108 protein-coding genes and 1 pseudogene (2 of these 109 cut by a window edge) are annotated in these 114261 nt (G+C 55.3%); 51 read left to right on the top strand and 58 right to left on the bottom strand.

Annotated elements, in window-relative coordinates; translation table 11 throughout:
* The 5 genes from rplT to FHW74_RS01095 form a co-directional block, all read right to left on the bottom strand.
* Window positions 1-75 carry the start of a 50S ribosomal protein L20 gene (gene rplT / locus FHW74_RS01075; protein WP_000124849.1) on the bottom strand. 282 nt of this gene lie to the left of the window's left edge, so 75 of the gene's 357 nt are visible here — the first part of the coding sequence; the start codon lies at window positions 73-75; its stop codon lies off the left edge, out of view.
* A 47-nt stretch (window positions 76-122) separates the two neighbouring features.
* Window positions 123-320, bottom strand: a complete 198-nt coding sequence (gene rpmI, locus FHW74_RS01080) for a 50S ribosomal protein L35 (protein WP_001124225.1) — start codon at window positions 318-320, stop codon at window positions 123-125.
* A gap of 98 nt (window positions 321-418) precedes the next feature.
* Window positions 419-961: a translation initiation factor IF-3 gene (gene infC / locus FHW74_RS01085; RefSeq protein WP_040459472.1), complete on the bottom strand. Its 543-nt coding sequence runs from the start codon at window positions 959-961 to the stop codon at window positions 419-421.
* A gap of 3 nt (window positions 962-964) precedes the next feature.
* Window positions 965-2893, bottom strand: a complete 1929-nt coding sequence (thrS, locus tag FHW74_RS01090) for a threonine--tRNA ligase (RefSeq protein ID WP_183168744.1) — start codon at window positions 2891-2893, stop codon at window positions 965-967.
* 347 nt (window positions 2894-3240) lie between these two features.
* Window positions 3241-3999, bottom strand: coding sequence for a YdiY family protein (locus FHW74_RS01095; RefSeq protein WP_183168745.1), 759 nt, complete (start codon window positions 3997-3999; stop codon window positions 3241-3243).
* Between the two features lie 293 nt (window positions 4000-4292).
* On the opposite strand from FHW74_RS01095, the gene pfkB reads away from it, so the two are divergent.
* From pfkB to FHW74_RS01110, 3 genes are all read left to right on the top strand, one after another.
* Entirely contained in the window at window positions 4293-5222 is a 930-nt protein-coding gene (gene pfkB, locus FHW74_RS01100; protein ID WP_183168746.1) for a 6-phosphofructokinase II, read from the top strand.
* Window positions 5223-5302: 80 nt separating this feature from the next.
* Window positions 5303-5593 carry a type V toxin-antitoxin system endoribonuclease antitoxin GhoS gene (gene ghoS / locus FHW74_RS01105; RefSeq protein ID WP_183168747.1) on the top strand — a complete coding sequence of 97 codons (291 nt, stop codon included), beginning with the start codon at window positions 5303-5305 and terminating at the stop codon, window positions 5591-5593.
* 103 nt (window positions 5594-5696) lie between these two features.
* Complete coding sequence (locus tag FHW74_RS01110; RefSeq protein WP_183168748.1) at window positions 5697-6557, top strand: fructosamine kinase family protein; 861 nt, start codon at window positions 5697-5699, stop codon at window positions 6555-6557.
* A 29-nt stretch (window positions 6558-6586) separates the two neighbouring features.
* Here FHW74_RS01110 and FHW74_RS01115 read toward each other — a convergent pair whose 3' ends face one another.
* Complete coding sequence (locus FHW74_RS01115) at window positions 6587-7123, bottom strand: YniB family protein (protein ID WP_183168749.1); 537 nt, start codon at window positions 7121-7123, stop codon at window positions 6587-6589.
* A gap of 155 nt (window positions 7124-7278) precedes the next feature.
* Between FHW74_RS01115 and hxpB the strand changes: the two genes are divergently transcribed.
* From hxpB to FHW74_RS01135, 4 genes are all read left to right on the top strand, one after another.
* Window positions 7279-7947 (top strand): hexitol phosphatase HxpB, encoded by a 669-nt coding sequence (hxpB, locus tag FHW74_RS01120; RefSeq protein ID WP_183168750.1) that lies wholly within the window; start codon window positions 7279-7281, stop codon window positions 7945-7947.
* A 140-nt stretch (window positions 7948-8087) separates the two neighbouring features.
* Entirely contained in the window at window positions 8088-8849 is a 762-nt protein-coding gene (gene kduD, locus FHW74_RS01125; protein ID WP_183168751.1) for a 2-dehydro-3-deoxy-D-gluconate 5-dehydrogenase KduD, read from the top strand.
* Between the two features lie 109 nt (window positions 8850-8958).
* The gene (locus tag FHW74_RS01130) at window positions 8959-9549 is read left to right on the top strand and encodes a metal-dependent hydrolase (RefSeq protein ID WP_183168752.1); all 591 of its coding nucleotides are present in this window, start codon (window positions 8959-8961) and stop codon (window positions 9547-9549) included.
* Between the two features lie 128 nt (window positions 9550-9677).
* Window positions 9678-11069 carry an L-cystine transporter gene (locus FHW74_RS01135; RefSeq protein WP_183168753.1) on the top strand — a complete coding sequence of 464 codons (1392 nt, stop codon included), beginning with the start codon at window positions 9678-9680 and terminating at the stop codon, window positions 11067-11069.
* Window positions 11070-11139: 70 nt separating this feature from the next.
* Here the strand turns inward: FHW74_RS01135 and cedA are convergent, their stop codons facing one another.
* Window positions 11140-11370: a cell division activator CedA gene (gene cedA, locus FHW74_RS01140; RefSeq protein ID WP_183168754.1), complete on the bottom strand. Its 231-nt coding sequence runs from the start codon at window positions 11368-11370 to the stop codon at window positions 11140-11142.
* 190 nt (window positions 11371-11560) lie between these two features.
* On the opposite strand from cedA, the gene katE reads away from it, so the two are divergent.
* Complete coding sequence (katE, locus tag FHW74_RS01145) at window positions 11561-13813, top strand: catalase HPII (RefSeq protein ID WP_183168755.1); 2253 nt, start codon at window positions 11561-11563, stop codon at window positions 13811-13813.
* Between the two features lie 96 nt (window positions 13814-13909).
* Here the strand turns inward: katE and osmE are convergent, their stop codons facing one another.
* Window positions 13910-14257 carry an osmotically-inducible lipoprotein OsmE gene (gene osmE / locus FHW74_RS01150; RefSeq protein ID WP_183168756.1) on the bottom strand — a complete coding sequence of 116 codons (348 nt, stop codon included), beginning with the start codon at window positions 14255-14257 and terminating at the stop codon, window positions 13910-13912.
* Window positions 14258-14501: 244 nt separating this feature from the next.
* Between osmE and nadE the strand changes: the two genes are divergently transcribed.
* The 3 genes from nadE (at window position 14502) to cho (ending at window position 17213) form a co-directional block, all read left to right on the top strand.
* Complete coding sequence (nadE, locus tag FHW74_RS01155; protein WP_183168757.1) at window positions 14502-15329, top strand: ammonia-dependent NAD(+) synthetase; 828 nt, start codon at window positions 14502-14504, stop codon at window positions 15327-15329.
* 67 nt (window positions 15330-15396) lie between these two features.
* Entirely contained in the window at window positions 15397-16281 is an 885-nt protein-coding gene (gene yddG, locus FHW74_RS01160; RefSeq protein ID WP_183168758.1) for an aromatic amino acid DMT transporter YddG, read from the top strand.
* A 71-nt stretch (window positions 16282-16352) separates the two neighbouring features.
* Window positions 16353-17213 (top strand): excinuclease Cho, encoded by an 861-nt coding sequence (cho, locus tag FHW74_RS01165; RefSeq protein ID WP_183168759.1) that lies wholly within the window; start codon window positions 16353-16355, stop codon window positions 17211-17213.
* A 2-nt stretch (window positions 17214-17215) separates the two neighbouring features.
* Here the strand turns inward: cho and ves are convergent, their stop codons facing one another.
* The 7 genes from ves to FHW74_RS01200 form a co-directional block, all read right to left on the bottom strand.
* Window positions 17216-17764 (bottom strand): environmental stress-induced protein Ves, encoded by a 549-nt coding sequence (gene ves / locus FHW74_RS01170; RefSeq protein ID WP_183168760.1) that lies wholly within the window; start codon window positions 17762-17764, stop codon window positions 17216-17218.
* A gap of 284 nt (window positions 17765-18048) precedes the next feature.
* Window positions 18049-18540, bottom strand: coding sequence for an ATP-independent periplasmic protein-refolding chaperone Spy (gene spy, locus FHW74_RS01175; RefSeq protein ID WP_183168761.1), 492 nt, complete (start codon window positions 18538-18540; stop codon window positions 18049-18051).
* A gap of 349 nt (window positions 18541-18889) precedes the next feature.
* Complete coding sequence (gene astE / locus FHW74_RS01180) at window positions 18890-19852, bottom strand: succinylglutamate desuccinylase (RefSeq protein WP_183168762.1); 963 nt, start codon at window positions 19850-19852, stop codon at window positions 18890-18892.
* Window positions 19853-19861: 9 nt separating this feature from the next.
* Window positions 19862-21190 (bottom strand): N-succinylarginine dihydrolase, encoded by a 1329-nt coding sequence (astB, locus tag FHW74_RS01185; protein WP_183168763.1) that lies wholly within the window; start codon window positions 21188-21190, stop codon window positions 19862-19864.
* The gene (gene astD, locus FHW74_RS01190) at window positions 21187-22665 is read right to left on the bottom strand and encodes a succinylglutamate-semialdehyde dehydrogenase (RefSeq protein WP_183169421.1); all 1479 of its coding nucleotides are present in this window, start codon (window positions 22663-22665) and stop codon (window positions 21187-21189) included. The genes astB and astD overlap by 4 nt, the downstream gene beginning before the upstream one ends.
* Complete coding sequence (astA, locus tag FHW74_RS01195) at window positions 22665-23699, bottom strand: arginine N-succinyltransferase (protein ID WP_183168764.1); 1035 nt, start codon at window positions 23697-23699, stop codon at window positions 22665-22667. Before astA ends, astD begins: the two co-directional genes overlap by 1 nt.
* Window positions 23696-24916 (bottom strand): aspartate aminotransferase family protein, encoded by a 1221-nt coding sequence (locus FHW74_RS01200; protein WP_183168765.1) that lies wholly within the window; start codon window positions 24914-24916, stop codon window positions 23696-23698. Before FHW74_RS01200 ends, astA begins: the two co-directional genes overlap by 4 nt.
* A 421-nt stretch (window positions 24917-25337) precedes the next feature.
* Between FHW74_RS01200 and xthA the strand changes: the two genes are divergently transcribed.
* Together xthA and FHW74_RS01210 are read left to right on the top strand one after the other, a co-directional pair.
* Window positions 25338-26144: an exodeoxyribonuclease III gene (xthA, locus tag FHW74_RS01205; RefSeq protein WP_183168766.1), complete on the top strand. Its 807-nt coding sequence runs from the start codon at window positions 25338-25340 to the stop codon at window positions 26142-26144.
* Window positions 26145-26168: 24 nt separating this feature from the next.
* Window positions 26169-26582 carry a pyrimidine (deoxy)nucleoside triphosphate diphosphatase gene (locus FHW74_RS01210; protein ID WP_183168767.1) on the top strand — a complete coding sequence of 138 codons (414 nt, stop codon included), beginning with the start codon at window positions 26169-26171 and terminating at the stop codon, window positions 26580-26582.
* Here FHW74_RS01210 and FHW74_RS01215 read toward each other — a convergent pair.
* Window positions 26542-26814 carry a YnjH family protein gene (locus tag FHW74_RS01215; protein WP_183168768.1) on the bottom strand — a complete coding sequence of 91 codons (273 nt, stop codon included), beginning with the start codon at window positions 26812-26814 and terminating at the stop codon, window positions 26542-26544. The genes FHW74_RS01210 and FHW74_RS01215 overlap by 41 nt on opposite strands.
* Before the next feature lie 256 nt (window positions 26815-27070).
* Here FHW74_RS01215 and gdhA point away from each other — a divergent pair, with 256 nt between their 5' ends.
* Window positions 27071-28414 carry an NADP-specific glutamate dehydrogenase gene (gdhA, locus tag FHW74_RS01220; protein ID WP_183168769.1) on the top strand — a complete coding sequence of 448 codons (1344 nt, stop codon included), beginning with the start codon at window positions 27071-27073 and terminating at the stop codon, window positions 28412-28414.
* A gap of 41 nt (window positions 28415-28455) precedes the next feature.
* Here gdhA and FHW74_RS01225 read toward each other — a convergent pair whose 3' ends face one another.
* The 3 genes from FHW74_RS01225 to FHW74_RS01235 all read right to left on the bottom strand — a co-directional run bounded on the left by FHW74_RS01225 (window position 28456) and on the right by FHW74_RS01235 (window position 32302).
* Window positions 28456-30390 (bottom strand): DNA topoisomerase III, encoded by a 1935-nt coding sequence (locus FHW74_RS01225; RefSeq protein WP_183168770.1) that lies wholly within the window; start codon window positions 30388-30390, stop codon window positions 28456-28458.
* Between the two features lie 4 nt (window positions 30391-30394).
* A complete protein-coding gene (selD, locus tag FHW74_RS01230; RefSeq protein WP_183168771.1) occupies window positions 30395-31435 on the bottom strand; it encodes a selenide, water dikinase SelD in 1041 nt (346 codons plus the stop codon).
* Window positions 31436-31750: 315 nt separating this feature from the next.
* On the bottom strand, window positions 31751-32302 hold the full coding sequence (locus FHW74_RS01235; protein ID WP_183168772.1) for an NAD(P)H nitroreductase: 552 nt from the start codon (window positions 32300-32302) through the stop codon (window positions 31751-31753).
* A 175-nt stretch (window positions 32303-32477) separates the two neighbouring features.
* On the opposite strand from FHW74_RS01235, the gene sppA reads away from it, so the two are divergent.
* The 3 genes from sppA (at window position 32478) to pncA (ending at window position 36094) form a co-directional block, all read left to right on the top strand.
* The gene (sppA, locus tag FHW74_RS01240) at window positions 32478-34328 is read left to right on the top strand and encodes a signal peptide peptidase SppA (RefSeq protein ID WP_183168773.1); all 1851 of its coding nucleotides are present in this window, start codon (window positions 32478-32480) and stop codon (window positions 34326-34328) included.
* Window positions 34329-34425: 97 nt separating this feature from the next.
* On the top strand, window positions 34426-35442 hold the full coding sequence (gene ansA, locus FHW74_RS01245; RefSeq protein ID WP_183168774.1) for an asparaginase: 1017 nt from the start codon (window positions 34426-34428) through the stop codon (window positions 35440-35442).
* A 10-nt stretch (window positions 35443-35452) separates the two neighbouring features.
* The gene (pncA, locus tag FHW74_RS01250) at window positions 35453-36094 is read left to right on the top strand and encodes a bifunctional nicotinamidase/pyrazinamidase (RefSeq protein WP_183169422.1); all 642 of its coding nucleotides are present in this window, start codon (window positions 35453-35455) and stop codon (window positions 36092-36094) included.
* 34 nt (window positions 36095-36128) lie between these two features.
* Here pncA and FHW74_RS01255 read toward each other — a convergent pair whose 3' ends face one another.
* The 3 genes from FHW74_RS01255 to msrB all read right to left on the bottom strand — a co-directional run bounded on the left by FHW74_RS01255 (window position 36129) and on the right by msrB (window position 38183).
* On the bottom strand, window positions 36129-37280 hold the full coding sequence (locus FHW74_RS01255) for a hypothetical protein (RefSeq protein WP_183168775.1): 1152 nt from the start codon (window positions 37278-37280) through the stop codon (window positions 36129-36131).
* Window positions 37281-37449: 169 nt separating this feature from the next.
* Window positions 37450-37728 (bottom strand): YeaC family protein, encoded by a 279-nt coding sequence (locus tag FHW74_RS01260; RefSeq protein WP_183168776.1) that lies wholly within the window; start codon window positions 37726-37728, stop codon window positions 37450-37452.
* Window positions 37729-37769: 41 nt separating this feature from the next.
* Window positions 37770-38183 (bottom strand): peptide-methionine (R)-S-oxide reductase MsrB, encoded by a 414-nt coding sequence (gene msrB, locus FHW74_RS01265; RefSeq protein WP_183168777.1) that lies wholly within the window; start codon window positions 38181-38183, stop codon window positions 37770-37772.
* Window positions 38184-38529: 346 nt separating this feature from the next.
* Between msrB and gapA the strand changes: the two genes are divergently transcribed.
* Together gapA and FHW74_RS01275 are read left to right on the top strand one after the other, a co-directional pair.
* Window positions 38530-39525: a glyceraldehyde-3-phosphate dehydrogenase gene (gapA, locus tag FHW74_RS01270; RefSeq protein WP_183168778.1), complete on the top strand. Its 996-nt coding sequence runs from the start codon at window positions 38530-38532 to the stop codon at window positions 39523-39525.
* Window positions 39526-39600: 75 nt separating this feature from the next.
* Window positions 39601-40488 carry a D-hexose-6-phosphate mutarotase gene (locus FHW74_RS01275; protein ID WP_183168779.1) on the top strand — a complete coding sequence of 296 codons (888 nt, stop codon included), beginning with the start codon at window positions 39601-39603 and terminating at the stop codon, window positions 40486-40488.
* A gap of 55 nt (window positions 40489-40543) precedes the next feature.
* On the opposite strand, the gene FHW74_RS01280 is transcribed toward FHW74_RS01275, so the two are convergent.
* Window positions 40544-41404 (bottom strand): aldo/keto reductase, encoded by an 861-nt coding sequence (locus FHW74_RS01280; RefSeq protein ID WP_183168780.1) that lies wholly within the window; start codon window positions 41402-41404, stop codon window positions 40544-40546.
* A 12-nt stretch (window positions 41405-41416) separates the two neighbouring features.
* Complete coding sequence (locus FHW74_RS01285) at window positions 41417-42517, bottom strand: LacI family DNA-binding transcriptional regulator (protein WP_183168781.1); 1101 nt, start codon at window positions 42515-42517, stop codon at window positions 41417-41419.
* 190 nt (window positions 42518-42707) lie between these two features.
* Between FHW74_RS01285 and FHW74_RS01290 the strand changes: the two genes are divergently transcribed.
* The 6 genes from FHW74_RS01290 to FHW74_RS01315 are packed head-to-tail and all read left to right on the top strand — an operon-like array spanning window position 42708 to window position 49821.
* Window positions 42708-43862, top strand: coding sequence for a Gfo/Idh/MocA family protein (locus tag FHW74_RS01290; RefSeq protein WP_183168782.1), 1155 nt, complete (start codon window positions 42708-42710; stop codon window positions 43860-43862).
* 13 nt (window positions 43863-43875) lie between these two features.
* Entirely contained in the window at window positions 43876-45060 is a 1185-nt protein-coding gene (locus FHW74_RS01295; protein ID WP_183168783.1) for a Gfo/Idh/MocA family protein, read from the top strand.
* Window positions 45057-46124 (top strand): Gfo/Idh/MocA family protein, encoded by a 1068-nt coding sequence (locus FHW74_RS01300; protein ID WP_183168784.1) that lies wholly within the window; start codon window positions 45057-45059, stop codon window positions 46122-46124. Before FHW74_RS01295 ends, FHW74_RS01300 begins: the two co-directional genes overlap by 4 nt.
* 9 nt (window positions 46125-46133) lie before the next feature.
* Window positions 46134-47150, top strand: coding sequence for a Gfo/Idh/MocA family protein (locus FHW74_RS01305; protein WP_183168785.1), 1017 nt, complete (start codon window positions 46134-46136; stop codon window positions 47148-47150).
* Between the two features lie 53 nt (window positions 47151-47203).
* Window positions 47204-48763 (top strand): MFS transporter, encoded by a 1560-nt coding sequence (locus FHW74_RS01310; RefSeq protein ID WP_183168786.1) that lies wholly within the window; start codon window positions 47204-47206, stop codon window positions 48761-48763.
* Window positions 48760-49821: a 1,4-beta-xylanase gene (locus FHW74_RS01315; RefSeq protein ID WP_183168787.1), complete on the top strand. Its 1062-nt coding sequence runs from the start codon at window positions 48760-48762 to the stop codon at window positions 49819-49821. Before FHW74_RS01310 ends, FHW74_RS01315 begins: the two co-directional genes overlap by 4 nt.
* Window positions 49822-49854: 33 nt before the next feature.
* Here FHW74_RS01315 and FHW74_RS01320 read toward each other — a convergent pair whose 3' ends face one another.
* Entirely contained in the window at window positions 49855-50601 is a 747-nt protein-coding gene (locus FHW74_RS01320; protein WP_183168788.1) for a MipA/OmpV family protein, read from the bottom strand.
* Between the two features lie 425 nt (window positions 50602-51026).
* Between FHW74_RS01320 and yeaG the strand changes: the two genes are divergently transcribed.
* From yeaG to FHW74_RS01335, 3 genes are all read left to right on the top strand, one after another.
* Window positions 51027-52961, top strand: coding sequence for a protein kinase YeaG (yeaG, locus tag FHW74_RS01325; protein WP_125292012.1), 1935 nt, complete (start codon window positions 51027-51029; stop codon window positions 52959-52961).
* A 51-nt stretch (window positions 52962-53012) separates the two neighbouring features.
* Window positions 53013-54314: a YeaH/YhbH family protein gene (locus FHW74_RS01330; RefSeq protein ID WP_183168789.1), complete on the top strand. Its 1302-nt coding sequence runs from the start codon at window positions 53013-53015 to the stop codon at window positions 54312-54314.
* 492 nt (window positions 54315-54806) lie between these two features.
* Entirely contained in the window at window positions 54807-57272 is a 2466-nt protein-coding gene (locus FHW74_RS01335; protein ID WP_183168790.1) for an autotransporter outer membrane beta-barrel domain-containing protein, read from the top strand.
* A gap of 46 nt (window positions 57273-57318) precedes the next feature.
* Here FHW74_RS01335 and lysM read toward each other — a convergent pair whose 3' ends face one another.
* Window positions 57319-57762 carry a peptidoglycan-binding protein LysM gene (gene lysM / locus FHW74_RS01340; RefSeq protein WP_183168791.1) on the bottom strand — a complete coding sequence of 148 codons (444 nt, stop codon included), beginning with the start codon at window positions 57760-57762 and terminating at the stop codon, window positions 57319-57321.
* Window positions 57763-57934: 172 nt separating this feature from the next.
* Between lysM and FHW74_RS01345 the strand changes: the two genes are divergently transcribed.
* Window positions 57935-58432 (top strand): YbaK/prolyl-tRNA synthetase associated domain-containing protein, encoded by a 498-nt coding sequence (locus tag FHW74_RS01345; protein WP_183168792.1) that lies wholly within the window; start codon window positions 57935-57937, stop codon window positions 58430-58432.
* 61 nt (window positions 58433-58493) lie between these two features.
* A complete protein-coding gene (locus FHW74_RS01350) occupies window positions 58494-58940 on the top strand; it encodes a DUF441 domain-containing protein (protein ID WP_002433851.1) in 447 nt (148 codons plus the stop codon).
* Window positions 58941-58945: 5 nt separating this feature from the next.
* On the opposite strand, the gene FHW74_RS01355 is transcribed toward FHW74_RS01350, so the two are convergent.
* Window positions 58946-59716: a helix-turn-helix domain-containing protein gene (locus tag FHW74_RS01355; RefSeq protein ID WP_183168793.1), complete on the bottom strand. Its 771-nt coding sequence runs from the start codon at window positions 59714-59716 to the stop codon at window positions 58946-58948.
* A gap of 99 nt (window positions 59717-59815) precedes the next feature.
* On the opposite strand from FHW74_RS01355, the gene FHW74_RS01360 reads away from it, so the two are divergent.
* Window positions 59816-61000 carry a CynX/NimT family MFS transporter gene (locus tag FHW74_RS01360; protein ID WP_183168794.1) on the top strand — a complete coding sequence of 395 codons (1185 nt, stop codon included), beginning with the start codon at window positions 59816-59818 and terminating at the stop codon, window positions 60998-61000.
* A gap of 1 nt (window position 61001) precedes the next feature.
* On the opposite strand, the gene FHW74_RS01365 is transcribed toward FHW74_RS01360, so the two are convergent.
* From FHW74_RS01365 to FHW74_RS01395, 7 genes and pseudogenes are all read right to left on the bottom strand, one after another.
* The gene (locus FHW74_RS01365) at window positions 61002-61709 is read right to left on the bottom strand and encodes a CTP synthase (RefSeq protein WP_183168795.1); all 708 of its coding nucleotides are present in this window, start codon (window positions 61707-61709) and stop codon (window positions 61002-61004) included.
* Between the two features lie 151 nt (window positions 61710-61860).
* On the bottom strand, window positions 61861-62130 hold the full coding sequence (locus FHW74_RS01370; RefSeq protein WP_183168796.1) for a hypothetical protein: 270 nt from the start codon (window positions 62128-62130) through the stop codon (window positions 61861-61863).
* Between the two features lie 179 nt (window positions 62131-62309).
* Window positions 62310-62552, bottom strand: coding sequence for a hypothetical protein (locus FHW74_RS01375; protein ID WP_183168797.1), 243 nt, complete (start codon window positions 62550-62552; stop codon window positions 62310-62312).
* Between the two features lie 349 nt (window positions 62553-62901).
* Window positions 62902-64839, bottom strand: a pseudogene (locus FHW74_RS01380) (heparinase II/III family protein).
* A gap of 11 nt (window positions 64840-64850) precedes the next feature.
* Window positions 64851-66077: an alginate lyase family protein gene (locus FHW74_RS01385; RefSeq protein WP_183168798.1), complete on the bottom strand. Its 1227-nt coding sequence runs from the start codon at window positions 66075-66077 to the stop codon at window positions 64851-64853.
* A 10-nt stretch (window positions 66078-66087) separates the two neighbouring features.
* On the bottom strand, window positions 66088-66792 hold the full coding sequence (locus FHW74_RS01390; protein WP_183168799.1) for an oligogalacturonate-specific porin KdgM family protein: 705 nt from the start codon (window positions 66790-66792) through the stop codon (window positions 66088-66090).
* Between the two features lie 29 nt (window positions 66793-66821).
* Window positions 66822-68078 (bottom strand): MFS transporter, encoded by a 1257-nt coding sequence (locus FHW74_RS01395; protein WP_183168800.1) that lies wholly within the window; start codon window positions 68076-68078, stop codon window positions 66822-66824.
* Window positions 68079-68749: 671 nt separating this feature from the next.
* Here FHW74_RS01395 and FHW74_RS01400 point away from each other — a divergent pair.
* Complete coding sequence (locus FHW74_RS01400) at window positions 68750-68989, top strand: DinI family protein (RefSeq protein WP_183168801.1); 240 nt, start codon at window positions 68750-68752, stop codon at window positions 68987-68989.
* Between the two features lie 78 nt (window positions 68990-69067).
* Here FHW74_RS01400 and FHW74_RS01405 read toward each other — a convergent pair whose 3' ends face one another.
* Entirely contained in the window at window positions 69068-69319 is a 252-nt protein-coding gene (locus FHW74_RS01405) for a hypothetical protein (RefSeq protein ID WP_183168802.1), read from the bottom strand.
* 85 nt (window positions 69320-69404) lie between these two features.
* On the opposite strand from FHW74_RS01405, the gene FHW74_RS01410 reads away from it, so the two are divergent.
* Complete coding sequence (locus tag FHW74_RS01410; RefSeq protein WP_183168803.1) at window positions 69405-69668, top strand: hypothetical protein; 264 nt, start codon at window positions 69405-69407, stop codon at window positions 69666-69668.
* A gap of 50 nt (window positions 69669-69718) precedes the next feature.
* Here FHW74_RS01410 and icd read toward each other — a convergent pair whose 3' ends face one another.
* Entirely contained in the window at window positions 69719-70969 is a 1251-nt protein-coding gene (icd, locus tag FHW74_RS01415) for an NADP-dependent isocitrate dehydrogenase (RefSeq protein ID WP_183168804.1), read from the bottom strand.
* Between the two features lie 116 nt (window positions 70970-71085).
* On the opposite strand from icd, the gene rluE reads away from it, so the two are divergent.
* The 10 genes from rluE (at window position 71086) to FHW74_RS01465 (ending at window position 80645) form a co-directional block, all read left to right on the top strand.
* Window positions 71086-71739, top strand: coding sequence for a 23S rRNA pseudouridine(2457) synthase RluE (rluE, locus tag FHW74_RS01420; protein WP_183168805.1), 654 nt, complete (start codon window positions 71086-71088; stop codon window positions 71737-71739).
* Between the two features lie 9 nt (window positions 71740-71748).
* Complete coding sequence (locus FHW74_RS01425; RefSeq protein WP_183168806.1) at window positions 71749-72207, top strand: NUDIX hydrolase; 459 nt, start codon at window positions 71749-71751, stop codon at window positions 72205-72207.
* A 54-nt stretch (window positions 72208-72261) separates the two neighbouring features.
* Window positions 72262-73368: a tRNA 2-thiouridine(34) synthase MnmA gene (mnmA, locus tag FHW74_RS01430; RefSeq protein ID WP_183168807.1), complete on the top strand. Its 1107-nt coding sequence runs from the start codon at window positions 72262-72264 to the stop codon at window positions 73366-73368.
* 61 nt (window positions 73369-73429) lie between these two features.
* Window positions 73430-74059: a high frequency lysogenization protein HflD gene (hflD, locus tag FHW74_RS01435; protein ID WP_183168808.1), complete on the top strand. Its 630-nt coding sequence runs from the start codon at window positions 73430-73432 to the stop codon at window positions 74057-74059.
* 17 nt (window positions 74060-74076) lie between these two features.
* A complete protein-coding gene (gene purB / locus FHW74_RS01440; protein ID WP_183168809.1) occupies window positions 74077-75447 on the top strand; it encodes an adenylosuccinate lyase in 1371 nt (456 codons plus the stop codon).
* Window positions 75448-75547: 100 nt separating this feature from the next.
* Window positions 75548-76471, top strand: coding sequence for a haloacid dehalogenase-like hydrolase (locus FHW74_RS01445; protein ID WP_183168810.1), 924 nt, complete (start codon window positions 75548-75550; stop codon window positions 76469-76471).
* 85 nt (window positions 76472-76556) lie between these two features.
* Window positions 76557-77231, top strand: a complete 675-nt coding sequence (gene phoP, locus FHW74_RS01450; protein WP_183168811.1) for a two-component system response regulator PhoP — start codon at window positions 76557-76559, stop codon at window positions 77229-77231.
* Entirely contained in the window at window positions 77228-78715 is a 1488-nt protein-coding gene (phoQ, locus tag FHW74_RS01455) for a two-component system sensor histidine kinase PhoQ (protein WP_183168812.1), read from the top strand. Before phoP ends, phoQ begins: the two co-directional genes overlap by 4 nt.
* Before the next feature lie 64 nt (window positions 78716-78779).
* Entirely contained in the window at window positions 78780-79901 is a 1122-nt protein-coding gene (locus FHW74_RS01460; RefSeq protein WP_183168813.1) for a cupin domain-containing protein, read from the top strand.
* A gap of 99 nt (window positions 79902-80000) precedes the next feature.
* Window positions 80001-80645: a helix-turn-helix domain-containing protein gene (locus tag FHW74_RS01465; protein ID WP_183168814.1), complete on the top strand. Its 645-nt coding sequence runs from the start codon at window positions 80001-80003 to the stop codon at window positions 80643-80645.
* Here FHW74_RS01465 and FHW74_RS01470 read toward each other — a convergent pair whose 3' ends face one another.
* The 7 genes from FHW74_RS01470 to pepT all read right to left on the bottom strand — a co-directional run bounded on the left by FHW74_RS01470 (window position 80646) and on the right by pepT (window position 87988).
* Entirely contained in the window at window positions 80646-81179 is a 534-nt protein-coding gene (locus FHW74_RS01470; RefSeq protein WP_183168815.1) for a fimbrial protein, read from the bottom strand.
* 13 nt (window positions 81180-81192) lie between these two features.
* Window positions 81193-81708 carry a fimbrial protein gene (locus FHW74_RS01475; protein WP_183168816.1) on the bottom strand — a complete coding sequence of 172 codons (516 nt, stop codon included), beginning with the start codon at window positions 81706-81708 and terminating at the stop codon, window positions 81193-81195.
* Between the two features lie 19 nt (window positions 81709-81727).
* The gene (locus tag FHW74_RS01480) at window positions 81728-82684 is read right to left on the bottom strand and encodes a fimbrial protein (protein WP_183168817.1); all 957 of its coding nucleotides are present in this window, start codon (window positions 82682-82684) and stop codon (window positions 81728-81730) included.
* Window positions 82677-85229 (bottom strand): fimbria/pilus outer membrane usher protein, encoded by a 2553-nt coding sequence (locus FHW74_RS01485; protein WP_183168818.1) that lies wholly within the window; start codon window positions 85227-85229, stop codon window positions 82677-82679. The genes FHW74_RS01480 and FHW74_RS01485 overlap by 8 nt, the downstream gene beginning before the upstream one ends.
* Window positions 85230-85260: 31 nt before the next feature.
* Window positions 85261-85938, bottom strand: coding sequence for a molecular chaperone (locus FHW74_RS01490; RefSeq protein WP_183168819.1), 678 nt, complete (start codon window positions 85936-85938; stop codon window positions 85261-85263).
* A gap of 80 nt (window positions 85939-86018) precedes the next feature.
* Window positions 86019-86660: a fimbrial protein gene (locus FHW74_RS01495; protein ID WP_183168820.1), complete on the bottom strand. Its 642-nt coding sequence runs from the start codon at window positions 86658-86660 to the stop codon at window positions 86019-86021.
* 104 nt (window positions 86661-86764) lie between these two features.
* On the bottom strand, window positions 86765-87988 hold the full coding sequence (gene pepT / locus FHW74_RS01500) for a peptidase T (protein ID WP_183168821.1): 1224 nt from the start codon (window positions 87986-87988) through the stop codon (window positions 86765-86767).
* Window positions 87989-88297: 309 nt separating this feature from the next.
* On the opposite strand from pepT, the gene potA reads away from it, so the two are divergent.
* The 4 genes from potA to potD are packed head-to-tail and all read left to right on the top strand — an operon-like array spanning window position 88298 to window position 92133.
* Window positions 88298-89434 carry a spermidine/putrescine ABC transporter ATP-binding protein PotA gene (gene potA, locus FHW74_RS01505; RefSeq protein WP_183168822.1) on the top strand — a complete coding sequence of 379 codons (1137 nt, stop codon included), beginning with the start codon at window positions 88298-88300 and terminating at the stop codon, window positions 89432-89434.
* A complete protein-coding gene (potB, locus tag FHW74_RS01510; protein WP_183168823.1) occupies window positions 89418-90275 on the top strand; it encodes a spermidine/putrescine ABC transporter permease PotB in 858 nt (285 codons plus the stop codon). Before potA ends, potB begins: the two co-directional genes overlap by 17 nt.
* Complete coding sequence (potC, locus tag FHW74_RS01515) at window positions 90272-91066, top strand: spermidine/putrescine ABC transporter permease PotC (RefSeq protein ID WP_183168824.1); 795 nt, start codon at window positions 90272-90274, stop codon at window positions 91064-91066. The genes potB and potC overlap by 4 nt, the downstream gene beginning before the upstream one ends.
* Before the next feature lie 20 nt (window positions 91067-91086).
* Window positions 91087-92133, top strand: coding sequence for a spermidine/putrescine ABC transporter substrate-binding protein PotD (gene potD / locus FHW74_RS01520; protein WP_183168825.1), 1047 nt, complete (start codon window positions 91087-91089; stop codon window positions 92131-92133).
* Window positions 92134-92171: 38 nt separating this feature from the next.
* On the opposite strand, the gene cobB is transcribed toward potD, so the two are convergent.
* The 5 genes from cobB to lolC are packed head-to-tail and all read right to left on the bottom strand — an operon-like array spanning window position 92172 to window position 97073.
* Window positions 92172-92990: a Sir2 family NAD+-dependent deacetylase gene (cobB, locus tag FHW74_RS01525; protein WP_183168826.1), complete on the bottom strand. Its 819-nt coding sequence runs from the start codon at window positions 92988-92990 to the stop codon at window positions 92172-92174.
* A 15-nt stretch (window positions 92991-93005) separates the two neighbouring features.
* Window positions 93006-93917 carry an N-acetylglucosamine kinase gene (nagK, locus tag FHW74_RS01530; protein WP_183168827.1) on the bottom strand — a complete coding sequence of 304 codons (912 nt, stop codon included), beginning with the start codon at window positions 93915-93917 and terminating at the stop codon, window positions 93006-93008.
* Between the two features lie 15 nt (window positions 93918-93932).
* Complete coding sequence (gene lolE / locus FHW74_RS01535; protein WP_183168828.1) at window positions 93933-95177, bottom strand: lipoprotein-releasing ABC transporter permease subunit LolE; 1245 nt, start codon at window positions 95175-95177, stop codon at window positions 93933-93935.
* Entirely contained in the window at window positions 95177-95881 is a 705-nt protein-coding gene (lolD, locus tag FHW74_RS01540) for a lipoprotein-releasing ABC transporter ATP-binding protein LolD (protein WP_125291980.1), read from the bottom strand. Before lolD ends, lolE begins: the two co-directional genes overlap by 1 nt.
* On the bottom strand, window positions 95874-97073 hold the full coding sequence (lolC, locus tag FHW74_RS01545) for a lipoprotein-releasing ABC transporter permease subunit LolC (RefSeq protein ID WP_183168829.1): 1200 nt from the start codon (window positions 97071-97073) through the stop codon (window positions 95874-95876). Before lolC ends, lolD begins: the two co-directional genes overlap by 8 nt.
* Before the next feature lie 371 nt (window positions 97074-97444).
* On the opposite strand from lolC, the gene mfd reads away from it, so the two are divergent.
* A complete protein-coding gene (gene mfd, locus FHW74_RS01550; protein WP_183168830.1) occupies window positions 97445-100891 on the top strand; it encodes a transcription-repair coupling factor in 3447 nt (1148 codons plus the stop codon).
* A gap of 150 nt (window positions 100892-101041) precedes the next feature.
* Entirely contained in the window at window positions 101042-102010 is a 969-nt protein-coding gene (locus FHW74_RS01555) for a L,D-transpeptidase family protein (RefSeq protein WP_183168831.1), read from the top strand.
* A 45-nt stretch (window positions 102011-102055) separates the two neighbouring features.
* On the opposite strand, the gene fadR is transcribed toward FHW74_RS01555, so the two are convergent.
* Window positions 102056-102775, bottom strand: a complete 720-nt coding sequence (fadR, locus tag FHW74_RS01560; RefSeq protein ID WP_183168833.1) for a fatty acid metabolism transcriptional regulator FadR — start codon at window positions 102773-102775, stop codon at window positions 102056-102058.
* 221 nt (window positions 102776-102996) lie between these two features.
* On the opposite strand from fadR, the gene nhaB reads away from it, so the two are divergent.
* Entirely contained in the window at window positions 102997-104538 is a 1542-nt protein-coding gene (gene nhaB / locus FHW74_RS01565) for a Na(+)/H(+) antiporter NhaB (RefSeq protein ID WP_183168834.1), read from the top strand.
* A gap of 161 nt (window positions 104539-104699) precedes the next feature.
* Complete coding sequence (gene dsbB, locus FHW74_RS01570; protein ID WP_183168835.1) at window positions 104700-105233, top strand: disulfide bond formation protein DsbB; 534 nt, start codon at window positions 104700-104702, stop codon at window positions 105231-105233.
* A gap of 56 nt (window positions 105234-105289) precedes the next feature.
* Here the strand turns inward: dsbB and FHW74_RS01575 are convergent, their stop codons facing one another.
* From FHW74_RS01575 to FHW74_RS01615, 9 genes are all read right to left on the bottom strand, one after another.
* Complete coding sequence (locus tag FHW74_RS01575; RefSeq protein WP_183168836.1) at window positions 105290-105463, bottom strand: GhoT/OrtT family toxin; 174 nt, start codon at window positions 105461-105463, stop codon at window positions 105290-105292.
* 159 nt (window positions 105464-105622) lie between these two features.
* Window positions 105623-105859, bottom strand: a complete 237-nt coding sequence (locus tag FHW74_RS01580) for a YdcH family protein (RefSeq protein ID WP_183168837.1) — start codon at window positions 105857-105859, stop codon at window positions 105623-105625.
* Window positions 105860-106003: 144 nt separating this feature from the next.
* Window positions 106004-106450: a YcgN family cysteine cluster protein gene (locus tag FHW74_RS01585; RefSeq protein ID WP_183168838.1), complete on the bottom strand. Its 447-nt coding sequence runs from the start codon at window positions 106448-106450 to the stop codon at window positions 106004-106006.
* A gap of 92 nt (window positions 106451-106542) precedes the next feature.
* The gene (locus tag FHW74_RS01590; RefSeq protein ID WP_183168839.1) at window positions 106543-107202 is read right to left on the bottom strand and encodes a fumarylacetoacetate hydrolase family protein; all 660 of its coding nucleotides are present in this window, start codon (window positions 107200-107202) and stop codon (window positions 106543-106545) included.
* Window positions 107203-107230: 28 nt separating this feature from the next.
* The gene (locus tag FHW74_RS01595; protein ID WP_183168840.1) at window positions 107231-108304 is read right to left on the bottom strand and encodes a lytic transglycosylase domain-containing protein; all 1074 of its coding nucleotides are present in this window, start codon (window positions 108302-108304) and stop codon (window positions 107231-107233) included.
* A 75-nt stretch (window positions 108305-108379) separates the two neighbouring features.
* Window positions 108380-108655 carry a YcgL domain-containing protein gene (locus tag FHW74_RS01600; protein WP_183169423.1) on the bottom strand — a complete coding sequence of 92 codons (276 nt, stop codon included), beginning with the start codon at window positions 108653-108655 and terminating at the stop codon, window positions 108380-108382.
* A 139-nt stretch (window positions 108656-108794) separates the two neighbouring features.
* A complete protein-coding gene (locus tag FHW74_RS01605) occupies window positions 108795-109118 on the bottom strand; it encodes a hypothetical protein (protein WP_183168841.1) in 324 nt (107 codons plus the stop codon).
* Between the two features lie 99 nt (window positions 109119-109217).
* A complete protein-coding gene (locus tag FHW74_RS01610) occupies window positions 109218-111821 on the bottom strand; it encodes a tail fiber domain-containing protein (RefSeq protein WP_183168842.1) in 2604 nt (867 codons plus the stop codon).
* Window positions 111822-111888: 67 nt separating this feature from the next.
* On the bottom strand, window positions 111889-114261 hold the 3' portion of the coding sequence (locus FHW74_RS01615; RefSeq protein WP_183168843.1) for a host specificity factor TipJ family phage tail protein. The gene runs 117 nt beyond the window's last position; the window shows 2373 of its 2490 coding nt (coding positions 118-2490); its start codon lies beyond the right edge, outside the window; it ends in the stop codon at window positions 111889-111891.

A 114261-nucleotide genomic window follows, 5' to 3' on the forward strand; every position in this document is an offset into this window, starting at 1 on the left:
GTAGTAGCCTTTAGCTTGTTTCAAAATTTTCTTGTGACGTGCACGTGCAATTACACCACGTTTTACGCGAGCCATAGTGCTCTCCTGTTTCTATTCTGTAAAAAAGTTAAAAGTTAAACGGCTTATGCGTACGGCAGGCACGCGATGACCAGACCCAGATCGCCTTTGGAAACCATGGCTTTCGGGCGCAGGTGACGTTTACGCTTGGTCGCTTTTTTAGTCAGAATATGACGCAGGTTAGCGTGCTTGTGCTTAAAACCACCTTTACCGGTTTTTTTGAAGCGCTTAGCAGCACCGCGTACGGTCTTGATTTTTGGCATTTTAATAACTTCCACTTCGCATTGTTGATTAAACGAAACGTAGGGCGAACAAAATCTGTGAAGCCCTAAGGCTCCACAGACATTGTTACTTGAAGGCCTTACTGTTTCTTCTTAGGAGCGAGCACCATAATCATCTGGCGGCCTTCGATCTTCGTTGGGAAGGATTCGACTACTGCCAGTTCATTCAGATCTTCTTTCACGCGATTAAGCACTTCCATACCGATCTGTTGGTGGGCCATCTCACGACCGCGGAAACGCAGCGTGATTTTGGCCTTATCGCCTTCTTCGAGAAAGCGAATCAGGCTGCGGAGTTTTACCTGATAGTCGCCTTCGTCAGTACCAGGGCGGAACTTAATTTCCTTAACCTGGATAACTTTCTGTTTTTTCTTCTGTTCCTTAGAAGATTTACTCTTTTCATAGAGGAACTTGCCGTAGTCCATTATGCGGCAAACTGGCGGTTCGGCGTTAGGACTGATTTCAACTAAATCAACCCCGGCTTCTTCAGCCTTTTCAAGAGCTTCTCTCAGACTGACAATACCAATCTGCTCGCCTTCCAAACCCGTTAAGCGAACCTCTTGTGCGCGAATCTCACCATTGATGCGATTTGGGCGCGCCGTTTGAACTCGTTTTCCGCCTTTAATACTTTATTCCTCCAGTTGATGAAGATTGCGGCTGCGAATCTCTTGCTGCAGCTTCTCAATCACTTCGTTCACGTCGATACTGCCCAGGTCTTTACCTCGGCGGGTACGAACGGCCACTTTGCCAGATTCGACCTCTTTATCACCGCAGACCAACATATAAGGGACACGACGTAATGTGTGCTCGCGGATTTTAAAGCCAATCTTCTCGTTTCTCAAGTCCGCTTTTACTCGAATGCCCGCATTTTGTAGTTTACGGGTCAATTCGTTAACGTATTCGGACTGCGAATCGGTGATATTCATCACCACCACTTGCACCGGCGCCAGCCATGTCGGGAAGAAGCCCGCGAACTCTTCGGTCAGAATACCGATGAAGCGTTCCATGGAGCCCAGAATGGCGCGGTGGATCATGACCGGCACCTGACGGTCGTTGTTTTCAGCAACATACGACGCGCCAAGACGCTGCGGCAGCGAGAAGTCTAGCTGAACTGTACCACATTGCCAGGCGCGATCGAGGCAATCGTACAGAGTAAACTCGATTTTCGGGCCGTAGAACGCGCCTTCGCCGAGCTGGTACTCAAACGGAATACCGTTTTCTTCCAGCGCGACCGCCAGGTCCGCCTCGGCGCGATCCCACATCTCATCGCTACCGATACGTTTTTCCGGGCGAGTCGACAGTTTCACCACGATTTTCTCGAAACCGAAGGTGCTGTACATGTCGTAAACCAGGCGAATACAGCCGTTTACTTCGTCACGTACCTGCTCTTCAGTACAGAAAATGTGAGCGTCGTCCTGGGTAAAGCCGCGCACGCGCATCAGGCCATGCAGCGCGCCTGACGGCTCGTTACGGTGGCAGCTGCCGAACTCCGCCATACGCAGCGGCAGATCGCGGTAGGATTTCAGTCCCTGGTTGAAGATCTGAATGTGGCCCGGGCAGTTCATCGGTTTGATGCAGTATTCACGGTTCTCGGAAGAGGTGGTGAACATCGCATCCTTGTAGTTTTCCCAGTGGCCGGTTTTTTCCCACAGTACGCGGTCCATCATGAACGGACCTTTCACTTCCTGGTACTGGTACTCTTTCAGCTTGGAGCGAACGAACACTTCCAGTTCACGGAAGATAGTCCAGCCGTCGTTGTGCCAGAACACCATACCCGGTGCTTCTTCCTGCATGTGATACAGGTCGAGCTGCTTGCCGATTTTACGGTGATCGCGCTTCGCGGCTTCTTCTAAACGCTGCAAATAGGCGTTGAGGGCTTTTTTATCCGCCCAGGCGGTGCCGTAGATACGTTGCAGCATCTTGTTGTTGCTGTCGCCGCGCCAGTAGGCCCCTGCCGTTTTCATTAATTTGAAGTGGTGGCAGAAACGCATATTCGGCACGTGCGGGCCGCGGCACATATCCACATATTCTTCATGATGATATAAGCCAGGCTTGTCATCATGAGCGATGTTTTCGTCAAGAATGGAAACCTTGTAGCTTTCGCCACGGTTCACGAAGGTTTCGCGGGCTTCATGCCAGCTGACCTTTTTCTTGATCACGTCGTAATTTTTCTCAGCCAGCTCGTGCATCCGCTTTTCGAGGGCGTCGAGATCTTCCTGGGTCAGGGTGTTTTCCAGATCAACGTCATAGTAGAAACCATTATCCACTACCGGACCGATCGCCATTTTGGTGTTCGGCCAGAGTTGTTTAATGGCATGACCCAGTAAGTGCGCGCAGGAGTGGCGGATAATCTCCAGTCCTTCGTCATCCTTTGCGGTGATAATAGCCAGTTGCGCGTCCTGTTCGATCAGGTCGCTGGCATCGACTAATTCACCATTAACGCGGCCTGCGATACAGGCTTTTGCGAGACCCGGACCAATGTCCAGGGCAACATCCATGGGGCTTACAGCGTGGTCATAATGGCGTTGGCTGCCATCAGGAAGAGTAATAACGGGCATTTTTTGTCCTTATTCGCAGTGGTGACCCACACGAAAGATCACATACGAAATAGTAATATTCAATCATTATCAACAGGTTATGAGCTGATTCCCGCTACACTCTGCGAAATATGTACCTTACGGCGTACGAAACGCTGCAAATACCTCGGCCCGCCAGTTGATAACACCGCTTGCAATATTACACATCATCTGCAAGGGGTTAAAGACTCTATCGATTCAAGCCGCAACAATAAGCCATAACCGCGACGGTTAATCACAAAAAAACGGCGTCGGTCAGGATTATTTTGACCCGATCAAGCAGGTGAAGAGAGAAAAGAAAACAGGCCGGGGCAAACCGGCCTGGACAATCACATTTTGTAGCCCAGCGTAACGGAAGTGCGGGTATCGGTGTGATCGGGCGCGGTGGCCGGCGGGTTGGAGTTCCAGGTGACGTTGTAAGCCACTTTCAATCCGAAGTGTTCATTAATCGCCACATTCAGCGCGGTTTCGGAGTTTACAGTGGTATCGTCCGCGCCGAACACGGAAACACCCTGGGTGAATTTCGCGTTGTCGGTGAACTGCCATGCGTAAGCGCCAGAGGCGTAGCCCAGCGCCTGGGTTTTGTCAGTGCCGTCGGTGTATTCGTCGTAACGCACACCCGGACCGAATTCAAAACGCAGGCTGTGAACCGGTCCGTTGAGGAACTGGCGACCGTAACCGGCGGTGATCACGTCACGCTCGTGGTAACCGTTGTAACGGTCGGTCAACCAGCTGCCCTGCCCAAACAGGTAGTCGGCGTCGGTCATGTTGTAACGGCTACGGCCACCCAACGCATATTTCTCGGAAGAACGTTCGTCGTTGGAAGAGTTGTTGCTGGCATTTCCCCACAAAGACCACGCGGTAGTGCTGCCGTACCAGGTCAGCGCGCTATCTGCGGTCAGAGAGGAGCTGGTGGTATTGCCAGACTGCGCCAGATAACCACCGTTGAGATAGCCTTCAAAAGGCTTTTTCGCGCTGGAAGGATCATCCATGACAGTAAAAACGGAATCATCAGCGGTTGCGAAATGACTGAACAACGCGCTCCCCGCCAGCATAACCACTGCGGGTACTGTCTTTAAAAGCTTCATTTAATTTTTAAGGTCCGCACAACAAAAAAAGAGACCATCACGGTCCCGGAAACTCTCCACAGGATCAACGAACCGGTCCACGGGAAAGGTAACAAATTATAAAAAGCCACGAATTACATAGCAATGAGTTCCTGAATCATTTTTTGTATAAGAGAGATCTGAAAACCGCTTTTATTTCATAAGGATAATGCGTGAACCTTAAGTGCTATTCATATTAAAAATCATAGTGTTAATTGACACTTCCTCACGTCATGAGTGCTACGCTTAGGTCAGCCCATTCAAAAGGAGGTTATATGGTTCCGGTATTCACCCTGACGCTCGCCCCCTCCCTGGACAGCGCGACAGTCACCCCGCAAATCTACCCTGAAGGGAAATTACGTTGTACCGCACCGGTATTTGAACCCGGCGGCGGCGGGATTAACGTTGCCCGCGCCATCAGCCACTTAGGCGGCAACGCCACGGCGCTGTTCCCCGCTGGCGGCGCCACCGGCGAGCATCTCACCGCTCTGCTGGCAGAAGAAAACGTCAGCGTTGATACCATTTCGTCACAGGACTGGACGCGCCAGAACCTGCACGTCCACGTTGAAGCCAGCGGCGAACAGTACCGCTTTGTGATGCCCGGCGCGCACCTGTCGCAGGAGGAGTTCCGGCAACTGGAGGAAAAAGTGCTGGCTATTGAATCCGGTTCGCTGCTGGTGGTGAGCGGCAGCCTGCCGCCGGGCGTTGAGCTGGCGGATTTTACCCAATTGATCGCCCGCGCCCAGCAAAACGGCCTGCGCTGCATTATCGACAGCTCCGGCGAAGCGCTGGCCGCTGCGCTGGATATCGGCGGGATTGAGCTGGTGAAACCCAACCAGAAAGAGCTGGCTGCGCTGGTGGGACGGGATTTAACCCAGCCTGACGATGTGCGCCAGGCGGCGCAGGAGCTGGTACGCAGCGGTAAAGCCAAACGCGTCGTGGTGTCACTCGGTCCGCAGGGCGCGTTAGGCGTTGACGAAACGGATTGTGTGCAGGTGGTTCCCCCGCCGGTGAAAAGCCAAAGCACCGTCGGCGCGGGCGACAGCATGGTCGGCGCAATGACGTTGAAACTCGCCCAACACGCCCCGCTGCTGGAGATGGTGCGCTACGGTGTGGCAGCCGGGAGCGCAGCAACATTGAATCAGGGAACGCGGCTTTGTTCCCAGGAGAACACGGAAAAGATTTATCAGTATTTGCAAAGCTAACCGCAGCCTGGTCATTAATTGCGCGATTCATTAGCGCATCGGCTATGCTGAAATCTTTCGGGTAAACAACGAGGTGTATGATGGCTACAGGAGACATTAAGCGTTACGTTGTCACGTTTCGCTTTCACGAAGAAAACCTGACGGATATTAATGAGCTCAACAATCACCTGACCCGCGGCGGTTTTACGCTCACCATGAGCGATGACGACGGCAAAGTGCATGAGCTGGGCATCAATACCTTTGGGCTGATTACCGCTCAGGATGAGCAGGAAGTCAGAGAACTGGCGGAAGGTTTAGGCGAATCGGCCCTCGGGCAGAAACCGCAAGTGGATATCACTACCTGGGAAGCGTGGCGGGCGGATGATTCCTGATGTAAAGGCAGGTTGTCGCGTCGGGATGTGCGCCAGTTCCTGTTTTTAACCGGTAGTAATGCGCTAAGGTAATGAAATATCAGGCAACCTGGGGAGAGACATTATGTGGCAAGCCATCAGTCGTCTGTTAGCAGAGCAGTTCGGCGAGCAAGAACTCACGCAGCGCACCGAATTACCCGGCGGAGAAATCCACGCCGCGTGGCGGGTACGTTACGGCGCCCATGACGTGTTCGTAAAGTGTGACGATCGCGAACTGTTGCCGATTTTCACCGCAGAGGCTGACCAACTCGCCCTGCTTGCCCGTAGTCAAACCGTTCGGGTGCCTGAAGTCTGGGGCGTCGGCAGTGACCGGGACTACAGCTTTGTGTTGCTGGAGTATCTCGAACCGCGCCCTCTCGATGCCCATAATGCGTTCCTGCTCGGCCAGCAACTGGCTCGCCTCCACCAGTGGAGCGACCAGCCGCAGTTCGGCCTCGATTTTGACAACGATCTCTCTACCACCCCGCAACCCAACGCCTGGCAACGCAAGTGGTCGACGTTTTTCGCCGAGCAGCGCATCGGCTGGCAGCTTGAGCTGGCGGCGGAAAAAGGGCTGGAGTTTGGCGATATCGACTTGATCGTTGATGTCGTCGCGGCGCAACTGGCGTCCCACCAGCCGCAGCCGTCGTTACTGCATGGCGATTTATGGTCCGGCAACTGCGCGCTGGGGCCGGACGGGCCATATATTTTTGACCCGGCCTGTTACTGGGGCGACAGGGAGTGCGATCTGGCGATGCTGCCGCTGCACCCTGACCAGCCGCCGCAAATCTACGACGGCTACCAGTCCGTTTCTCCCCTGCCCGCGGGCTTCCTGCAGCGCCAGCCGCTGTACCAGTTATATACCCTGTTGAACCGCGCCATTTTGTTTGGCGGTAATCATCTGGTGGCGGCGCAAAAGGCGCTGGAGAGGATTCTCGCGGCTTAACGACAACGCTCCCCACCGGGAGCGTTATTTTAAATAAAGCCCAGCAGCTTAAAGAAGAAATACCCGGCGATAATCACAATCACCGGCAGGATATACAGCGGGAATATCTGCAGGAAGATGGTATGGCGCGGCACTACAATGCGCTCTTCAAGCTGCGCTTTGGTCAGCCCGTCGGCCCCTTTCGCCTGCTCCAGAATCAACTGATCCTGAATCCCCTCGCGCAGGAAACGCGCCTGGCGGCTCATCCGCGCGCCGGAAGCCTGCAGCGCCAGCCCGACGAAAATCAAAATAAAGATAACCCAGAAGCCGATGTTGGCCTGATGCTGAAAGTCAGGCAGCGGCGAGTTGTACCAGAAAAAATTCAGAAACGGTGTATTGAAGCGCATCATATCAATCATGATATGGGCGAAATCCAGCATCACGGCATTGATGCCCGGCTGCTTTTCGCTGTGCTCATACATAAATTTTAGTACTGAAATCAGTGTTGAAATAACCGCCGGTATAAAGATGATCCACCCGGCAAGGCGTTTTACAACAGCAATGCGTCCAGCTTGTTGATACGTCATTGGTTCCCCTTTTAAGACGCTACATTCTCGAAACAAGTCTACCTGTTCAACAGATATTCCGCCTGAAGTTTACTGTGAAATTCACAAAGCGGTAGCGATAAGCTGATTTTCAGGCTATTGATAACACAACATGTTAACCACAGGAGTGATTACCGATGCCTGATTCGCGCCCGATCCTCGCCGCGATTTTCGATATGGATGGCCTGCTTATTGATTCAGAACCGCTCTGGGATAAAGCGGAACTGGAGATCATGGCGACGCTTGGCGTAGATGTTTCCCGCCGCCATGAATTGCCGGATACATTAGGTTTACGCATCGATTTAGTGGTGGATCTGTGGTTTATCCACCAGCCCTGGAACGGCCCTTCGAAAGCGGAAGTGACCGATCGCATCATCACCCGGGCGATTACCCTGATTGAAGAGCAGCGCCCTGCCTTGCCAGGCGTTAACGAGGCGGTGGCGTTATGCAAAGCGCAAGGGCTTAAAGTGGGCCTGGCGTCGGCGTCTCCGCTGCGCATGCTGGAGAGCGTCCTGTCGATACTGGGTTTGCGCGATCAGTTTGATGCCGTCTCCTCGGCGGAAAAACTGCCGTACAGCAAACCGCACCCGCAGGTTTATCTGGATGCCGCCGCTAAGCTGGGCGTCGACCCGCTGTGCTGCGTCACGCTGGAAGACTCGGTCAACGGGATGATTGCCACCAAAGCGGCGCGCATGCGCTCAATTGTGGTTCCCGCCGCCGAAAACCGCGCCGATCCGCGCTGGGTATTAGCCGACGCCAAACTCGACTCCCTGGAACAGCTCACCCATAGCCATTTGAAGGGTTAACTTCCCGCCATAAAGACGGCTCAGGCCGTCTTTTTTATACCCTCATCATATTTTTGAAACATTGTTTTATTTTTATCTGGTTATTTTGTTTTCCCCGCCTATGATCATGTCGATACCATCCAGCAGATAATGAGGACATTATGATTCTTGAGGCATTTAACCTTGCGGGTAAAGTCGCGATTGTGACCGGTTGTGACACCGGGCTGGGCCAGGGAATGGCGCTGGGGCTTGCCCAGGCGGGATGCGATATCGTCGGCGTGAACCGTAAAATCCCGCACGATACTGAGCAAAAAGTCACGGCGCTGGGGCGGCGTTTTACCGCCATTCAGGCTGACTTAAGCCGTCAGGATGATATCAACGCCATTGTACAGACCGCCGTAGAACGCATGGGTCGGGTAGATATTCTGGTTAATAACGCCGGTACTATTCGCCGGGAAGACGCGTTGAACTTCAGCGAGCAAGACTGGGACGATGTGATGAACCTGAATCTAAAGTCGGTGTTTTTCTTATCCCAGGCGGTGGCCCGGCAATTTATCGCCCAGGGCGGCGGCGGCAAAATCATTAATATCGCCTCGATGCTCTCCTTCCAGGGCGGCATCCGTGTGCCCTCTTATACCGCGTCGAAAAGCGGCGTGCTGGGTTTAACCCGGCTACTGGCCAATGAGTGGGCAACGCATCACATCAACGTTAACGCTATCGCCCCGGGCTATATGGCCACCAACAACACTCAGCAACTGCGCGACGACGCCGCCCGCAACCAGGAGATCCTGGATCGCATCCCCGCCGGTCGCTGGGGCGAGCCGGCGGATTTACAGGGTCCGGTGGTATTTTTAGCCTCTGATGCCTCGGCTTATATCAACGGTTACACCATTGCCGTCGATGGCGGCTGGCTGGCGCGCTAACACGATGATATGTCGGTGACAAAGAGTTACACCGTCACCGCTTCCGTCTACTGTATAAAAACCCTATACTGGATGAATCGACAGGCAGCATTTTTCTGGGTTTTTTAACATGACGGCGGAAGGCCACCTCTTTTTCTCCATTGCGTGTGCGGTGTTTGCCAAAAATGCCGAACTCACTCCTGTGCTGGCGCAGGGGGACTGGTGGCATATTGTTCCGTCGGCTATTTTGACTTGCCTGCTGCCGGATATCGATCACCCAAAGTCGCTGCTCGGCCAGCGGCTAAAGTGGATCTCAAAACCCGTTGCCCGGGCTTTCGGCCATCGGGGCTTTACCCACAGTTTGCTGGCGGTGTTTATCGCCCTGACGCTGTTCTACCTTAAAGTGCCTGACAGCTGGATCATTCCGGCGGACGCCATTCAGGGCATGGTGCTGGGTTATCTCAGCCATATTCTGGCGGATATGTTGACGCCTGCCGGCGTGCCGCTGCTGTGGCCCTGCCGCTGGCGCTTTCGCTTGCCGATCCTGATGCCGCAAAAAGGCAACCAACTGGAGCGGGTGCTGTGCATGGCGTTCTTTGTTTATGCGGTCTGGATGCCCCAGGGCTTGCCAGAGAATAGCGCTATCCGCTGGTCGTCCCAGATGATTAATTCACTGCAAAACCAGTTCGATCGCTTTATTCACCACCAGACCGAGCGTTAAACCAGCGAAAAAACACGTTTGGATATAACCCATTCCATTTGATTATAAGCACCCCCTGCGTCTTCTGTTACCCTTGGCGCCATAAAGACGGGCCGCTTCGAGCCTGTCAGTGAAACAGGAGAACGGGGATGAATTTTCCATTAATAGCGAACATTGTGGTGTTCGTTATCCTCTTGCTGTTGCTGGCGCAAACCCGCCACCGGCAGTGGAGTCTGGCTAAAAAAGTATTAGTGGGTCTGGTGATCGGCGTGGTGTTTGGCTGCGTTCTGCATGCCATTTACGGCGCGGATAGCCCGGTCCTGAAAACCTCTATCCAGTGGTTTAACGTGGTCGGCAACGGCTATGTGCAACTGCTGCAAATGATCGTGATGCCGCTGGTGTTCGCCTCTATCCTGAGCGCGGTCGCCCGTCTGCATAACGCCTCCCAGCTCGGTAAAATCAGCCTGCTGACCATCGGCACCCTGCTGTTCACCACGCTTATCGCGGCGCTGGTGGGTGTGCTGGTGACCAACCTGTTCGGCCTGACCGCAGAAGGCCTGGTGCAGGGCACGGCGGAAACCGCCCGTCTGAGCGCCATTGAAAGCAACTACGCCGGTAAAGTGGCCGACCTGAGCGTGCCGCAGCTGCTGCTGTCATTTATCCCGAAAAACCCGTTTGCCGATCTGACCGGCGCGAACCCGACGTCGATCATCAGCGTGGTGATTTTCGCGGCGTTCCTCGGCGTGGCGGCGTTGAAACTGCTGAAAGACGATGCGCCGAAAGGCGAGCGCGTGCTGATTGCCATCGACACGCTGCAAAGCTGGGTGATGAAGCTGGTTCGCCTGGTGATGCAGTTGACCCCCTACGGCGTGATGGCGCTGATGACCAAAGTGGTCGCCAGTTCTAACCTTCAGGACATCATCAAGTTGGGCAGCTTCGTGGTCGCCTCGTACCTGGGCCTGGGGATTATGTTTGTGGTACACGGCCTGCTGCTGGCGGTTAACGGCGTGAGCCCGCTGAAGTATTTCCGTAAAGTGTGGCCGGTGCTGACCTTTGCGTTTACCAGCCGCTCCAGCGCCGCGTCGATTCCGCTGAACGTGGAAGCGCAAACCCGTCGTCTGGGCGTGCCGGAATCCATTGCCAGCTTTGCCGCCTCCTTTGGCGCAACCATCGGCCAGAACGGCTGCGCGGGTCTCTACCCGGCGATGCTGGCGGTGATGGTGGCTCCGACCGTGGGCATCAACCCGCTGGATCCGATGTGGATTGCCACCCTGGTGGGCATTGTGACCGTGAGCTCCGCAGGCGTTGCCGGCGTGGGCGGCGGAGCAACCTTCGCCGCGCTGATCGTTTTGCCGGCGATGGGTCTGCCGGTCACCCTGGTCGCACTGCTGATCTCCGTTGAGCCGCTGATCGATATGGGTCGTACTGCGCTGAACGTGAGCGGTTCGATGACTGCCGGTACGCTGACCAGCCAGTGGCTGAAGCAAACCGATAAAGCGATTCTTAACAGCGAAGAAGAAACCGAACTCGCGCACCGTTAATCGCCTTTCGGCAACAAAAAAACCGCATTACGAATAATGCGGTTTTTTTTATTTCAGAAATAGCCGAAAGCTAAATCATATCCTGCTTGATCTGTGACGCCCAGCGCTGCGCCGACTCCGGAACCGTGAACGCGGGCGAGCGCAAAAAGCCGTCATTCACCAGCACAAAGGCCACATATTTCCCCCGCAGCATCCAGACGTCTTTGAATCCCTCCATACGCACCGCATGCTCCGGCGGCGCGGGTTCAATCCGTGGCGTGTAAGTGATAACAGGACGATTTTGTTGGCGTAAAGGTTTCATCAGCAGCAATCAATATCAAACAATCAGATTCGTGCCTCTATGATAACGGATCTCACGCCGCCCTGCAGCCCGACCTCTGCCCCTCTCACCCTGTTGCCTGAAAGCAGCACAGCGGCATTGTTCTATAGTTAGAAGGGTTTTGACCTCACAACGAGTCAAGTTTCAGCAATGAAAACAGGAGACGAGTTCAATGTCGCATAATGATAAGCCCTCGCACCAGGCGCCGATCCATGACGCCAGTGAATCACAACCCGGAATGGATTCTTTGGCTCCCGAAGACGGTTCGCACCGCCCTGCGCCGGTCCCCAGCGCGCCAGGCGAATACCCTACCGCCCCCGGCAGCCTGAAAGCCCCGGATACCTCGAATGAAAAACTCAATGCGCTCGATAATTTCCGCAAAGGCAGCGAAGATTTCCCGCTTACCACCAACCAGGGCGTGCGCATCGCCAACGATCAAAACTCGCTCCGCGCCGGAACGCGCGGGCCCACGCTGTTAGAAGACTTCATCCTGCGCGAGAAGATCACCCATTTCGACCACGAGCGCATCCCGGAGCGCATCGTCCACGCGCGCGGCTCTGCGGCCCATGGCTATTTCCAGCCCTATAAGAGCCTGAAAGCGATCACCAAAGCAGACTTCCTGAGCGACCCCGAGAAAATCACCCCGGTGTTTGTGCGCTTCTCTACGGTACAGGGCGGCGCGGGTTCAGGGGATACGGTGCGTGATATCCGCGGCTTTGCCACTAAGTTTTATACCGAAGAAGGGATTTTCGATCTGGTGGGCAACAACACGCCGGTGTTTTTTATTCAGGATGCCCACAAATTCCCGGACTTCGTGCACGCGGTTAAACCCGAGCCACACTGGGCGATCCCGCAGGGCGCCAGCGCCCATGACACCTTCTGGGACTATGTTTCCCTACAGCCGGAAACCCTGCATAACGTCATCTGGGCGATGTCGGATCGCGGTATTCCGCGCAGTTATCGCACCATGGAAGGCTTCGGCATCCATACTTTCCGGTTGATTAATGCCGAGGGTAAAGCCACCTTTGTGCGCTTCCACTGGAAGCCGGTAGCCGGTAAAGCTTCGCTGGTATGGGATGAGTCTCAGAAACTGATTGGCCGCGACGGCGACTTCCACCGCCGCGAACTATGGGAAGCCATTGAAGCGGGCGATTTCCCGGAATATGAACTGGGCCTGCAACTGATCCCGGAAGAAGATGAATTCAAGTTCGATTTCGATCTGCTCGACCCGACCAAGCTGATCCCTGAAGAGCTGGTGCCGGTGCAACTGGTGGGCAAAATGGTGCTCAACCGCAACCCGGATAACTTCTTCGCCGAGAACGAACAGGCGGCGTTCCATCCCGGCCATATTGTCCCCGGCCTCGACTTCACCAACGACCCGCTGTTGCAGGGGCGTCTGTTCTCTTACACCGATACCCAAATCAGCCGTCTTGGCGGGCCGAACTTCCACGAAATCCCGATTAACCGCCCGGTCTGCCCGTATCACAACTTCCAGCGCGACGGCATGCATCGCATGGATATCGATACCAACCCGGCGAACTACGAGCCAAACTCCATCAACGACAACTGGCCGCGTGAAACGCCGCCCGGCCCGAAACGCGGGGGGTTTGAGTCATACCAGGAGCGCGTCGAGGGGCATAAAATCCGCGAACGCAGCCCGTCGTTCGGCGAATACTACTCCCATCCGCGCCTGTTCTGGCAAAGCCAGACCCCGGTGGAACAGCAGCATATTATTGATGCCTTTAGCTTCGAGCTGGGAAAAGTCGCCCGCGCCTACATTCGCGAGCGCGTGGTCGATCAGCTTTGCCATATCGACGTCTCCCTTGCCAGCGCGGTGGCGGAAAATCTGGGCATCACCCTCACCGACGAGCAGATCCACACCGCGCCGCCGAAGGACGTCAACGGCCTGAAGAAAGACGCCGCGCTGAGCCTGTACGCGGTGCCGGGCGGCACGATTAAAGGCCGCGTGGTGGCGATCCTGCTCAATGAACAAGTCAACGCCGCCGATTTGCTGGCGATTATGCGGGGGCTGAAACGCGAAGGCGTGCACAGCAAGCTGCTCTATTCGCGGATGGGTGAAGTCACGGCGGACGACGGTTCGCAAATCACCGTAATGGGCACTTTCGAGGGCGTACCGTCGCTGACGGTGGATGCGGTCATCGTCCCCGGCGGCGCGGTTAGCGGCCTGCTTAATCGCGGCGATGCGCGCTATTACCTGTTAGAAGCCTACAAGCACCTGAAGCCGATCACCCTGCTGGGCGACGCCCGCCAGTTTAAATCGGTGCTCGGTGTCGATGCCCAGGGCGAGGAAGGCGTCATTGAAGCCGACGACGCCCAGGGCGACGCGGTAGATACGCTGATCGCGCTGCTGCATAAGCACCGCGTCTGGTCGCGCACCAACAAAATACCGGCGATTCCGGCGTAACGCTTTGCGCCGCGGTGGCCTACCGTGGCGCTTTTTGAATAGCTCGCGACGTAAAAAAACCTGCCGAAGCAGGTTTTTTTATGCGGGAAGTAAAACTTACTGTTTTGCCTTCGGTGCCTGGGGATCGGTATCGTATTCGGCACAGGTCTGGTAACCGGAGTTCATCACGTGGCCGGTATCGTCCAGCGCCACAAAGTAAGTTTCCGCTTTGCCGTCGCGCTGACCCAGAATATAGGTCTGGCAAGTACCACGAGCGTGGATCATGCTCACTTCGGAAGAAGGCTGACCGGCAAGCTGACGCACCTGCTCACGGCTCATGCCTTTTTTAACGTCTTTCACCACTGGCTGGGTGATTTGGTCTTTAGTGCGGTCATACGCTGTACAACCTGCCAGCATTGTCATTACCACTGCCGCACCCAGTAATCCTGCAAACTTGTTATTCATTATGTCTTCCTCTTGTTTCTGCGTGTGAAGTAAGCCTGGAAGAGAAATTAACATTTTTCAAGTTGTTAGAGCGTAACGGCATTTTTTAGGACGATTCTACTTTCAGGCCAAATCGCCTTTATTTCCGCCATTCAGGCGCGGAAACCGCCGTGCGCCTTGTCGTTTCCGGCACATCGGGTTAGTTTTAAGGATTAAACTTTACCGATATGAATTCAAATCAGACAGGCTGTGATTGGAGGGGTAAATGGCTCTACAACAAGACATTATTCAGGCACTCGGCGTAAAACCACAGATCGACGTTCAGCAGGAAATTCGCCGCAGCGTTGATTTCCTCAAAACATACTTACAGGCACACCCGTTTATTAAAACTCTGGTACTGGGCATCAGCGGCGGTCAGGACTCTACGCTCGCCGGGAAGCTCAGCCAGCTTGCTATCAGCGAACTGCGTAACGAAACCGGCGACGCCAGTTATCAATTTATTGCCGTGCGTCTGCCTTACGGCGTCCAGTTCGACGAGCAGGATTGCCAGGACGCGCTGGCGTTTATCCAGCCGGATCAAGTGTTAACCGTCAATATTAAAGCCGCCGTGCTGGCCAGCGAGCAGGCGTTACGCGACGCAGGCATTGAACTCAGCGACTTTGTACGCGGCAATGAAAAAGCCCGTGAGCGAATGAAAGCCCAGTACAGCATCGCCGGGATGACCAAAGGCGTGGTGGTGGGCACCGACCATGCAGCGGAAGCGGTGACTGGATTCTTCACGAAATACGGCGACGGCGGCACCGATATTAACCCGTTGTTCCGCCTCAATAAACGCCAGGGCAAACAGCTACTGCGCGAATTAGGCTGCCCGGAGCATCTGTATACCAAACTGCCCACGGCGGACCTGGAAGACGATCGCCCTTCTCTGCCGGATGAAGTGGCGCTGGGCGTCACCTATGAAAATATCGATGATTATCTGGAAGGCAAAACGCTGGATGAGAGCATCAGCAAAACCATCGAAGGCTGGTATCTGAAAACTGAGCATAAGCGTCGTCCGCCGATCACCGTGTTTGATGATTTCTGGAAAAAATAACGCCGTTTATTGTGGCTAAGGTTCACCTTTTATCAGGCGGCGTTGCCGCCTTTTTCACGGATTGACTATGCAAACCCCCGTAGCACGCGCCACGCTGATTGGGCTGATCGCGATTTTACTCTGGAGCACCTCCGTCGGCCTGTTTCGCAGCATCGCCGAACACTTCGGCCCGGTGAGCGGCCCTGCCCTGATTTACACCCTCAGCGCCTGCTGCCTGTGGCTGGCCCAGGGGCGTCCGCGCCTCGAAGGTTTACCGCTGCGCTATTTGCTGGTGGGCGGCGGGCTGTTTGTGGCTTATGAAATGTGCCTGGCGCTGTCTATCGGCTTTGCCCATAACCGCAGCCAGTCGCTGGAGCTGGGGATGATTAACTACCTGTGGCCAAGTTTGACGGTGCTGTTCGCGCTGTGGATGAACAACCAGCGCAGCACCTGGCTTATCTGGCCGGGGCTGCTGTTAGCCATCGCGGGCGTGGCGCAGGTGATGAAAGGCAATGGCGACTGGTCGCCGATGATGATGTGGCGCAACATCCTGGATAACCCGCTGGCCTATGGGCTGGCTTTTGCCGCCGCCATCACCTGGGCGCTGTACTGCAACCTCACCCGGCGCTGGAGCAACGGGAAAAGCGGCGTCACGCTGTTTTTTTGCGCCACCGCGCTGGCGCTGTGGATCCACTACGCCTTATCCAGCGACGGGCCGATCGCCTTCACCCTTCCCGGCACCCTGCAACTGTGCTTTATGGGGGTATCCACCGCCGTGGCCTACTCGGCCTGGAACCATGGGATCTCTCATGGAAACATGACGATGCTGGCAACCGCGTCATACTTCACGCCGGTCTCTTCCGCGCTGCTGGCCAGCCTGTGGCTGGGGTTAACGCCAGGTATCAGTTTCTGGCAAGGAGTGGCAATGGTGGTGGCCGGATCGCTGCTATGTTGGATCGCCACGCGACGTTAACGACGATTGCTGCTTTTTCAACCCATAATCCCTTGTTATACTGGACAAGCAACCAGTATCAGGAGTTATATGTGGTCCGACGCAGCATGAGCCCGCGCCTCGACTTTGAAGCCGAGGCGATTTATCAATATCCCGAACATTTACGCCCGTCGCTGGCAGAACTGCCCCGCGCGCCCGGCGTCTATATTTTCCATGGCGAAAGCGAAACCCTGCCGCTGTATATCGGTAAAAGCATTAATCTGCGCGCCAGGGTGATGTCGCATCTGCGCACCCCCGGCGAAGCGGCGATGCTACGCCAGGCGCGGCATATTACCTTTACCCGCACGGCGGGCGAACTGGGGGCGCTGTTGCTGGAAGCGCAGATGATCAAAGCCCAGCAGCCGCTGTTTAATAAGCGGCTGCGTCGCAATCGCCAGCTCTGTTCACTGCTGATCAGCGGTTCCCGCCCTGAAGTGGTGTACGCCAAAGAGGTCGATTTTTCCCATACTCCGCATCTCTACGGCCTGTTCGCCAATCGCCGGGCGGCGCTGGAAAAGCTGAAAAGCATCGCCGATGAGCAGCGGCTGTGTCACGGCCTGCTCGGGCTGGAAAAGCTCAGCGCGGGCCGCGCCTGTTTCCGGGCGGCGCTGAAACGCTGCGCCGGGGCCTGCTGCGGCCTGGAGCCGGTGGATGACCATAACGCGCGCCTGCTGGAGTCGCTGTCCCACCTTCAGGTGGTGTGCTGGCCATGGCGCGGGCCGGTGGCGGTGAAAGAGCAGACTGAGGACATGGTCCAGTATCTGATTATTGATAACTGGGTGTGGCTGGGTACGGTGGATAACCTTGACGATGCGGCGCGTTTAACCCGGGCCTCGCCGGGTTTCGACCATGACGGCTATAAAATATTGTGCCGCCCGCTGATCCGCGCCGAACAGGATATTATCGAACTGTAGAGTTACAGATAGGTGATTTCGCTGAACAGCAGTCGCCCTTCCGCTTTCAGCAACCGCAGCGTGTGGCGTCCCGCTTCCCACCACGCGCCCTGATCGCTGGTGAGCAATTTATCGCCCAACTGCCATGCGCCGCTCAGCACGTAGATAATGCCGCCGCGCGGCGCAAAGGTAGTGAAGGTGCGATCGGCAACGCGCACTTTTGCGCGGCAGCGATCCCGATGGGTCATAATGTTGAAATCCATCGACATGCGGCCATCGCTCAGCTCAGCGCGTACCGACTGTTCGCCGGAAAAACTGAACGGCTGGTAGTGTTTGAGCGTATGGCGAAAGGCATTGCCGCCGTCCAGGGTCAGCTCCCCGCCTTCCAGCAGCGTGACGGTACGTTCTACCTGGGGGATTTGGCTGAATTCGCCGTTAGCGGAGAGTGAAGCGATACTGGCGCGCCAGTTAAAATCCCGGGTCGCCGGTGGGAAACAGCAAATTTCCCGGGTTTCCCCCGCGCCGTTTCGCCAGAGACTCACCTGCATTTTCTGTAAATCGAAATACTCCATCACCGCTCCTGAGCGCGCTAAAAGCGCCAACGCCGCGCACGCAAAAAAATGTCACCCTTTTGTTATCGGCAATAAACGCGCGGGCTTCAGGCCTGCACGTTGATGTCATTAAGATAGTGGGGTAACGCTCTGATTAGACGTGTGAAGTTACCATTACGCGCGGTCGGAAGGAAGAGGAATGGATGGAAGTCGTGACGGGAAAAGTAAAACCGCCGGTACTGTCCAGAGCATCATTAACTGCGCTATGGACAACACCGGCGGTCTTGTGTGGATTGGCTGAGCTGTTATTCAGCAGCCACTGGCATCTTACCCGGTTTAGCCGGACGTTCTGTCAGACGCTTCTCAAAATTGGCATTAAACTGTTTTTTCTGCTCAGGCGTCAGGATGTTGTAGATTTTGTTCTGAGTTTCCATGCGTGACAGCATCATCTCTTTATGCTGTTCCGCCATCTTATTCACCGTCTCTTCCGCTTTCGCGCGGTCAAAGGTATCGGACGCCACCAGCGCATGCATAGCGCGTCGCTCATCCAGCGACGGGCGTTTCATTTTATCGCGCTGCGCTTTCATGATTTCACGAATTTGCTGCTTCTGCGCGTCGGTCAGATTGAGATTGTTAAACATCATGTCATGGTGCGGGCCACGCATGCCTTTATGGTAGGGCTGCACGTTGGTTGCGTCCGGCGCGGTAGCCGTGGTCGCGGTTTCTGCCGCATGCGCCAGATTCGCTGCGCCCAGCGCCAGAGAGGTAGCCATTACAATCGCAGTTAATTTACGCATATCACTATCCTTTATTTCAGTTTATTTTTCGGCACATTTGCCGTGTTGACGAGAATAAGTGTACGTGGTGCAACGTCAAGTATTCAGAGTCTGGGTAAAGCATTGAAAGTGTAAAAAACAATAAACGATCAATTATGGAGAAAATATGAAAAAAACAAGGAGAGTGGCAAGAAAATAATTCAACTCGCTGATAAAACAGGAAATGTGCAGAGAGTATACGTTTTGCCCGCTGATAAATAAAGCGCTTGCCAGGATAAATCCGGATAAATTGAAGATCCGTTGAAAATTAAACCCCGTTAAGGGATGCACCGGTGCGTAATAAATATCCGCACCGGCAGAAATAATCCCGTCAGGTTATCTCTTTGAGCATTAACCCGGCCCGCAGGCCGAGCGCCACGTTGGGATTCGGGAACAACACATATTCAGTGTCGTTGGCTACCCGGTACGCCGTTGCGCCATCCTCCGCCAGCAGCGTGCCGCGCGCAAAAGCGGTAAAGTTCTGAGTCTGGGCCGACATATGCAGCACAAACGCCTCGCTTTGCCGGGTGATCTGCTGGGCCACTTCGTAGCGCAGCGGCTGGGCGTTGAGATGTTCAGTGGGCACGCCTGCCAGCAGCGCCCGCAACGCCGCTTTGGTCACGTCAAACTGAGTGAGATCGTTTTGCCCGAACGGCTGCGCTTTCCCTAACTCCAGGGTGCAGCTTTGCGCATCAAAATGATCGCTGCTGAAGTGGGTAAAGGTGCCGCCGGGGGCGCGATGGAATACCAGCGCCTGCAATCCGGCGTCGGCCATCCAGTCTAAAAACGCGGTCTCATAGGGTGTTTTACGCGCCGGGAACACGCCGAAGCGCGGATGATACGAACTGCGGATAGCGGTATGCATATCCAGATGCCAGGCCGGACCGGCGCAGGTCAAGAAGCGTTCCACACAGTGCTCAAGCACGCAGGCGCGCCGGGTTTCGCCGCTTTCCGGGAAATTCTGCCAGCGGCCGCTGAACATGCGGTTCATATCGTCAGTGAGGTAGCGCTTGCCCGCGCGCAGGGCCGCCGGATTGCCCAGAATCACCAGCAGCGGGCGCGCCAGGGCAATATCGCCGTGATGCAGCGCTTCCATTAGCGCATCGAGCATTTCTACCGGGGCGGTTTCGTTGCCGTGAATGCCCGCCGACAGCACCAGCGCCGGCAGCGTTGCCTGATGCGGCACCAGTTCGACGACCCCTTCGTCCCACCACGTCCAGCGAAACTGCGCCGTCTCGCCACACCGCCTGGCAGGGGTCTCTCCTGCCAGGGTGTACGCCAAAAACTCCTGCATACCATCACCTTAACGCTGGAACGGATACACCGGCCCCAGCTTTAAAATCTGCGTTAATTCATCGAGCGCCTCGCGCCCTTCGCGTAACAGTTGCGGATCGATAAGGTCGCTCTGAACTAACCGATCGCGATAATGCTTATCGACCCACTGATTAAGGGTAGTAAAAAGCGCGTCATTCATCATTACGCCAGGGTTAACCGCCGCCCGTTCGGCATTATTCAGCACCACCCGCAGCCGCAGACAAGCCGGGCCGCCGCCGTTGGCCATGCTTTCCCGCAGGTCGAACACCTTAAGTTCGTTAATCGGATTATCTGGCGATTCCACCAGCTCGGTCAGATAGCGCCACACGCCGGCATGGTTGCGGGATTCCTGGGGCAGCACCAGCAGCATATCCCCCTGCTCGCGGCTCAGCAGTTGGCTGTTAAACAGATAGGTTTCCACCGCGTCCGCCACACTGACGCGATCCTCTGGCACTTCGATGGCCTGAAAGCCGTCCAGCTTCTGCGCCAGAGTCTGGTACAGGCCCGCCTGATTGACAAACGCCGACTGATGGGCGAACAGCACCTGACGGTTAGTCACCGCAATCACATCATTATGAAACACGCCCTGGTCAATGACCGCCGGATTTTGCTGGGCGAAGACCAGCTGTTCCGGGTTGACCTGGTTGAGACGCGCCACGGCCTGGGAGGCTTGCAGCGTCTGGCGCGCCGGATAGCGCTCGGGCGTCTGGCCACCGATGGCATTGCGGCCATAAACAAACAGCTGAATGCCAGGCTCGCCGTAATCATGGGACAGCCGGTTGTGGTTGGCCGCGCCCTCATCGCCGAGCATCGCCACCTGCGGCAGCGCCTCGTGGACGCTGAAATAGCGCGAGTCATTAAAAATCGCTTTCAGCACCCGCTCAGTGGTCACCGCCTCGCTGGCGCGGTGCAGTTTGTTGTTCAGGTTGGCAACAGTGAGATGCACCCGCCCGTCCAGCGCGTCGGCGGAGGGGCAAACCGTGGCGGCGTTGGCGACCCACATCGACGAAGCGGAACAGGCGGCAGACAGCAGATCCGGCGCCAGCTTCCAGGCCTTTTCCACTACCTGTTGGTCGGTGCCGTCAAAGCCAAGCTGGCGCAGTAAACCGATATTCGGGCGCTCCTGGGGCGGGATGATCCCCTGCGGGTAGCCCATATCCGCCAGCGCCTTCATCTTCAGCAACCCCTGCTTCGCCGCCAGTTTCGGGTTGGAGACCTGAAAACGGTGTTTGGTGGAAGCTTCGTTACCAAACGACAGCCCTGCGTAGTGGTGGGTCAGGCCCACCAGTCCGTCGAAATTCACTTCACGCGCGTTCATGCCTGCTCCTCACGACCAAAATCCAGCCCCGGGCTTAAGGTTTCCGGTAGGGCGAAGGTGGGGCTTTCCAGCGTCGCCATCGGCCAGGCGCAGTAATCCGCCGCATACCAGGCGCTGGGGCGATGGTTGCCGGATGCCCCCACGCCGCCGAACGGCGCGGTGCTGGCGGCGCCGGTCAGTGGTTTATTCCAGTTGACGATCCCGGCGCGCGCCTCCAGCAGTAGCTGGTCAAAATGCTCGCGCTGCGGGGATATCAGCCCGCTCGCCAGGCCATAGCGGGTGTTGTTTGCCAGCGCGATAGCCTCGTTGAAGTCGTCATACCGGTAAACGCACAGCAGCGGGCCAAACACTTCTTCATCCGGTACATCCGCCACGCCGGTCAGCTCGACGATGCCCGGCGTCAGTAGCGAGCTGCCAGGCCGCACCAGTTCAGGCGCTAACAGCGCTTTCCCGCCGCGCGCCAGATGTTGCTGCCAGGCGGTGATCACGCGTTCTGCGGCCTGAGGAGAAATCAGCCCGCCGATAAACGGCTGCGGCTCGGCATCCCATTCCCCCGGGCGAATACGCGCCGCCACATCGATTAAGCGGGCCAGGAACGCATCTCCCTGCTCGCCGCGTTTGACCAGCAGGCGGCGCGCGCAGGTGCAGCGCTGCCCGGCGGTGACAAACGCCGACTGAATGGTTAAATGCACCGCGCCGTCGATATCCGCCGGATCTTCAACGATCAGCGGGTTATTGCCGCCCATCTCCAGCGCCAGAATTTTTTCCGGCTGCCCGGCGAGCTGGCGGTGAAGCTGATATCCGGTATGGGCGCTGCCGGTAAACAGCAGCCCGTCAATCACCGGGGACGCCGCCAGCGCCTGGCCGGTTTCCCGCGCCCCCTGCACCAGATTCAACACCCCGCCGGGCAAACCCGCCTCCTGCCACAGTTTGACCACCCGCTCGGCGGTCATTGGCGTCAGTTCGCTGGGTTTGAAAACCAGGGTGTTCCCCGCCAGCAGCCCCGGCACGATATGGCCGTTAGGCAGATGACCGGGGAAATTATAGGGACCGAAGACCGCCAGCACGCCGTGAGGCCGATGGCGCAGCGACGCCGCGCCGTCCGCCATCGGCGTGATCTGTTCGCCGGTGCGCAGATGATACGCCTTCACCGAAATGGCGATTTTGTTGATCATCGCCGCGACTTCGGTGGCCGCTTCCCAGCGCGGTTTGCCGGTTTCCCGGGCGATGATGTCGGTAAGTTCGCTTTTATGGCTTTCCAGCAACCCGGCGAAGCGTTCGACAATCGCCTGGCGGGCGCTGAACGGCTGGCGCGCCCAGCCCGGAAAGGCGTTGCGCGCCGCGTAGCAGGCCTGCTGGACCTGTTCGCCGCTGGCGGCAGCGCCCTGCCACAGACGGTCGCCGGTAACCGGGTTATGTTTTTCCAGCGTTTCGCCCTGGCCTTCGATCCATTCGCCATCAATCCACAGACTCATCATTTTTTCTCCTCGGCGCACAAACGCACCAGCCGCACGGTATCGCCGGGCTGGCATTTCAGGGCATCCAGCGTGGCGGCATCCAGCACCAGACGCGGGGTGTCCGGGTTGGCGCGGATCAACATCACGCGGAACATATCGTATTTTTCATTGGCGACCATGCAGGCAGGCAGGTCGTCGCCCACGGCAGGCTGGCCTTCCGCTACTTCAACCAGCCGGCTTTTGCGGATCGCCCGCACCCGGTCGATATCGCACTCCAGCGTCGGGCCGCCGTCGAAGATGTCGATATAGTCGCGATAGCGGAATCCCTCTTTCTCCAGCACGGCGCGAGCAGGCGCGGTTTGCGGATGCACCTGGCCAATCACCGCCTGGGCTTCCGGCGACAGAAAGTGGGTATAAATGGGGTGCTTGGGCATTAACTCGGCAATAAACGCTTTTTGCCCGGTGCCGCACAGATAGTCGGCGCGGCTGAACGCCATCGAGAAAAAGCGCTGCCCGAGGCTTTCCCAGAACGGCGAGTAGCCGTGCTCGTCAATCACGCCGCGCATCTCGGCCACCACTTTGTCGTTAAAGCGATCGCGAAACGCGGCCATAAACATGAAACGCGATTTAGAGAGCAGATAGCCGTTGCCCTCTTTGCGCCACTCCGGGTCGAGAAACAGGGTGCAAAGCTCACTGCTGCCGGTATGGTCGTTACTGAGAAACAGCGTCGGCAGCGCGTTATACACGTTAAGCTCTTTGGAGGCGTGCACCAGGGTGCCGACCCGGTAGTTGTACCAGGGATCGTTAAGGCCCACCGCCACTTCAATGGCGCAGATGCCCACTACACTGCCGGTGGTGGTCTCTTCCAGCACGAAGACGTAGCCCTGATCGCCTTTCGACAAGCTGCCCTGCCAGGTGGCGAGGGAACGCTCAATGCGCGCGCTCAGGGTAGCCTCATCCGCTGGCAGCGAGGTCAACCCGCCGCCAGTTTTACCGGCCAGTTTCAGCAATGGCCCCAGGTCATTGCGTTCAATGGGGCGGATAACCATCATGTTGGCGTCTTCGCAATCAGGCGTTCGCAAGCGCGGGCGAAGCGTTCCAGTCCAGCGCTGATCTCCTCATCGCTGATAATCAGCGACGGGGCGAAGCGCACCACGTTGGCCCCGGCGATCAGCACCATCGCACCCTCTTCCGCCGCCAGTTGGGAAATCTCTTTAGCGCGCCCGGCGTAGCTGTCGCTCAGCACGCAGCCGATCAGCAGACCGACGCCGCGCACCGCTTTGAACAGCCCGTGTTTACGGTTGATGGCCTCGATTTGCTCCACAATGGCGTCATGGCGCTGTTTGACGCCGTTCAGCACTTCCGGGGTATTGACGATTTCCAGCACTTTACCGGCCACCGCGCCCGCCAGCGGGTTGCCGCCGTAGGTGGTGCCGTGGGTGCCGACGGTCATTGAGCGGGAGAACTGTTCGCGGGTCAGCATCGCGCCAATCGGGAAACCGCCGCCCAGCGCTTTGGCAGTGGACAGTACGTCCGGCGTTACGCCGTAGTGCATATAGGCGTACAGCGAGCCGGTACGGCCCACGCCGGTTTGCACTTCATCAAAAATCAGCAGCGCGTTGTGGCGGTCGCACAATTCGCGCAGCCCTTTCAGGAAGGCTGGCTCTGCGGGCACCACACCGCCCTCGCCCTGAATCGGCTCGACGATCACCGCGCAGGTGTTATCGTCAATCAGCGCGGCGGCGGATTGCAGATCGTTATAGACCGCATGGGAAATATCCGGCGGCAGCGGCGCAAAGTCCTGGGAATAAGCCGGTTGGCCGCCCGCGGTTACGGTAAACAGGGTGCGCCCGTGGAAGGCGTTTTTGAACGCCACGATGCCGCTTTTCTGCGGACCAAAGTTGTCGTGGGCATATTTACGCGCCAGTTTCAGCGCCGCTTCGTTGGCCTCTGCCCCGGAGTTACAGAAGAACACCCGGTCGGCGAAGGTGGCGTCAATCAGCTGCTTCGCCAGGCGCAAAATCGGTTCGTTGGTGTAGCCGTTGCCGGTATGCCACAGTTTCCCGGCCTGCGCTTCCAGCGCTTTACGCAGTTCAGGATTGGCATGGCCCAGGGCGTTTACCGCGATACCACCGGCAAAATCGATATAAGATTTGCCCTGTTGATCCCATAACGTGGATCGCTCTGCCCGAACCGGCACAAAAGGCGCTGGCGCGTAAACCGGAATCATCCATTCATCAAAATTCTGGCGGGTGATTGACGAAGACATAGCGACCTCACTGGTAAATTAATGGTTGTTTAAATGTTAAGAAATATGATGTGTTTGCACCCTGAATGTAGATTGCAGACTTCGTGCCAGCCAGCGGTAAAAATGCATAACGGAGGATTAAGGAAGGAATATCAATAACTTAAAAACCAGCATTATTCACTTAAACTGCATAAATAGTGAATAACCATCTGATAAAGCGGCCTGCGCATCACGATTTGTCGAGATATTATTCATTGATAAAATATAATTCTGGATTTGTGATCGCAGAGGGGATTTGCTCAGGCTGTGAGCGCTTTTTTAGGGCAATGTGCGCCATTTTGGTGCTTTCCGCGCCCGAAAAAGGGGGTTGCACAACAGCGGGCATGCGGCCTCGATTTCTGCTACCATCCAGCCACTTATTGCTCTTGTAACGGCAGCGACTATGAAATTCGTCTCTTTTAATATCAACGGCCTGCGCGCCCGCCCTCATCAACTTGAAGCGATTGTTGAAAAACACCAGCCCGATGTGATCGGTTTGCAGGAAACCAAAGTCCACGACGATATGTTCCCTCTCGAAGAGGTGGCGAAGCTGGGCTACAACGTGTTTTACCACGGCCAGAAAGGCCATTACGGCGTGGCGCTGCTCACCAAAGAGACCCCGGTTGCGGTGCGTCGCGGCTTCCCGGATGACGACGAAGAAGCCCAGCGCCGCATTATCATTGCCGAAGTGCCGTCGCCGCTCGGCAATCTGACAGTGATTAACGGCTATTTCCCGCAGGGTGAAAGCCGCGACCATCCCACCAAGTTCCCGGCCAAAGAGAAGTTTTACCACAACCTGCAACAGGTGCTGGAAACCGAGCTGAGCAAAGAGAATCCGGTGCTGATTATGGGCGATATGAATATCAGCCCCACGGACCTGGATATCGGCATCGGCGAAGAGAGCCGCAAACGCTGGTTGCGCGCCGGCAAGTGCTCTTTCCTGCCGGAAGAGCGCGAATGGCTGGGCCGCCTGCTGAACTGGGGGCTGGTGGATACCTTCCGTCACGCTAACCCAGAGACCCAGGATCGTTTCTCGTGGTTCGATTACCGCTCACGGGGTTTTGATGACAACCGCGGCCTGCGTATCGACCTGCTGCTGGCAAGCCATCCGCTGGCCGAGCGCTGCGTGGAAACCGGCATCGACTACGATATCCGCAGCATGGAAAAACCCTCCGATCACGCGCCGGTGTGGGCGACCTTCAAGTTTTAACAGCGCGGTATGGCGGAGTCAGCAATGAAAGAAATTGATGTGGTGGCCGCCATTCTGGAGCGCGACGGGGAAATTCTGCTGGCCCAGCGCCCGCCAGAAGGCGACCAGCCAGGCCTGTGGGAATTTCCCGGCGGTAAAGTGGAAGCGGGCGAAAGCCAGCGTGAGGCATTAATTCGCGAACTACGTGAAGAACTGGCGATTGTCGCCGCGCCCGCGCGCTATGTGGCAAGCTACAGTTGGCCGGTCAGCGGGCGAATGATCCATCTTCACGCCTGGCATGTGCCTGTGTGGGAGGGGGAATTGCAGCAGTTGAGCCACAGCGCTCTGGTGTGGTGCCTGCCCGCTGACGCCAGCCGTTACGCGCTGGCCCCGGCGGATATCCCGCTGTTAAACGCCTTTATGGCTTTACGCGCCGCCACACCAGCGGATGGGTGCTGATGGTTGACTCATCCCGCTGGCACTGCAACAGCACGCCTTCCGCTTTGATTACCGCCCCTTCGGAATAGTTTTGGTCCTGATAAACGCAGCACTGATTGCAGGGCTGCGCCCGTTGCCCGCCGGAACTGAACACCTCGGCGGGCACGTTGACATCCACATCCGGGCGATAGCGATCTGCCGCCGCAGGCAGTGCCACGCTCAGCGCTAAGGCCGTCGCTAATACCATCTTCATTTTCTGTTCCTTTTATGCAGCCGGTTAACCCCGCGTTATTGCTAATAATATAGCCGCCGCGCTCCCGCCTCGTAGGTCGAAAAGCCCTGTTTTTTGCCATCATTTTTTCTAATGGCTGGCTGAAAAAAATCCCGTGACAGGGTCAATTTTTGCTTGATTTAAAGCCTGACGTCGATGGTATAGTCTTTTGTGTTGCATTTTTATGCAGGAATATTACAAATAAAATCAATTCATTCATAGCAGGAGCTTATGGTTTATGGGACAGACTTTATCACTGACGCAGTTTCTCAATACCGTTGCCGCGCGCGATCCGCACCAGGTTGAATTTTCACAGGCCGTACGTGAAGTGATGACCACCCTGTGGCCGTTTATTGAACAGAATCCGCGTTACCGCAACAACGCCCTGCTGGAGCGGCTGGTGGAGCCGGAGCGCGTGATCCAGTTCCGGGTGGTATGGGTGGACGATCGCAACCAGGTGCAGGTTAATCGCGCGTGGCGCGTGCAGTTCAACTCTGCCATCGGCCCGTTTAAAGGCGGGATGCGTTTTCACCCGACGGTAAACCTGTCGATCCTTAAGTTCCTCGGCTTCGAGCAAACCTTTAAAAACGCCCTCACCACCCTGCCTATGGGCGGCGGTAAGGGCGGCAGCGATTTCGATCCGAAAGGCAAAAGCGACGGTGAAATTATGCGCTTCTGCCAGGCGCTGATGACCGAACTGTACCGGCATCTGGGGGCGGATACCGATGTGCCTGCGGGCGATATCGGCGTGGGCGGTCGTGAAGTGGGCTACATGGCCGGGATGATGAAAAAGCTCTCTAATAACACCGCCTGCGTGTTTACCGGCAAAGGCCTGTCGTTCGGCGGTAGCCTGATTCGACCAGAAGCCACCGGCTATGGATTAATCTATTTTGTCGATGCGATGCTGAAACAGCACGGTCTGGGGATGGAAGGGATGCGCGTGGCGGTCTCCGGCTCCGGCAACGTCGCGCAGTATGCCATTGAGAAAGCGATGGCGTTTGGCGCGCGCGTGGTCACAGCGTCAGACTCCAACGGCACCGTGGTGGACGAAGCCGGTTTCACCCAGGAAAAACTTGACCGCCTGTGTGAAATCAAAGCCAGCCGCGATGGCCGCGTCGCTGATTACGCCCGCGAGTTTGGTCTGACTTATCTGGAAGGCAAACAGCCTTGGGGTGTGCCGGTGGATATCGCTCTGCCGTGCGCGACCCAGAACGAGCTGGATACCGACGCTGCGCGCACCCTGATTGCCAACGGCGTGAAAGTGGTGGCTGAAGGCGCCAACATGCCGACCACCATCGAAGCCACCGATCTGTTCCTCGAAGCGGGCGTGCTGTTTGCCCCGGGCAAAGCCGCCAACGCGGGCGGTGTGGCGACTTCTGGCCTGGAAATGGCGCAAAACGCCGCGCGCATGGGCTGGAAAGCCGAGAAAGTTGATGCCCGTCTGCACCACATCATGCTGGATATTCACCAGGCTTGCGTGGCGTGGGGTGAGCAGGATAAGCAGGTTAACTACGTACGCGGCGCGAATATCGCCGGGTTTGTAAAAGTGGCCGACGCGATGTTTGCGCAAGGCGTCATTTAATGAACAATGCCGCCTGCGCAACGGCAGGCGGCATGGGTTAATCAGGCCGGTGACGGGGGCGTGTCCGGTTTCTTTTTCCGTTTGGTAAAACGCCCTTTCCCTTCCCCTTTTGCCTCCGGCGCGATCAATCCACGAAACTGACGAACCGGCGTGACGCGCGCCTGGTCGATCAGCGAGTAGAGGGTCTGCACCAGCGGCTCCATAAAGTCCTGGTAACGGCGCTGCTTTTCGCTGATCTGGGTCAGCACCGATTCCCAGTGCGCAGTCATATCCGGTCTGGCGGCCTGTTCGGGCAGCGAGTGGATTAACGCGCGTCCCGCCTCGGTGGAGTGGATATAGCGGCCCTTTTTCACCAGGAAGCTGCGTTTAAACAGCAATTCGATGATCCCGGCGCGCGTCGCTTCGGTGCCTAATCCATCGGTGGCGCGCAGGATCTTCTTGAGGTCTTTATCCTGCACAAAACGTGCGATACCGGTCATGGCCGACAGCAGCGTGGCGTCGGTGAAATGGCGCGGCGGCTGGGTTTGCCGCTCCACCACTTCGCCGTGCTCGCACAGCAACTGGTCGCCTTTCGCCACGACCGGCAACGGCGTGCCGTCGTTATCCTCATCGCGCTCTTTGGCCCCCAGCAGTGCGCGCCAGCCCGCTTCCGCCAGGAATCGCGCTTTGGCGATAAACTTGCCGCCGGCAATATCCAGTTCGATGGTGCATTTACGAAACACCGCATCGGCGCAAAACTGCATCAGATACTGACGGGCGATCAGGTTGTAGACTTTCGCCTCATCCTGAGACAGCGACACGGTAGAGCTGCGCGCGGTGGGGATAATGGCGTGGTGGGCGTCGACCTTTTTATCGTCCCAGCAGCGGTTACGCAGATCGGCATCCACCGCAGGCTGCGGCAGCAAATCTTTGGCATGGACGCTGATGGCGTTGATAACCGCGTGGCGTCCGGCGTAATGCTCTTCAGGCAGATAGCGGCTATCCGAGCGCGGATACGTGATCAGCTTATGGGTTTCATACAGCTTCTGGCAGATATCCAGCACGTTCTGGGCGCTCAGGCCAAAGCGTTTGGCGGCCTCGATTTGCAGCGCCGACAAGGAGAACGGCAGCGGCGCGGGTTCGTTTTCTCGCTTGTCGGCCCAGGACGTGACGTCCGCCGGCTGGCCGGCGATACGCTTCACCACGTGTTCGGCCAGCGCCCGGTTGAGCAAACGTCCCTCTTCGTCCTGGTGCGGCTCGCAGGCTTCGCTGGGCTGCCACACCGCCACAAAACGTTCCTCTTTCGGCGTGACGATATGCGCTTTCACTTCGAAATAGTCTTTGGCGACGAAATTTTCGATCTCTTCATCGCGCCGTACCACCAGCCCTAACACCGGGGTTTGTACCCGGCCCACCGACAGTACGCCCTGATAGCCCGCGTTGCGGCCCAACAGCGTCCAGGCGCGGGTCATATTGATGCCGTACAGCCAGTCGGCGCGGGCGCGGGCCAGCGCCGAAACGCACAGCGGGACAAACTCGCTGTTGGAACGCAAACGGGAGATCGCTCGCTCTACCGCCTGGGGGTTGAGATCGTTAATCAGGCAGCGCTGCACCTGTTTACGTTTCTCCGGAGAGAGCGCCAGATAATCCAGCACTTCATCCACCAGCAGTTGCCCTTCGCGATCCGGGTCACCGGCGTGAACCACTTCGCTGGCGTCGGCGAGCAGTTTCTTGATCACATTAAGCTGCTTCGCCACTGACGGACGCGGCTGTAGCTGCCATTTTTGCGGGACGATAGGCAAGTCGGCCAGGTTCCAGCGGGCGTAGCGGCTGTCATACACGTCCGGCTGCGCCTGCTCCAGCAGGTGGCCCACGCACCAGGTTACCACCTGATCGTTACCGCAGGCGATAAAGCCCTCGCCGCGCCGGTGGGGCTTGGGCAGCACATCGGCAATCGCGCGGGCGAGGCTGGGTTTTTCGGCAATAAATAACCGCATTGTGTTAGCGGATCTCGATCATCGGGCGGCCACCGCGGGCGGTTTTCAGTTCGCCGATGGCGGTCAGGGTGATGCCGTGACGGGCAGCGACCTCGGCCACATCCCGTTCAGAACCCGGCTCAACCGCCAGCAACAGGCCGCCGGAAGTTTGCGGATCGCACAGCAGATCGCGCCAGTGCGGCGGCATGTCGCCCATCAAATGGCCATAGCTGGCGAAGTTGCGGCTGCAACCGCCCGGCGCGCAGCCTTTGGCGATGTACTCTTCCACACCCGGCAGCTTCGGCACATCCTGATACCAGATTTCCGCCTGCAAGCCCGCGCCCTGACACACTTCGCTCAGGTGGCCCAGCAGGCCGAAGCCGGTAACGTCGGTCATGGCTTTAACGCCGTCAATTTCCGCGAAATCCGCGCCTGCTTTGTTCATCTGGCACATCACTTCCGTCGCCAGCCCGGCGTGCTCGTCGCGCAGCAGGTTCTTTTTACCGGCGGTGGTTAGCACACCAATGCCCAGCGGCTTGGTGAGATACAGTTTGCAGCCCGCGGTGGCGGTGCTGTTGCGCTTAACGCGTTCGGTAGGCACCACGCCGGTGACTGCCAGCCCGAAGATCGGTTCCGGCGCGTCGATAGAGTGACCGCCCGCCAGCGCAATTCCCGCCTGCTGGCAGGCGTGGCGGCCGCCTTCAATCACCTGGGCGGCGATTTCCGGGGCCAGTTTATCTACCGGCCAGCCCAGAATGGCAATCGCCATAATCGGCTTACCGCCCATGGCGAAGATGTCGCTGATGGCGTTGGTCGCGGCGATGCGGCCAAAATCGAACGGGTCGTCAACGATCGGCATAAAGAAGTCGGTGGTGCTGATCACGCAGGTGCCATTCCCCAGATCGTACACCGCCGCGTCGTCGCGGGTTTCGTTGCCCACTAACAGTTGCGGGTCAATAAATTTGGCCTGGTTGCTATGCAGAATGGTTTCCAGCACTTTTGGGGAAATTTTGCAGCCGCACCCGGCACCGTGGCTGTACTGGGTTAAGCGAATGGCTTGGTTCATGGACATCTCCTGTCGATAGTTGACGCTTCATGTCATACAGGCTGTCTATACCCTAAATAATTCATGCTACAGGACAAAGCCCGGAGGGCATTGAACAGCGCTTGCGCTGGCCCCGAAGGGGCGAAGCCGAAGGCTGAGTCACGCGGCGACGCAGCGAGACTCAGGAGCTTACATAAGTAAGTGACTGAGGCGAGTAAGGAAGCCAACGCGTCTGTAGCATGAAGTATGACGGGTATATGGTAGCGCCAGAAGTATCTGGAGGTAAGTAGGACCGTCTGAATTGCGAGGCTTTCGCTCACAATCCAGACAGAATGGTCAAAACTGGCGGACGAACGGCGAGGTATCGGGGATGCTGGTGGTGGTGGAGGCTTTTAACTGCGGGGTGCCGAGATACAGGAAACCGACGATTTTATCCTGCTCGCGGCATTCAAAGGCTTCGCGCACCTGCGGATTGTCGGTCATCGGGCCGCTGCGCCAGATACCGTTAAAGCCCTGCGCCAGCGCCGCCATTTGCATCGCCATGACCGCGCAGCCGGCAGAGAGCAGTTGCTCCCACTGCGGCACTTTCGGGTGTTCTTCGCATTTTGCCACCACCGTGACAATCAGCGGTGCGCGGAACGGCCCGCTGCGCGCTTTTTCGATCGCTTTGTCGTCCAGCCCGCTGTCGCGCGCCGCCTTTTCCAGTAACTGGCTGAAGCGCTCGCGGCCTTCGCCTTCGATCATAAAGAAGCGCCACGGCTGTAGCGTGCCATGATCCGGCGCGCGCATCGCGGCGCGGATGATATTTTCGCGCTGCTCGCCCTGCGGGGCGGGCTCCACCAGGCGGGAAGCGCTGCGGCGGTTAACTAACAGGTCTAATGCGTCCATTTTCCGGCTCCATCACTTTTGTTTATACACAAAATTAACACACGCCCTCAGTTTGTTACAGCTTAGCGGCGGAATGCTGCTGACAAGCGCGATCGCAAAATTTAGGATACCCTTCTTGCTAAACGTTCCGCATAGTGCGAACCGAGATCTTGTTAATCACCTTCAGGGAGAATACATGCGCACCCTTTGGCGTATTTTTGCCGGTTTTTTCAAGTGGACCTGGCGTCTGCTTAATTTCATCAGGGATCTGGTGCTCAATCTGTTTTTCATTTTGCTGGTGCTGGTGGGCGTCGGGATTTGGCTGCAAATGAAAGACACGCCTGCCGAGCCGTCGCGCGGCGCGCTATTAATGGATATCAGCGGCGTGGTGGTGGATAAACCGTCGGTGAGTAACAAACTCGGCGTGATTGGCCGCCAGCTGTTTGGCGCCTCCTCCGATCGGCTCCAGGAAAACTCGCTGTTCGATATCGTCGACGCCATTCGTCAGGCCAAAGACGACCGCAACATTACTGGCATTGTGCTCGATTTACGTGATTTCGCCGGAGCCGATCAGCCGTCGATGCAGTATATCGGCAAAGCGCTGCGCGAGTTTCGCGACAGCGGCAAGCCGGTGATCGCCACCGGCGACAGCTATAGCCAGGGGCAATATTACCTGGCGAGTTTCGCCAACAAAATCTGGCTCTCCCCGCAGGGCACGGTTGATTTGCACGGGTTTGCCACTAACGGCCTGTATTACAAATCGCTGCTGGACAAGCTGAAGGTCACCACCCATGTGTTCCGCGTCGGCACCTATAAATCGGCGGTGGAGCCGTTTATCCGTGACGATATGTCGCCGGAAGCCCGCGACGCCGACAGCCGCTGGATTGGCGAGCTGTGGCAGAACTATCTGGCGACCATCGCGGCAAACCGCCAGATCCAGCCGAATCAGGTATTCCCCGGCGCGGCGGCGTTGCTGGCGGGCTTGCAGCAGAACGGCGGCGATACGGCTAAATACGCCCTCGACAATAAACTGGTGGATGCCCTGGGTTCGAGCGCCGAGGTGGAAAAATCCCTCACCAAACAGTTCGGCTGGAGCAAAAAGGACAAAAACTACAGCGCGATTAGTTTCTACGATTATCAGTTGAATAAACGTTCCGAACAGGGCGATGCGATTGCTGTGGTGTTCGCTAACGGCGCAATCATGGACGGTGAAGAAACCCCGGGCAATGTGGGCGGCGATACTACCGCATCGCAGATCCGCGAGGCGCGTCTCGATCCGAAAGTAAAAGCGATTGTGCTGCGGGTTAACAGCCCTGGCGGCAGCGTCTCGGCATCGGAAGTGATTCGTGAAGAGCTGGCGGCGGCGAAAGCGGCGGGCAAACCGGTGGTGGTTTCCATGGGCGGAATGGCGGCCTCCGGCGGTTACTGGATCTCCACCCCGGCCAACTACATTATGGCCAACCCCAGCACGCTCACGGGCTCCATCGGGATCTTCGGCGTTATCAACACCGTGGAAGAGAGCTTAAGTTCCATCGGCGTGCATACCGACGGCGTGGCAACGTCCGCGTTGGCTGATGTGTCGGTGACTAAAGCGCTGCCGCAGGAAGTGCAGCAGTTGATGCAGTTGACCATCGAAAACGGCTATCAGCGCTTTATCAACCTGGTGGCCCAGTCGCGAAACAAAACGCCTGAGCAGATCAACAGCATCGCCCAGGGCCATGTGTGGACCGGCCAGGACGCGAAAGCCAACGGTCTGGTCGACAGCCTGGGAGATTTCGACGATGCGCTGCACAAAGCGGCAGAGCTGGCGAAACTCAAGCAGTGGCACGCGGATTTCTATCAGGACGAGCCGACCTTTATGGACACCGTGTTCGCCAGCATGACCGGTTCGGTGCGCGCCATGCTGCCTGAAGCGATCCAGGCGTATATCCCTGCGCCAGTGGTGCAGGCGGCCAGCGCGGTGAAAACCGAAACCGATAAACTGGCGGCGTTCAATGACCCGCGCCACCGTTACGCGTTCTGTTTAACCTGCGGCGACGTCCGCTAACCTTATCCAGCCCGGCGATGCCGGGCTTTTTTTCGCGCCCAATCCAGGGCGCGCATCGTATATACTTCGCGTGTTTATCCTTAACGAACTCAATACCATGTCCAAGAAATCGATTTACGTTGCCTATACCGGCGGCACCATCGGTATGCAGCGTTCCGAACAGGGCTATATTCCTGTCTCCGGCCATTTGCAGCGCCAGCTGGCGCTGATGCCGGAGTTCCATCGCCCGGAAATGCCCGACTTCACTATCCATGAATACCAGCCGCTGATGGATTCGTCGGATATGACGCCGGAAGACTGGCAGCACATCGCCGACGATATCAAAGATCATTACGACCAGTACGACGGCTTTGTGATCCTGCACGGCACCGACACCATGGCGTTCACCGCCTCGGCGCTGTCGTTTATGCTGGAAAATCTCAGCAAGCCGGTGATTGTCACCGGATCGCAAATCCCGCTGGCGGAGCTGCGCTCTGACGGGCAGATCAACTTACTCAATGCGCTGTACGTGGCGGCGAACTATCCAATCAGCGAAGTGACGCTGTTCTTCAATAACTGCCTGTACCGCGGCAACCGCACCACCAAAGCCCACGCCGATGGGTTTAACGCGTTTGCCTCCCCTAACCTGTCGCCGCTGCTGGAGGCGGGCATTCATATTCGCAAGCTGAACACGCCTGCCGCGCCGCACGGCGACGGGCCGCTGATTGTTCATCCCATCACCCCGCAGCCGATTGGCGTGGTGACCATCTATCCGGGGATCTCTGCTGATGTGGTGCGTAACTTCCTGCGCCAGCCGGTAAAAGCGCTGATTTTGCGCTCCTATGGCGTCGGCAACGCGCCGCAGAATCAGGAGTTTTTAACAGAGCTGCATGAAGCCAGCGAACGCGGGATCGTGGTGGTGAATCTTACCCAGTGCATGTCCGGTAAAGTGAATATGGGCGGCTACGCCACCGGTAATGCCCTGGCCCAGGCGGGCGTGATCGGCGGTTATGATATGACCGTGGAAGCGACGTTGACCAAGTTACATTTTTTATTAAGCCAGGGATTAAGCGCATCGGCCATTCGGCAAGCGATGATGCAAAACCTGAGAGGAGAACTCACGCCTGATGAATAACGTCACCATCATGACCCAGCGCGCGCTGCTGCTGGTAGATTTACAGAACGATTTTTGCGCAGGCGGCGCGCTGGCGGTCGCAGAAGGCGACAGCACGGTGGATATCGCCAATCGCCTGATCGACTGGAGCCGCACGCGCGGCGACGCGATTGTCGCCAGCCAGGACTGGCATCCGGCGGATCATGGCAGTTTCGCCAGCCAGCATAATGCCGAGCCGTTTACCCAGGGCGAGCTGGACGGTTACCCGCAAACCTGGTGGCCGGATCACTGCGTCCAGTTCACCGAGGGTGCCGAGCTGCATCCGCTGCTCAACCAGAAGGCCATCGACGCGGTGTTCCACAAAGGCGAAAACCCGTTAATTGACAGTTACAGCGCGTTTTTTGATAACGAGCATCGTCAGAAAACCGCCCTGGACGAGTGGCTGCGCCATCACGGCATCAAAGAGCTGGTGATAATGGGGCTGGCGACGGACTACTGCGTGAAGTTTACGGTGCTGGACGCCTTAAAGCTCGGCTACACGGTCAACGTGATCACCGACGGCTGCCGGGGGGTAAATCTGGCTGCGCAGGACAGCGCCCATGCATTTATGGAAATGGCGGCGCAAGGCGCGACGCTGTATACCCTGGATGACTGGCTGGAAACGCAGGTGTGACAGGGGGCCCGGCGATCGTCCGGGCCTGTTTAAATTAATCTGAGTCACTACCGCCGCTGTCCGTGTCAATAGTGGCGTTATCGGATTCTGATGATAATGCTTTATCGAAAATCTGCTTATAACGTTCAACTTTTGCGTATTGATATTGCCCGACCCAGTAAGGTTTATCGCTTTTATTGCGCATCAGTTTTCCAACCGTCTTGCTCCATGTGCTCAAATAGTTATGACTGATCGCATAAGGGAGTAAGGTTTCTATATCCGGAAACTGCTGTTTCGGCGAGCTGGGCTTATAGCAATGCAGGTTATAAAATTGACTGGCGAAGTAATTCTGAATATCTGGTAAAATTCTTTTCCCTTCATCGGTATGATTGACTTGATAAGTCTGAAAATAACAACCCATCAACGAACAGACAAATGAGATGTAGATGCTGCCTGATGGCAGAATAAAATCATCATTATTAATAGAATACAGGGCAAAGGCAGTGAATGGCCCTGATATCAGCAGCGGAATGATAACCATATTAAGCGTGAATGCTTCATGACGAGGATTACTATTGTTAATCGCAGAAATAAAGATAAGAATTAACGGGATAACCATGATATAAAGTAAAAAAATCGCATAGCCTAACCCTTGTGATACACCTATTCCCATCCAACATGCCATCACCATGGTACACAGGTAGCCCAATACAAGGGAGACGGAGCCAGGAATGAAAAATCTGGACGCTGCATTTCGATACGTTGTTAAGACTTCCTGGTGCAGATCCCTCAGTGGCTGAAATTCATTACCGTTGATTTCAATTGTCCGCCGTTGAGGAAAAAGGTGATTTTGCATTGCCAGAAAAAAATTATGCTTCATAGCAGATAACGATTCCGGCGTTCCCCCCCACTCGATATACAGCGCAGAGTTCTTTTCTTCAAGAACCGATTTATTAGTTATGAATAAAGCAACGCAGTCGGCAAAAAAATGTGCTTTAGAATAACCCCCGTTTAAAATGTACGCCAGAAATCCCTCTGGATAGTGTTCAGGAATAAATTCATTATTCGTCGCCCGGCCATTTTTGTTGTCACGTCGGCAACGGCAGGGAAACCATACGAAACAATACAGCAACATTCCCAACCACAAAAAATTAATCCATGTTACAGATAATTCAGGTATTAACAGGTACTTCCATGTATCAGACATAAACGCTCCTCCTGCGGGTAGAATATCTACCCGTAAAGGAAAAGCGATTACGAAAGAAAAAAATAGGAATCAACTAACGCTAACAGGGCAAGCGATCCAATAAAGCTTTAGATGACGGGACGCAAACGCGTTACCTTGCTATCTACATCGATTAATAGCAAGGCGCCGATCACTGAGGCTTAATCTTCGCAATCGTCGGCGGAACAATCCCGAATTCTTCTTTAAACTGCTGCTTACTCTTCATCACAATCTGGCCGTCGGTGCCAATCGACATATGGTCCGGGTTGTGGTTGTGGCGCGTCTGCCACAGCATCACCAGTTGCATACTGTTAGCTTTTTGCTCGTCGGTTAACGCCACGCCGTCGGGCCATTTTCCCAGCTCCACGGCGGTGACCAGCCGCTGATATACTTCCGGCGTCATGCTGTTAATCAGGTCATCAATGTTCATTTTCGCACTGCTCCACTGGAATAGTTTGCTGAATCGATTTTTCAGCCCTTTGTTTGCGCGCCGTTCTCATCATCGGTAAAGCTTAGCGAGGCGGAATTTACGCAATAACGCTCGCCGGTCGGCTGCGGGCCGTCCGGGAAAACGTGGCCTAAATGCGCATCGCAGTTGCCGCAGCGGATTTCAGTGCGCTGCATCCCGTGTGAGTAATCATTCAGATAGCGGATCGCGTTTTCGCTCACCGGCTCGAAAAAGCTCGGCCAGCCGCAGCCCGAATCATACTTGGTTTGCGAGTGAAACAGCGCCGCATCGCACACCAGACAATGGTAAACGCCTTCGCGCTTATTATGCAGCAAACGCCCGGTAAATGGCGCTTCGGTGCCATGTTGCTGAGTAACATAGAACTGCACATCGGTCAGCGTTTTCTTCAGATCTTCCGGGGAGATGTTGTTAGCCATAAGTTCACTTCTCGACAGGGTTAAACAGATCACATTATCTGCCAGATTCTAACAAAACATTAACAGTACGGTGCGAACTTTTGATCTAAACTTAGTGCCAGGTAAACGGCAGCGGGTTGTTTGTGATTTGCATCACAAATTTGATCTCGTTGTTCTTTAAAATGTCCCGCGGCGTCCCCATGTGGGATGGCAGCACAAAAGGAAATGTTTGACGTGTTATTCGCGCAAAGGTTGTTCAGCAGATTGATTTGTCGCAATGATTGACACGATTCCGCTTGACGCTGCGTAAGGTTTTTGTAATTTTACAACCAACCTTTTATTCACTAACAAATAGCTGGTGGAATATATGACTATCAAAGTAGGTATCAACGGTTTTGGCCGTATCGGTCGCATTGTTTTCCGTGCTGCTCAAACTCGTTCTGACATCGAAATCGTTGCAATCAACGATCTGTTAGACGCTGAGTACATGGCTTACATGCTGAAATATGACTCCACTCACGGTCGTTTCGACGGCACCGTAGAAGTGAAAGACGGTCACTTGGTCGTTAACGGCAAGAAAATCCGTGTTACCGCTGAAAAAGATCCGGCTAACCTGAAATGGAACGAAGTCGGTGTTGACGTTGTTGCTGAAGCAACCGGTATCTTCCTGACCGACGAAACCGCGCGTAAACACATCACCGCTGGCGCCAAAAAAGTGGTTCTGACTGGCCCGTCCAAAGATGACACCCCGATGTTTGTTAAAGGCGCTAACTTTGACAAATACAACGGCCAGGACATCGTTTCCAACGCTTCCTGCACCACCAACTGCCTGGCTCCGCTGGCTAAAGTTATCAACGACAACTTCGGCATCATCGAAGGTCTGATGACTACCGTTCACGCGACCACCGCTACCCAGAAAACCGTTGACGGCCCGTCTCACAAAGACTGGCGCGGCGGCCGTGGCGCTGCTCAGAACATCATCCCGTCCTCTACCGGCGCTGCTAAAGCTGTAGGTAAAGTCCTGCCGGAACTGAACGGCAAACTGACTGGTATGGCGTTCCGCGTTCCGACTCCGAACGTATCCGTTGTTGACCTGACCGTTCGTCTGGAAAAAGCCGCTTCTTACGAAGACATCAAGAAAGCTATCAAAGCCGCTTCTGAAGGCGAGATGAAAGGCGTTCTGGGCTACACCGAAGACGACGTTGTATCTACCGATTTCAACGGCGAAGTTTGCACTTCCGTGTTCGATGCTAAAGCAGGTATCGCACTGAACGACAACTTCGTGAAACTGGTTTCCTGGTACGACAACGAAACTGGCTACTCCAACAAAGTACTGGACCTGATCGCTCACATCTCCAAATAAGTTGAGATGAACGATTGATCCTGAGAGGGCGACGATGGTCGCCCTTTTTTTTGGTCTGAACAGAGGATGATGGACATGATAAATCGTATTTTCGCACTGCCGGTTGTAGAGCAAATCACGCCAGCGATTTCGCTGCGCAAGATGGACGAGCTGGATGTTGTGGTGATCGACCATCCGAAGGCCCGCGCATCGCTGACCCTACAGGGCGCGCATCTGCTCTCCTGGAAACCGGCTGGCGAAGACGAAGTGCTGTGGTTAAGCGACAACACGCCGTTCAGCAAAGGCGTGGCAATCCGCGGCGGCGTGCCGATTTGCTGGCCGTGGTTCGGCCCGGCGGCGCAAAAAGATCTGCCTTCCCACGGCTTCGCCCGTAACCTGCCCTGGACGCTGCAAGCCCATAACGAAGATGAAAACGGCGTGGTGGTCACCTTTGAATTGCAGAGTAGCGAGGTTTCAAAGCAGTACTGGCCACATGATTTCACCCTGTACGCGCGCTTTAAGCTGGGCGCCACCTGCGAAATGGAGCTGGAAGCGCACGGCGAGTTTGAAACCTACTCCGCGCTGCACACCTACTTCAACGTTGGCGATATCAGCGCAGTGAAGGTGAGCGGCCTCGGCGATCGCTACATTGATAAAGTGAACGACGCCAAAGAAGGCGTACTGGCTGACGGCGTGCAAACCTTCCCGGACCGCACCGACCGCGTGTACCTGAACCCGGAAGCGTGCAGCGTGATCCACGACGGCGCGCTGAAACGCAGCATCGACGTAATTCATCATCACCACTGTAACGTGGTGGGCTGGAACCCAGGCCCGGCGCTGTCTAAAGCCATGGCGGATATGCCGGATGACGGCTACAAGACCTTTGTGTGCGTCGAAACCGCCTGCGCGACCCTGGCGCAGAAAGCCAGCGCAGAGAAACCGTCTCGCCTGGCGCAATCCCTGCGCGTCAGCAAAAAAGCGTAAGCTCAACGCCCTCCCCTTACCCGGCCGTCCTTACCCGACAGTAAGGGGAGCGGTGTTACACCACATCCAGCGGCATTTTTCTGTCTGGCGGCGCAAATGCGGCGTCCAGTTGTTCGATATCCTGCGCGGTTAATTTCACATCCAGCGCGGCGACGTTCTCTTCGACATGCTTCATGTCCGAGGCCTTCGGAATGGCGAGTACGCCAGGATGGCGGATTACCCACGCCAGCAGCAGTTGCGCGGCGGTAATGTTTTTCTCCCGGGCAATAGCGTTCACCACCGCATTACGCATCAGGTCGTCACGCAGCCGCCCGGCCTGGGCCAGCGGACAGTAGGCCATCACCGGCAGATGGCGTTCAGCGCACCAGGGTAACAAATCGTATTCGATCCCCCTGGAGCCGAGATGGTACAGCACCTGATTGGTTGCGCATTGCTGGCCGCCTTGCAGCTTCCACAGCGTTTGCATATCGTCGATGTCCAGATTCGACACGCCCCAGCGGCCAATTTTGCCCTGCGCCATCAATGACTCCATGGCGGCAATGGTCTCTTCAAAGGGGATATTACCGCGCCAGTGCAGTAGATAGAGATCGAGATAATCGGTGCCGAGCCGTTTCAGGCTGGCCTCGCAGGCTGCCAGGGCTTTCTGGCCGCCGGCATTCCACGGGTAGACTTTTGATACCAGATACACTTCATCGCGCCGGCCGCGAATCGCCTCGCCGACCACCTTTTCAGCGCCGCCTTCGGCGTACATTTCTGCGGTGTCGATCAGCGTCAGCCCCAGATCGATGCCTCGTTGCAGCGCGGCGACTTCCTGGCGGCGCTGCGCGGCGTTTTCGCCCATATACCAGGTGCCCTGCCCGATGGCCGGGATGGGCGTCGAGTGTGAAAAGAAGTAGCGCAATTGATGGCTGTTCATAGACGTCCTTATTTAGCGTTGGTCATCCTCCAAGCCTAACTCACCCACGCCATTGTCGCCGCCGATTTCTGCCCGTGCGGCATGTCGCGTGGCCTGCGCCACCGTTCCGTAATCCTGCATTCTGCCCTGCAATAGCAAGTTATAAACCGGCGCGCCAGGGCGGTTAAGGCGGTTTTGTAGAATGTGGACCGCTTCGACGCCCAGTTCCCGGCAAGGGACCGCGATGCCATTGACGCGGGTATCCAGCAGGTTTTCCAGGTTCCAGGCAAAATCAGTGGTCATCAATGATATCTGATGCGGGATTTGCAAATTACGTTGCGCCAGAACCCGCATTACGCCAGCGGTCATCCCCACGCTACCGGGGAAAATCGCTTCCGGCCACGCGCCGGGTGGGCACGCGTCCAACCACGCGCGCAACGCCTGTTCGGTTTCGTCGGTGGTAAAACCTTCGGTAACGATCAACGCGTTTTGCGGATTGAATGGCACATGATGAAAACGATACGCTTCTTTCACCCCGTCCAGCCGATCATACAGTGTCTCGCGGCGCAGGCAGGTAATGGTGATTATCCGCCGGTGACCACGCTCAAATAAATAATTCAGCGCATTAAAACCGATAGCGCGATGATCGGGCGATACCGCGTCTAATTCCATCTCGCGATCGTGGGTGTTAATCAATACGCAAGGCTTATTTAGCGTGACCGCCAATTTGCGTATTGTCGGGTCGTCATTACCGATAATAATAATGGCGTTAATATCGTTGTGCCGGACTTTATCGAGAAAAAAACCGATGTCGGCATGTTGCTCTTCGAGCCCGCAAAACGATAGATAAACATTCCAGGGCGCCACGGCGTCGGCAATGCCTTTGGTCACTTCGCGATAAAAAATATCGCCCCGGCCATTAAAGGTCCGGGCGGGGGCAAATACCGCAATCCCCTTGATCAGCAAGCGGCCAAAAGTCAGTTCATCCAGCACGCCCAGCTCCCGGGCGCACTGGATAATCGCTTCCCGCGCCCGATCGCTGGTATAGGCTTTGCCACTTAATACGCGCGAAACCGTACTGACGGAATAGCCCGTTAGCCCGGCGATTTTATCCATTTTCAGCTTGCCAGACATAATGTGATCTCCCTCTCAATCACTTTCTGCAAATTTTTGCCGTTCCAGTTTGCTGATTTTAAAAAACTTTATTTGCGGCTTAATGCTTTTCTTATTTGCCTTGCGAGATTTATCAGAGATTCGCTTTGTCGCCATCGCCGCCATTTTTTATTTTCTGGCTGACCGCAGCTGAAAATAATAAAGGTGAAAAATGGATAAAGTACGCTTTGGCATTATTGGCATCGGTAATATCGGCACCGTGCATACGCGTTATTTACTGGCCGGAGAAATAAAACAGGCCCGCCTTACCGCCGTCTGCGATAACAATCCAGAAAAACATCCGGCGATTAAACAAATGGTGGGCGACGCCATCCCCCTGTTCAGCGATGCGCAGGAGATGCTGGATAGCGGGCTTATCGACGCCGTCATTGTCGCCACGCCCCACTACGCCCACCCCACTCTGTCGATGATGGCGATGCGTCGCGGCATCCATACGCTATGCGAAAAACCGGCGGGGGTGTACACCGCGCAAGTGGAAGAGATGAACGCCTGCGCCCGAGAGTGCGATGTGGTGTTTGGCATCATGTATAACCAGCGGCCCAACCCGCTGTACCAGAAAGTGAAGGATCTTATCGACAGCGGCGAACTGGGCGAAATTCGCCGTTCGAACTGGATTATCACTAACTGGTATCGCTCGCAAAGCTATTACAACTCCGGCGGCTGGCGCGCCACCTGGAAAGGCGAAGGCGGCGGCGTTCTGCTTAACCAGGACCCGCACCAGCTCGATCTCTGGCAGTGGCTGGTCGGCATGCCGGTACGGTTGCGCGCTTTCTGCCAGTTCGGCAAACACCGGCAGATTGAGGTGGAAGATGAGGTCACCGCCTATGCCGAATACGCCAACGGCGCGACCGGCGTGTTTATCACCACCGTGGCAGAAACCCCCGGGACTAACCGGCTGGAAATTGTCGGCGATCGCGGCAAGGTGGTGGTGGAAAACGGTCAGTTGCAGTTCTGGCGGCTACGCGAGTCGGAAACGGCGTTTAACGCCCGCTGGGACAAGGGTTTCGGCGAGCCGGAATGCTGGCAGGTGCAGGTCCCTGTCGGGCCGGAATGCAGCGATCACCAGGTGATTACGGCGAATTTCACCGACGCCATTTTGCACCACACCCCGCTCATCGCCCCAGGGCTTGAGGGAATACGCGGGTTAACCCTCTCCAATGCCATGCACCTTTCAACCTGGACTGACGACTGGGTCACGCTGCCTCTGGACTCGCAACGCTACCTGGCGCTGCTGCAACAGCGTATCGCCCATTCGCAGGAGAAACAGGTGGTAAGCCGCACGCTGGACGCTTCCGGCAGTTGGTAATCAGGAGGGTGCCATGTTGAAGATCGCTATTGTCGGGACCGGCAATATTTCCCATCACCATATCCAGGCGTATTTACGCTTTCCCGAGCGTTGTGTCATCACCGCGCTGGTGGATATTTACCCGGAAAAGGCGCGTGAAAAGCAGTCCCGCTATGGATTGACAGGCGCGCGGGTCTACAGCAGCCACACGCAGATGCTGGAAGAGGACGGCATGATTGATGTGGTGGATATCTGCACGCCGCCCTATGTGCATGCCGCCATCGCCATCGACGCGTTACAGGCCGGCAAACATGTGCTGTGTGAAAAACCGATGGCCGCCTCGCTGGAAGAGTGCGACGCGATGCTTGCCGCCCGCAAGGCAAGCGGCAAGCTGCTTTCAGTCATCGCCCAGAACCGTTTTACCGATGCGCTGTGGCGGCTAAAAGCGGTTATCGACACCGGCCTGGCGGGGAAAATCTGCCATGCCCAGGTAGATTCATTGTGGTGGCGCGGCCACTGTTATTACGATTTATGGTGGCGCGGCACCTGGCAAAAAGAGGGCGGCGGCTGCACCCTCAACCACGCGGTCCATCATATCGATGCCCTGCAGTGGATGCTCGGTCAACCCAGCGAAGTGATGGCGATGATGACTAACGTCGCTCATAACAATGCCGAAGTGGAAGATCTGAGCGCTGCGCTGTTCCGCTACCCGAACGGCGCGCTGGCGCAGTTGACCGCTTCCGTGGTTCATCACGGCGAAGAACAAAAAATCGTTATCCAGGGCGAGAAAGCGCGCTTATCCGCCCCCTGGCAGGTGTGTGCCAGCCAGTCGGGAGATAATGGTTTCCCGCTGGCTGACCGGGATCTCACCCTCGAAGCCAGGCTGAATGAGGCCTGGCATAACGTCGCGCCGCGCCCTTATACCCTGCACTGCGGGCAGATTGATGACCTGTTAACCGCCATCGAACAGCACACCTCCCCGTTAGTGGATGGCCACCAGGGGAGGCAAGCGCTGGAGCTGATCACCGCGATTTACCAGTCCGCCATTACCCGCAGCGTTGTGACGCTCCCCCTCTCCCGCGACAACCCCTTTTATCAAACCGGCGGCATTGCCGGGGGCGCGCCGCGTTTTTATCAAAAATCAGCGTCGGTGGCGAATTTCCGCGAAACCGAGGCGATTCCATTAGCAAAAGCGTTAGATAAGGGAATGACATCATGAACAAAAATGATGGGATGAACTATGCGCCGGTCGGCAAACCGCAGCCGGTCGTGAAACCGGGCGAATTCGTGTTTGCCGCCGCCGCTCTTGACCACGGCCATATCTACGGCATGTGTAACGGATTGATTGAGGCGGGCGCCACGCTGAAGTGGGTCTGGGACCCTGACCCGGCAAAGTGCGAGGAATTTCTGCGCCACTATCCGCAAGTGCGCGTCGCGGATTCCCTGGAAATTATCCTCGCTGACAGCCAGGTGAAACTGGTGGCCGGGGCTGGCGTGCCGTCGGAGCGTTGCGCGCTGGGGCTGGCAGTGATGGAGGCCGGAAAAGACTATTTTGTCGATAAAGCCCCGCTCACGACTCTGGATCAGCTTGCCGACGCCAGGGCGATGGTGGAAAAAACCGGGCGCAAATACGCGGTCTATTACAGCGAGCGGCTGCATGTTGAAAGCGCGGTGTTCGCCGGGCAGTTGGTAGAACAGGGGGCGATTGGTCAGGTGGTGCAAACCCTGGGAACCGGGCCGCACCGCGAAGGGAAAGGCCGCCCCGCGTGGTTTTATCAACGGCGTTATTTTGGCGGATTGCTGTGCGACATCGGCAGCCATCAGATTGAGCAGTTTCTCTATTTCACCGGCAACGAAGACGCGCGGATCGTGGCAAGCCAGGCGCTGAACGTTGCCCATCCCCAGTATCCCGAATTTGAAGATTACGGCGACGCGCTGCTGTGCGGCGCCAACGGCGCACGAGGGTTTTTCCGCTGCGACTGGTTTACTCCCGATGGGCTGCCTACCTGGGGCGATGGCCGCCTGACGCTACTCGGCACCAAAGGCTATATCGAAATCCGCAAATACGTCGATTTAACACGTGGCGATCAGGACGTGGTCTACCTGGTGAACCATGAAGGTGTGTTCCGCTACCCGGTCGCCGGAAAAGTCGGGTTTCCTTACTTCGGCAAACTGATCCTTGACTGCCTGAACCGCACCGAAAACGCCATGACCCAGGCGCATGCGTTTAAGGCCGCCGAATTGTGCATCAAGGCCCAAATGCTGGCTAATGCGGCGTGCTAAGGAGGCGTGATGAACATTAAAGCCGCCATTATTGGTTGCGGAGCCATTCACCACTGCCATGTGGACGCGCTGCGCCGCTTGCCGGATGCCTCGCTGCGGGCCGTGGTGGATAACGATATCACCCGGGGCAAACGGCGGGCGGCGGATTACGGCTGCGATTTTTATCAGGATTATCGCGAAATGCTGCGTAGCCCGACGATTGATGTGGTGCATATCTGTACGCCGCACTACCTGCATAAAGAGATGATCCTCGCCGCGCTTCAGGCCGGGAAGCATGTGTTTTGCGAAAAGCCCGTGGCGATGAATAGCTGCGAAGCGGCGGAGATCGCACGGGTTGCAGCGCGCACCCGCAAGCAGGTCGCCATCTGCTATCAGAATCGTTACAACCCCACCAGCCAGGCGATGGCCAGGGAGTTAGCCGCTGCTCGCCTCGGCAAGATGCTGAGTATCAAAGCGTCCCTCACCTGGTCGCGCTCGCCGGAGTATTACCTCGACAGCGGCTGGCGCGGGCGCTTCGCGACCGAAGGCGGCAGTTTACTGATCAATCAGGCTATCCATACCCTGGATTTGATGCAGTGGCTGGCGGGCGGCGTGGTCAGGGTCAAAGGCGTAACCGACAGCAGCTGGCTGGCGTCCACCATCGAGACGGAAGACAGCGCCATGGCGATGCTGGAACTGGCGAACGGGGCGCGTGGCCTGTTTTACGCCACCAATTGCCACAGCGTCGATTCCCCGCTGGCGCTGGAAATTCATTGTGAACAGGGAACGCTGGCCTTGCGCGACAACATCCTGTGGCGCATCACCCCCCTCGGCCAGCAACAGCTGGCCTGTGATGACGTGCCGCAAGGCACCAAAGGTTACTGGGGCAGCAGCCATCAACAGGCGATCGGCGATTTCTACCAGGCGATCCGCTTTCCCGGCACCGGGAGTTATTGCGGCGTCGCGGATGCCAGCCAGTCATTACGTCTCGTTGAAGCCATCTATCAATCATCGCAATTACGGCAATGGATAACGGTATCGGGCTAACGGCGGGGCACAGCCAGCTGTCATTACATTTCTTCTCACCACGGAATACTATTATGGTCAAACCAACGGAACGCAGAATCGGCTATGGGATTGCCATTGGCTATGGCGTCACCGATCTTTTCGGCGGCGGTGCTTTCGCGATAATTGGCTCCTGGTTACTCTATTTTTACACCACCTATTGCGGATTATCGGTATTAGAGGCGGGGTCGATTTTTGCCATCGCCCGGGTTATCGATGCGCTATTAAGCCCCATCATGGGCTATATAACCGATAATTTCGGTGACACCTGGCTCGGTAGAAAATTTGGCCGCCGCCGTTTCTTCTTATTACTCAGCTCGCCGCTGATGCTGCTGTATTCTTTGTTGTGGGTAACCGGCATGAACTACGCCTATTACCTCGGCACTTATTTATCCATTGAGTTGCTTTCCGCCATGGTGCTGGTGCCGTGGGAAACACTGGCGGCGGAAATGACCAACCGCTATGAAGAGCGGAGCCGGTTGTCAGGCATGCGGATGATTTGTTCGCAACTGGGCGGGTTTCTCGCGGTCTCCGTGCCCGGCATTATTATGCAGTTTACCGGCAAGGATAATTCGTTAACCTATACCCTTAACGGCCTGATATTCTCGGTGATATTTTGCATCGCGGTATTTATTACCTGGCGTTGCACCTGGGAGGCGAAAGATATCCAGCATCCCTCTTCCCATATTCCCTCCCCCACTCGCCATTCCGGGCTACTGAATCATTTAAAATATCTGGTGCTCGATCTGCTGTCGTCATTTCGTATTCGCGCCTTTCGGCTGCATATTATTATTTATATCTTCTCCTTCACGGCGATGGATGTGTTTGGCGCAGTATTCGCCTATTACGTCATATATTGCCTGAGCCAGGACGCCGCTTCGGTTTCCGGTTGGTTAAGCGTCGCCGCCTTTGCGTCGGTTCCTGGTACATGGCTATTTATGCAACTGCTGAATAAGGCGGGGATCTCGCCGTCGTCGGCGTTACGCCTTGCCTACGGCTGCATTCTGGCGGTGCTGTGCTTTTTATTTGTGGTGTATATCAGCGACATCACGGCATCCAGCCTGGCGTTCTCAGCGGTGTTTATTGTGCTCGGGGCGGCCCGCGCGGGGCTCTATTATATTCCGTGGAATATCTACAGCTTTATTCCGGATATTGATGAAATGGTCACCCAGCAGCGCCGGGAGGGGATATTCGCTGGCGTGATGGTATTAACCCGCAAAAGCACGGTGGCGCTGGCGATATTGCTGATCAGCATGGTGCTGGAAGCCAGCGGCTTTGTGAAAGGCAACGGCGTTCAGCCGGAAAGCGCCCTGCACGCCATTATCGGCCTGATGGTTTTCGCCACCGCCGCGCTGCTCGCCGTGAGTTTTATTGTGACCTACAAATTTGCGCTGACGCGTGATACCCACAAATTGCTGATTAAAGAGATTGCCCGGCGGCGCATGGGCGGTAAGCCGGGGGATTGCGATGCCCAAACCCGGCGGGTGGTAAAACAGCTGACGGGTTATGAGTATGACCAGGTTTGGGGCGGCGACGCGACACGACGGCTGGTGGGGGATACGCCGGGTACGATCTACGGTAAGGACATCCTGTGACTGAAAAATGGACCTGTGACCAGGCGCGCGCCTGGTCTCAACGGCATCCCTGGGGATGCGGATTTAACTACCTGCCGCGCACAGCGGTAAACTGGACCGAGATGTGGCAGGCGTCGACCTTTGACCTGGCAACCATCGACCAGGAGCTGGGCTGGGCCAGGGAGTACGGCTATAACCAACTGCGCACCAACCTGCCACATATCGTCTGGCTCGACGATCGTGCCGGGCTGATGGATCGCATCGACCGGTTTCTGGGCGTCGCTGCCCGCCACGGCATCCGGGTGATGCTGACGCTGCTGGATGATTGCGCGTTCTCCGGGGATGAGCCGTTTCTCGGTAAGCAAAAATCCCCGCTGCCAGGCCTGCATAACAGCCAGGCGGCTGGCAGCCCAGGGCGCGCACGGGTCATCGATCCGGGCTGCTGGCCGGACATTGAGCGTTACGTTAACGATATAGTCAGCCACTTTGCTGACGATGCCCGGGTTTTACTCTGGGATCTGTATAACGAACCGGGCAACCGGGGGATTTTTCGCCCTGGCGGCGACAGCGCCCTGTTCGATGCCCGCCTGGAAATCTATGCCCTGACGCTGATGGTTTCTGCGTTCGGCTGGGCGCGCGCCCAAAATCCGTCGCAGCCGTTGACGGTCGGCGCCTGGCATATTGCGCCGGGAAGCGCGCCATTCGATCATCCTGTCGACCGCGTGGCGCTGCATCTTTCCGATGTACTGAGCTATCACGCCTATGTCGACACCCCTGCCCAGCTTGCCATCCTGACGACACTGGCGGCGTTTAACCGTCCGCTACTCTGTACCGAATGGCTGGCGCGCCATGTCGGCTGCGTGATGACGGAACAGTTGCCGCTATTTAAGGCGTTGCGCGTCGGCGCATTTCACTGGGGGCTGGTGCAGGGCAAAACCCAGACCTGGCTCCCCTGGCCGGATATCGCCATGCGCCACAGCGATGAGGCGTTATGGTTTCATGATGTGCTGACGCCGCACGGCCAGCCATATAGCCAGCAGGAGATGGACATGGTGCGCAGGTTATGTGTGGCGGGATAAACAAACGGGGCGCGCAGGCCCCGTCGAGTGGCATCAGAAGCTGTAGGTGATGCCGGTGGAGAATACGCCGCTCCAGTTTTGCCCAACCATCGGGCTGTCGGTGACTTCGCTGTCGAGGCGGGTGTAGCGGCCGGTGCCGTAAACGTTCCAGCTGTCGGTGAGTTTGTAGTTCACCGTCAGCTCCAGGTACGGGTTCCAGCCGCTATCCGGATCGTAGGTTTTCAGGCCGCTGCGGCGGGATTCAGACTGGCTGACGCCGTAATAGTATTCATTATGGTTGTCGCTGGCCCACTGTGCGCCGATGCCCGGCGTCAGGGTCAATGCCCCGTTGGTGTAGCGGTACAACCATGCCAAATCCCACAACACGCCGTTGCTGTTATCCAGGGTATCCCCGGTCAGCGCGGTACGCAGGAAGCCATACTGGGTATGATGCACATAAGAAAGACCGGCCATCAGCGTCGCTTTACGTTTATCGAGCTGGCGTAGCTGGTTATTGTCGCTGTTTTTCGGTTTGAAATACTGCGGGGAGTAATACGCCATCACCGACAGTTTGTCGGATTCGTCGTTCCACAGGTAAAAACCGGCACCTAATGCGCGGACCCAGACATTTTCGCCTTCATAGCCGATCACCGGGAGCGGTAATACATTGTTGTCGTATTGCTTATACGGGCCTTCCACATAGCCCGCGCCCGCGCCCAGCGTCCAGGGCCCTTCGGCGTGAACAACCGATGCAGCAGAGGCCAGCGCCATTCCCAATGCAAGAAGTTTGAATTTGGTCACAGTCCATTTCTTCCTTAATCAAATAATCAGCGCACGAAGTGTAACCGCCTTTAACCCTCACCCCAAATTTTTTACTTAAGTCTTACAAAGCCAACCATTTACCCTGGCGCGCTAACATGACGCCGGATTGGCATTTTTATGGCGCCATGATGACAGGCCACCAATCGCCTTAGGTAAAAAACGGGAAATTAAGGATGAGTGATTGATATGTCATTGAAATTCGCAATTTGCTTCAGCAAGTTTTCTAAATGCCATCTACGCTTAATTTTGAGAAGGCAAATACCCTGACCGCAGTAGCGCAGTGCAACGCGCGTTTACGCAAGAGTTGGCATAAGGGTTGCTGTATCAGAAATGTCTTCCGGGGGCCTCTACTACTCATATGAACGGCCCTTATCCTGTGCTAAAAAACGAAAGGACGGCATGCCATGAATATATTCGATCACTATCGCCAGCGTTATGAAGCTGCCAAGGACGAAGAGTTCACACTGCAGGAATTTCTTGCTGTATGTAAGCAGGATCGCAGTGCCTATGCTAACGCGGCAGAACGGCTATTGACGGCCATTGGTGAGCCAGTGATGGTGGACACTGCCCAGGAGCCCCGGCTTTCCCGTCTCTTTTCGAATCGGGTGATATCCCGTTACCCGGCCTTTGAAGAGTTCTATGGTATGGAAGAAGCCATAGAACAGATCGTCTCTTACTTAAAACACGCGGCCCAGGGACTGGAGGAGAAGAAACAGATCCTCTATCTGCTGGGGCCGGTGGGCGGCGGTAAATCTTCACTGGCCGAACGCCTGAAATCTCTGATGCAGCGCGTGCCGATTTACGTGCTGAGCGCCAATGGCGAACGCAGCCCGGTCAACGACCACCCGCTGTGCCTGTTCAATCCGCGTGAAGATGCCCAGATTCTGGAAAAAGAGTACGGCATCCCGAACCGTTATCTCGGCACCATTATGTCGCCGTGGGCGGCGAAGCGGCTGCACGAATTTGGCGGCGACATTACCAAATTCAAAGTGGTGAAAGTGTGGCCGTCGATTCTGGCGCAAATCGCCATCGCCAAAACCGAGCCCGGCGATGAAAACAACCAGGACATTTCCGCGCTGGTGGGTAAAGTCGATATCCGCAAACTGGAGCACCACGCGCAAAACGATCCCGACGCCTACGGTTATTCCGGCGCGCTGTGCCGCGCCAACCAGGGCATCATGGAATTCGTCGAGATGTTTAAAGCGCCGATTAAGGTGCTGCATCCGTTGCTGACCGCCACCCAGGAAGGCAACTACAACGGCACCGAAGGCATTTCCGCCCTGCCGTTCAACGGCATCATTCTGGCGCACTCCAACGAATCAGAATGGGTGCAGTTCCGTAACAACAAAAACAACGAGGCGTTCCTTGACCGTGTATACATTGTCAAAGTGCCTTATTGCTTACGGATCTCCGAAGAGATCAAGATTTACGAAAAACTGCTTAACCACAGTGAGCTGACCCACGCGCCGTGCGCGCCGGGCACCCTGGAAACCCTGGCCCGCTTCTCGATTCTGTCGCGCCTGAAAGAGCCGGAAAACTCCAGCATCTACTCGAAAATGCGCGTGTACGACGGGGAAAGCCTGAAAGATACCGACCCGAAAGCCAAATCCTATCAGGAATACCGCGACTATGCGGGCGTGGACGAAGGGATGAACGGGTTGTCGACGCGTTTCGCGTTTAAGATCCTCTCCCGGGTGTTTAACTTTGACCACGCGGAAGTGGCGGCTAACCCGGTTCACCTGTTCTATGTGCTGGAGCAGCAAATCGAGCGCGAGCAGTTCCCGCAGGATCAGGCGGAGCGCTATCTGGAGCACCTCAAAGGCTATCTGATCCCGAAATACGCGGAGTTCATTGGCAAAGAGATCCAGACCGCGTATCTGGAATCCTATTCGGAGTACGGACAGAACATTTTCGACCGTTATGTCACCTACGCCGACTTCTGGATCCAGGATCAGGAGTATCGCGACCCGGATACCGGCCAGCTGTTTGACCGTGAATCCCTGAACGCGGAACTGGAGAAAATTGAAAAACCGGCGGGCATCAGCAACCCGAAAGATTTCCGTAACGAAATCGTCAACTTCGTGCTGCGCGCCCGGGCGCATAACAGCGGCCGTAACCCGAACTGGACCAGTTACGAGAAGCTGCGCACCGTGATTGAGAAGAAAATGTTCTCGAACACCGAGGAGCTGCTGCCGGTCATTTCGTTTAACGCCAAGACTTCAACCGACGAGCAGAAAAAGCACGACGATTTTGTCGATCGCATGATGGAAAAAGGATACACCCGCAAACAGGTACGCCTGCTGTGCGAATGGTATCTGCGGGTACGGAAATCCTCATAACGATAACGCTGACGCCGCAGGTTCGCCTGCGGCCATTTCTGCGCGGCATCTATGCAGTCTGGGGGAAATATGGCCTATTTCATTGACCGGCGACTGAACGGCAAGAACAAGAGCACGGTGAACCGCCAGCGCTTCTTGCGCCGTTATAAATCGCAAATCAAGCAGTCGATTTCCGAGGCCATCAATAAGCGTTCGGTAACCGACGTGGAGAGCGGCGAGTCGGTCTCCATCCCAACGGAAGATATCAACGAACCGATGTTTCATCAGGGGCGCGGCGGCCTGCGTCATCGCGTCCATCCCGGTAACGACCACTTTGTGCAAAACGACCGGATCGAGCGTCCGCAGGGCGGCGGCGGCGGTGGCGGTAGCGGACAAGGCCAGGCGAGCCCGGACGGCGAAGGCCAGGATGAGTTCGTGTTCCAGATATCCAAAGATGAATATCTCGACCTGCTGTTTGAGGACCTGGCGCTGCCTAACCTGAAGAAAAATCAGCACCGGCAGCTTAACGAATACAAAACCCACCGCGCGGGCTATACCGCCAACGGCGTTCCGGCCAATATCAGCGTGGTGCGTTCGCTGCAAAACTCGCTGGCGCGGCGTACCGCCATGACGGCAGGTAAGCGGCGCGCGCTGCATGAGCTGGAAGCGAATCTGGATATCGTCGCCAAAAGCGAACCGGCGCAGCTACTGGAAGAGGAGCGGCTGCGCCGCGAAATCGCCGAGCTGCGCGCCAAAATCGAACGGGTGCCGTTTATCGACACCTTCGATTTACGCTACAAAAATTATGAAAAACGCCCTGAGCCCTCAAGCCAGGCGGTGATGTTCTGTCTGATGGACGTCTCCGGCTCGATGGACCAGGCTACCAAAGACATGGCTAAACGCTTTTATATTCTGCTGTATCTGTTCCTCAGCCGGACCTATAAAAACGTCGAGGTGGTGTATATTCGTCACCACACCCAGGCCAAAGAAGTGGACGAGCATGAGTTTTTCTACTCCCAGGAAACCGGCGGGACCATTGTTTCGAGTGCGCTGAAGCTAATGGATGAAGTGGTTCAGGAACGCTATGACCCGGCGCAGTGGAACATTTACGCGGCGCAGGCGTCGGATGGCGATAACTGGGCCGATGACTCCCCGCTGTGCCATGAAATACTGGCGAAGAAAATTTTGCCGGTGGTGCGATATTACAGCTATATCGAAATTACCCGGCGCGCTCACCAGACGCTCTGGCGGGAATATGAAAACCTGCAGGCGCGATTCGATAACTTCGCCATGCAGCATATTCGCGATCAGGATGATATTTACCCGGTATTCCGCGAACTGTTTCATAAGCAGAATGCCGAATCCCACAGTTAGCCTTAATTAAACCCAGCCATACTCTTTGGCTGGGTTTTCTTGTCAGATTGCTTATTCTGCGAATATTTTCGCGGGATACGACTCCTTTTATTTAATAAACACGCCTGCTGCTACGTGCGCATCAAATACCCCTTTCATTAATAAGGATGCTAATCTTTTCACCCAAAAGTATTATTGAAAATTTCCGTCAACATACAGTTTCATTTAAGTTATTTTTCAATAAGTTATGAAAACATCAGCTTACTCACCCGTTAATTAAAAGAAAGATCTTGAAATACAAAACAATTTAAACAGATAATCACCTCATTCTCATATCCTTATTCGCACTTTCATTCAAAACCCGTCAGGGAATATTTCAGTTTTATTTCAATCTTGCGCATGGTTAGCCGTCTGCAAATTCGGCAACACGCGATTAAAAGGAGTGGCAGTTATGAAGAATCCCTGGCGCAGGCTATTAATTATCACCAGCATGACCAGCGGATAGGCGTATTAATGCCTTCCGCTGCCTATGCTGCCTGTAATCCCGCCGCGGCCGCTGACGTCACGGTGACATGCAGCGGTGAAGAAACCAGTAATCTTGACTATACGATTAACGACCGGCTTAATCTGATCCTGGATAATACCAGTACTCTCACCTCGTCCACGCCCGAAGTACCGGCAGTGGCTTTCCGCTCCCTGAACGGGAAAATAACCAGTCAGGGCACCATTGAAACCAGCGGTTTTTTCAATGACGGGATCTACATTACGTCTACTTCCGGCGTGCTGTTGGATAACCAGGGCACGATCACCGCACACTCCAGCCAGTCTAACGCCATTCACGCTGTCGAGCTGCAGAACAGTTTGCTGTCCAACCGGGGCACCGTAATCACCGAAGGCAGCCTGGGGAACGGTATTCTGACTGGCGCGAGCAGCGGCGTGTTTGTCGGGAACGAGGGGGTGATTAGCACCTCGGGCCCGGAAGCACATGGCATTGTTGATGAAAACGGCACTAATAACAGCTTTGCCAACAGCGGCACTATCACCACTCGCGGTGAAAACAGCGATGCCATTAATCTGACTAATTCATCTAACGCGACCATTATCAACAACGCGGGCGGGCAGATCCTGTCCGAAGGCGGCAGCGGCATCGCGTTAGCCGATGGCACAACCGCGACCATAACTAACCAGGGCGTTATCAGCAGCGACATCTACGGTATTTATCTGGGCGACAATGCCGCTGCCCTACAGATCCAGAACAGCGGGATTATCGTCGGCGGGCTTGGCGGTATCGTGGCGGACGATAACAGCAGCATCACGCAACTCACCAACCGGGGCATTATCGGCTCCATCGAAGGCGACGCCATTGCGGTCAGCCTCACCAGCACGGTCGTTAGCGGTATCGATAACCAGGGCATTATTATTGGCCGGGTTAACGCGCCAGGCGTCAGCATGAGCAACAGCGGGTTGTTTGATTTGCTGAACAGCAATCAACCTTCCCAGGTGCGCGATTACGTGCAGTCCAGCGGCGGTATTCTGGCGCTACAGGCAGATAACACCAGCAACTACGGGCAACTTCAGGCTTCCGGCACTGCGGTGCTCAACGGTAATACCATCGTGATGACCCGGGGCAGCACCAGCTTCGCTAATGGCGATGTGTTGAGCGATGTGGTGACCGCCTCCAGCATCGTCGGCCAGCCAACCTCAGTGGTGGATGACTCGACGCGCTATCAGTTTACCCAGGAGCTTACCGGCACCAGTTATTCGCTGCGGATTATCGACACCGGCATCGACACCACCACGGCGGCGGTAGCCCAGACCGGCTCCACCGCCCTGACCGGGATCGCCTCATCGCTCGATACGCTGATTGCCAATAACAATGCCAGTGCCGCCGATGGCACAACCAGCAGCAGCCTGCAGTGCGGCACGGCGTTAACCAGCGCGCTCTGCGCCGTCACCTCTTCGGCGACCGCCGCCCAGATGACGCGCACCATTAACCAACTGTCGCCGCTGATGTTCGGCAGCATGGCATATATCGAACTCAACAACCTCCAGGCGTTCGGCGATATCGTCGGCTCACGTCAGGACGCGATCCGCACCTTCGGTGAGTACAACGAGTTTAACCCGGAAAAATACCTGTGGATCCGCCCGGTTGGCCGCTGGGATCACCAGACACAGCGCGATGGCGTAACGGGTTATCAGGCCGATACGCGCGGCATCGCAATAGGTAGCGACGTGCCGCTTCACGAGCAAATCCGCGCCGGTCTGGCGTTTGGCGTCAGTCGTACCGACGTGAATGACGATTCCAGCGATGCGCGCCATGACGCGCAAATCGAAAGCTGGAACCTGCTGGCCTACGGCAGCGTCGATTTTACCCCGGATACCGCCCTTACCTGGCAAACCGGGCTGGGCCGTAATAAAACCACGGGCAATCGTTATTTCGCCATTACCAATCCGGCGACCGACGAGCAGACTTACAACGGCGTGGCGCGTTCCGATTACGACAGCCATACCTTCCAGGCAGGGCTGGGGTTACAGAGCACCTTTTATCCGGCGGATAAATGGTCCCTCACCCCGATGTTGCGCACCGATTACTACCGCGTGAAGGACAAAGGCTATCGCGAAAACGGCGCGGATGACGCCAGCCTGAACGTTGATGGCAATACCCTGGACGCGCTAATCGTCTCTACCAAAGCCAAAGTAGGGTTACAACTTTCCGAGGTGGTAAACGTTTATGCCCAGGCGGGCGTCGGGTATGACACGATTAACGATCGCTCAACCACGCAGGCGCACTTCGTTGGCAGCCCCGATACGCTATTCACCTATCGCGGTATGGAACAGAGCCCGTGGATTGGCACAGCGGGCGTTGGCGTCACGGCGAAGTTTACCGATGTGCTGGACGGCACCGTACAGTATGAGGCACAGCAACGCTCTGACTTCACCAGCCAGAGCGTAAGTTTGAAAGTGCGTTACGCGTTTTAATATAAGCTGTCAGGCAAACCCACCCGCGTGGGTTTGCCTGTTTTGTTTACTGCTTCGGAATAATCAGCACCTGGCCGGGATAAATTTTATCCGGATGGCTCAGCATTGGTTTGTTGGCTTCAAAAATCGCGTTGTATTTATTCGGGTCGCCATAGACCTGTTTCGAAATGGCGCTCAGGGTATCGCCGGATTTTACCGTGTAATAGGTGGCTTCTTCGCGGGCGTCGTTGGCGGTCACATTATTTTCCACGCTGCCGATCCCTTTGACGTTACCCACTGCCACCTGGATTTTTTCTTTCTGCTCCTGGGTTAACCCGTCGCCGCTGACCACCGCCTTGCCATTTTCCACGTTGACGCTGACTTTATCCGCCCCCGGCACACCGGTCTTTTTAAGATGTTCTTCTACCTTGCGCCCCTGGTCATGATCGTCCCCTTTCAGGGTGTCCCAGAGCTTTTCACCTGCATCTTTGACAAAATCAAATAAACCCATGGTTATTCCTCCTGTTGAGATGTGCTCTCTAAGCCTGGCAAAGCGGGAACAAACTGACCAGGAGATTCAGATTCCTCTCGCGGCTTAACCGGTTTCGCGTTGCAAAGTTGCGGTGTCGCCAGTATGGTAAATTGCGCAACTATAAGGCTGTTTTATATCTTAAGGATCAAAGATGTCACAGACCAAAGGCCATGCCGTTCACCAGCAGCTCGTCGCCCTGCTGGATCAACACAACGCGACGTTTCGGGTCATGGAGCATGAGGCGGTCGGTAAATGCGAGGCAGTGTCGGAAATACGCGGCACGGCGCTGGGCCAGGGCGCGAAAGCGCTGGTGTGCCACGTTAAAGGCAACGGGATACGCCAGCACGTACTTGCTATCATCGCCGCAGATAAACAGGCAGATTTAACCAAACTCGCCGTGGCGCTGGGCGGATTGCGGGCCTCGCTGGCAAGCCCAGTAGAGGTGGATACGCTCACCGGCTGCGAATTTGGCGCTATCCCGCCGTTTAGCTTCCACGCCGATCTCAAACTGGTTGCCGACCCGCTGCTGTTCGAACGCTTCGATGAAATCGCCTTTAACGCCGGGTTGCTTACCCACTCGATCATCATGAATACCCAGGACTATTTGCGGATCGCCGCGCCGACGCTGATTGATTTTCATCGCCAGTGATGACGGCTCCCCATAACAATAAAACGGCGCAATACCGATACTTTCTGGCAAGGAGTTTTTGATGTTCGACATGACATTGCTGATCCTGCTGGCGCTGGCCGCGCTGGGGTTTGTCAGCCATAACACCACGGTGGCCGTCTCTATCCTGGTGCTGATTATTGTGCGCGTCACGCCACTAAATCAGTTCTTCCCGTGGATTGAGAAACAGGGCCTGACCATCGGGATTATTATTTTAACCATCGGCGTCATGGCCCCAATCGCCAGCGGTACGCTGCCGCCCTCTACCCTGTTCCACTCATTTCTCAACTGGAAGTCGCTGGTAGCGATTGCAGTGGGCGTGTTTGTTTCCTGGCTGGGCGGGCGCGGCGTAACACTGATGAGCAGCCAGCCGACGCTGGTCGCCGGGCTGCTGGTGGGCACAGTGCTGGGTGTGGCGCTGTTCCGCGGCGTACCGGTGGGGCCGCTGATCGCCGCCGGGCTGGTGTCGTTACTGATCGGCAAACAGTAGCGCCGCTACAGCGCGGTGAGATAGCGTCCAGGGGTCTGGCCCAACCCCTTTTTGAACATGGTAATAAACGCGGTGGTGGAGTCGTAACCCAGCCCCTGGGCCACTTGCTGAACGTTCTTCCCATCCACCAGCATATGCAAGGCCTGAATAAGCTGGAGCTGCTGACGCCAGCGCCGGTAGTTCAGGCCCGTTTCCCTGACAACCAGGCGCGATAAGTTACGCTCGCTCATGGCTAGCTGCGTCGCCCACTGCGCAAGGGTGCGATTTTGCTGAGGATGCGCGGCCATAAAATCCACCATGGCGCGGATCTTCGGGTGCGCGGAAACCGGCAGCCGCAGCGGCTCCACGGGCAATTCTGGCAGTTCGTCAAACAGCACCTGAACCAGACGGTTGCGTCGGTCGCTACGTTCGCGGCACTCCGCCAGTTTTACAATCAGTTCGCGGACAAACGGCGTGACTTTTAGGGTACAGCACTGTTCCGGCATCGCGACCGCGCCGGGTTCGATAAACAGAAAGCACAGCCGGGCATTGGCCGTGGCGCGATTATGATGCGGCATCGCGCCGGGTATCCATACTGCGTACTGCGGCGGCACCATCCACATCGCGTCCGCCACTTCGCAGGTAACGCCACCGTGCAGCGCCAGGATCAACTGCCCTTTGCGATGATGGTGCAGCGGGATTTCCTGTTCGTGGGTGGTAACTCGCACCCGAAAAGAGACTGCGGCGTCATCGTGATCGTCAGGATGATAGCCGTCGAGGTTTAAAGACTGTTCCATGACGTTGTCCGATTTTAGCGATTATTTGGCATAATAGCTTGATTCATTGTCCCGGCATACCCGTTAATCTTTACGCCCCTTCGGCTCTATGAGATGACTATGACACTTTCCACTCCATCACGCGGCCAGGCGCTGCTGATGATTGGCGGCCTGTTAACCATCGCCGCCACCCTGCGCGTCAGCTTTACCGGCGCGGCGCCGCTGCTGGATATGATCCGCGCCAGCTACGCGCTCACCACGGCCCAGACCGGGCTGTTGACCACCCTACCGTTACTGGCGTTTGCTATCGTTTCGCCGCTGGTAGCGGGCATAGCCCGGCGCTACGGCATGGAAAGAAGCCTGGCGGGGGCGATGCTGCTGATGTGCTTTGGTATTGCGTTACGTTCCGTGGAGGGCAGCGTGTGGCTGTTCAGCGGCACAGCGCTTATCGGTTGCGCCATCTCGCTGGGCAACGTGCTGCTGCCAGGGCTGATTAAACGCGACTTTCCCGGCCAGGTGGCGCGGCTTACCGGGGCCTATTCGTTAATCATGGGTAGCGCGGCGGCACTGGGTTCTGCGCTGGTGGTGCCCGTGGCCGAAGCCGGTTTCGGCTGGCGCGGCGCGCTGTTAAGCGTGATGTGCTTCCCGCTGCTGGCCCTGCTGGTATGGTTACCGCAATGCCGCCGCAACGTAACGGCCAACGTGACCGGCTCGGGCGCGCTGCGCCAGCAATCGTTATGGAAATCGGCGCGGGCCTGGCAGGTAACGCTATTTTTGGGGCTCAATTCACTGGTCTATTACGTGGTCATCGGCTGGCTGCCATCAATTCTTATCAGCCACGGCTACAGCGAGGCCCATGCCGGTTCTCTGCACGGCTTGCTCCAGTTAGCCACCGCCGCGCCGGGGATCCTGGTGCCGCTGTTACTGCACCGGTTAAAGGATCAGCGGGGGATCGCGGTTCTGGTATCGTTGCTGTGCGCGCTGAGCGCGTTGGGGCTCTGGCTGATGCCAGGGTTTGCCAGCCTGTGGGTGGTCATTTTTGGCCTCGGCTCGGGCGCGACCATGATACTGGGCCTGACGTTTATCGGCTTGCGATCGGGTTCGGCGCATCAGGCCGCGGCGCTTTCCGGCATGGCGCAGTCAGTGGGCTATCTGCTGGCGGCCTGCGGACCGCCGGGCATCGGGAAAGTACATGATATTACCGGCGGCTGGGGTCTGCCGCTGCTGGCCGTCGCGCTGATCTCGCTGGCGATGGCGCTGGCGGGCGGGCTGGCGGGCCGTAAAGGTGAAATCAGCCCGCCTTAATTTACGGTTTTGCGGCGAGCAGTAACGCCTGCACCAGCGGCGCGGGTTTGCCGACCAACGCCGCACGCTCATGTTGAAACAGCGTCGCGACAAAGAACGGATGCGTCACCAGCTCAACGGCCCGGATGGCGCCCTCCTCATCCCAGCCGGTGACTTTTAGCGGCTGGTCCACCAGCGCCTCGGCAAACGCATCCGCTACGCCGTAATTGCAGTGATAACCTTCGACGATTTCCGTTTTACCGTAGGCTTTGGCGATCAGGGTATTCGGGCGCAGCTCAATGGCGTCGGTTTTTTCGACCAGCGAGCAGGTTAACGGGGCAATCACCATGCGGCCCTGCTGCGCCGTTTCAGCATGGGCGGCGTCGTCCCAGCCCATCACGTTGCGCGCATACTCGATAATGGCATGCTGGAAGCCGCCGCAGGTGCCGAGAAAGGGAATACTGTTTTCCCGGGCGTAGCGAATCGTCAGCAGCGCGCCGTCTTCATTTTGATAAGGACTGGCGGGCACCAGCCAAATCGCGTCATAACCCACCAGGTCTTCACCGCTTTTCACTTCCGTGGTGTGCAGCCAGTCGTAATCGACATCCAGGTTCAACACGGCGGCGGCATCGTCAATCGCCAAAGGAATCGCCTGATGCGCTAAAACCGAGGCATTGTAATCGCCGACCAGGGCAATCCGCAGCGGAGTAGTGAGAGGGAAAGTGTCCATAAGAAATCCTGTGCAAAGAGGAAGGTGACTACACAAGGAACCTCACATTACAGATAGCTTATTGATTTTACAACGCCTAATTATTGCGGGTGTGAGCGAAGGTTTTATAAGAATAGGCCCGGCGGTCAGGCCGGGCGAGTGGTGATAATGCTCAATGCGCGGTGATCTTCTCCAGCGGGTAACGCAATTCTTTGCTGTCACTATTAATGGCTACTGTGCGTAGATGGCGGTTACAGATAAACCAAATCTCATTGCGATCGTTCGATAAAATGTAGAACGCATCTGACGACTCGGAAGCATTAAAGCAGCCAATGGCCCGGTAGGCGGTTTCCGCATTAAATCCGCTTTGCAGCGGGAACGGTCGCGGGCCATTCTCTAATTCCTGAATACGTACATACAACCCTTCTTCCATCCACATCATTTTTATTCTCCTGAGGACATCACCTGAAAAAAGTATAAGCACAGCCAGGAGAATTTTGCGGTGGGATGAAAAAAAGATATCTGGTTGTTGGTAAAGCCAAATTCAGGTTAAGGCAAGGCGATTAACAGCCAGGTTTACCAGGTGAACGGGAAGCGCAATGCCTTCCCGTGGGGAAACCTTTAAATGGCGATTTGCTGGAATTCATTCTCTTCGCAATGGGTGACATAACGTTGTAAATCATAAATCAGGCTTTTCGCCATGGAGGGCGTCATGGAAAAGAACGGTGAATCAAAGGTTGTGGCATTCGGATTCCAGGACGAGGTGCAATAGCCAATTTTAAATACTAAAACGTTTTGATCCGATTTAGGCCCAACCTGCCAGCCAGTGACGGGAAACACAGGAAAATCATTATCGCTGTTCATCATCATTCCCTTATGACTTGTGTGATTATCCGAGAATAGCACCCCTTATCGGCTCCCACTAGTCAATCCTTAGCTAAATTTTTAATTAACAAACATGATTAGGATTAACCTGAAAGCCCGCTAAAAATATTCACTTAAACTAAATTTTTATAATCTGTTACCTGAAGATATATTCAATAATTAATAAGGGGTTACACTAAAAATATATGGTATATATTTTTAATTAGATTTCACATAATCGCTTACAGGAATCATCACTCCGCTGAATTGAGATTATAGTGTTTGAGGGCTGCACGATTTTTACCGCCTTTTTCGCGCAGCCCTGGTGTTATTTACGTTTGCTCATCCATCATGAAAGCAAAGGATATAACTGTGTCAGTTCGTCATTTACCCGCACGGTTAAGGTTTTTTTTTCAACCTTCAGCTTGATATCATTCTCCCCTGAGAGATCGGTAACCACAATGTGGTTAACACGCTGCTCCCTGGAACGCATGATCAGGTATTCAATATCTGACGTAGAGGGATTATTGGGTCCTCTCCCAGGATAAAGCGTCGATGCCCCTGGCGAATAGCAATAAAGCGTAAACCCCTGAAAGGCAAACTTCGCAGCAGGTTCAGGAATGATTTCCTTCGCAGCCAGGACGTTTGGATGCAATACCTTGAGGTATTCTTCTTTCTTCAACGCTGACAGAAACTGCGCGTCCACCAGATAGGTGGTATCAACAATCTGACTGTATGGGTTGTCAACCGTAATGATATCAACCAGCAGATCATCGGAAACAGTAATATGACGGCGGAATACCACATCTTTATAGGCTGAATCATCCCACTCTACCCGCGTTTTACTGTCCGGCAGCACCGGCAGGCGCATCCAGTCTACTTCTGTTATCAGCTAGGTTTTATTGTTATCACTGATATATGACACCACGCGCGGGCACGCGGGCGGCTGATTTTTACCATTAATACACAGGGTATTATGGGCAAACGAATTTTTATAATACCCATAATGCAGCGGTGCTCCGTAACCCGTGGTTCCCAGATCCGGAAATATAGCCCGGTTTTTATCAAATACCGTCAGCCCCAGATAATTGTAATGGTCGTGCTCACCACCATAAGGCGTATGTTTGACACACACGGCTCTTCCTGGTTTCGGTCTGATAATGGTGAGCCCGGATTGCGGGCTATGCAGGTTTTGACATGGAGGACTAAGGGGATGATCAGGGAGTTCCTTCGCATAAAACAGCGCATCGATACTGTCACGTTCATGTTGCTGATAAATATAGTTGAGCAACTGTCCGTAGCTTTTGTCCTGGTAATACCACCAGGCAAACTCATAGAGGTCTGTATGCGTCAGTCTTTCCTGCCCATTAACACAATCGTTAATTTTGGGAAGCGTCATGTCCGGCATCAGCATATTCAGGGGGGCACTCAGCATTCGCCGATAAAAGGGTTTATCCAGCAACGAATATTTAGTTCCGCCGGCGACTTTTTCAAAAGCAAAAAAGCCCTGCAACGCGTAGTAATGATAATGAAGCGAACCTTCAAACCAGAGGCCATCCGGCATAAGCGCGTGTTCCAACTGATACGCCAGGCCATATTTACTGTTTACGGCAAAATCCAGATAAGTCTCGTTCTCCAGCACTGCGCCAATAATCCCTATCGCCGCACTAATTTTGACTTCATGGTTGTGGATCTGATGACATCGATGGTCCATCAAAAACGCTGCGCCGGTATGCAGCAGTCGTGACGTGATAAAATGTTCTTCCTCTGTCGTCAGATGGGCCTGAACAATATCGAAGCCACGAGCAAAATCGACGAAACAATTGGCTTCACATAATGTCTGCGCATTGGCCTTACCAGGACCATTGTAGGGAATACCGCCATGTTCCTCATAAAGAGGATAATAACGAGCATAACCCAGCAGGATTTCCCGCACTTTGTCCAGGTAACGGTCATCTTCCGTGAGTAGCCAAAGCACGCCCAGTTCATAGCACGCTTTTGCATTCAGGCCATTCAGCCAGCGCCACCAGGCGCCATCATAGGGTTCGCCGGAAAAGACCGCCCCATCGACAGGACAAACATGTTTATGTGGGGAGTGACGGTCCCATTTCAGGCGTACGCTGTGATCCGGGCAGAAAAAATAATGGTTCCAGGTTGCGCATCCGGTCTCAGGAATTAACACCGGATGGTTAATGAGGTCATTATTACTGTCAATCAAGGTGTTAATTATGTCCCGCGTCACGCGCTGGCGGGCATTAACAATCTGTAAAGGGGTAAACTGCTTCATTATTTACTCCATTATTTTACCAGAACCGAACCGGGGATCAGCAGATTAATGTCCTGATTGTTGGTTTTGGTCAGCTTCGCCGCCGATTGCACAAAATCAACATCCTTATACGCTCTGGCTGCGGCCAGCACTGGCCCCGTAGCTTCAGATGGCTGATACTGAATTTCTTGATGCATCCACTCAGTTTGAGGCTTACCTGTCTGCCCACTGACAAGAGCAAAAGCTTTTTTCATCGAATGCCCGTCCAGTTCGAAACCCCATGTATCTTTGTTAAGTTTTTCACCGTAGCGCCCCATTCTGGCGTAGGCGGCTAGCGCAAAATTGGTGTAGTGGAAAGAACGGGTACGTTCCGTTTCAGAAATAATTTCCCCGTTGCTGTTCACCTGTGAAGCCAGATGGCGAAGTTTAAAAATATCCATTTGTTTTCTGGCCTGCTCCTCCTGCCCGGTAAACAATGAAAAAGCGGTAACCTGCGCGTCATACCAGGCGCCATGATTGTTATACCAGTTGGATTCTTCAAACCCGTTGCGGCTGGTCAGCAGCCATTGCGTATAGTCGGCATACCATTTTTTATAACCGGCCAGATCCTGTGCAGGGATAAGCCCGGAGGATTGCAGCAGCGCAATACTGTCGGCAACATCAATCAGGACGCGCGTATCGATGATCCCAATACCACGGCCATCAATGGCGCCGGGGATTGCCTGAGCATAATTGAGGTTAGGATTCATTCGGGTTTCTTTGTCCAGAAACCAGGCTTTCAGCATCTGCTGCGCCTTTACAGCGTATTGCTTATCGCCGTTATAAAACCATGCCAGCGCCAGCGATCGAACATCATCAGAAAATTGCACCATGCGCTTACTGTCGGTTCCGTTCGTTTTGGCATCCGGATTGATCTGCCCGTCTTTACGAATGTATGGCATCCCGTTTTTGGTATCCGGATTCGGCCACCAGTACGGGCCAAAACTATAGTAATCATGCTTATCCCCGGAGGCTGGCACCAGCGTCTTATCCGTTACCGAATACCTTGTGTGCGACAGCGCGGCATCAGCCTGTGCCGTCAGCGCCCGCCAGGCAGGCACATAACGGGGATCATGATGGGTAATCGCGCTTTTAATCACCCGCATCTGTGCACAGTCATACGTCAGGCACTGTGCTGATAAATCGGCTCCAAACGCAGCGGCCTGAGCGCCGGGAATGGCGCCGATACACAGCGCCAGTGAAAAAATTTTTAGTTTCATTCTGATATCCTTATCCGAGATTATCGAGATTGATGGACAGACCAATACGGAAGCGATTTTCAGTCAGCCCCGATTCACCGTTATATTTCCCCTGCTGCTCCATGTAGTCCCATTCAACATAAGGCTGCCAGGTTTTGTTGTGCTTATAGCGAATAACCAGATCGTTCTCCCAGCTATTTTGTTTCCCGTTGTTGAAGTGGAAGTCATTCACGTAACGATAAAACACAGGGTTATTCTGAATATCCCAGTCTTTATTTTGCCAGCCGAGATAGAGGTCAATACGTTCCTGAGAACCTTTATGATTTTCCCCATTTAAGTCGACAGAATCATACTGGTTCCAGTCATAGCGAAAGCGGATTGCCGAATACCAGGCCTGTGTCATCTTCCAACCAAATTTAACGTATGGCCGGAATTGCGCGCCTTCTTTACCCCAGTGGTACATCATGCCTGGCTGGGCATAAAGCGAGCTGTTCAGGTGATATTTGTAATTACCTTCGAGTTCGTTATAGTCCGTGGTGGACTGGTCGAAATTTTCACTCCCTTGTTTATTGTCCGTTTCCATACTTAACCAGAACGCGCCGACCGTCTGGCTTATTTTGAAACGCGACTCGTAGGTTTTACTGGCTTCTTTATAACCGCCGCGCATGTCAAAAGTGACTGCATGGCATAACCCAGGCGCGCAACACATCGCCAGCAATAAAGCTGTTTTTTTCATAAAATAATATCCTTTCCTGAAAGAGAGAATTAAGCCGTCACTGGCTGGTTGTTTTTATCCGGTGATTTAATTAATGCCCACAAAAACAGCGCGCCAATCAGGTCAAATACGCCCAGACCCACAAAAAAGGAGTTGTAACCCATCACGGTCACCATTGAGCCCAGGAACATACTGAAGAAGAAATTACCCATGCTGCCGGAAAAACCCGCAAACCCGGTTGCCGTCCCCACTTTCTCTTTGGGGAACAGATCAGAGGACATGCTGATAACGGTGATCGACAGACATTGATGCGCAAAACCGGCCACACAAAACAGCGTCAGTGCAACATAGACATTTGTCACAAAGCCGACCCCCGCCATCGACAACATCAGGATAGCGGCAAAGCTGAACGTGATACGTTTGGCATTCAGCGTGCAAACGCCACGGCTGACCAGAAAGCGGGACAGGAACCCGGCGAAGACGCAGCCGAAATCAGCCGTCAGGAATGGCAACCATGCGAACATAGCAATATGCGCCATATCCATATGACGAACGGTAACCAGGTAAAGCGGCATCCAGTAATGGAGTGTTCCCCAGGCCGGATCTGCCATAAAACGCGGCAGAGAAATCGCCCACAAATTGCAATCTTTGATAATGGATGCCAGAGAGGCTTTTTCCTTTACCACCTGAATCTGATCGGCCAGCACAGCGGAATGTTCTGACTTAACATACATACTGTGCTGTTCAGGGGCGCGGTAGAACAGAAACCACACTACAGCCCAGATAAGGCCAATCGCCCCGGTAACCACAAACGACATTTCCCAGTTGTAGTAGGTGATTGCCCAGACGACCAGCGGAGGAGCCAGCATTGCGCCCACTGAGGTACCCAGGCTGTAGACACCGCATGCAAGCCCCCGTTCTTTGGCGGGAAACCACTCTGCGGTCACTTTCATCCCGGCCGGGTTAAACGCGGCTTCCGTTACCCCCAGACCCCCACGCAACCAGGCCATCGGCAACCAGCTGCTGCACAGCGCGGTCAGCATATTAAAAAGGGACCAGAGTGCCGCCAGCAGGGAAAAACTAAGGCGAAGTCCCAGCTTATCAATAATAAATCCGCAGGCGATCCCGCCGATTGCGTAGGTGAAAGGAAATACCGCAACAATCCAGCCATATTGCTCACTGGATAAACCCAACGTTTTCATCATTTCTGGCGCGGCGACGCCAAGCGTGCTTCTTGCCAGATAATTAGTAATAGTCCCTAACATCACCAAAATGATGATGTACCATCTTAAATTTTTAATCTTCATAGATGCTCTCATATGACAGGAAAAATTTCGTCAGGGCATTACGCATGAGGTGCTATCAATATTCATAAATAAATATTCATTAATAAATATTCATAAATCGATATCCATTGCGCAACGCGCCGCCTTTCTCATACAAAAAACAAAGAGATATTTCATGGAGTGAGTCGTTACAATTCATCATAATGAAGCTATGATCAGCCAGGGTATTACCCTCTTCATTACCATTGAACAACTATTTCACAAACACCTCCCTGCACTTGCCATTTAAATCAAGCGTTCGTAACACGTGCTGAATAAACCAATAAAATACTAACCATCCAGGTTTTCCTTTTTGTGACGAGCAAAGCAAAAACAATATTTCAAAAATAACAAAACAATATATTGATAAAATAAAAGTCAGTAAAATTGACAGCGTAAATGTTTTTATAAAAACATTCATAAAATGAATTAGCGCACATACTGCAGCTGGAAAGGAGATCGACGCTGTATTCTTGCCAGACGGGACTTTTCATCGGCACCACTGCCGGTTCAGGGAAAATGTCTCATAATGGAATTCCGTTTCTGAATCGAGCAGGATTTCGGGTGAGAATCATTGCAGGCGGTCACCTGTTGTCACCAACAGGTTTAACAGTTAACATACTGTACAAACACACAGTAATTCAGAGGTAGTTATGTTCGTCGAACTGGTTTACGACAAGCGCAACGTGGCGGGCTTACCTGGCGCGAGAGAGATCATCCTTGAAGAGTTGACGCGGCGCGTACACAAAATTTTTCCCGACGCGGAAGTCAGAGTTAAACCGATGCAGGCCAATGGGCTTAACAGCGACGCCAGCAAAAACGATCGCGAGAAGCTAAACCGTATGCTGGAAGAGATGTTTGACGAATCGGACATGTGGCTGGTGGCGGAGTAGTCACGCCGTGAAGCGGGTTTGCGGAACAGTAACCGTAGCGCAGACCCGCCGGGTATTGACGTAATAGAGAAATTTACTTTACGTAAAAAATAAATACGCCAGCAGGGCAAGCAAAGAAAAGAGTATCGGACCGGTGGTAAAGGCCCACAGGTTTTTCTCCTGTTCGGCGCGAATATCATGAAAGCGTGCTAACGCGGCTTGTGAGGTTGCCGCCTCTACTTCCTCAAATTCTTTTTGATACCCCTGTTTCAGCCATTGTTCGTGAATTAACGCGCCTTTCTCCACGGCAATCACGTTGCCCGCTTTTGAATAGAAGAAATAAATCGCCATAGCCAACAACTCCTTAGGGGGTATCCCCACTACTCTACCCCGACGCTATGATGACTCTCAATGAGAAATAACCCGGGCGGTTGGCATGAATCACATCACGCAAGAACGATTAACGGCGCTGGCGGCAGGAGATACCGCGCTTTCGAACGAGTGCGCCTGCATCGCGCAAGAACTGTTGCAGGCCAGGCGACAGATAGCCATGCTGGCAGAGCAGTTAACGGCGCAGATCCGTTTGCCGGTATGCAGCGCCAGCCCGGTATGTGAAATCGAAGCGGGCTATGCGGCTGGCGTGAATGACTGCAAAGAAGCCATTCGCCGGGCAGGTTATCCGATTGAAGACGATGAATAAAAAAAACGGGAGCACTCAGGCTCCCGTTTATTGGCATCAGTTTACGCTGATTACATGTTGGCGATGATGGCGTCACCAAACTCTGAACATTTCAGCAGCTTAGCGCCTTCCATCAGACGTTCGAAATCGTAAGTCACGGTTTTGGCGTTAATCGCGCCTTCCATGCCTTTAACGATCAGGTCTGCGGCTTCGAACCATTCCATATGACGCAGCATCATTTCAGCGGACAGGATGATAGAACCCGGGTTCACTTTATCCTGGCCTGCGTACTTCGGCGCGGTGCCGTGGGTGGCTTCGAACAGGGCGCACTCGTCGCCAATGTTGGCGCCTGGCGCGATACCGATACCGCCAACCTGCGCTGCCAGAGCATCGGAGATGTAGTCGCCGTTCAGGTTCATACAGGCAATCACGTCATACTCAGCCGGACGCAGCAGGATCTGCTGCAGGAACGCATCGGCAATCACGTCTTTGACGATAATGTCTTTGCCGGTGTTCGGGTTCTTGATTTTCACCCACGGGCCGCCGTCGATCAGTTCGCCGCCGAACTCTTCACGCGCCAGCTGGTAGCCCCAGTCTTTAAACGCGCCTTCGGTGAACTTCATGATGTTGCCTTTGTGAACCAGGGTCACGGATTCACGTTCGTTGGTGATGGCGTACTCGATGGCCGCGCGAACCAGACGTTTGGTGCCTTCTTCAGAGCACGGTTTGATACCAATGCCGCAATGCTCCGGGAAGCGAATTTTCTTCACGCCCATTTCATCGCGCAGGAATTTGATCACTTTATCGGCTTCAGCGCTGTCGGCTTTCCACTCGATACCGGCGTAGATGTCTTCAGAGTTTTCACGGAAGATCACCATATCGGTCAGTTCCGGGTGTTTCACCGGGCTCGGGGTGCCCTGGTAGTAACGCACCGGGCGCAGGCACACATACAGATCCAGCTCCTGACGCAGGGCCACGTTCAACGAACGGATGCCACCGCCAACCGGCGTGGTCAGCGGGCCTTTAATCGCCACACGGTATTCACGGATCAGATCGAGAGTTTCTTTCGGCAGCCAGACGTCCTGGCCATAAAGCTGGGTGGATTTCTCACCGGTGTAGATTTCCATCCAGGAAATTTTTCGCTCGCCTTTGTAAGCTTTCTCAACAGCGGCATCGACCACTTTCAGCATCGCCGGGGTCACGTCAACACCAATACCATCACCTTCAATGAACGGGATAATTGGGTTAGCAGGCACAGACAGTTTGCCGTTTTCTACCGTGATCTTTTTACCTTCGGCCGGAACAACTACTTTGCTTTCCATTCACCTCTCCTTCGAGCGCTTAGGGTGGATACGCATTTTTGTTAATGATTTGTAATGAGCGGGTCAATACTACCTGAATGTTTTGTCCCATGCTATGCCCTTATGATTCCGTTATAATGCGCGAATCTGTCACGTCTGAAAACACTATGCCGAAAACTTCTTATACAAATCACCAGCTTGAGCGATTCAGCCCGCGCAAGACATCACGTAAACCCAAATCCTCCGGGCCGAAGCAGCTGATCCTGTTTAACAAACCTTACGATGTGCTGCCGCAGTTTACCGATGAAGCCGGACGCCGCACGCTGAAGGATTATATTCCGGTGCAGGGCGTCTATGCCGCAGGCCGTCTCGATCGCGACAGCGAAGGCCTGCTGGTGTTGACCAACGATGGCGCGTTACAGGCGCAACTCACCCAGCCCGGCAAGCGCACCGGGAAAATTTATTATGTGCAGGTCGAAGGCGAACCGGACGCTGCGGCAATTGACGCGTTGCGCCACGGCGTCACGCTTAACGACGGCCCGACGCTGCCCGCTGGCGTGGAGCTGGTCGAGGAGCCCGAGTGGTTGTGGCCGCGTAACCCACCCATTCGCGAGCGCAAATCCATACCCACCCGCTGGTTGAAAATCACCCTTTATGAAGGCCGCAACCGCCAGGTGCGGCGCATGACTGCGCATGTGGGTCACCCTACTCTGCGCCTGATTCGCTATGCTATGGGCGAGTACACGCTTGATAATCTCGCCAACGGCGAGTGGCGGTCCATTACGTTATAAGGAGTCACCATGTTTAAACCGCATGTCACGGTCGCCTGTGTAGTACAGGCGCAGGGGAAGTTTTTAGTGGTTGAGGAAACCGTCAACGGTAAGGTGACGTGGAACCAGCCCGCCGGGCATCTGGAAGCGGATGAAACGCTGGTGGAAGCCGCCGCGCGCGAGTTGTGGGAAGAGACCGGCATCAGCGCGCAACCGCAAACCTTTGTGCGTCTGCATCAATGGATAGCCCCGGACAAGACGCCATTCCTGCGTTTTCTGTTCGCCATCGATCTGGATGAGCCGTTACCGACTACCCCCCATGACAGCGATATTGAGCGCTGCGTCTGGGTGAGCGCCGGAGAAATCCTCAATGCCACCCATTTGCGCTCGCCGCTGGTGGCAGAAAGCATTCGCAGCTACCAGACTGGCGTGCGCTACCCGCTTGAGGTGGTGGGCGATTTTAACTGGCCGTTTACAAGGGATGCCTAAGCCGCAACTGCGTGCTAGAATACGCCGCCTTAGATTTCTGTTGTGAGTACTTCCATGTCTGAAAGCCCAAAAAAAGTGATCGTCGGGATGTCCGGCGGTGTCGATTCCTCGGTTTCTGCTTACCTGCTGCTGAAGCAGGGTTATCGCGTAGAAGGCCTGTTCATGAAGAACTGGGAAGAGGACGACGGCGAGGAGTACTGCACCGCAGCCGCCGATTTAGCGGATGCCCAGGCCGTGTGCGATAAGCTCGGCATTGTGCTACATACCGTGAATTTCGCCGCGGAATACTGGGATAACGTGTTCGAGCATTTCCTCGCTGAATATAAAGCGGGCCGCACGCCGAACCCGGATATCCTGTGCAATAAAGAAATCAAATTTAAAGCCTTTCTGGAATTCGCCGCCGAAGATCTCGGCGCGGATTACATCGCCACCGGCCACTACGTGCGCCGTGCCGATATCGACGGCGAAAGCCGTTTGCTGCGCGGCGTCGACGGCAATAAAGACCAGAGCTATTTCCTGTACACCCTGGGCCACGAGCAAATCGCCCAGAGCCTGTTCCCGGTAGGCGAACTGGAAAAACCGGAAGTGCGCCGCATTGCCGAAGAACTCGATCTGATCACCGCGAAGAAAAAAGACTCCACGGGCATCTGCTTTATTGGCGAGCGCAAATTCCGCGAGTTTTTAGGCCGCTACCTCCCTGCCCAGCCGGGTAAAATCATCACCGTTGACGGCGATGAGATTGGCGAACATCAGGGCCTGATGTACCACACCCTGGGCCAACGCAAAGGCTTAGGCATCGGCGGCACCAAAGAGGGCAGCGAAGATCCGTGGTACGTGGTGGACAAAGACGTTGCCAACAATATTCTGATCGTCGCCCAGGGGCATGACCATCCGCGTTTGATGTCGGTTGGCCTGATCGCCCAGCAACTGCACTGGGTGGATCGCGAGCCGGTTCGTGAAACCGTGCGCTGTACGGTGAAAACCCGTTACCGCCAGACCGATATCCCCTGCACTATTGTCCCGCTGGACGATGACCGTATTGAAGTGCGTTTCGACGAACCGGTCGCGGCGGTCACACCGGGCCAGTCAGCGGTCTTTTACCAGAACGAAATCTGCCTCGGCGGCGGGATCATTGAGCAACGCTTGCCGTTGCCGGTTTAATTGGATGCAGCCGATCACGCTGCCATATTGAAGACACAGGGTATACAAGGAGTGGTTTAACGTGGCGAAGAACTATTACGACATCACCCTGGCGCTGGCAGGCATCTGCCAGTCGGCGCGTCTGGTGCAGCAACTGGCGCATCAGGGCCATTGCGACAGCGACGCCATGCACGTGTCGCTCAACAGCGTTATCGACCTGAACCCGGATTCCACGCTGGGCGTGTTCGGCGGCAGCGAAGCGAACCTGAAGCTGGGGCTGGAAACCCTGTTGGGCGTGCTGAATGCCAACAACCGCCAGGGGCTTAACGCTGAGCTGACGCGTTATACCCTGAGCCTGATGGTGCTGGAACGCAAACTCAATTCCGCCAAAGGGGCGCTGCAAACCCTCGGCGAGCGCATAGATGGCCTGCAACGCCAGCTGGAGCATTTCGATCTCGAATCGGAAACCCTGTTAAGCGCCATGGCGGGCATTTATGTCGATGTGGTCAGCCCGCTGGGTCCGCGTATTCAGGTCACCGGCTCCCCTGCTGTGCTGCAAAGCCCGCAGGTGCAGGCCAAAGTCCGCGCTGCGCTGCTGGCCGGTATTCGCGCCGCAGTGCTGTGGCACCAGGTCGGCGGTTGCCGCCTGCAATTAATGTTTTCCCGTAATCGTCTGACCCATCAGGCGAAACAAATTCTTGCTCATTGTTAACCTCCCAGGAGTCACTGATGGAATTATCCTCCCTGACCGCCGTATCCCCGATTGATGGACGTTACGGCGATAAAGTCAGCGCTCTGCGCGCTATTTTCAGCGAGTACGGTTTGCTGAAATTCCGCGTACAGGTCGAAGTACGTTGGCTGCAAAAATTGGCCGCGCACGCAGCGATCAAGGAAGTTCCTGCTTTTGACGCAGACGCAAACGATTTCCTTGATGCGATCGTGGCGCAGTTTAATGAAGCCGATGCCGCGCGCATCAAAACCATCGAACGCACCACCAATCACGATGTGAAAGCGGTGGAATATTTCCTGAAAGAGAAAGTGGCGGATATCCCGGCGCTACACGCGGTGTCTGAATTTATTCACTTCGCCTGCACCTCTGAAGACATCAACAACCTGTCCCATGCGCTGATGCTGCAAACCGCCCGTCAGGATGTGCTGTTGCCTTACTGGCGTCAGGTGATCGACGCCGTGAAAGCGCTGGCCCACGAGTACCGCGATCTGCCGCTGCTGTCGCGCACCCACGGCCAGCCGGCGACGCCGTCCACCATGGGCAAAGAGATGGCCAACGTGGCGTACCGTATGGAGCGCCAATACCGCCAGCTCGAGCAGGTGGAAATCCTTGGCAAAATCAACGGCGCAGTAGGTAACTACAACGCCCACATTGCCGCCTACCCGGAAGTGGACTGGCATGCGTTCAGCGAAGAGTTTGTGACCTCACTGGGTATTCAGTGGAACCCCTACACCACCCAGATTGAACCGCACGACTACATCGCCGAGCTGTTTGACTGTGTGGCGCGTTTCAACACCATCCTGATCGACTTTGACCGCGATGTGTGGGGCTACATCGCCCTGAACCACTTCAAACAGAAAACCATCGCCGGTGAAATCGGCTCATCCACCATGCCGCATAAAGTGAACCCGATTGACTTCGAAAACTCCGAAGGCAACCTGGGCTTGTCTAACGCGGTATTGCAGCACCTGGCGAGCAAACTGCCGGTGTCCCGCTGGCAGCGCGACCTGACCGATTCCACCGTGCTACGCAACCTGGGCGTGGGTCTCGGCTATGCGCTGATTGCTTATCAGTCCACCCTGAAGGGCGTCAGCAAACTGGAAGTCAACGCGGATCGCCTGCTGGACGAACTGGACCACAACTGGGAAGTACTGGCAGAGCCGATCCAGACCGTGATGCGCCGTTACGGCATCGAAAAACCGTACGAAAAACTCAAAGAGCTGACCCGCGGTAAGCGCGTGGATGCCGAAGGCATGAAACAGTTTATCGACGGACTGGCGCTGCCGGAACATGAGAAAACCCGTCTGAAAGCCATGACCCCGGCGAACTATATTGGCCGCGCGGTAGATATGGTGGACGAGCTGAAATAAGGCTTAGCAAAAATTTGCGCGTTACGCCGCCTTCGGGCGGCGTTTTTTTTGCCTGTAATTCGCGGCTGGGGTAGCGTAAAGAAAACCACAGGAGAAAAAGATGAAACGCTATCTTGATTGCAGTGCCTCGGAACTGGCGAACATTGAAAAAGACGATTTGATTTACGCCATCCGCGCCAGTGAAGGCCGTATTCTGGTCAGTGAGTGCATCGGCGCAATCCCCCCGCTACTGAATAACATCACCAATGCCGAGCTCGCCGCCAGCCAGGGGGCGGATATCCTGCTGCTCAATCTGTTTGACGTCTCTGCGCCGGTGATTAACGGCCTGCCTGCCGGCATTGACCCGCAGGAGACATTGCGCGAGTTGCAGCGCTTAACCGGACGCGTGATTGGCGTGAATCTGGAGGCAGTGGATCCGGCCCATGCCAGCCAGCACGATGAGTTCTGGCAGATGACGCCAGGCCGCGCGGCGACCGCTGACAATGCCCGTAAGCTGTATGAGATGGGCGCGCGTATTGTGGTGCTGACCGGTAACCCCAATAACGGCGTCAGCAATCAGGCGATTGCCGAATCGCTGAATCTGATCCGCGCAGAAGTCGGCGATAAACTGGTGCTGATCACCGGTAAAATGCACGGCGCGGGCATTGTTCGGGAGAGCGGCAGCGCGCTGCTGACCGAGCAGGATATCGCGCTGTTCGTCGATAACGGCGCCGACGTGGTGCTGGTCCCGGCGCCCGGCACCATTCCGGGCATGACCGTTGAGCGCGTCGCCGCGCTGATCGACTTTACCCACCAGCGTGGCGCGCTGGCGATGACCGCCATCGGCACCTCCCAGGAAGGCGCTGACCGGGAAACAATTCGGCAAATGGCGCTAATGAGTAAGATGGCCGGTGCCGATATTCATCATATTGGCGATACCGGTTATGCCGGGCTGGCGCTGCCGGAGAATATTTTCACCTACAGCGTCGCCATTCGCGGCGTTCGTCACACCTACAGCCGTATGGCGCGCTCAATTAACCGTTAGCAATCAGAGTGTTTAAACCTGGTTTAACACCCGCTGCCGATAATTGGCGTTACACTATGAAACAGATTCCTGATGAGGGTTAAACATGCGCGTACTGGTTGTCGAAGATAATGCCCTGCTGCGTCACCATCTCAAGGTGCAGTTAACGGAACTGGGGCATCAGGTCGATTCCGCCGAGGATGCCAAAGAAGCGGACTATTTTCTCAATGAGCATGTGCCTGACATCGCCATTGTCGATCTCGGCCTGCCGGACGAAGATGGATTATCGCTGATCCGCCGCTGGCGCGGCCATGAGGTAACCATCCCGGTACTGGTGCTGACGGCGCGCGAAGGCTGGCAGGATAAAGTCGAAGTGCTGGGCGCGGGGGCGGATGACTATGTCACCAAGCCCTTTCATATCGAAGAGGTGGTGGCGCGTATTCAGGTACTGCTACGGCGCAACAGCGGCCTCGCTTCACAGGTCATCTCCATGCCGCCGTTTCAGCTCGACCTGTCGCGCCGGGAGTTTTCTATCAATGAGATCCCGGTGAAGCTCACCGCATTTGAATACACCATTATGGAAACCCTGATCCGCAATAACGGTAAAGTCGTCAGTAAGGATTCGCTGATGCTGCAACTTTACCCCGATGCGGAGCTGCGCGAGAGCCACACCATTGATGTGCTCATGGGCCGTCTGCGCAAAAAAATCCTCGCCGAACATCCGGTGGATGTCATCACCACCGTGCGCGGCCAGGGTTACCGCTTCGATCTGCGTCCATGAAAAAACTCGTGAGGCACCTTTTCCCGTTATCGCTGCGGGTGCGCTTCCTGCTGGCGACCGCCGCCGTGGTGCTGGTGCTGTCGCTGGCTTACGGCATGGTGGCGCTGGTGGGTTACAGCGTCAGCTTTGATAAAACCACCTTCCGGCTGCTGCGCGGCGAAAGCAATCTCTTTTATACCCTGGCGAAGTGGGATAACGGCAAAATCAGCGTTGAGATCCCGGAAAACCTCAATCTGCAAAGCCCGACGATGGCAATGATTTATGACGAACGCGGCCATCTGCTGTGGGCGCAGCGCGACGTGCCGCTGTTAGTCAAAGCCATCCGCCCGGAATGGCTGACCGCAAACGGCTTTCATGAGCTGGAAACCGATTTTTCCGCCAGTAGCGCGCTGCTGGGCACTGACCTGTCGTTACAAAAACAGCTGCGCGAATTTCGTGACGACGAAGATAACTATGAAATGACCCACTCGGTGGCGGTAAACCAGTACCCGGCGACGGAACTGATGCCCGCGCTGACCATTGTGGTGGTCGATACCATTCCTATCGAACTCAAGCGTTCGTATATGGTGTGGAGCTGGTTTATCTATGTGTTGATCGCCAACCTGCTGCTGGTGATCCCGCTGCTGTGGCTGGCGGCGTGGTGGAGCCTGCGGCCTATTCAGTCGCTGGCCCGCGAAGTGCGCGAGCTGGAAGAGCATCACCGGGAGCATCTTAACCCGGAGACCACCCGTGAACTCACCAGCCTGGTCACCAACCTTAACCGCCTGTTGACCAGCGAGCGCGAGCGCTACGATAAATACCGCACCACCCTCACCGATCTCACCCACAGCCTGAAAACGCCGTTGGCGGTGCTGCAAAGCACCCTGCGATCGCTGCGTACCGATAAAATGACCGTCAGCCAGGCGGAGCCGGTGATGCTGGAGCAGATCAGCCGGATTTCCCAGCAAATCGGCTATTACCTGCACCGCGCCAGTATGCGCGGCGGCAACGTGCTGATGAGCCGCGAACTGCACCCCGTGGCTCCGCTGCTGGATAGCCTGACATCGGCACTGAATAAGGTGTATCAGCGCAAGGGGGTGACCATCACGCTGGATATCTCCCCGGAAACCATGTTTATGGGCGAGCAGAATGACTTTATGGAAGTGATGGGCAACGTGCTGGATAACGCCTGCAAATACTGCCTGGAGTTTGTCGAGATCACCACCCGGCAAACCGACGACGCGCTGCATCTGTTTGTGGACGACGACGGCCCCGGCATCCCGCTCAGCAAGCGCTCGCTGATCTTCGATCGCGGGCAGCGGGTAGACACGTTGCGTCCCGGCCAGGGTGTGGGATTGTCGGTCGCGCGGGAGATCGTTGAGCAGTACGGCGGCCAGATTGTTCCCGGTGAAAGCCTGCTCGGCGGCGCGCGTATGGAGGTGATTTTTGCCCGGCAGGACATAAATAGCGCAGAGAGCGGCGGTAACGCGCAAAAAACGCCATAAAGGTCATGCAGAGGTGATGCCCCGAGTTATACTCCGCTAAGGTTCTATGCCGACGGAAAATAATATGGACTATCAACTTGATTTAAACTGGCCCGATTTTATTCAGCACCACTGGCAAAAACGCCCGGTAGTGTTGAAACGCGGCTTTAAAAATTTTATCGACCCCCTCTCCCCGGACGAACTGGCGGGTCTGGCCATGGAAAACGAAGTGGATAGCCGGCTGGTCAGCCATCTTGACGGGAAATGGCAGGTCAGCCACGGTCCTTTTGAAAGCTACGATCACCTGGGCGAAAGCAACTGGTCGCTGCTGGTACAGGCCGTCAACCACTGGCATGAACCCACCGCGGCGCTGATGCGCCCGTTCCGCGCCCTGCCCGACTGGCGCACCGACGATCTGATGATCTCCTTCTCGGTGCCAGGCGGCGGCGTTGGCCCGCATCTTGACCAGTACGATGTGTTTATTATCCAGGGCGTGGGCCGCCGCCGCTGGCGCGTGGGCGAAAAAACGCCACTCAAGCAGCACTGCCCGCATCCTGATCTGCTTCAGGTCGACCCGTTTGAGGCGATCATTGATGAAGAGCTGGAGCCGGGCGACATTCTGTACATCCCGCCGGGGTTCCCGCACGAAGGCTATTCGCTGGAAAACTCCATGAACTACTCGGTGGGGTTCCGCGCCCCGAGCGGCCGTGAGTTGATCAGCAGTTTTGCCGATTACGTTCTGCAACGCGAGCTCGGTAGCCAGCGTTATACCGATCCGGATGTGCCGACGCGCCAGTATCCGGCGGATATTCAGCCGCAGGAGCTGGATAAGCTGCGCGAGATGATGCTTGGTCTCATCAACCAGCCGGAGCACTTTAACCAATGGTTCGGCGAGTTTATTACCCAGTCGCGCCACGAGCTGGACGTAAGCCCGGCAGAACCGCCCTATCAGCCGGACGAAGTGTACGACGCGCTGAAACAGGGCGATTCGCTGGTGCGCCTCGGCGGCCTGCGAGTGCTGCGCATCGGCGAAGAGGTGTTTGTTAACGGTGAGAAGATTAACAGCCCTCATCGCCCGGCCCTGAACGCGCTGGCGAATAACATCGTCGTCACCGCTGATAAGCTGGGTGACGCGCTGGAAGATCCGTCTTTCCTGGCGATGCTGGCAGCGCTGGTCAACAGCGGTTACTGGTATTTTACCGATTAATATCTACCCGCTCTGCGTCCCCCGGCGCAGAGCGTTTCCCCAGGCAATTCACCCCGCTGCGTCTAAACTTTAGTCATCTCTTTTTCTCAGGGCTGAGCTATGAACAATGAATCGCTTGCTCCGACTTCTCACGTTATTGCCCGTCCCTCCGAGGCCATTGAAACGCTGTTTGCCATGCTGGATCCCCATGTGAATGCGTTTACCCTCGCAAAAGGGCAACGGCTGACCGAGTCGGAAATGAGCGGTTTTATTTATCTTTTCTATGAGGGGCGGCTGTCATTAATCCGCGATGAGGATGAGCTTTATCTCGGCCATACCACGCAGAAAGCGGTACTGGGGATCATCAGGAATTTTCATCCGCTCGGTCAGTATACTTACCGTGCGGATTTACCCTGCCGGGTCGGCTGTATTCCGGCCAGCGCCGCGTTTGATTTGATAAACCAGAATAACCTGTGGATGGAGATCACTCGCGTTCTGTCATATCATCTTTTTTATATTCTTAAGCGCGACAACCGGCTGACCGGCCATGATTCCTATACCATCATCCGCAATTTAATTCTTGAACTGATGCAACTGCCGGAAGATATTCGGCGTCAACTGCCGCTGGCGAGTTACATTCAAAAATACGCAAAACTGTCGCGCAGTAACATCATGCGTATACTGCGTGAATTAAAGAATGGCAATTATATAGAAACCGAACGCGGGGTCCTGATTAAAGTCAACAACCTGCCAGAAAAGTATTAGTTATTGATATGTCAGCGTTAATACCATTTGAGCGCTCACCGTTCCCGCTGTGATTTGGGTGTCGCTTGCCATAAAGGCATAATAATTTATGGTGACCGTCCCGTTAGTTTTATCAATATTGAAATTGCAATCAGGCGAATACTTTGCGCAGGCAAATGCGCCTTCAGTTCCGCCGTCACGCCGGCTATAATAAACATCCACCGCCACATTCTTTGCAGTACCGGTATTTTTAAGCCGTCCATCCGAAACTCCCCAATCACCTTCCATTCTGACATTGACCATGTCGTAGGCGACGGGACAATTAATAAACACCACCGTAAATGGCACCTGATTAGAATAAAAAAAGGGCAGAAATCCGGGAACCACTTCGGATTTGCCTAAATCGACATCCATGCTTGTACCGCCGGACATTTCACAGGGCGTCGGCGTGATAGTCCCATTGATGTTAATCGTGACATCCGCCGCCTGAGCCGGTATCGCCAGGGACGCAGACAGACAAAATAGCGTAAGCAATAGATTAGCAATGAGTTTCATTGATTTATCCCAGCTATTGATAGGTCAGCGTAGCGCTGACTACCGCAGAAACCGTACCCGGCCTGACATAGCCGGTTTCCGTCCAGATACGGGTATGCAAATTCCAGGTAAATTCCTGATTAGCGATGATACCGGTCATCGATTTACCGTTGCCCAGCGGCGTGCCGTCGGTTGCTCGCAGTTCCACCGCCACATTGGTCGCGGTGCCGCTGTTCTGATAGCGAAAATCAGGGTCCGTGGAATCGGACGTACCGTTAAAGGTAATCGTTGCCAGGGTATACTGGATTGGGCAGTTATAAATCCGAATATCAAACGCAACCCAGTCGCTAAACGACCCCGCCGTCGCCAGGTCGCTCATTTTGATATCATTGCCCAGATTAACGTTAATTGTCGGTTGCTCAACCATGCAGGGCGACGCGATAACCCGCCCCTGTAAAGTGAAAGTTTTAGAATCGGAGAGTTCCGCCACGCACGGATAATAAATAATCATGCACAACAGAAATAATCCGGCCTGACCTGATCGTTTCATATCCAGCCTCCAGCCAGTGTTACTGATAGTTGACGACTAACGTCAACGCGCTTTCCACATCGCCCAGCGTTACCTGCGAGGGAGCATCAACGTAGTAAGCGACATTAAGCGGGATGGAATAATCGCCGCTGCCGTTATATTCGCTAAGAGTGTAATACTGGGTGAGCCGGTAATTTTCCGTCGGTGAACGCAGTAACTGGAAATAAACACCGGCCGCCGAACCCGGTTTGGTATTTATTGTGCCGACAGCGGTATCGTGCGAACCATACGAACTCTGGAACAGATAGCGAATATTGGTAATGGCCCCTGGACATTGAGTTAATGTTACCGGGACACTTTTCATACTGATTGCCCCCACCTGTATATTCGCGCTGGGCAAATCATCGAGCCGGACCACGGCGGGCACATCAATGATGCACGGCGTGATGTAGGGCTGGTTTGACGCGCCACTGTAGTACATTGCCCGCACAGTGGCGACTGGCGCGCCGTTATAATTATTGAAGATCATCTGTACGTTCGGCATGGAAACAGGCCCGGACGGCACATAATCCGCCAGACGCACCAGCCGGTAACTCACCTTAATAGCGCTGCCGACACAGACAGTATTAGCGGGCAGTTGCATGATGTAGGGAGGCGTCGTAGTTTCTGGAAGACAACCGTTAACATCGGTGAGTTTGAATTGCACACCGACCCCCGCATTGGTGGTTATCCATGTCACGCCATCGCCCGTGATACCTCCGCCTATTTGGGTATCTATGTAGCTTCCTGTGACTCCGTTTGTCTCAAGGGAATAAAGCATCTCGCTAACCGCCGCCCAGTCAGTTGTGGCGCCTACCGTAGCGGGTATCGTGAATTTGCTGAGGTCATAAGCGACATTGAGTTGCTCCGCACTGGTAAAATAACCGGCCCGTAGCGGGAACGCGCAGAAGAATAAAAATGTCAGCAGCGCGACGGCCATAGCGTTAGTTTTACTCATCGTTTCCTCCTGCCGGGCGCGCCGGGCCCGGGCGGCAAAGCAGCTCTTTGGTAAACAGACCGGTGTCTTGCGCTTTTACCCCCAGCCGGAAATCAGCGGTACAGCTCGCAGCGCCCCACTCCGCCAAAAGCTGCCCCGACTCCGGCAGGACGCGCAGGTAAACCTCGCCGCCTTCGCCGACAATGCTGCTGCTGGCACCTTCTGCACCCACCAGCGTCACGGTGGAGCCAAACGGCGCAGGTTTGCCATCCGGCAACCGCAACGTGAGAAGCGCGCGCTGGCCGATGCTGGTCGCGAAGGAGGCGCGGGCAATTGCCCCACGGGTTGGCACCACGGTCTGGGCGGCAAGATCCATATCCACATTTTCACCGAAAGTCGTGTTGTCCAGCGTGATGGTATTTTCGCGATACGGCGTGGCGTACGGCACCAGGGTGTAACCACGGAAATCCGTTGCGACGCCGGTCTGGTTCTGAACGCTAACCCCGCTGGCACCGGGCGCTTTAACCAGGATGGCGGTTTCACCTAGCGACTGGGCCAGCGTCACGCCATTGCGGTGGCCGACAATGCTGCCTTTCACGCCATAGTTGACGCGCCGCTGGTCGCTGTCATGACCGTAGCCCAGCGTGGTCTCGCCATAGGTTCCCCGGTAGTTGGCGCTGGCCGTGCCGCTCATCTGGTCATCATCGCTATTGCGCGATTCCTGAACGCTCCAGTTAAAGTTATTGTCTTCCAGCAGCGACCCGTTCAGCCCAACGCTGTGCGTAGTGCCGCTATCACTGGTGAAGGTGCCGCTGTAGTTAGCCCAGGTTTTGTGCAGCCAGCGATCAAGGGGGATGTTGATATTAAAATAGAGCAGCCGATCGTTTTCAGAGGAAACCGGACCGGAGATTTGCTGTGACGACGCGGTATTCTGCGTTTCGCTATAGGTCACGCCGTAACTGATGCCATTCCAGTTATTGTTATAGCTCACTGACAGCGATTGCGACTCCTGGCTACTGTCCCAGTAATCTTCACGTACAAAACTCAGGGTCACTGCGCCCGCAAAGAGTGCCGTGTTCTGGCTAAGCGAGAATTCAATGCGATTTTTCCGCCGCTCCGCCAGCAGGAAATCATTATCGCTGGTCCAGGATTCCAGCGTTTCCGGCAAGGTGTAATAGTTACCGTCCAGATAGCGGTAGCCCGCAATGGCAAATGTCGTGCCGGTCGCGGTTATCGATTTGCTGTAGCGCAACCGCACAGCTTCGCCCCTGGCCTCGTCACGGTTTTTCACCGTCGCCCGGGCCGCCGTCACATCGCCTGACACCGCCCCCCAGTCGCCCCCATTCAGCCCTAACCCCAGCGCACCGGCGCTATAGCGTGAAGGCGCATACTGAACGCCGCCGTACAGCGTGAGTTGCCACGGCAGACCATAAATACCGGTCGCCTGATAAAAATTGTTTTTATCTACGCTGCTGTTATAGGTCCGGTATTCGCCGCCCGCGAAATCATATTTCAGCCGTCCTTCGCGCTGTAATACGGGCAACGAGGCGAAAGGCACCACGAAATGCTGTTCGCTGCCGTCGCTTTCCTGCACCGTGACGTTGAGATCGCCGCTGCTGCCCGTGGGATAAATATCGTTGATTTCAAACGCGCCGGGCGCGACGGTGGTGCGGTAAATAATGTAACTGTTCTGGCGGATCACCACTTCAGCGTTGGTACGGGCGATACCGCGTACCACCGGGGCGTAACCGCGCACGCTTTCCGGCAGCATGTCGTCATCGGAGGCTAACTGCACCCCGCGAAACGAGACGTTATCAAAGACATCGGAAGGCGAGACCCCATCGCCCAGCAAAAGCTGGCCCTGCAACGGAACAATTTCCCGCTGGGCGTAGGTATAGATCGTGTCCCAGCTATCCTGACCGTTGCCGTCGTTATACCAGGTGGTGTAGTTACGAAGCCGCCACGCGCCGAGATTCATCCCGGGCCGCAGGTTAAGATAATCGGTGCGTTTACTGCCGCCGTCGCTGTCTGACAGGTAATCCACGCCCGAATACGCGTAATTCATAATCAGCGCATTGATGCCGTCATCCCAGCGTTCCGGGGGAATGTAGCCGCGAGCGCGCACGTTTATCGCCTGTTGCGGGAAATCCAGTTGCAGGCGCTGCTCATTAAACAGGAACGTCGATTTGGCATCGGGGATTTGGCTGAGATCGGCGCAGCCTTTGTCATCATCTGTCAGCGCCGGGTAATCCTCGACATTCACCCCGTAGCTTTCCAGCACCGCCCGGCTCAGGCACGGAACTAATGTCTTATCCTCTTTACCCAGCGTTCGAAAAGTTACATCCCGCGTCTCCTGTTTTTGCTGATTCACATAGATATCAACACGATAAACGCCCGGCGCTTGCGAGCCCGCGCTGAATCCTGATAAATCGCTAACGCTCTGCTCGGGCGCGGCCACTTCAACCAACGCGGGATCGAAATACTCCTCGGCGCCGACAGCAAAACTGAGACATGAAAGCCCCGTTGCGAGGCAGTACCTTACCGTAAAAAAAAGTCGGTTTAGCATCCCAGCCTCCGTAGTTATCTATTTGTAATAGTTAAAGAGAAGTCTGGTGCTCTTTACCGCCGGCACCGTAGTCAGTAATTAATGCCCAGCTCATCTGGCTGCCGCTGGTACTGGCGGGCAACGCGAAACTGGCGGTTGAGTTCGGGGCCACGTAGGTTACCGTGGGTACAGGCTGCCCGTTGATGCGGACATACAGAAAATTCATATAAAACGGCGTGGGATTGTTGACGGTGAGGTTTCCCCCACTGCGCTGCCAGCGCAATTTATCAGCCAGCTCCTCAGGGTTCTGGGAATTTAACCCTGCGGGCCGATAAATCATTTTGATGCGATTTTTAATGGCTATCTTCAGCGCATTTTGTTGTTTGGTGGTTGAGGGAATCGCTTTAACATTTAGCCAGTAAAGCGTTTCTTTAACCTGACACTGGGGGGATATATTCTCGATGCGCAGCAAGTTTTTCTGCCCTTGATCCAGGCGAAATAAGGGCGGCGTGAGCAGAAAGGCGCTTTTCGCCGATCCTCCGCTTTCTGATTCAATCCATGACTGAATTAAATACGGGATCTTGTCAGGGTTATTAACACTGAGGGAGGCCTCCTTTTTATCTCCATGAAAAATAAGCCGGGTACCACCGATAACCACGCCAGCATAACTGTTTGACATGACCGTTAATAATAGAAGGACCAATACTTTCATTAATGAAAATATGTTCATGCATGCACCTTTGACTGATGAAAGCCAATAGTAAAACCGGGAATTTCCCGGTTTTACTTCGCGCTGCAATTAGCAGTAATTTAGTTATAGACTACGGTAAAGCTTGTTGCCGCATTTGCTACACCCGCAGTAACAGTATCTGAGATGGCACGGTAATAAGCGGTATAATTCAGAGACATTGTTCCATCAGTACCAATTGGCAAAAAGGTGGTCGGGGTCACTTTCATGGAAACCGGGTTATCCGTCGAGTCTTTAATTTCCACACCTACGCCCGTTGCAGCGCCGGCGCCGTTGGTAAGGGCGAGAACGGTGTCGTCGCCAACCACGCTTTCACCTTCAAATTTAATCGCTGCGCCGCTCACGCCGGTCGCGGTTGTCGGGCAACCGGTTAATTTGATGGTGAATTTGGTGGCGCTCTCTTCATCGCCGACCTGGTTAAAAGAAGATTTATTTACTTTGCCCAAATCTACGGTCATATCTTTAGAATCTGCATCCACCTGGCAAGAGGTATCAACAATTTCACCAGTGAAATTAATAACACCATCGCTGGCTAATGCGGCACCGGTGTTAATAGCAGAGATTACGGCAAGGGAAATAAGCAGCTTTTTCATATTGGTATTCACTTTGTAAATAATGAGTCGGTTAATAATTAACGTCCGTTTATGTTCACTCCTTAAGTGCGAAGAATAATAAACCGTTCGATTGGGCGTGAAAATGTCCAAAAAGGCACACCTGAATAATGGCACCCAGAGAGTAAGGGGAATTATTAAATATAAAAGTGAGAGAGGTAAAAAGGCTTCCATAAAATATGAAAGCCTCTAAAAAATTAACGTTGCGCGGTGAGTTCAGCGATACGCACAATAACTGCGACGGCTTTTTCCATCCCTTCCAGCGTCACGAATTCATGTTTGCCGTGGTAGTTATATCCGCCGGTAAATAAGTTCGGGCAAGGCAATCCTTTGAAAGATAACTGCGCACCGTCAGTGCCGCCGCGGATCGGCTTCATGATGGGTTCGATATCGCAGTCCTGCATCGCCTGCTGGGCAATCTCAATAATATGTGGATGCTCCGCCACTTTATCGCGCATATTGTAATAGCTGTCTTCAATCACCAGTTCGATATAGCAATCCGGGTGCAACCCTTTGCCGACCTTTTTGGCGATATCCATCATCTTACGCTTGCGCGCTTCAAACTTACTGCGGTCAAAATCGCGGATGATGTAATGCATTTCCGCTTTATCCACGTTGCCCTTCATGCTGTGCAGATGATAAAAGCCTTCATAACCCTCGGTCATTTCCGGGCTCTCATCAGCTGGGACGTCGGCGTGAATACGCGCCGCCAGCGACAGTGCATTCACCATCACCCCTTTGGCGGTGCCGGGATGCACATTGTTACCGACGATTTTGATGGTCACCGAGGCGGCATTGAAGTTTTCAAACTCCAGTTCGCCGACCCCGCCGCCGTCCACGGTATAGGCCCACTGGGCGTTAAACTGTTCGACATCGAAAAACTTCGCGCCCTTGCCCACTTCTTCATCCGGCGTGAACGCCACGCGGATATCGCCATGGGGAATATTGTTGCCTTTCAGCACCGCCATAGCGGTCATGATTTCCGCCACACCCGCTTTATCATCCGCACCGAGCAGCGTTTTGCCGTCGGTGGTGATCAGCGTCTGGCCCAGTAGTTGGTGCAGTACCGGGAACATCACCGGTGACAGCACTTCATCGCCAATGCCCAGCGCGATATCGCCGCCGCGATAGTTTTCGAGAATTTGCGGATTAACGTTTTTACCGCTGAAATCAGGCGACGTGTCGACATGGGAAATAAAGCCAATCGCCGGGACGGCGTAATCAACGTTGGACGGCAGCGTGCCCATCACCGTGCCCTGTTCGCTGAGAGTGACGTTCACCAGTCCCAACTCTTCCATTTGCGTCTTGAGAATACGCAGCAGTTTCCACTGCCCTTCGGTACTTGGGACCTGACGGACACCCGCTTTAGATTGCGTGTCCAGTGAGACATAGTGCAAAAAACGTTCTAGTAATTTATCCATGCAGCCACCCTCATTTTTGTGACAACATTATCAATAAGCCCGAAAATACAAATATTGCGCCACATCACTTTTAACCTTCCGGGGGTGAAAAAAAGCCTTTTTGCCGGTTTGAGTGACAATGTGTCAGCATTGGGATAAAACCCTTGTCAAAGCGTAGTGTAAATCCCTGTAAGCAGGAGTATGAATGCGCATGAAGCATTGGCGATTTCAATGCTTTGCCGTAGAATGCCTGCCCTTGTTAATTTATGTGTCAGCCCAGGTGGTAAATCACAAACCCCGCATCCGGCGCTGTTTGCCGATGCGTTAGTTATGGGACAGCGTAAAAAATTGAATAAACACTCCCGTTCGCTTTCGCCGCTGGTTCAACTGGCGGGAATTCAGAAAGGTTTTGATGGTAAAAATGTCATTACTGACTTATCCCTGACCATCAACAATGGTGAATTTCTCACACTGCTTGGCCCGTCGGGCTGCGGTAAGACCACCGTCCTGCGCCTGATTGCCGGCCTGGAAACGGTGGATTCCGGCCAGATCATTCTTGATGGCCAGGAGATTACCGATGTTCCCGCCGAGCATCGTCACGTCAATACCGTCTTCCAGAGTTATGCCCTTTTCCCGCACATGACCGTGTTTGAAAACGTGGCGTTTGGCCTGCGGATGCAGAAAACCCCGTCGAGCGAGATTACCCCCAGGGTAATGGATGCGCTAAAGATGGTTCAGCTTGACAGTTTCGCCACCCGTAAACCCCATCAACTCTCCGGCGGCCAGCAGCAGCGCGTGGCTATCGCCCGTGCGGTGGTCAACAAGCCGCGCCTGCTGTTGCTGGACGAATCGCTCTCCGCGCTGGATTACAAGCTGCGTAAACAGATGCAGAACGAGCTGAAAGCGCTACAGCGTAAACTTGGCATTACCTTTGTGTTCGTCACCCACGATCAGGAAGAGGCGTTGACCATGTCCGATCGCATCGTGGTGATGCGCGACGGGCGCATTGAGCAAGACGGTACGCCGCGCGAAATCTATGAAGAGCCGAAGAATCTGTTTGTCGCCAGCTTTATCGGCGAGATCAATATCTTCGATGCCACCGTGATGGAGCGGGTCGACGACCAGCGAGTGCGCGCCCGCGTTGAAGGCCGGGAATGCTTTATCTATGTGAATTTCCCGGTTAGCGCAGGCCAGCAATTAAAAGTGCTGTTGCGTCCGGAAGATTTGCGCGTCGAAGAGATCAACGATGCCAGCGAGGCCGAAGGGCTGATCGGCTTTGTGCGCGAGCGCAACTATAAAGGCATGACGCTGGAATCGGTGGTCGAGCTGGAAAACGGCAAAATGGTGATGGTGAGCGAGTTCTTTAACGAGGACGACCCGGACTTTGACCACTCCCTGGACCAGAAGATGGTGGTGAACTGGGTTGAGAGTTGGGAGGTTGTGCTGGCTGATGAAGAGCGCGCGTAAATTCCAGAATGTGGTGATTGCCACTATCGTCGGTTGGCTGCTGATTTTTGTCTTTCTGCCCAATCTGATGATCATCGGCACCAGCTTTTTGACCCGCGACGATGCTAACTTCGTCAGCCTGGTCTTTACCCTGGATAACTATGCGCGTCTGCTCGACCCGCTCTACTTCCAGGTGCTGCTGCACTCCCTGAATATGGCGCTGATCGCCACCGTGGCCTGTCTGGCGTTGGGTTACCCCTTCGCCTGGTTTCTGGCGCGCCTGCCGGAAAAAGTGCGTCCGCTGCTGCTGTTTTTGTTGATTGTGCCCTTCTGGACCAATTCGCTGATCCGTATCTACGGTTTAAAGATTTTTCTCAGCACTAAGGGCTATCTCAATGAGTTCCTGCTGTGGCTGGGGGTGATCGACACGCCGATGCGCATTATGTACACCCCGAGCGCGGTGATAATCGGGCTGGTGTATATCCTGCTGCCGTTTATGGTGATGCCGCTCTACTCGAGCATTGAAAAGCTCGATAAACCGCTGCTGGAAGCGGCGCGGGATCTCGGCGCCAGTAAACTCCAGACCTTTATCCGCATCATTGTGCCGCTGACCATGCCGGGTATTATCGCCGGATGCCTGCTGGTGATGCTGCCGGCGATGGGCCTGTTTTACGTCTCCGACCTGATGGGCGGCGCGAAGAACCTGCTGATCGGCAACGTGATTAAGAGCCAGTTCCTGAATATCCGCGACTGGCCGTTCGGCTCGGCCACCAGCGTCACCCTGACGGTGGTGATGGGCCTGATGCTGCTGGTTTACTGGCGCGCCGCGCGGTTACTGAACAAGAAGGGGGATCTGGAATGATCGGCCGCATCCTTCGCGGCGGCTTTATGACCGCCATCTACGCCTATCTGTATATCCCGATCATCATTCTGATCGTCAACTCGTTTAACAGCGCGCGCTTCGGCATCAACTGGCAGGGCTTTACCACCCACTGGTATAGCCTGCTGATGAATAACGACAGTCTGTTACAGGCGGCGAAACACTCCCTGACCATGGCGATCTTCTCCGCCACCTTCGCCACGCTCATCGGTTCCCTGACCGCCGTGGCGCTCTACCGCTACCGGTTCAGCGGCAAGCCGTTCGTCAGCGGGATGCTGTTTGTGGTGATGATGTCGCCGGATATCGTAATGGCGATTTCGCTGCTGGTGCTGTTTATGCTGCTCGGCATCCAGCTCGGCTTCTGGTCGCTGCTGTTCTCCCATATCACGTTCTGCCTGCCGTTTGTGGTCGTGACGGTCTATTCGCGCCTGAAAGGCTTTGATGTGCGGATGCTGGAAGCCGCCCGGGATCTGGGCGCCGGGGAGATCACCATCCTGCGCAAGATCATTCTGCCGCTGGCGATGCCCGCCGTCGCCGCCGGATGGGTGCTGAGTTTTACCCTGTCGATGGATGACGTAGTGGTGTCGTCATTTGTTACCGGCCCGAGCTATGAAATTTTGCCGTTGAAGATCTACTCGATGGTGAAAGTCGGCGTATCTCCGGAAGTTAACGCGCTGGCCACCATTCTGCTGGTGCTGTCGTTGGCGCTGGTGATCACCAGCCAGTTGATTGCACGCGATAAAACCAAAAGTCTGGCTCGTTCGTCAGGCTAACTAAAACAGGAGACGTAAGAGTGAAAAAATGGTCACGCCACCTGCTTGCCGCCGGTGCATTAGCCCTGGGAATGAGCGCCGCCCACGCGGACGACAGTAAAACCGTCTACTTCTATAACTGGACCGAGTATGTACCGCCGGGCCTGCTGGAGCAGTTCACCAAAGAGACCGGCATTAAGGTGATTTATTCGACCTACGAGTCGAACGAAACCATGTACGCCAAGCTGAAAACCTATAAAGAAGGGGCGTACGATCTGGTGGTGCCGTCGACCTATTTTGTCGACAAAATGCGCAAAGAAGGCATGATCCAGAAGATCGACAAAAGCAAACTGACCAACTTCCATAACCTCGACCCGGCGATGCTGAACAAGCCGTTCGATCCCAACAATGATTACTCCATCCCGTATATCTGGGGTGCCACGGCAATTGGCGTCAACAGCGAAAGCATCGATCCGAAAACCGTGACCCGCTGGGCGGATCTGTGGAAACCGGAGTACAAAGGCAGCCTGCTGCTGACCGACGATGCCCGGGAAGTGTTCCAGATGGCGCTGCTGAAGCTGGGCCTGTCCGGTAACACCACCGATCGCAAACAGATCGAACAGGCTTACCACGAATTGCAGAAGCTGATGCCTAACGTGGCGGCGTTCAACTCCGATAACCCGGCTAACCCCTATATGGAAGGCGAAGTGAATCTGGGGATGGTGTGGAACGGCTCGGCGTGGGTGGCGCGTCAGGCGGGCACGCCGCTGCAGATCGTCTGGCCGGAAGAAGGCGGGATTTTCTGGATGGACAGCCTGTCGATCCCCTCCAACGCAAAAAACGTGGATGGCGCGATGCAGCTGATTAACTTCCTGCTGCGCCCGGACGTGGCGAAACAGGTAGCGGAAACCATCGGTTACCCGACGCCAAACCTTGAAGCACGCAAGCTGCTGAGCAAAGAGGTGTCCGGCGATAAATCCCTGTATCCGGATCAGGCGACGATTGATAAAGGTGAATGGCAGAACGATGTCGGCGACGCCAGCGCCATTTATGAAGAGTATTACCAAAAACTGAAAGCGGGCCGTTAAGCGCTTGCCAGGCGGAGCGCCCCGCTCCGCCTGCTGTTTTACAAACCTTTGAGCAATCGCTCGACAAACTCCGGCACCACTTCACTTGCCAGCCCGTAGTGCTTCTCTTCAAATTCGCTGCCGACCTGGCTCGGCTCCAGATTCAGCTCCACGGTATGCGCGCCGTGCAGCCGCGCTTCGTGGACGAATCCCGCCGCCGGATAAACGTGCCCGGAGGTGCCGATAGCAATAAACACATCCGCCATCGCCAGCGCCTGATAAATCTCGTCCATACCCAACGGCATTTCGCCAAACCACACCACATGCGGGCGCAGCGGCGCAGGGAACTGGCAACAGTGGCATTTATCATCGCCGGTAATGTCATGGGTCCACTCGAAGATCTGCCCGCTTTGTGAACAGCGCACTTTCAGCAGTTCGCCATGCATATGGATAATGTTGTGGTTGCCCGCCCGCTCATGGAGATTGTCGATATTCTGGGTAATCAGCAAAAACCGGTCGCCCAGCGCCTGCTCCAGCGCCGCCAGCGCCAGATGGGCGGCGTTGGGTTGGATACCGGGCTGCTGCAACTGGCGGCGACGGGCGTTGTAAAACGCCTGCACCAGTTGCGGATCGCGGGCAAAGCCTTCCGGCGTCGCCACGTCTTCGACGCGATGCTCTTCCCATAGTCCGTCGGTGGCGCGAAAGGTGCGGATCCCGGATTCCGCCGAGATCCCCGCGCCGGTTAATACCACTACTCTTGGTTTATCCATCGCTTCGGGTACTCCATTCTGGAAAAATAACCGCTGACGCAACCGCTCGCGCAGCCGACGCTTGTTTCTTTTAAACCGCAGTAAACGGTGCTGACGACGCGATAGCATAGCCACCTCAGAAAGTTAGTCCGTTAGATGGAGGAACGCAGCGCCGCGCATTCCTCCGGCATCCCCGTGCCTTGCCGCTTCGATACGCGGCGTCCGGGCGACGGGAAGGAGCGAGCGGGGCAGACGCGCGCCCAGCGCTTCGGTCAGGTATGAAAAATTCGATAAACCGCCGCCAATCACCACCAGATGCGCATCGACAACCGTCAGCCAGTTGCCGAGACAGATAGCCAGCAGGTCGACAAAGCGTTCGACGTGGGCGCGCGCCTTGTCGTCACCGGCATGCCAGCGGGCGATAATTTCCGGGGCCTCCAGTGATTGATGGTAGAAGTGATGGTACAGCCATGCAAAGCCGCGCCCGGAAAGAAAGGTCTCTGCGCAGCCGTGCTGGCCGCAACCGCAGCGTTTGATCGGGATGTCCCAGCCGAGCAGCGCCACCGCATCAATGGGCAACCGGGTGTGGCCGAACTCACCGGTAATGTAATTGCGACCGGTCACCGATTTGCCGTCAATCACCAGCCCGCCGCCGACGCCGGTGCCGAGGATCAACCCCATCACCACCGGATAGCGGCGGAACTCTTCATCCCAGGCTTCCGATAGCGCAAAGCAGTTGGCGTCGTTATCGATGCGCACATCGCGATCCAACAAACGGCTTAGATCGGCGCGTACCGGATGGCCGGAGGCGGCGGGTAGATTGGCGGCGTACAGCAACCCTTCATCGGTTTCCGGCATTCCGGGAATGCCGATGCCGACGTGTCCCGCTACGCCGAACTGGGCATCGGCCTGGTTAACCAGCCCGATTATCGCATCCAGAAACGCCGGATAGCTGTCGTGGGGCGTGGGGACACGTTTTTCATACTGCAACTGCCGCGCCGCGTCATAGACGCCCAGCGCGATTTTACTGCCGCCGATATCAAAACCGTAATACATCCCTGCCTCCTGTGATTATTGCCCGCTCAGCACCCGCGCCGGATCGATACGGCTGGCGCGCCGCGCCGGATACCAGCTGGCCAACAGGCTCAGCACCAGCGCGGTGATCAACACATATACCACATCCATGATGTGAAGTTCTGATGGCAAAAAGTCGATAAAGTAAATATCGCCGGACAGGAAGTGGTGGCCGATGAGTTTCTCAATCCACGCGATAATGTTTGTCAGTTGCCAGGAAGCCAGCACGCCGACCACCACGCCGCTGACGCTGCCCACCAGCCCGGCCAACAAACCGTACCAGACAAAAATGGCGCGGATCAGCCCGTCTTTGGCCCCCAGGGTGCGCAGCACCGCGATATCGCTGCTCTTGTCTTTCACCGCCATCACCAGCGTGGAAACGATATTGAAGCAGGCGACGCCGATCACCAGCACCATCGCCAGATACATAATGGCGCGGATCATCTGGATATCGCGATACATATAACCATAAGTGCCAATCCAGCTTTTGATATACACATAGGCGTTGGTCACTTCGCCCGCGTCGCGTACCAGCTTGTTGGCGTTAAACACGTCATTCACTTTAATGGCGATACCGGTGACGCTGTCGCCCATGTCCAGATACTGCTGGGCATCCTGCATCGGCACCATGGCGAGGCTGTGATCGAGCTGGCCGCTGAGCTGTAAAATACCGGCGATTTGCAGGCGCACCCGCTTGGGTTGCAGCAGCTTATTTTCACCGTCGGAGTTGGGGATCATGATCGAGATCCAGTCGCCCTGCTTCACTTTCAGCGCGTCCGCCACGCCTTTGCCGATAATAATTTGCTGCTGCCCGGCCTTAAAGTTTTGCCAGGCCTGATTCTGAACGTATTTCGGCAACGCGCTCAGGCGGGTTTCCTGCTCGGGATCGACGCCCTTCACCTGAATCGCCCGCAGGTTGACCCCGCTTTCAATCAGGCCGGTGAAGTTGATATAGGGCGCAGCGGCTTCGATGCCGGGCACCTTTTCCACCCGCGCCAGCACTTCGGGCCAGCCTTTCCACGGCTGATCCACCGGCTCGATTTCCCCGTGCGGCACCACCGCCAGAATGCGGTTATTAAGCTCGCGCTCGAAGCCGTTCATAGCGCTCAGGCCCATGATCAGCACCGCCACGCCCAGCGCGATGCCCAGCGTGGAAATAATGGAAATCAGCGATACCATGCCGCTGCGCCGCCGTCCCCGGCTAAAGCGCAGGCCAATCAGTAAGGAAAGTGGGCTCGTCATTACTGCGCTCCCATCAGGGTCAGTTCGCTGCTGAGATGCCCGTCGCGCATTTCCAGCTGGCGGCTCATCCGGCGCGCCAGTTGCAGATCGTGGGTCACCACCAGAAACGCGGTGCCCTGCTGCTGATTCAGTTCGCCTAACAGCGCGAAGATGCTGTCGGCATTGCGGGCGTCAAGGTTGCCGGTGGGCTCGTCCGCCATCACCAGCCGCGGCTTGTTCACCAGCGCGCGGGCAATCGCCACGCGCTGGCGCTCGCCGCCGGAAAGCTCGGATGGACGGTGGTTGCTGCGATGCCCCAGCCCGACGGCGTTCAACATCTCCAGCGCCCGCGCCTGGGTTTCGTCGGTTTTTTTCTTGCCGATCAGCAGCGGCATCGCCACGTTCTCCAGCGCGGTGAAGTCCGGCAGTAGGTGGTGGAACTGGTAGATAAAGCCCAGCTCGCGGTTGCGCAGCTCTGCCTTTGCGGCGGACGACATGCCGCTCATGGCTTTACCGTTGAAAATCACATCACCAGAGGTTGGCGTATCTAACCCGCCGAGCAGATGCAACAGGGTACTTTTCCCGGAGCCGGAGCTGCCGACAATCGCCATCATCTCGCCGCTCTGGATCGTGAAACTGACGTTATGCAACACGTCGGTCTGCACGTTCCCTTCCTGATAGCGTTTGCACAGGTTGTCGCACTGCAACAGGACAGAATTACTCATAACGTAAAGCCTCAGCGGGTTGAGTGGCGGCGGCGCGCCAGGACGGATACAGCGTGGATAACAGCGCGATAGCCATGGCGATTAACGCGATGGCAACCACTTGTAACGGTTCGATAGCGACCGGCAGCGCCGCGCCGTCGAGCAATGCGCCGATAATCGGCATTAAATTATTCAGCTGGCTGGCCAGCAGCGCGCCGAGCAATGCGCCCAACAGCGCGCCGATCACGCCTGCGCTGGCCCCCTGGACCATAAACACCGCCATGATCTGGCGCGGCGTCAGCCCCTGGGTTTGCAGGATCGCCACTTCACCCTGCTTTTCCATCACCATCAGGCCAAGCGAGGTAATGATATTGAATGCGGCAACGGCGACGATCAGGCTCAGCAGCAGCCCCATCATGTTTTTTTCCATGCGCACCGCCTGGAACAACTCGCCCTTGCGCTCGCGCCAGTCTTTCCATTCGGTGCCCGGCGGCAAGGTTTGCTGGCTCAGCACGTCCACTTTCAGCGGTTCGTTGAGCCACAGACGCCAGCCGGTGATATTCCCCGCCGGGTAGCGCATCAGGCGCGACGCGTCCTGGATATTCACCAGCATCTGGTAGCCGTCCACTTCGCTATTGGCGGCGAAGGTGCCGATCACGGTAAACAGCCGCTGGCTAGGCAGGCGGCCCATCGGAGTAAACTGGCTGGCAGACGGCACCATCAGGCGCAGTTGATCGCCGCGCTTCACGCCCAGTTGCCCGGCCAGTTGCTCGCCGAGGATCACCTTATATTGCCCGGCGACCAGATCGGTTTGCTTCACGTTCACCAGATAGGGCGTAAGCGGGTCCTCTTTAGCCGGATCGATACCCAGCATTACGCCCACCGCCACGCTACGCGGGCTTTGCAGCACCACATCGCCGGTGGTCAGCGACGCGATACGCTTAACGCCCTGCAATTTAAGGTCTTGTTCGGGGAGCTGTTGCGGATTGATTGAGCCCTTCGGCGTGGTAATCAGCGCCTGCGGCATCAGCCCAAGAATGTTGTTTTGCAGCTCGCGCTCGAAGCCGTTCATCACTGACAGCACCGTGACCAGCGCCATTACCCCAAGGGTGATGCCAATGGTAGAGAGCCAGGAGACAAATCGACCGAAGCGGTCTGCTGCGCGGCCCCGCATATAGCGCAGGCCGATAAATAAAGCGACAGGTTGGTACATGAAATCCATCTGATTGCTTTGCAAAGTAACCCGGGAGTATATAAGCCTGCCGGAATCAAGTAAATGAAATACAACGTCTTTTTGTTTCACCGCCGCAGATAAAAACATAGTCAAATCAATCTGATAAACGAGACGGCGTATAAGCATTGCGCTTTTCAGGCGATTTCACCCTGCGATTTATCCTGAAATCACCACCCTTTTAGCGGTAAAAGTGACAACGTCACATAAACCCCGTTGCGAAGTTTGTGTTACGCTTTGCTAATACAGACCGATCGCGGATAATAACAACAGTCCGCATTCATCGCGATAACCCATTCTTGCGCCAGACTTTACCGGGTCGCGGGTCACAACGAGAAACGCTAAAACACGCTATGTCTGAACAATATCGTTATTCCTTGCCCGCCAAACCGGGCGACCAACGTCTACTGGGCGAACTCACCGGCGCAGCCTGCGCCACGGAAGTGGCGGAAATGGCGGAACGCCATGCCGGGCCGGTGATCCTGATTGCCCCTGATATGCAAAATGCCCTGCGGCTGCACGATGAGATCCGCCAGTTTACCGACAGCATGGTGATGAACCTGGCGGACTGGGAAACCCTGCCTTACGACAGTTTCTCACCCCATCAGGACATTATCTCTTCCCGCCTCTCAACGCTGTATCAACTGCCCGCCATGCAGCGCGGCGTGCTGATCCTGCCGGTGAATACCTTGATGCAGCGCGTTTGCCCGCACAGTTTCCTGCACGGCCATGCGCTGGTGATGAAGAAAGGCCAGCAGCTGTCGCGCGACGCGCTGCGCGGCCAACTGGAACAGGCGGGCTATCGCCATGTGGATCAGGTAATGGAGCATGGCGAATACGCCACGCGCGGCGCCTTGCTCGACCTGTATCCGATGGGCAGCGCCCAGCCCTACCGTCTCGACTTTTTCGATGACGAAATCGACAGTCTGCGGCTGTTTGATGTTGATACCCAGCGCACGCTGGAAGAAGTCGAAGCCATCAACCTGCTGCCGGCACACGAATTCCCCACCGACAAAGCGGCGATTGAACTGTTTCGCACCCACTGGCGCGATCGCTTCGAAGTGAAGCGCGACGCTGAACATATTTATCAGCAGGTCAGTAAAGGCACCCTGCCCGCCGGTATCGAATACTGGCAACCGCTGTTTTTCAGCGAGCCGCTGCCCGCGCTGTTCAGCTATTTCCCGGCGAATACCCTGGTGGTGAATACCGGCGATCTGGAAACCAGCGCCCAGCGCTTTTGGGCCGATACCGTGGCGCGGTTCGAGAATCGCGGCGTTGACCCGATGCGCCCGCTGCTGCCGCCAGAACAGCTGTGGCTGCGTACCGATGAGCTGTTCAGCGAGCTAAAAAACTGGCCGCGCGTGCAGCTTAAAACTGAGGCGCTGCCGGAAAAAGCCGCCAATACCAATCTTGGCTACCAGCCGCTGCCGGAGCTGTCGGTCAAAGCGCAGCAGAAAGCGCCGCTGGACGATCTGCGTAAATTCCTTGAATCCTTCGACGGCCCGGTGGTGTTTTCGGTCGAGAGCGAAGGCCGCCGCGAAGCGCTGTCTGAACTGCTGGCGCGTATCAAAGTGGCCCCGAAAAAGCTTTATCGCTTTGACGAGGCCAGCGCTCAGGGCCGCTACGTGATTTTAGGCTCCGCCGAACGCGGGTTTATCGACACCCGCCGCCAGCGGGCGCTGATTTGCGAAAGCGATCTGCTGGGCGAGCGCGTGGCGCGCCGCCGCCAGGATAATCGCCGTACTATTAACCCGGATACGCTGATCCGCAACCTGGCGGAGCTGCATCCCGGCCAGCCGGTGGTGCATCTGGAACACGGCGTGGGCCGCTATGCCGGGATGACCACGCTGGAAGCCGGTGGGATCACTGGCGAATACCTGATTCTGACCTACGCTAACGACGCCAAACTCTACGTGCCGGTGTCCTCGCTGCATCTGATCAGCCGCTACGCCGGGGGCGCGGAGGAGAACGCGCCGCTGCACAAGCTGGGCAGCGACGCCTGGTCCCGGGCACGGCAAAAAGCGGCGGAGAAAGTGCGCGACGTGGCGGCGGAGCTGCTGGACATCTACTCGCAACGCGCAGCCAAAGCCGGTTTTGCGTTTAAACACGATCGTGAGCAGTACCAGTTGTTTTGCGACAGTTTCCCGTTTGAAACCACGCCGGATCAGGCCCAGGCCATTAACGCGGTGCTGAGCGATATGTGCCAGCCGCTGGCGATGGATCGGCTGGTATGCGGCGACGTCGGCTTCGGCAAAACCGAAGTAGCGATGCGCGCGGCATTCCTGGCAGTGGAAAACAACAAACAGGTCGCTGTGCTGGTGCCAACCACCCTGCTGGCCCAGCAGCATTTCGACAATTTCCGCGATCGTTTCGCCAACTGGCCGGTGCGCATTGAAATGCTGTCGCGTTTTCGCAGCGCCAAAGAGCAGGCGCAGGTGCTGGAACAGGCCGCCGACGGCAAAATTGATATCCTGATTGGCACCCATAAGCTGTTGCAAAGCGATGTGCAGTGGAAAGATTTGGGCCTGCTGATTGTCGATGAAGAGCACCGCTTCGGGGTACGTCATAAAGAGCGCATCAAAGCGATGCGCGCTGACGTGGATATCCTGACACTCACCGCCACGCCGATCCCGCGTACCCTGAATATGGCGATGAGCGGCATGCGCGATCTGTCGATTATCGCCACCCCACCGGCGCGCCGCCTGGCGGTGAAAACCTTTGTGCGCGAGTACGACAGCCTGGTGGTGCGCGAGGCTATCCTGCGTGAGATCCTGCGCGGCGGCCAGGTTTACTATCTGTATAACGACGTGGAAAACATCCAGAAAGCCGCCGACCGGCTGGCCACCCTGGTGCCGGAAGCGCGTATCGCCATCGGCCACGGCCAGATGCGTGAGCGCGAACTGGAACGGGTAATGAACGATTTCCACCACCAGCGTTTTAACGTGCTGGTGTGCACCACCATTATCGAAACCGGGATCGACATCCCCACCGCCAATACCATCATTATTGAGCGCGCCGATCATTTCGGCCTGGCCCAGTTGCACCAACTGCGTGGCCGTGTGGGCCGTTCGCACCACCAGGCCTACGCCTGGCTGCTGACGCCGCATCCCAAAGCCATGACCACCGATGCGCAAAAACGCCTTGAAGCCATTGCCTCGCTGGAGGATTTGGGCGCAGGCTTCGCGCTGGCGACTCACGATTTAGAAATCCGCGGCGCGGGTGAACTGCTCGGCGAAGGCCAGAGCGGGCAGATGGAAACCATCGGCTTCTCGCTGTACATGGAGCTGCTGGAAAACGCGGTGGATGCGCTGAAACAAGGCCGCGAGCCGTCGCTGGAGGATCTCACCAGCCAGCAAACCGAGGTAGAGCTGCGGATGCCGTCGCTGTTGCCGGAAGATTTTATCCCCGATGTGAATACCCGCCTGTCGTTCTATAAGCGCATCGCCAGCGCCAAAAAACCGGCTGAGCTTGACGAAATCAAAGTGGAGCTGATTGACCGTTTCGGCCTGTTGCCGGATGCGGCGCGCAATCTGCTGGATATCGCCCGGCTGCGCCAGCAGGCGCAGAAAATGGGCATTCGTAAGATTGAAGCCCACGATAAGGGCGGCGTGATTGAGTTTGCCGAGAAGAACCATGTCGATCCGGTCTGGTTGATCGGTTTACTGCAAAAGTCGCCGCAACATTTCCGTCTCGATGGCCCGACGCGCCTGAAGTTTTTCCAGGATCTCAACGAGCGTAAAACCCGGATGGATTGGGTGACGCAATTTATGACCCAGGTACAGGAAAACGCAGTGGCATAACCGACACAGGCCTGGCGCAACGTCAGGCCTGGGTTATTCAGGTGAATAATTTACAAAATATTTCAATCCTCCAGGATTTCCCTGGACGGCGCTGGTCATACTTCCCTCTTCTGCCCACTACAAATCCTTAACAATCATAGGGTTATTAATATGACTTCTGCATTGCGCATTTTTCGCTGGATCACCTGGTTTAGCGTGATCGCCACGCTTGCCCTCGCGCTGCCAACGCGCGCTAATACCTACCCGCTACCGCCTGCGGGCAGCCGTTTGATAGGCGAAAACCAGTTCCATGTGGTTGAGCCCGGCGGCGGCTCGCTGGAGGCCATCGCCAAAAAGTACAACGTCGGTTTCCTGGCGCTGATGCAGGCCAACCCCGGCGTTGACCCCTATGTGCCGCGTGAAGGCAGCGTGCTGACCATCCCGCGCCAGATGCTGCTACCGGATGCGCCGCGTGAAGGCATCCTGATCAACCTGGCGGAGCTGCGCCTTTACTACTTCCCGCCGGGTACCAACAGCGTGACGGTGTATCCGATCGGTATCGGTCAACTGGACGGCGACACCCTGACGCCAACCATGAAAACCAGCGTGTCGCAAAAGCGCGCTAACCCGACCTGGACGCCAACCGCCAATATTCGCGCCCGCTATCTGAAGCAGGGGATCACTTTACCGGCGGTGGTGCCTGCCGGGCCGGACAACCCGATGGGGCATCACGCGATCCGCCTGGCGGCCTACGGCGGCGTTTATTTGCTGCACGGCACCAATGCCGATTTCGGCATCGGGATGCGCGTCAGTTCCGGCTGTATCCGCCTGCGCGATGACGATATCAAGCATCTGTTTAGCGTGGTGGATGTGGGCACGAAGGTGAACATCATTAACGAGCCGCTGAAAATCTCCAGCGAGCCGGATGGCCGCCAGATTGTCGAGGTCCATCAGCCGCTGTCGAAGGATATCAATGACGATCCGCAAACCCTGCCGATTAACCTCAATGACAGTGCGCAGCGCTTTCGTAGCCAGCCGACGGTTAATGGCGACGTGATGAACCACGCCATGGAGTTGCGCTCCGGGATGCCGGTAGACGTGACCCGGCATGGGGACGCCAGCGCCCAACAACCCATCTAAAAAAATGGCCTCGCTAAGCGAGGCCATGTTGTTTTGTTCGGGGGGTTAGCGACCGGTCATGGTCAGGCCGCCTGGAATGGCTTTCTGCATGCGGTGCCAGATTTCACCACTCTCATGACCGTAGCGGCGCACGCTTTCATACACCTGGTCATGCAGCCCTTCTTCGCAGATTTTCGCCAGCCGATGGTAGAAACCTAACGCCAGGCTGCGCGCTTCCGGATTCGCAAAATAGTGGCGGCCAATGCGGGTATACAGCCCTTTCATCCCGTTGAGGATCAGGCCGTAAATGGGGTTGCCCGAGGCAAACGCCAGCCCGCGAAAGATGTTGTAGTCGAGATTAGCGAACGCATCGGCGTGGTCTTCCACTTCCGACGCGGTAGCCAGCACTTCCAGCGCTTTATCCGGATGCTGACGAAACGCGGTACGAATAAAAATGGTCGCGATATTGGTACGCACCGACAGCAGATTATCAATCAGCTGCGGGACGCTTTCGTGATCGAGGCGCGCCAGCGTTTCAAGAATGTTCAGCCCGGACGTTTCCCAGAAGTTATTCACTTTGGTCGGTTTGCCGTGTTGAATAGTCAACCAGCCGTCGCGCGCCAGGCGCTGCAACACTTCGCGCAGCGTAGTGCGGGTGACGCCGATCAACTCAGAGAGCTCACGTTCCGCCGGAAGGATCGTCCCCGGTGGGAAGCGATTATTCCAGATACTTTCAATGATGTACTCTTCAGCGAAACCCGCCGGGCTTTGCGCCTTTATAACCATAGTGAGATACCCATACACAGCATTTTACAAAATTCACTCATCATACCAGACGCATTTCCTGACAGATAGCGAAGTCTCAGGGGAAAAAGGGGATCGCGGTTTGCTTTTTGTTAATTACCGGCGCGTTTAAAACCCTGTTTTAGCTTGCCTGGAACACACGCGAGCGCTAGGATTTTCCGTCGCCCCTCCCACCCTTTTTCTTCAGGAGTAAAAACCAGGCTATGGAAATGTCTTTCGGACGCGCGCTTTATCGTAATTTTCTCGGGCAGTCTCCTGACTGGTACAAAGTGACCCTGTTGTCATTTCTGATACTCAATCCGATTCTTTTTTTCGTCAGCCCGTTTATCGCCGGTTGGTTGCTGGTGGGCGAATTCATTTTCACCCTGGCGATGGCGTTGAAGTGCTACCCGCTGCTGCCCGGCGGGCTGCTGGCGATTGAAGCGGTAATCATCGGTATGACCACGCCGGGTCATATCCGCGAAGAGATAAGCGCAAACCTGGAAGTGCTGTTGCTGCTGATGTTTATGGTGGCGGGCATCTATTTTATGAAGCAGTTGCTGCTGCTGATTTTTACCAAACTGCTGCTGGGTATCCGTTCAAAGATTTTACTGTCGCTGGCGTTCTGTTTCGCCGCCGCGTTTTTATCCGCGTTCCTGGACGCCCTGACAGTGGTGGCCGTGGTGATAAGCGTCGCCGTGGGCTTTTACAGCATCTACCACCGCTACGCCAGCACCCGTCACGACAACGGCGATTTACAGGATGACTCGACGCTCGAAGAAGACAGCCGCGCCAGTCTGGAGAAATTCCGCGCTTTTCTACGCAGCCTGATGATGCATGCCGGGGTCGGCACCGCGCTCGGCGGCGTAATGACGATGGTAGGCGAACCCCAGAACCTGATTATCGCCAAAGCCGCCGACTGGCACTTTGTCGATTTTTTGCTGCGCGTTGCCCCGGTGAGCGTACCGGTCCTGTTCTGCGGCCTGGCAACCTGTGTCATCGTCGAGAAAATGCGCTGGTTCGGCTACGGCGAATCGCTGCCGGAATCGGTACGCCAGGTATTGCGTGAGTTTGATGAAAAAAGCAGCCGCGAGCGCACCCGGCAGGACAAAATGAAGCTGGTGGTTCAGGGGATTATCGCCGTCTGGCTTATCGTCGCGCTGGCCCTGCATCTGGCCGAAGTCGGCCTGATTGGCCTGTCGGTGATTGTGTTCGCGACCGCGCTGTGCGGCGTCACCGATGAGCATGCCATCGGCAAAGCGTTCACCGAAGCGCTGCCGTTCACCGCGCTATTGACGGTATTTTTTGCCGTCGTGGCGGTGATAATCGACCAGAAACTGTTCTCGCCGATCATTACCTTTGTGCTGGAAGCCGCGCCGCATGCGCAATTGTCGCTTTTTTATCTGTTTAACGGCCTGCTGTCGTCGATTTCCGATAACGTGTTTGTCGGCACGGTGTATATTAACGAGGCTAAAACTGCGCTGGAGCAAGGGCTTATCGATCGCAACCAGTTTGAGTTGCTGGCGGTGGCGATTAACACCGGCACCAATTTGCCGTCGGTGGCGACGCCTAACGGCCAGGCGGCGTTTCTGTTCCTGTTGACCTCGGCGCTGGCGCCGTTGATTCGCCTGTCGTATGGCCGCATGGTATGGATGGCGCTGCCGTATACGCTGGTGCTCACCTTAACGGGGCTGGCCTGCGTTGAATTTATCTTGATGCCCGCCACAGAGTGGATGCTGGCGCATGGCTGGATCGCGACAGCCTGATTATGATGGCGCGCGAAGCGAAAAACGAACAAAGCGCCATCTCCGGCAGGCGCTTTGAATGATGAATATCCGATAAATTTGTTATTTTTTTAGTCCTTAGTGGCGTGCCAGGCGAATTCGTTTACACTGCCCTCTCGACGCATACAGCAGGGAATTTGATTATGTTGCGATATTTAAACCAGTGCTCCCACGGTCGCGGCGCCTGGCTTCTGATGGCTATTACGGCGTTTGCCCTTGAACTGGTTGCGTTGTGGTTTCAGCATGTTATGAAGCTACAGCCGTGCGTGTTATGTATTTACGAGCGCTGCGCGTTATTCGGCATTATGGGCGCGGGCATTCTGGGCGCAATCGCCCCTAAAACACCGCTACGTTTGGTGGCGATTGGCGTATGGATTTACAGCGCGTGGCAGGGTGTGGCGCTGGCCTATGAGCACACCATCATCCAGTTGCACCCGTCTCCGTTTGTCACCTGCGACTTCGCCGCGCGCTTCCCGAGCTGGCTGCCGCTGGATAAATGGCTGCCGCAAGTGTTTGTCGCCAGCGGCGACTGCTCGGTGCGTCAGTGGGAATTTTTATCGCTGGAGATGCCGCAGTGGCTGCTGGGCATTTTCGCGGCTTACCTGGTCATCGCGCTGCTGGTGCTGATCGCCCAGCCGTTTAAACCGAAAAAACGCGATCTGTTTGGCCGTTACTAAGAAAGGAATTTCACAGGCCCTGAAGCACTGCTTCAGGGCTTTTTTTTGCCCTGCGATCAGAACAGCGCAAACAGCAGCGCCACGGGGAAACTCATCGGCCAGGTCGCGCCGATTAACGCCGCGCTCAATAATTTAATCCGCACTCTGTCTTTGGCAATAAAGAATGTCACCACGGCGGCAAGGCTCGCCATCACCATGTAAAACACCCACATTTTTTGATACAGCGTCATAAAACTCGCGATCCGTTGAATAAACGGGCGGCACTATGCGCGGAATTTTCTCTGACATCAAGTTGATTAACGTAGCCGTAGCATTTCTACCACTAAATTTCCGGATTTACTCAACAAAAAACCGCCTGCTAAGAGGCGGTTGTCTGTCGTTCCCGACATTTAGTGCGACGGTTCCGAAGCCTGCTGGCTCTGTTGTTGCAGGATCCTGAAGATCTGGTCTTTCAGGTGCAGTTTTTCTTTCTTGAGCCGGGCGACCTCCTCGCAATAACCCCTGCCATTGGCGCCTTCACGGCGGCTTATTTCATGGTCCAGGGCATTATGCTTCTCGACGAGTGATTCGAAACGCGGATGTTCAGCTTTGAGGCGGGAAATTAAATCACGGTACTCTGGGAACATAGGCCTTCCTCTGTAAAGTGGATGACGGTGTCGCCTTTGCAGCGACACGTTCACTCTACGACTTTTTGCTGAGAGCGGGCAAAGAGAATGGCGGTTTTGTGAGCAGGGTCCGGCTCGTTAGCACATTATGAATTTGCGTTAGGGTTACTGCGCCCAGTCCGGCTTGTTGAGGATGTGATCCTGCCAGTCGCGTACCGTGGACTCTTTCACCGCGATATTACGCACCGAAATCCGCTCGGCATGCATCGCCGCTTTGGAGCCGGTACGCAGCGGGTGCCAGACCGGCAGCCCCTTGCCTTCCGCCAACAGGCGATAGGCGCAGCTTGGCGGCAACCATTCGAAGGTTGGCAGGTTTTCGCGGGTCAGCTTGATGCAGTCCGGCTCATACTCGAAGCGGCGCTCGTAGTTGCGGCACTGGCAGGTTTTGATATTGAGCTGCTTGCAGGCGACGTTGGTGAAGTAGATTTCATCGGTGTCTTCGTCCATCAGCTTGTGCAGGCAGCACTGGCCGCAGCCGTCGCACAGGGATTCCCACTCCGCATCGCTCATTTCATCGAGAGTTTTTTGTTGCCAGAAAGGTATATCGCTCATGCCGGGGCCCGTCGCTCAAAGTCAGCTGCACCTTATAAACACTATCGGCCCCGGATGCAAGTTTTGCCGCCCCGGACGAGGCGGCTGAACGGTTACAGGACGCGTGTCGTCAGGGTGCGATCGTTAAAGGTAATGTCCAGCTCATCGCCGCTCACCAGCGGCCCGACGCCTTCCGGCGTGCCAGTTAAAACGATATCCCCGGCGCGCAGGGTAAAGTAGCGGCTCATATAGGCAATCAAGGGAATGATTTTGTGGATCATGTCTTTGGTATTGCCGTTCTGGCGCACTTCGCCGTTGACCTTCAGCCCCAGCGCCACGTTCTGCGGATCGCAGCCAAATTCCGCCGCCGGAATAAAGCCGGAAATCGGGCAGGCATTATCAAAGCCTTTGGCTTTTTCCCACGGGTGGCCGCCCTTCTTCATTTTCGACTGTACATCGCGCAGCGTAAGATCGAGCGCGATACCATAGCCCGCGATGGCTTTGCTGACGTGGTCTTCTGTCGCCTGACGCAGCGTTGAGCCGATCAGGACGGCCAGCTCCACTTCATGGTGTACTGAACCCAGCCCCTGGGGCAGCACCAGCGGCTGGCGAATATCGCACAGCGCGGTTTCCGGTTTGATAAACAGTACCGGCTCGTCAGGCGGCGTGCTCCCCATCTCCTGAATGTGTTTGCTGTAGTTGCTGCCCACGCAAACCACTTTGTTCACCGGAAAATCCAGTAGCGCCCCTTGCCAGTTATGGTGTTGATACATGATGTTCCCTCTGCGTTGTGCGGTATGATTATTGTTGGGCCGGCGCGTTATCGTCATTGCGCATGATCGCGTCGGCCATCATGCCAATACTGATAGCAAAATAGTAAGAACGATTCCATGTCATCAGCGTGCGGAAATTTTGTAACGCCATAAATCCCCGGTTCTGGCCATCGTCAGGAATGACGATCCAGGCATTTTGCTGCGCAGCGGGCTGGCGGCTGTTCTGCGGGAAGGTGACACCCAGCGCCTGCCACTGGGCGACAGTTTTGCGCTGGGCGGTTTTTGTGCCGGCTAATGCGCTGTCAAAATCAGCGGGCAACTGGACTTGCAGACCCCACTCCCCGCCGCGCTTCCAGCCTTCGCTCGCCAGATAGTTGGCGCTGGAGGCGAACACATCGTTGATGTTGTTCCAGATATCCATTCTGCCGTCGCCGTCGCCATCAGCGCCGTAGCGCAAGTAAGAGCTGGGCATAAACTGGTTTTGCCCCATCGCGCCCGCCCAGGAGCCTTTCATCTGGCTGGCGTCGATATGGCCCTCATCGACCATCTTCAACGCCGCGATCAGCTCCTTAGTAAAAAAAGCTTCACGGCGGCCTTCAAAGGCCAGGCTCGCCAGGGCTGAAAAAATATCTTCGTCCCCCTGCACTGTGCCGAAACGGCTTTCCAGCGCCCAGAGCGCTACCAGGTACTGCGGCTGGACGCCATAGCGCTGTTCTGTGCGACGCAGGATCTGTTGATGGGTGCGCATCTGGGTACGCGCTTGCGCGACCTTTTCCGGGGTGATCACGCGATTAAGGTAGTCATCCAGCAGCACTTTTTGCTCGGGCTGGTTTTGATCGGACTTCACCACATGGTCGACATAGTGAATGGTGGCGAACGCCTCATTTAGCGTGGACTGGCGAATGCCCTGCTGGCGCGCCTCGCGTTTGAGTTTCTCGACAAATTCCGGGAAGCCGTCGGGCTGGGTGGTTTGCGGTGCCTGCTGGGCGGCAGCGGCGGGTGCTGAGGTTGCCGGAGCGGGGTCAGGCAGTTGCGGGGTGGCGTAAAGATAACCCGCGAAAAAACAACTACAAAGCGTTAACGCACTGGCGGCAGATTTCATAGGATTTCCCGGCTCATTGATCACAGGTTATCGTGCTTAATGTAGCCAGGAAATCATCGACGCGTATTGCGAAACTTATTTTTTGCTTTGCAATTCACGGTGCTGTTTTAACAAATCTTCCGGTGGTGGCGGAACTTGCAAATAAAAGCCCTGCTCGGTTAATGCCTTTTTAACCTTTTCCAGATCGGCAAAGGCTAATTTCTTTCTTCCATCAAGCGGAAATAACATCGCCAACACCGGTTGACCGAAACTTTGCATCAACGCTTCCGGCACGCGGGAAAAATCGTCTTTTTTTTCTACATACAGATAAGTTTGATCGCGTCGGATACTTCGATAGATAGCACAAAACATATTTTTACTCTTTATCATGCCAAATTTTGGCATAAGCTAACATCAATCAAACCCGCGCCACAAGCCAGCCACCGCCAAATCCGTTTGCAGATATTTGCATCCTTTACCGCATTTGTGTCGTTCTTCTGGCACAACTGTGTCACATCACCGGCGCTTCATCATCCCGCGTTCGGTTGACCAGCCACGTCACTACGCCTATTACGTTAACCTCGTCGAGCGCCTCACCCTCTATCGCCTCTCCATCTTCCGTGATTAACGATTTACCTGCTGGCCTGGCGAAATAGTTCCGGCCCAGCCAGTTAATCAATACGTACTCACCCTTCTTTGGACGCGCCGACTTGTCGACAACCGCATAGCCTGATGATGTCTCTATGACCAAAGAATTAGCGTCGATATTGCATATCGATGCGACAGACAGCCGAGTTTCAACGTAGTCCTTGGCTGGGGATGGGAAACCGCTCATGATGACCTCCTTCCGATTTATACTGTATGTGTATACAGTAGTTTTAAACCGTCTGGAGATCAATGCGGGCGCGCCTATTAATGCACTGCGCTGGGATTTCTAATTTCCTTCCAGCCTGGCCAGTCTTTCCTCAATGCGATCGCATCGGCGGCGCTGGTACGCGGCCTCCAAGAACAGGCACTGATCAGGCCGGATACCCCAACGATTTCCTTTCGACATAACCAGCGTCATCTCGCCTGTGCTGTACTCCTCCAGTTCACCTGTATCCAGATTTTCACGGAGTGCTAATTCTGGCTCGTAAACATCTTCCCATTCGTCATAGCAGAGCAAGCCATAGCGCGTGCCATCCAAGCCGCGAGCGATGAACGCATCACGAACATGCTGGGCAATAACCCCGAAGTGCTCGCGAGCCACTTCCCCCCCCTTCTGCCTAATGGCTTCCAGCCACTGGAAGGTAATGAACTGCACGTCCCCCCACGCATCCAGCACAGCGTCATCGATTGGCAGCGGATCTGTCTTCTCTCTGGCATCAGATGTGTTGATAGTGCCGGTAGCGGCATAGATGATAGTAGGTCGCAAACTGCCATTACCTAGACTGTATGCGTTATCCGCAAATGGCCGGAGGGATGTCTCATCCATCCTCCACCTGGTAGTACCACCAAGCCCAGTCATGCTTGGGTTTGTTGCGAAATTTATCAGGGATGCAGAGCGGTATAATCCTGACCCACCACCTATGGTGAGAACGCTAAGCGCCGAAGAGTTATTCTGTTGATCAAGAATGAGTATCTGATTTGCATCAACCTCAGCCGTGTTACCTCTAGTCCTGCCGACAATTCGATTAAACGTGACGGTTCCAGTGTCATCGGAACCGTTTAATCTAATCATTCTTGTTTCACACCCAAGAGCAAGATCTGCCGTATAGCCTGGATTGTTAAACGATGCTCGATATGTTTTCACCCTGTCAATCGAAGTGGTCTCGATATCAAAGGTGAGATTATTCAGCGTAGTTATGACAACCTTTGTCCCTATTGGAATGGAGACGCCATTCAAATCATTCAGGGGTGTTGAAGTAGTGTAAATCTCTACCTTTTTCTGACCTGAATACTGCATAAAATCCATAACATCAGACATGGATGCCATTGCAGCACCGGTAATCGGATTTTTCAGAACCGCACCGTCAAGAATCCTGGGAAACACTCCGGATGACATTTTTTCCTGATTGTAGCCAGGTGGTACTACTGCCGCGCCAGAAAGGTCTAAGTTCGGGGTCATCGAGAATTCTTTGGTGATTAGCACCCCCCCAGTAGCGGAAAACGCTTGCGACCTATCGGTATCCACCCACAGAGTGAACACCTGGCCTTTGTGGTAGCAAATTCCCTCGTTTTCGATGCGGGTTGAGCCTCTCCCGCTGGCGATCAGTGCAGCAATAAATTTTGTTGGTGACGCCAGTGTTTCCAGGATCTTTGTTCCATCACAGGAAAATGCCTTGACGCCTTGGTAATTCGTTGGCGCTTCAGTTGTAGTCCCAGTAATGAATACCCCACCGAAAGAGCCAAGCAAGACACCAGGTGCCAGACACAGCCCCTGCCGTTTGGTCATCAATTCGCCGTATGGGGTGGTTGTGCTGGTGATATAGCCCGAGTCGAACACGCTCAACTGAGTGTGCCCGATGTTGGCAAAGGCACTATTGAAATAAGCAATGGCGTTTCGCTGGCGATATTGCCCCAGCGATGGCGCATTCTGCTCGACGGCCCACAAACCATTTAGGAATGAGAATTGGTTATAGAGGCCAACCTGATGTTGCGCGGATTTGGTGATGGATGACCCGTAAACTACAGAGGCAATGTCGTACTCAAACAGGAATCCGTCGAAGCTGCCCAAGAACATTTTCAGGCCACCGTAATAACTGGTGACAATGATTCCCTCCGACACAGCAGAGTTGAAAGTACCAGTGCCACCACTGTCAGTCTGTAGGTAGCCCAAGTAAGATCCTGAAGATGAGTACACGACGACAAACCGCTTGGTTGACGAGTTATCACTTGGGCCATAATGGATGTAAATCTTGTCATCATCACCAATTGTGAATGAGCCAGGGTAGATAAAAGTCCACGTTGGGTTTGCGGCAAGAATTGCATCGTAATCAGGAAAAATCAGAGGTAAGTCAAAAAGGATTTCTTTTCTGTCTGCACCCGAATTGACCCACCGGTTAGCCAATACTGTGGAAAGTGTTTCGCCATTTTTTGCACCTATTAAATTTGTTCCGGCTGGCTTTGCCATATCGGAGCGCAATGAGGCATCGCCAACGCTAAGCCAAGCGCCAATGCCTATCCCTCCTGTGGATGCCGGAGTTGAACCAGATGGAACCTCTTTGGGGAATGATCCGTCCCACCGGTAATATTCTCCGTCAGTTTCGTCCTGTAGTACCTGATTTGGCAATGTTAATTCGTTATTAGGTAGCGGAGCGCCAGCCTGAAAACTTTTTAAAGTGATATAACCAAAGTTGGCGATTGCGCGTTGAGCAATCCAGCGCAGCCCTTCAATGGTATAATGTTTTTTGCCAAATCTGTCTTCATATTCTCGCTGAAGAGAAGTGACAAATTCATCAATTTTCGCCCCGCCAAAGACATGGTCGCGAATATCAGGGCTGGGAACTGGCTTTTTAGTTGGAGTTGGAACCGGAATATTCAGATATTTATCGGCCATAATCGTCTCGCATATGCATAAGCATGCCTCGGGATATACCCGAAGCAGGAATGTTTTAAATTAGGTGTTAATCGTTCAGATATATTTCGTCTGAATATTCAGTTAATGAAAGCGTCTGCGTATCGTCGCCGTTTGGCTTTGAGGTTTCGACACGCCACAACGTTGAATTAAGGTCGCTGCTGTTAGCCAGAAAATATCGGGAAGGAGTCTGCACAGTACGGCCATCATAAATATTCAGGTCGAAAGCCTCCGCCGTTGCACTAAATGCAGATGAATTTCCATCGACCGGATATGCCCGGTACCGCCCATGGAAATTACCCAGACTGTCCGTCATCACCACCCACATATCGCCCGTGAAATTGAGGCGCTCTGAGGTCTCAAAGACATTACCAGCCCGGCTTTTCAGGTAACCAGTCTGCTGATCGTTGTCATACATATCCGGGCACTGCACAACCGCTCCGCGCACAACCTGAGTGGTTTCGAACACCTTAACGGTCATGCTGGTCCGCGAGTTAATCAGCCTGTTAGCCTCAAGATATGCACGATTCCGGGCCTGGAACTCATTACGACAACCTGACAAACTTATCGTCATTGCATTAGGCGTTGCGCCGGTTACCTCTGAAACCCCCGCAGAACTAACCGCCAGCCAGATATACTCTTTGTCATTGGTCTGCGGGTTTGTGTAATCCAGCGTAATGCCGTCGTAACCGTTAGGGAGACTCATTGAGTACCCCATTTTAAACTCGTCCCAGAACATGTTGCTCCGGCCAAACACAGCCGCCGGGTATGACGCTTTCTCGTCGCGCCAGAAGGTCAGCAGATCCCCTATCCAGTTGATATCCACGCGTGCAGCGTTACAGATAGTCTGGATTCGCTCACCTAACGACTGTTTGGCATCGGAAAAAGTGAAATCAAAATATCCGAGTTGCGCATCGGGAAGCGAACCGGCGATTGCATAGAGTGTGTGCAGGTCCAGCCGCGAAGGGTCCTGCCTGGCGACAATCACCCACTCATGCAGCACAGCGTCAGCGAAAGAGCGTGACGGCCTGAGCGTGTAATCAATACCTGTCGCCGGGCTCCAGGATATGGTGTTGCGCTGCGCCAGCATGTTGTATTTCTGCTCCCGGTTGGCATTTGACTCATTGCTGCCGCGTAGCGTTACGGTCACGATCGTGTCGTCAGTATAGACAACGTTGTAGCGGACGTTTACGGCGTGAATTGCCATCAGCGTTACGACGTTTCCGTCGTTGCTGTCGTCCAGACGCTCTATCGTCACTGCGTATATTCCAGACCCGGCGTGAGGAGTGAATTTGTGCGTCGTTCTGAAGTAACGGGCCGTTACGTCATAGTCGTTATCAAAAAAATAATCGTACTGCTCAAGGCTTCCGGGCACCTGGTTGCTGTTGGCGTCCAGCTTCCAGAATTTAATGCGATACGTGGCCGTGCCCGAAGTTGCCCCAAGCTGAACCATAACGTGCACCCATAATTGCGATGACTCTATCGGCGACACGGATGGGCCAATGACCAGAGGTGTACTGTCGGTCATGGTGATCAGGTTCTGGTTAACGACATCACCAGGGCCAAGTGAGGCAGCATCTCCGCCAATGTTTCCTATTATAAACGCGGTGAACACGTCGCCATTAGCGTCAAACTCATCGTAGGAGTTAACAATGTCTCCTGTGCCGGTAACATTTTGCGGCGTGCCAGACTTCGTCGCGTTAATAACGAAGTTAACAGGGTGTGGCAATCCCAAATCTGCAAAGAACGAGAAGTTATCGACATTCGCACCAACTTTTACCGTTAGCAATCCGCCTGACAATGAAACTAATTCCGGCGATGTGGTCGTGGCTGTTTGCGCGGGGTAGTCATCTGACTCATTAAGGCCAGGCACTTCTTCACTGTCGATGTCGTCAAACTGGTATCCGACGTCAATGGTTCCAATCGTTTCGCCTGGCTGGTAAATACGGTAACTCGCACCAGATAATGCTCCCAGATTCGACTCTGAATATCGCACGGATGAAATGGAGTATTTCCCATAACCAACCTCAAACCACTCAGTAATAAATTTGTTATCGTCGCGATATTCATAAAGAGCCTCCTGAATAAGGTCAGGATAAGCGCGCACCTGCCCGTAAATGTTCGGGCGCCCCTTATAAAGACGGGCGACATTCGTCTGCCCTGTCAGGTCGTTGTTTGGCGATTCACCGGTTGCGATTGACGGGGTCTTCTTCATGTCCCCCATCATTGTTTTTTGGATGGCCGCCATCCCTTTTTTGGTAAGCCGGATAGGGTTGATTGCCTCCCACGGAGCGGACAGCTTAACCAGGTCCTTTATCCCGCCCATATTCATGGGCTGGTCAAACACGGACAGGTAATCGCCAGGCCTGAATCGGTAGCCAAGGTCGAAATCATCATCAAGAACCCTGCCGTTGAGCTTCAA

Source organism: Atlantibacter sp. RC6, assembly GCF_014193285.1.
Taxonomy (GTDB): Bacteria; Pseudomonadota; Gammaproteobacteria; order Enterobacterales; family Enterobacteriaceae; genus Atlantibacter.

Excerpts from the sequence above, each read along its gene's own strand:
- rpmI (WP_001124225.1), bottom strand. The coding sequence starts at position 320 with ATGCCAAAAATCAAGACCGTACGCGGTGCTGCTAAGCGCTTCAAAAAA.
- thrS (WP_183168744.1), bottom strand. The coding sequence starts at position 2,893 with ATGCCCGTTATTACTCTTCCTGATGGCAGCCAACGCCATTATGACCAC.
- FHW74_RS01095 (WP_183168745.1), bottom strand. The coding sequence starts at position 3,999 with ATGAAGCTTTTAAAGACAGTACCCGCAGTGGTTATGCTGGCGGGGAGC.
- pfkB (WP_183168746.1), top strand. The coding sequence starts at position 4,293 with ATGGTTCCGGTATTCACCCTGACGCTCGCCCCCTCCCTGGACAGCGCG.
- ghoS (WP_183168747.1), top strand. The coding sequence starts at position 5,303 with ATGGCTACAGGAGACATTAAGCGTTACGTTGTCACGTTTCGCTTTCAC.
- FHW74_RS01110 (WP_183168748.1), top strand. The coding sequence starts at position 5,697 with ATGTGGCAAGCCATCAGTCGTCTGTTAGCAGAGCAGTTCGGCGAGCAA.
- FHW74_RS01115 (WP_183168749.1), bottom strand. The coding sequence starts at position 7,123 with ATGACGTATCAACAAGCTGGACGCATTGCTGTTGTAAAACGCCTTGCC.
- hxpB (WP_183168750.1), top strand. The coding sequence starts at position 7,279 with ATGCCTGATTCGCGCCCGATCCTCGCCGCGATTTTCGATATGGATGGC.
- kduD (WP_183168751.1), top strand. The coding sequence starts at position 8,088 with ATGATTCTTGAGGCATTTAACCTTGCGGGTAAAGTCGCGATTGTGACC.
- FHW74_RS01130 (WP_183168752.1), top strand. The coding sequence starts at position 8,959 with ATGACGGCGGAAGGCCACCTCTTTTTCTCCATTGCGTGTGCGGTGTTT.
- FHW74_RS01135 (WP_183168753.1), top strand. The coding sequence starts at position 9,678 with ATGAATTTTCCATTAATAGCGAACATTGTGGTGTTCGTTATCCTCTTG.
- cedA (WP_183168754.1), bottom strand. The coding sequence starts at position 11,370 with ATGAAACCTTTACGCCAACAAAATCGTCCTGTTATCACTTACACGCCA.
- katE (WP_183168755.1), top strand. The coding sequence starts at position 11,561 with ATGTCGCATAATGATAAGCCCTCGCACCAGGCGCCGATCCATGACGCC.
- osmE (WP_183168756.1), bottom strand. The coding sequence starts at position 14,257 with ATGAATAACAAGTTTGCAGGATTACTGGGTGCGGCAGTGGTAATGACA.
- nadE (WP_183168757.1), top strand. The coding sequence starts at position 14,502 with ATGGCTCTACAACAAGACATTATTCAGGCACTCGGCGTAAAACCACAG.
- yddG (WP_183168758.1), top strand. The coding sequence starts at position 15,397 with ATGCAAACCCCCGTAGCACGCGCCACGCTGATTGGGCTGATCGCGATT.
- ves (WP_183168760.1), bottom strand. The coding sequence starts at position 17,764 with ATGGAGTATTTCGATTTACAGAAAATGCAGGTGAGTCTCTGGCGAAAC.
- spy (WP_183168761.1), bottom strand. The coding sequence starts at position 18,540 with ATGCGTAAATTAACTGCGATTGTAATGGCTACCTCTCTGGCGCTGGGC.
- astE (WP_183168762.1), bottom strand. The coding sequence starts at position 19,852 with ATGCAGGAGTTTTTGGCGTACACCCTGGCAGGAGAGACCCCTGCCAGG.
- astB (WP_183168763.1), bottom strand. The coding sequence starts at position 21,190 with ATGAACGCGCGTGAAGTGAATTTCGACGGACTGGTGGGCCTGACCCAC.
- astD (WP_183169421.1), bottom strand. The coding sequence starts at position 22,665 with ATGAGTCTGTGGATTGATGGCGAATGGATCGAAGGCCAGGGCGAAACG.
- astA (WP_183168764.1), bottom strand. The coding sequence starts at position 23,699 with ATGATGGTTATCCGCCCCATTGAACGCAATGACCTGGGGCCATTGCTG.
- FHW74_RS01200 (WP_183168765.1), bottom strand. The coding sequence starts at position 24,916 with ATGTCTTCGTCAATCACCCGCCAGAATTTTGATGAATGGATGATTCCG.
- xthA (WP_183168766.1), top strand. The coding sequence starts at position 25,338 with ATGAAATTCGTCTCTTTTAATATCAACGGCCTGCGCGCCCGCCCTCAT.
- FHW74_RS01210 (WP_183168767.1), top strand. The coding sequence starts at position 26,169 with ATGAAAGAAATTGATGTGGTGGCCGCCATTCTGGAGCGCGACGGGGAA.
- FHW74_RS01215 (WP_183168768.1), bottom strand. The coding sequence starts at position 26,814 with ATGAAGATGGTATTAGCGACGGCCTTAGCGCTGAGCGTGGCACTGCCT.
- gdhA (WP_183168769.1), top strand. The coding sequence starts at position 27,071 with ATGGGACAGACTTTATCACTGACGCAGTTTCTCAATACCGTTGCCGCG.
- FHW74_RS01225 (WP_183168770.1), bottom strand. The coding sequence starts at position 30,390 with ATGCGGTTATTTATTGCCGAAAAACCCAGCCTCGCCCGCGCGATTGCC.
- selD (WP_183168771.1), bottom strand. The coding sequence starts at position 31,435 with ATGAACCAAGCCATTCGCTTAACCCAGTACAGCCACGGTGCCGGGTGC.
- FHW74_RS01235 (WP_183168772.1), bottom strand. The coding sequence starts at position 32,302 with ATGGACGCATTAGACCTGTTAGTTAACCGCCGCAGCGCTTCCCGCCTG.
- sppA (WP_183168773.1), top strand. The coding sequence starts at position 32,478 with ATGCGCACCCTTTGGCGTATTTTTGCCGGTTTTTTCAAGTGGACCTGG.
- ansA (WP_183168774.1), top strand. The coding sequence starts at position 34,426 with ATGTCCAAGAAATCGATTTACGTTGCCTATACCGGCGGCACCATCGGT.
- pncA (WP_183169422.1), top strand. The coding sequence starts at position 35,453 with ATGACCCAGCGCGCGCTGCTGCTGGTAGATTTACAGAACGATTTTTGC.
- FHW74_RS01255 (WP_183168775.1), bottom strand. The coding sequence starts at position 37,280 with ATGTCTGATACATGGAAGTACCTGTTAATACCTGAATTATCTGTAACA.
- FHW74_RS01260 (WP_183168776.1), bottom strand. The coding sequence starts at position 37,728 with ATGAACATTGATGACCTGATTAACAGCATGACGCCGGAAGTATATCAG.
- msrB (WP_183168777.1), bottom strand. The coding sequence starts at position 38,183 with ATGGCTAACAACATCTCCCCGGAAGATCTGAAGAAAACGCTGACCGAT.
- gapA (WP_183168778.1), top strand. The coding sequence starts at position 38,530 with ATGACTATCAAAGTAGGTATCAACGGTTTTGGCCGTATCGGTCGCATT.
- FHW74_RS01275 (WP_183168779.1), top strand. The coding sequence starts at position 39,601 with ATGATAAATCGTATTTTCGCACTGCCGGTTGTAGAGCAAATCACGCCA.
- FHW74_RS01280 (WP_183168780.1), bottom strand. The coding sequence starts at position 41,404 with ATGAACAGCCATCAATTGCGCTACTTCTTTTCACACTCGACGCCCATC.
- FHW74_RS01285 (WP_183168781.1), bottom strand. The coding sequence starts at position 42,517 with ATGTCTGGCAAGCTGAAAATGGATAAAATCGCCGGGCTAACGGGCTAT.
- FHW74_RS01290 (WP_183168782.1), top strand. The coding sequence starts at position 42,708 with ATGGATAAAGTACGCTTTGGCATTATTGGCATCGGTAATATCGGCACC.
- FHW74_RS01295 (WP_183168783.1), top strand. The coding sequence starts at position 43,876 with ATGTTGAAGATCGCTATTGTCGGGACCGGCAATATTTCCCATCACCAT.
- FHW74_RS01300 (WP_183168784.1), top strand. The coding sequence starts at position 45,057 with ATGAACAAAAATGATGGGATGAACTATGCGCCGGTCGGCAAACCGCAG.
- FHW74_RS01305 (WP_183168785.1), top strand. The coding sequence starts at position 46,134 with ATGAACATTAAAGCCGCCATTATTGGTTGCGGAGCCATTCACCACTGC.
- FHW74_RS01310 (WP_183168786.1), top strand. The coding sequence starts at position 47,204 with ATGGTCAAACCAACGGAACGCAGAATCGGCTATGGGATTGCCATTGGC.
- yeaG (WP_125292012.1), top strand. The coding sequence starts at position 51,027 with ATGAATATATTCGATCACTATCGCCAGCGTTATGAAGCTGCCAAGGAC.
- FHW74_RS01330 (WP_183168789.1), top strand. The coding sequence starts at position 53,013 with ATGCAGTCTGGGGGAAATATGGCCTATTTCATTGACCGGCGACTGAAC.
- FHW74_RS01335 (WP_183168790.1), top strand. The coding sequence starts at position 54,807 with ATGCCTTCCGCTGCCTATGCTGCCTGTAATCCCGCCGCGGCCGCTGAC.
- lysM (WP_183168791.1), bottom strand. The coding sequence starts at position 57,762 with ATGGGTTTATTTGATTTTGTCAAAGATGCAGGTGAAAAGCTCTGGGAC.
- FHW74_RS01345 (WP_183168792.1), top strand. The coding sequence starts at position 57,935 with ATGTCACAGACCAAAGGCCATGCCGTTCACCAGCAGCTCGTCGCCCTG.
- FHW74_RS01350 (WP_002433851.1), top strand. The coding sequence starts at position 58,494 with ATGTTCGACATGACATTGCTGATCCTGCTGGCGCTGGCCGCGCTGGGG.
- FHW74_RS01355 (WP_183168793.1), bottom strand. The coding sequence starts at position 59,716 with ATGGAACAGTCTTTAAACCTCGACGGCTATCATCCTGACGATCACGAT.
- FHW74_RS01360 (WP_183168794.1), top strand. The coding sequence starts at position 59,816 with ATGACACTTTCCACTCCATCACGCGGCCAGGCGCTGCTGATGATTGGC.
- FHW74_RS01365 (WP_183168795.1), bottom strand. The coding sequence starts at position 61,709 with ATGGACACTTTCCCTCTCACTACTCCGCTGCGGATTGCCCTGGTCGGC.
- FHW74_RS01370 (WP_183168796.1), bottom strand. The coding sequence starts at position 62,130 with ATGATGTGGATGGAAGAAGGGTTGTATGTACGTATTCAGGAATTAGAG.
- FHW74_RS01375 (WP_183168797.1), bottom strand. The coding sequence starts at position 62,552 with ATGAACAGCGATAATGATTTTCCTGTGTTTCCCGTCACTGGCTGGCAG.
- FHW74_RS01385 (WP_183168798.1), bottom strand. The coding sequence starts at position 66,077 with ATGAAACTAAAAATTTTTTCACTGGCGCTGTGTATCGGCGCCATTCCC.
- FHW74_RS01390 (WP_183168799.1), bottom strand. The coding sequence starts at position 66,792 with ATGAAAAAAACAGCTTTATTGCTGGCGATGTGTTGCGCGCCTGGGTTA.
- FHW74_RS01395 (WP_183168800.1), bottom strand. The coding sequence starts at position 68,078 with ATGAAGATTAAAAATTTAAGATGGTACATCATCATTTTGGTGATGTTA.
- FHW74_RS01400 (WP_183168801.1), top strand. The coding sequence starts at position 68,750 with ATGTTCGTCGAACTGGTTTACGACAAGCGCAACGTGGCGGGCTTACCT.
- FHW74_RS01405 (WP_183168802.1), bottom strand. The coding sequence starts at position 69,319 with ATGGCGATTTATTTCTTCTATTCAAAAGCGGGCAACGTGATTGCCGTG.
- FHW74_RS01410 (WP_183168803.1), top strand. The coding sequence starts at position 69,405 with ATGAATCACATCACGCAAGAACGATTAACGGCGCTGGCGGCAGGAGAT.
- icd (WP_183168804.1), bottom strand. The coding sequence starts at position 70,969 with ATGGAAAGCAAAGTAGTTGTTCCGGCCGAAGGTAAAAAGATCACGGTA.
- rluE (WP_183168805.1), top strand. The coding sequence starts at position 71,086 with ATGCGCGAATCTGTCACGTCTGAAAACACTATGCCGAAAACTTCTTAT.
- FHW74_RS01425 (WP_183168806.1), top strand. The coding sequence starts at position 71,749 with ATGTTTAAACCGCATGTCACGGTCGCCTGTGTAGTACAGGCGCAGGGG.
- mnmA (WP_183168807.1), top strand. The coding sequence starts at position 72,262 with ATGTCTGAAAGCCCAAAAAAAGTGATCGTCGGGATGTCCGGCGGTGTC.
- purB (WP_183168809.1), top strand. The coding sequence starts at position 74,077 with ATGGAATTATCCTCCCTGACCGCCGTATCCCCGATTGATGGACGTTAC.
- FHW74_RS01445 (WP_183168810.1), top strand. The coding sequence starts at position 75,548 with ATGAAACGCTATCTTGATTGCAGTGCCTCGGAACTGGCGAACATTGAA.
- phoP (WP_183168811.1), top strand. The coding sequence starts at position 76,557 with ATGCGCGTACTGGTTGTCGAAGATAATGCCCTGCTGCGTCACCATCTC.
- phoQ (WP_183168812.1), top strand. The coding sequence starts at position 77,228 with ATGAAAAAACTCGTGAGGCACCTTTTCCCGTTATCGCTGCGGGTGCGC.
- FHW74_RS01460 (WP_183168813.1), top strand. The coding sequence starts at position 78,780 with ATGGACTATCAACTTGATTTAAACTGGCCCGATTTTATTCAGCACCAC.
- FHW74_RS01465 (WP_183168814.1), top strand. The coding sequence starts at position 80,001 with ATGAACAATGAATCGCTTGCTCCGACTTCTCACGTTATTGCCCGTCCC.
- FHW74_RS01470 (WP_183168815.1), bottom strand. The coding sequence starts at position 81,179 with ATGAAACTCATTGCTAATCTATTGCTTACGCTATTTTGTCTGTCTGCG.
- FHW74_RS01475 (WP_183168816.1), bottom strand. The coding sequence starts at position 81,708 with ATGAAACGATCAGGTCAGGCCGGATTATTTCTGTTGTGCATGATTATT.
- FHW74_RS01480 (WP_183168817.1), bottom strand. The coding sequence starts at position 82,684 with ATGAGTAAAACTAACGCTATGGCCGTCGCGCTGCTGACATTTTTATTC.
- FHW74_RS01485 (WP_183168818.1), bottom strand. The coding sequence starts at position 85,229 with ATGCTAAACCGACTTTTTTTTACGGTAAGGTACTGCCTCGCAACGGGG.
- FHW74_RS01490 (WP_183168819.1), bottom strand. The coding sequence starts at position 85,938 with ATGAACATATTTTCATTAATGAAAGTATTGGTCCTTCTATTATTAACG.
- pepT (WP_183168821.1), bottom strand. The coding sequence starts at position 87,988 with ATGGATAAATTACTAGAACGTTTTTTGCACTATGTCTCACTGGACACG.
- potA (WP_183168822.1), top strand. The coding sequence starts at position 88,298 with ATGGGACAGCGTAAAAAATTGAATAAACACTCCCGTTCGCTTTCGCCG.
- potB (WP_183168823.1), top strand. The coding sequence starts at position 89,418 with ATGAAGAGCGCGCGTAAATTCCAGAATGTGGTGATTGCCACTATCGTC.
- potC (WP_183168824.1), top strand. The coding sequence starts at position 90,272 with ATGATCGGCCGCATCCTTCGCGGCGGCTTTATGACCGCCATCTACGCC.
- cobB (WP_183168826.1), bottom strand. The coding sequence starts at position 92,990 with ATGCTATCGCGTCGTCAGCACCGTTTACTGCGGTTTAAAAGAAACAAG.
- nagK (WP_183168827.1), bottom strand. The coding sequence starts at position 93,917 with ATGTATTACGGTTTTGATATCGGCGGCAGTAAAATCGCGCTGGGCGTC.
- lolE (WP_183168828.1), bottom strand. The coding sequence starts at position 95,177 with ATGACGAGCCCACTTTCCTTACTGATTGGCCTGCGCTTTAGCCGGGGA.
- lolD (WP_125291980.1), bottom strand. The coding sequence starts at position 95,881 with ATGAGTAATTCTGTCCTGTTGCAGTGCGACAACCTGTGCAAACGCTAT.
- lolC (WP_183168829.1), bottom strand. The coding sequence starts at position 97,073 with ATGTACCAACCTGTCGCTTTATTTATCGGCCTGCGCTATATGCGGGGC.
- mfd (WP_183168830.1), top strand. The coding sequence starts at position 97,445 with ATGTCTGAACAATATCGTTATTCCTTGCCCGCCAAACCGGGCGACCAA.
- FHW74_RS01555 (WP_183168831.1), top strand. The coding sequence starts at position 101,042 with ATGACTTCTGCATTGCGCATTTTTCGCTGGATCACCTGGTTTAGCGTG.
- fadR (WP_183168833.1), bottom strand. The coding sequence starts at position 102,775 with ATGGTTATAAAGGCGCAAAGCCCGGCGGGTTTCGCTGAAGAGTACATC.
- nhaB (WP_183168834.1), top strand. The coding sequence starts at position 102,997 with ATGGAAATGTCTTTCGGACGCGCGCTTTATCGTAATTTTCTCGGGCAG.
- dsbB (WP_183168835.1), top strand. The coding sequence starts at position 104,700 with ATGTTGCGATATTTAAACCAGTGCTCCCACGGTCGCGGCGCCTGGCTT.
- FHW74_RS01575 (WP_183168836.1), bottom strand. The coding sequence starts at position 105,463 with ATGACGCTGTATCAAAAAATGTGGGTGTTTTACATGGTGATGGCGAGC.
- FHW74_RS01580 (WP_183168837.1), bottom strand. The coding sequence starts at position 105,859 with ATGTTCCCAGAGTACCGTGATTTAATTTCCCGCCTCAAAGCTGAACAT.
- FHW74_RS01585 (WP_183168838.1), bottom strand. The coding sequence starts at position 106,450 with ATGAGCGATATACCTTTCTGGCAACAAAAAACTCTCGATGAAATGAGC.
- FHW74_RS01590 (WP_183168839.1), bottom strand. The coding sequence starts at position 107,202 with ATGTATCAACACCATAACTGGCAAGGGGCGCTACTGGATTTTCCGGTG.
- FHW74_RS01595 (WP_183168840.1), bottom strand. The coding sequence starts at position 108,304 with ATGAAATCTGCCGCCAGTGCGTTAACGCTTTGTAGTTGTTTTTTCGCG.
- FHW74_RS01600 (WP_183169423.1), bottom strand. The coding sequence starts at position 108,655 with ATGTTTTGTGCTATCTATCGAAGTATCCGACGCGATCAAACTTATCTG.
- FHW74_RS01605 (WP_183168841.1), bottom strand. The coding sequence starts at position 109,118 with ATGAGCGGTTTCCCATCCCCAGCCAAGGACTACGTTGAAACTCGGCTG.
- FHW74_RS01610 (WP_183168842.1), bottom strand. The coding sequence starts at position 111,821 with ATGGCCGATAAATATCTGAATATTCCGGTTCCAACTCCAACTAAAAAG.